Genomic DNA, 111406 nt, shown 5'->3' with positions numbered 1-111406 from the left:
CTCGAAGCGATGTAAACCTCTTGACAGTGAAGGCGGCTCCTCGCATCAGGGGCCGCCTCCACGCACATGAAGGGCCCCTGAGGCCCCTCGCATCCCCGCACCCGAACTGCCGGGCAAGCTGAAAGGCATGACCGACGATCAGAAAACCGGGTACGACCCCGCCAACCAGTCCCCCGCCGAAGGTCAGCGTCAGGACATTCCCGAACAGGCGCGCGGCAAGGACCCCGACATTGATCCAGCCGCGAAACCCGACCCGGCCGAAGGCGGGCGCGACGAGGTCGAAGGGGACAGCACCCCCCAGCAGTCCTGAGGCCATGACCACCCCCGCTCCCCTGAACGCGGCCCGCCCCGAACCGGAGCGGGCCGAACTGCTCACCTGGGTAAAAGACCAGCTGCGCGCCGAGTACGGCGAACGGCCCCTCGACCCCCGCCGCGACCCGATGCACGAACTGATCAGCACCATCCTGTCCCAGCGCACCAACTGGCGCGACGAGGATGCCGCCTACCAGGAACTTCGCGCGCTCGGAAACTGGGACGACATCATCGCCGCGCCCACCGACGCGGTCGCCCACGCCATCCGCCGCAGCAACTACCCGGAAAGCAAGGCGCCGCGGATCCAGCAGGCCCTGATTGCCATCCGGGATTCCCCCAGCGGCTACAACCTCGATTTTCTGCGCGACCTGCCCGTCAAGGACGCCCTGAAGTGGCTCACCGACCTGCCCGGCGTGGGCATCAAGACAGCCAGCCTGGTGCTGCTGTTCAACTACGCCCGGCCGGTGTTCCCGGTCGATACTCACGTGCACCGCACCACCACCCGCATGGGGGCCATCCCAAAAATGGGGGAGCAGGCCGCGCACCGCGCGCTGCTGAAACTCCTGCCGCCCGACCCGCCCTTTCTGTACGAGCTTCACGTGAACCTGCTGCGCCACGGGCAGCGCGTCTGCACCTGGCACCGGCCGAAATGTGGGGCGTGCGTCCTGCGTGAGCGCTGCGACGCCTACGCCCAGTACGGCGAGCACGTGCCCAGCTGGAAGGGTTGAATGCCCGGCCGGGCGCCGCCTGCTCAGCTTCCTGAGCGGCGTTCAGCTGCGTTCCTGCTGGCCTGCGCGCGGGCCAGCGCTGCGCCGTCTTCACGCGCCTGCTCGATCAGCGCCAGGCTGCCCGGCCCCCTTCCCTCAGAACGCAGTGAACCCAGCGGTGTTCCCGTGCCGCCCGCGGCGGTGTGCCGCCAGTAGGCGTCGAGGAAAGCCATCAGGGCCAGGCAGGTCTGCTGGTCCTCCGGCCGCATGGTTACCCGCGTTCGCGTTCGCGCAGAATCAGCTGAATCAGCCCCAGCAGGACAAGTTCGTCGTCCTGGCCGCCGCGCGGCTGAAGTTCCTCCACCGTGAAGCGCCGCGCGAACACGCTGCGTTTCTTATGCACCCGGTACGCCGCCTGCCCAGCGGTGTCCGTGACGGTGTACGTGGGGTTCACGAGGTAGTCGAAACCCATGGCGATAAAATCCCCGACGAACGGAATGGCGTCCAGAAGGCCCTCGATGACGCCCAGCCACGGATGATCGTCACGAATGGTGAACCGGCCCTCACCGTCTGGGCCAAGCAGGTCGTAGGCGGCGCCCCACAGGGTTCGCATGCCCTGTGCCTGCAGCGCCCCGACCGGGGAGCCGTCCGTACGCTCGATCAGGCGCCGCGCCTTCCAGTCGAGCGCGCCGGCCATGAACCCGCGGGCTTTCATGCGGTGCGTCTGCACCTGCTTGTGCTCATCGCGGAACACCCGGACCTCGTCCCGCACACTGAAGGTCTTTTCCTTCACCACGGCCACCAGCTGGCCGCCCGCGTCGGTGACCCGAAGCTCGGTGAAAAGACTGAACTTGAATTCCAGGGTCAGCGGAAAGGTGAGGCTCATGGCCCCGGGTACGCCCTCAGGAGGCGGGGGGTTCCCAGAGGTCCAGCCGCGCCCCGCGCGTGACCCCCGACGCCTGCGCCCAGGTGGCCGCCGGCAGCGCCTTGCGGGCCTCCGGCTGCACCGTGCGGATCAGCACGGCCGCCTCACCCGCAGCGACCGTCACGCCCCCCGCGGTGACGTTCAGCACCTCGCCGGGCGCCCCCTGGCCGTCCGTGACGCTCAGGCCACCCAGCTTCAGCCGCGCGCCCCCCAGAAACGCTGTCGTCTGCGGCCACGCCGCCACGCCCCGGGAGCGGTTCACAATCTGGCGCGCGGTGTCAGCCCAGCGCACGAACCCGTCCTCCTTGACGAGCATGGGGGCGTGCGTGGCGCGCGCGTGGTCCTGCGGAGTGGGGGAGAGGGCGTCCAGACTGGCGAGGGCCTGCACGATCAGGCGCGCCGCCTGCGAGCTGAGCGCGTCCGCGAGTTCCACACTGGTCCACTCCGGCGCGATAGGCAGCGGCTCCTGCAGGAGAATGGGGCCGGTGTCCATGCCCTCGTCCGTCTGCATGATGGTCGTGCCGGTCACGCTCTCCCCGCGGATCAAGGCCCACTGAATCGGCGCGGCCCCCCGGTAGGCGGGCAGCAGACTGGTGTGCGTGTTCAGAAACCCGAAGCGCGGCACCGTGAGCACGCTGAGCGGCAGGATCTTCCCGTACGCGCAGGTGACGGCGACCTCTGCCCCCGAGTCACGCAGCTGCGCTTCGAAGGCCGCGTTGCCCCGCAGTTTCCGGGGCTGTGCGAGTGGCAGGCCCAGCTCGGCGGCGCGCGCAGCGACAGGCGGCGGCGTGAGTTTCAGGCCCCGCCCGACCGGTTTGTCCGGCTGCGCGACCACCAGCGTCACTTCAAACCGTGCGCGGATGGCCTCCAGCACGGGCAGCGCGAATGCCGGCGACCCGAAAAACGCCACGCGGGGCGCGGTCAAAGGCTCGCCTCTTCCCGCCGCTGCCGCTCACGCAGCGCAAGGTCATTCAGGAACGCGCGGGACTTCTGCTGAATCGCCAGCAGTTCCCTGCGGTAGTCCTCGGTCACCTCCGGCGGCAGGCGGTCCAGGAACATCACGCCGTCGAGGTGATCAGCCTCATGCTGAAACACCCGGGCGAGGTAATCATCAGCCTCTATCACGCGCGCCTGGCCGTCCAGATCGGTGTAACTCACCTGCACTGCCCGCGCCCTCGGCACGCCCTCCTCGTAGATGCCCGGAATGCTCAGGCAGCCCTCCTGGTACGAGCGGTCCTTTTTCTTGTCCATGACCTTCAGGGTCGGATTGAGCATCACGTACTCGCGCAGCACGCGGGACTTCAGGGGCTTTTCCTGCCCTTCGTTCTCCTCCTCGTCATCCTCGTACTCCACGGCCACGAACAACCGCACGGGTAGACCGATCTGCGGCGCGGCGAGCCCCACGCCATGCGCCTCGAACATCGTTTCGAGCATGGTGTCCGCCACCTGCCGCACCGTCTGCGGGCCGAAACCCGGGACGGTCAGCAGATCCGTGGCATGCAGAGGCTTGGCTTTACGGCGCAGCACCGGGTCGCCGTACAGGCGCAGGGGATACACGCGGGGGGCAGCAGGGTCCGTCACAGTACTCCTGTTTTACCAGACCGCTCCGCGCCCGACCCTGACCCGCCTCCCATAGTCACCTCCCGGCAAGGGGCGCGGAAGATGAAGTCACCCTTACCCAAGTGGCCACCCGGGCGTCAGGCGGACCTGCTTGCATGACCGGGAGACCATCCACCCCCCTTCCGCCCCTTTCCTGAAAGGAGTACGCATGCGTTCCCTGACCCTGCTGCTGGCCCTGACCGGCACCCTGACTGCCCACGCCCAGACGACCCCCGGTGCCCCCTCGGCGCCCGCGCAGGCGGCGCCGCAGAGCGCCGCCGCGCACGCCACCACCGCCCGCACCCTGGCCGAGCGGGCGCGCGCCGCCTACCCCAGAGGCAGCGCGAACATCGATCAGCCGCTCTGGAAACAGGCCGCCGCCGCTGCCGAGGCCGCCGTCGCTGCCGCACCCGACAACGCCGACTTTCTGAAACTCCGCGCGGAGATCTACACCGAGGTGCGCTTCTGGCGTCAGGCGGAACTTGCCTGGAACGCCTACTTCAAGGTGGCGCCCGCCACCCAGAACGCGGCTGAGGCGACAAGCGCCGCGAACGTGCAGTACAACCTCGGCTACGCCGCGTACACCCGCAACCAGCCCGATCAGGCCGCCGCGTTCTTCCAGACCTGCCTGACCCTCGACCCCCGCAGCGCCCAGTGCGCCGCCTGGGCCGCCCGCACCGCCCTGGAAGCCGGGAACTACACGCAGGCGCAGACCCTGTACGACCGCGCGCTGAGCCTCAACCCAGGCGACAAAACCCTCACGTACTTCCGCAGCCTCAGCGTCAGCGCCGCCCAGTACGGTCCCGCCGCCACCCGCGCCTTCAGCCGCGCCTACGGCGAACTCGACGCCGGGCGCAAGGCGCAGGCGCTCGCCGGCTTCCAGGAAGCGGCACGCAGCGCCCCGAACTTCGCGGACGCGCAGCGCGAAGCCGGCCGGCTGGCCCTGGAACTCGGCAACCCCCAGGCGGCCCTGGAGGCCTACACCGCCCTGAGCGCCCTGCCCAAACCCACTGCCGCCGACCGGTACAACCTCACACTCGCGCAGGAAGCGCAGACCTACGGCCTGACTGCCGTCCGCACCTACCGCGCCGCGTACGCCCGGTACGCCGCGGGCGACAGGACCGCCGCAGAGACCGGCTTCCAGGCCGCCACGCAGCAGAACCCCCGCTACGCCAAAGCGTGGGCGTGGCTGGGCCGCGTCCGCTACGAACGCAAGGACTACGCCGGTGCCAGCGCCGCCTACATGCAGGCCGTGGCACTTGACCCGAACGACAAAAGCAGCGCCTACTACCTGAAACTCTCCCAGCAGGGAAAGTAGAGCCGGCAGGTCACTGAACCGTCCGCGGGGCCTTTCTTCAGGGCCCCGCGCGTGTCAGGACAGCACGCAGCGGTACGTCGCGTCCTGCCAGCTGAACTTCAGCCCGAACAACTTCCAGGTCCCCACCAGCGCCGTGAACGTTACCCGACCCACCGGCGCGCCGCGCGTCACGTACCGCGCGTAGTGCGGCTGAATCTGCGGCAGCGTCCGGCCCACGGCCAGAACCTCCGCGCCCGCCTCGTTCGTCTCCAGCTGCACCACCTGCCAGGACAGCGCCCCGGCCGGCTCGAGCGTCAACGCCGCCGCCAACACTGGTCTGCCCGGCGCACTGCACGCCACGCGCCGCACCTCCACCCCCTGACCGGACGGCGGATGCACCTGCTCCACATGCGTCAGGGCGGGAAAAGCGTCAGCGTCAGCGGTCCCCAGCAGCAGGATCACACACAACAGACCTTTCATGCCTCACCATACGCCCGCAGCCCCCCGCCCATGGACGATGCCGCCCCGGGCGCTGCTCAGGCTCCGAAACCCAGATCCTGCGCCGTTCCCAGCGCCTTGCGCGCACCGTCAAGGTACGGCCCGGCATGCTCCACAATCCCCAGGTCACTGAGAAACAAGGACGCCTGCTGCATGGCCACCTCGCCGGCCTGTTCCGCAGAATGCCCCTGCAGCCCAGCCATCGCGTACCACGTGGCCGCCACCTGACGCACCATGGCGAAAATGACGCTATCCACGATCAGCCGTCCGCCCGCAGGGCCGGCCGCAGGAACGCCATGTGCCCCTGGTAGTACCGGTGATGCTTGCGGGTCGAAGGGTACTCCTGGATGCGCCCCTGCATCACGCCATACGCCGTGTTCACCTGCACGTCACACTGACCACCGTTGGCCGCGCAGGCCTCCACCACAGCCTCCACGTCAGACAGCAAAGTGCCCCGCGGCAGACCATGCGCGTCCGTGATGATAGTCAGGCGCTTGGTCGGGCCCACCTCATACTGTCCCTGAAGAAGAAGCATGCTCCATCCTAGACGTTCCCGCACCAGACAACTGCAAGGGCTGAACTTTAACGGGACCCGCCAGCGGGCATACTGACCAGGAACGGCGAATCACCCAGCGCCGAAAGGGGAGAGGTGCGTCAATGACCGCATTAACCGAACTGAGTTTCTCATGGGTGCCCGGCACCATGGACCGCGTCCGCTTCACCATCGAGCACCGCACCTACACCGTGTACCTCCGCGACGTGAAACGCCAGACCGTTCACAGCGACAGCGCCCTGTACCTCAAAGGCCGTGTGGTTCTGCCCGTCACCTCCAAACACCTTGGTGAACTGATGGGCCGCCTCTCGCTGGGCCACATCGCTACGCCCTGAACTCCCCGCGTGAGCGCCGGGAGGCGGCCACGCGGATAACACGACTTTCAACCAGGGGCGGCCAGTGGGCCGCCTTCAACCATGCGCAACAGCGAGAGTCCAGCGCCTCACGAACAGTCCAGGCTGAACCGGTCGTGTGCCCCCTGCTTCAAAAGAGCCGGCATGCGCCCTCGCGGCCCCCAGAGCACCTGCCTGGAGACACGCTGAGTGCAGTTCGCCGGGCTTCTTCTGACGCAGCTCAGACGTCCCCGCAGAGCCTTCGGGGCACGCCGGGGCCACCACGCAGCACCCCCTCAACGGCACAGCCGCACCATGATGCACTTGCCCGTACCGCGCTTCAGACGTCCGCCCGGCCAGCCTGGGTGCGTGCCCGCGCCCGGCGAGCAGGAGCAGGCACCTCCCCCAAGAGGGGCACCGGTACATCCGCACAGCCGCACGTTCGTAAAGGCCTACCATAAGGTGTCATGGCCAGCGCCCACCCCACCTCACTGTCCATCCTGCTCGTGGACGACAATGCCGCGGACCGCATGCTGGCCAAAGAGGCCTTCGCCATGCTGCCGGACAAGGCGGCCGTGCACCTGTGCTCCACAGGTCCGGAAGCCCTGGCCTGGCTGCGCAGCGACGAACAGCCCCTTCCGGACGTCGTGATTCTGGACGTGAACATGCCCGGAATGACCGGCCTGGAGGTGCTGCAGGCCATCCGTGAGGACCCGGCGCTGCGGCTCCTGCCGGTGGTGATGCTCACCACCTCCGATCAGCCCACGGACATCCGGCGGGCCTACGACCTCGCAGCGAGTTCCTACTGGGTGAAAGAAGCGGACTTCTCGCGGTTCCTGGCGCAGATTGAAGATTTCGTGGGCTTCTGGCAGCACGCCCGCTTCCACGGGCGCTCCTCAGGCAACACCTGAACCGGGCCAGAGTGCGGCCCCAGGTGCGCCCGCCGGGGCGACGGCACACCGCAGGCCAATAAGGTCCGCCCGCTGTGCCCGGGACTGGCTGTTCAGGGCGTCCGGCGTGGGAACAGTGCACCTCCTGCTTTGCCTCTTGTCGCGGGACGAGCCGCGCTGTTCGCAGCTGGAGCCCGTGCGCTGACGCCACGCCTCTTGTCGAGGGACGAGCCGCGCTGTCCGCAGCTGGAGCCCGTGCGCTGACGCCACACCGACTGAGAGTTGATCTGTTTCAGGAGCCCACAGCCTGAAGGGCTCGGCGGCCCTTGCCAGCAGACCACTGGAGTTTCTCGTGCAGGGCGCGTGGGGGCGACCCCTTGCGGTCCTGGAGCGGCAGGACGCCGCTGCGGCGAATCCGGCGCAATCCCGCCACCCTACGACCCTGCTCCGCTGCAACGTGAACGCGGCGACGGCGCTGCTGGACGTGTGGAGCGGAGCAACCGGAGCCGCGTCAACCGGGTCGTGCGGGCCGGGACACCAGGACGGCCCTCAGCGCTGTGGAGCAACGGGTCGCGGAAGGGGAGCCCGCACCTGCCTCACCATGCACGGTAAGAAGGCACTGCAAAGACATCCCGGAGCCTGGGGTTCAGTGGCCGATGCTGGCTCAGCACCTGTGTGACCGGTCAGCCCCCGGATTCCGGCGGCCCTGAAGGTCCCTACCGGCGCGGGCCAGGTCGCTCCGGAGGGTGTGGGGACTGCCGGACCGGAAAGCGTTTCCTGGCAGGGGAGGCTCAAGGTTCTCCATGGCGAAGTCCGCATGCGGCCGCGCTGCCCCTGGCGCTACCCTGCGGCATGGCAAGCACCGGAAGTCGGAAATTAATCCTGGTCGCGAATGACGACGGAATTTTCAGCCCTGGCATCAAGGCCCTGGCCCTCGCCATGAGCACCTTCGCGGATGTGGTCGTGAGTGCACCGGACGTGGAACAGAGCGCCGTGGGTCACGGCATCACGATCCGCCGTCCACTGCGGTTCAAGCACACGGCCAGCGCCGGCTTCGGTGACATTCCCGCATACCGGGTGGACGGGACGCCCGCCGACTGCGTGGTACTGGGCGCTCACCTGACCGGGCCGCCCGACCTGGTGGTCAGTGGCATCAATCTGGGTCCGAACCTGGGGGATGACCTCACCCATTCCGGTACGGTCGCCGCCGCTATTGAGGGCATGACCCTGGGCGTACCCTCGCTGGCATTCAGCCAGCAGGCCACGCCGGCCGGCGAGTATGATTTCGCGCCGGGCGCCGCCTATGCCGCGCGGCTGGCCCAGGAGGTTCTTGAGCGCGGTCTGCCCCCGCGCACGCTGCTGAACGTGAATTTCCCTGCTGGAATGCCCCGCGGCGTGAGGGTCACGCGGGTGGGGGAGCACCGCTGGGAGGACACCATCGTGACCCGGCAGGACCCTGAGGGACGCGACTACCACTGGGTGGCCGGCACCAGCCGCGCGGCAGACGCGCACGACGACACCACCGATTACGGCGCGGTGAATGCCGGGTACATCAGTGTCACGCCCGTGCGCATCGACCTGACTGCCCGGGACCTGATGGGTGAACTCAGCGCGTACCTGCCTGACCTGTAGGCCGGGCGCAGGGTGCCTGGGTGGATCACCCGGGCAGCTGGGCAGCCTGCACCTGGAAGACCCAGGCGCGCACGCCATCCGGAACGGGCAGCGGGGGGACCTCGCCGGCCCAGCGGCTGGCGACGAGCGTCAGGCCCGGCTGCGCGGGTGACAGGAGCAGCTCCGCACCCAGGAAGCCCGGGTGGCCCGCCAGGGCAGTCAGGAACGCGTGGAGGGCCGCGCGAGCCGCCTCGCCATGCCCTTCGGCGTAGTGCACGTGCGCGGCAGGCATCAGTACAGGCTCAGCGGGTCATGCGGATCCCAGCGGAGGTACGTGCCGAAGTGCAGGTGCGTGCCGGTGCTGCGCCCGGTGTTGCCGACCCGCCCCACCGGCTGTCCCTGCACGACCAGCTCCCCGACCTTCACGAGATTCGTGCTGAGGTGGGCGTACCGGGTGATCCAGCCGTCGGGGTGCTCCAGCACGACCGTCCACCCCCAGCCGCGTTCGAAGTCCGGGCGGGATTCCAGCACCCGCCCGGAACGCGCCGCGCGGACCGGCGTGCCCTGCGGCGCCACGATGTCCACGCCGTAGTGCATTTCGGCTTCGCCTTCCAGCACGCGCTCTCCGTAGCCGCTGCTGATCGCGTGATGTCCGGGCAGCGGCCACGCCCACGCGCTGGCGCGGGTGCTGGCCGCGCGGATCGTGACGCGGTTCGCGGCGGGCGCCGTGCGGGCCGGAATCACCAGTTTCGCCCCGGCCCACAGGGCCTTTCCGTTCCGGTAGGCGGGGTTGGCACTGAGCAGCTGCGTCAGGTTCAGGCCGTAGCGCGCGGCGATCACGGTGAGGTTCTCCCCGCTTCTGACGGTGTGCGTGCGCCGGGCCGCAGCGCCGCTGCGGGCAGGAGCGCCCCGGCCCGGCGCGGGCACGGTCAGGACCCAGCCGGCCTGCACGGCGTCCGCGTTCTTCAGGTGGGGATTCGCGGCGCGCAGTTGCGACACGCTGATACCGGCCCGCACGGCGATGCCGCTGAGCGTGTCGCCGGACTGCACCCGGTACGATCCTGCGGCGAGAGCCCCGCCGGACAGCAGCGCCGCCACGCACACCCACTTCCGCACGCTCTGCATCGCGAGGCAGCATATCGCCTGCACCGTGCTCGGGCCGTGAGAAAGCCTACGCTACCCTGAGAACGCATGACTGCACCCCGCCTGTTCCTTCCAGACGACCGGCCTGACTTCCGCCCTCCGGAGCGGCACCGGCGGCTGCGCCTGACGGTCGCGTGGGACGGCACGCCGTACGCAGGGTGGCAGTCCCAGCCGAACGCGCCGAGTGTGCAGGACACCCTGCACGAGGCGCTGAGGCGACTGGGTGGCGGAGCGTTCCGGCCGGTCGCTGCGGGCCGCACGGACGCTGGCGTGCACGCAGAGGCGATGCCGGCGCACGTGGACGTCCCGGAAACCTTCCGCGTGCCACCCGGGCGGCTGGCGCGGGCGCTGAACGCGTACCTGCCAGCGAGCGTGGCCGTGCTGGCTGCCGCGGACGCCCCGGAGGGCTTTCACGCGCGGTTCGCCTGCACGGAGCGGCAGTACGTGTACCGGCTGCTGGTGCACCCGCAGCGTCACCCCCTGTGGCACGCGCGGGCCCTGCACATCCCGCACCCCCTGAACGTGACGGCCATGAACGCCGCCGCCGCTGCCCTGACCGGCACGCACGACTTTGCGGCGTTCGCCACGCAGGAGGACCGTCAGACGGTCCGGGACCTGCGGCACCTGCACGTGCAGCCTGGACCGCTGATCTGGGAGGTGACGGTGCACGGGGAGAGTTTCCTTCGGCACATGGTCCGGGGCCTCGTCGGCACGCTGCTGCTGGCCGGCCAGGACCGCCTGGATCCCGACGACGTCCGCGCCATCCTGAACAGCCGCGCACGCTCGCGCGCCGGTGCGAACGTGCCGGCACACGGCCTGGCCTTCACCGGCGCCGTTTACGCCGGGCTGAGCGGCGACGGCGCGGCCAGCACCACGTAACGTTCCTCCCGGTACGGCAGGCCGCCCGGCCCGGCGTGGGCGTCCCAGTCGGGAACCCGCGCGGGCTCGTTCATCCATTTGCAGCGCGTCACCCAGTCTGCCCGGGTGGGCACGCGGGCCGGGACGCTCACGCGCCACTCGCCCTGCACGGCCCAGCCCACTGCGGCCAGCCGTTCCGGCACCGCCGGGACGGTCCGGCGCGGACCCACGTCCAGGAATGCGGCGTCCGGCGCGGCGAGTTCAGGCAGGCGCAGAATCACCGACGTGGGCCCCCGGCGGGACACGATCAGGTCGAATGGGCCGCGCAGGGGCATGGGGATCACACCCCTGCCGTTCCAGGTGTGAAACGCGGCGTACGGCGCATTGCTCCGCGCCTGCGCCACCAGTTCTGGCACCGCGTCATACCCCACCCAGCGGGCCACGTTCGCGCCGAAGCGGGCGGCATCCGGCCCGTGCCCACGCCCGGCACCTCCCGCCGCGCCCGGGGGTAGGCCAACGCCACGGTCAGCTCGGCTCAGCCGTTCAGGCGCACACGAAGTTCCAGCGGGCCGCGCAGCACGTGGTTCGGCTTGAACGGCGGGCGCGGGTCGGTCACGCGCAGTTGCGGAAAGCGCGTGGCGAGGGCGGCGTACACCTCCGCAATTTCCAGGCGCGCCAGGGACGCTCCCAGGCAGTAGTGGGCGCCCGCGGCGAAGGCCAGGTGCCGGGCACTGTTCGGGCGGTCCCAGTCGATCCGCGCGGGGTCCGGGAACACCTCCGGGTCGCGGTTCGCGGCGGCCAGCATGGTCTGCACGTGCGTGCCTGCCGCGAGCGGCACCTCGCGGCCTCCGGCGCCCGGCACGGTCAGGGGGGCGGCCAGGGTACGGCCGTCGAGTTGCACGGGTGACACCACGCGCAGCAGCTCATCGGGAACGTTCGGGTGGTCGGGCCGGGCGGTCAGGGCGGTCCACGCGCCGGGCTGCGTGGCGAGTTCCAGCAGGCCGCCTGGAATGAGGTTGCTGGTCGTCTCGTGCCCGGCGGCAAGCAGCAGCGCGGCGTTCGAGAGCAGTTCAGCGCTGCTCAGGCGCTCCCCGCCGTCCTCGGCGGCGGCCAGGGCGCTGAGCAGGCCCGGGCGCGGGTGGGCGCGCAGTTCGTCCGCGAGGTCCCGGAAGTACGTGCTCATCTCCCGGGCGTCCGCTTCCAGCCGCGCCATCAGCTCCGGGGTGTGGCCGTCACCGGCGAGCAGGTCCGCGACGCTCTGTGTCCAGCGGATGAATTTCGCCTCGTCGTCTCCCTCCAGGCCCAGCATGTGCATGATCACCCGCGCGGGCAGCGGCGCCGCGAAGGTCGCCACGAGATCCACCTCCTGGTTGTGGGGCAGCCCGGCCAGCAGGTCGCTGACCAGTGCGCGCACCAGTTCGCGCTGCTCGGCAACCACGCGCGGCGTGAACGCCGACTGCACCAGCCCCCGCAGCCGCTGGTGCGACACGCCGTTGTGAAACAGCATCATGGGCTGCAGCAGGCGCAGACTGGCGGTGTCGGCCGGGACCTGCGAGATGATCGCTCCGCTGCGCGCCGCCGGGGAACGCAGGAGGGCACTGTTCGCCGCGTGTGACGTCACGAACGCGCTGCCCCACTCGGGCGCGGCCACCACCCCGGAGGGGTCCAGGGCGCGCACCGCCTCGTACCCAGGCTGCGGATCGCGGTACGCGCCTGGGTTCCACAGGGCCTGAAGGGTCGCCTGCACGTGCGCCTGCCGGGCGCTCAGGGTGGGGGTGGTCATGCCCCAGCGTGGGCGCGTCTCTACTCGACCCGCAAGGCGTCCGGTCGAGTAGAGACCGGCCGGGCGGGTTACGCTGCGTGCATGCCGCGACCCTGGACGCGCGTCGAGGACCCGCTCGCCGCCCGCCTGTGCCTGACCCCCGAGTACACCCTGCTGCTGCACGCCCTGATGACCCAGGACTATGCGGCGGCGGCCCTGGCCCGCCACTGCGGGCGGGCGCTGAACGCCACGCACCACCGCCTGGGCCGCCTCGTGCAGGCCGGACTGGTGCAGGTCACGCGCCAGACGGAGCGCCGGGGCCGCCCCATCAAGCACTACCGCGCGGTCGCCAGCGCGTTCCTGATTCCCTACCACCGCACGCCGCTGAGCAGCCTGGAAGCGCTGATCGCGCTGCACGAGGACACCTTCAGCGCCCGCTTTCACCACGCGGTCGTGCAGGCCGGCGCGTGCCTGGTGCAGCGTGACGAGGACATCGCCGTGCGCCTGTACACCACACCCACCGGCGTGACCATGGACATCACGCCCCGCGCCGACGCCTTCGACCTGCTGGACCTGCTGCGCGAGGACGCCCCGCCGCTGACCGCCCACTGGGGCACCCTGCACCTCACCCGGGAGGACGCCAAGGCCCTGCAGCGTGACCTGCACGACCTCCTCACCCGCTACGCGGGCCGCAGGGGCCCCGGCCGCTACCTGTACCGGCTGAACCTCGCGCCGGAAGCCGCCGAATAACGGCCCGGGGCAGACGGGGATGACACCCCAGTCTGCTCCCGGCTGGCTCTACCCGCGCCGGGTCACGCCGTCGGTGGTGAGCAGCGGCCCGTACAGTTCCGGCCGGCGGTCCCGGAAGAAGCCCATTCCCGCGCGGAATCTGCGCGCCTCGCGCAGGTTCAGGGTGTGCAGCAGCGGCCCTTCCTCCGTCTCCCCGAATTCTGCGACGATCTCCCCGGTGTAGTCACTGACGAACGTGTGACCGTAGTACGACTGCGTCAGGTCCCCCACGGTTTCCGACCCGATCCGGTTGGCGGCCGCCACGTACGTGCTGTTGCTCACCGCGTGCCCGATCATGGCCCGCTGCCACATGTGGTGGCTGTTCGGGCTTTCCACCTCGGCCGGTTCCGTGCCGATGGCCGTGGGGTACAGCAGGAAATCCGCACCCTGAAGCATCATCACGCGCGCCGTCTCCGGGTACCACTGGTCCCAGCAGATGCCCACCCCGACCCGGCCGAAGCGAGTGTGCCACACGCGGAACCCCGTATCCCCGGGATTGAAGTAGTACTTCTCCTCGTACCCCGGGCCGTCCGGGATGTGGGTCTTGCGGTAGTTGCCCAGCACGCTGCCGTCCGCGTCGATGCACACCAGCGAGTTGTAGTGCGCCTGCCCGGCCGCCTCGAAGTACGACAGGGGCAGCACCACGCCGAGTTCCTGCGCCAGCGCCTGAAACCGCCCGATAAACGGGTGTCCGTCCAGGGGGTGGGCCAGCGCGAAGTAATCCTCGCGTTCCACCTGACAGAAGTACAGGTTCTCGAACAGTTCCGGCAGCAGGATCACCTGCGCGCCCTGCGCCGCCGCGGCCCGCACGTGTCCCATGGCCCGCGTGACGTTGTCTTCCAGCTGATCGGTCACGTGCATCTGCACGGCCGCGAGTTTCACAGTGTCCGGCGTCATGCCCGCAGGGTAAAGGATGCCGCGCGGAGTAAACGTGCCCCGCGGTGAGGGTTCACCCGCCCGGATGCCCACGCGGCGTTCATGCACGCTGCCCGGCGCCCGCAGGCCTTACTGGCCGATCGCCACGGTGAAGGTCTGGGTCTGCTCGCTGACGTTCTGGGCCAGGTCGTACACGCGCACGGTCACGGTGTGCTCGCCGTTGCTGGCGCCCTTGAAGTACTTGGCGTACGAGTTGTAGCTGGTGCTGTCGTCCACGAACTTCTGCCCGTCGATGTTGATCACCACGCGGGACACCCCGACGTTGTCGCGGGTGGCCAGCTGGAAGAACACGTTGCCTTCCTCACGCAGCGTGGCGGGGTGCATCATCATGGACACCGTGGGGGCCTGGGTGTCCGGGCCGGAGCTGCTGACCGTCTGCGCGTGCGTGCTGGCGCTGGGGGTGGCCGTGCTGCCGCAGCTGGTGGCGAGAACAGTGATCAGGACGGTCAGGATCGCGTATTTCATGGGAACTCCCGGAAAGCTTGGTCCAGTGTCCGGCCCCTCCAGCGCGGCGTGAACCGCCGGCGAAAAGCCGTCTGATGAAGTGCCAGCGGAACAGGAGGGTGCCGTCAGGGGCGCGCCGCGGTTCGGGGCTGGGCGGAACTCTGGAGGGACAGGCGAGGCTCGCCTGATCAGATCAGCGGCAGGTCACTGCAGGCCGGGCAGGCAACGCGGTGCGTGCGTGAGGCGCTGGTCTGATTGCCGGGGGGTGAGGACAGCGGTTGTCGGTCGGAACATCTGGGAACTCCTCTTGCGACCAGGGGCGCAGAGTACAGGCCGGGTCATCCTGGGTGAGGATGGTCGGGCAGTCGAAAAGCCGGTCGCACCAATGGCTCCGCGTGTCCCAGGTGCCCGAATACAGGACCACGCTTCATCGCCTCTTCTCGCGTGGGGTTCACCAGCGAGTGCCCTCAGCATGCCGCGCGGCGGCTTACTCACCTGTCACACCCACGTAAATGAACAGCCTGCAAAGAGAGCAGGCGCAGCAGGCCCCGGTCAGGCACCAGAGGGAAGCAGCCGCTGCGCTCCGCTCAGGCCGCCCCCCTGAAATGCCGAGTGCTCTAGCCGCCTGCGCCGCATCCCTCCACCAACCCCGTAAAGTGGCCGCATTCACCGCCCGCCACGCCACACAGCAGCGGCGGGCGCACGGGAGGAACAGGCATGAAGTACGTTTCCACACGCGGCGCGGCCACCCTGGGCCGCTTCTCGGACGTCCTCCTGAGCGGCCTCGCCCCGGACGGCGGGCTGGCCATGCCGGAGTTCATTCCGACCTTCACGCCCGACGAGCTCGAGGCGCTGCGGCCCCTGCCCTACCCGGAACTGGCCCTGCGCATCATGCGGCCCTTCATCGACGACCTTCCCGAGGAGGCCCTGCGCCGGCTGCTGCACGCCACCTACCACCCCGACGTGTTCCACAGCGAGGCGATCACCCCCCTGACCCGCCTGGGCCGCACGGACCTGTACCTGCTGGAACTCAGTAACGGCCCGTCCCTGGCCTTCAAGGACGTCGCCATGCAGTTCCTGGGTCACATCTTTGAGTACGTTCTGGAAACCCGTGACCAGCACCTGAACATCCTGGGTGCCACCAGCGGCGACACCGGCTCCGCCGCCGAGTACGCCATGCTCGGCAAGGCCCGCGTCAACGTGTTCATGCTCTCCCCACACGGCCGCATGAGTGCCTTCCAGCAGGCGCAGATGTACAGCCTGCACGAACCGAACATCTTCAACCTCGCCGTAAGTGGCGTGTTCGACGACTGTCAGGACCTCGTGAAAGCCGTGAACGCCGACGCGGACTTCAAGGCCCGGTACGACATCGGCGCCGTGAACAGCATCAACTGGGCGCGGGTACTGGCGCAGGCCGTGTACTACTTCAAGGCGTACCTCGCGCTGAACCTCCCCGCCGGCACCGAAGCGGACTTCAGCGTTCCCTCCGGCAATTTCGGCAACGTCTTCGCGGGCTTCCTCGCACGCCGCATGGGCCTGCCCATCGGGCAGCTCGTTGCCGCCAGCAACGAGAATGACGTTCTGCACGAGTTCTTCCAGACCGGCGTGTACCACGTCCGGCCCGCCGCGCGGGTTGCCGTGACGAGCAGCCCCAGCATGGACATCGGCAAGGCCAGCAACTTCGAGCGCTTCCTGTACCTCATGGCCGGGCAGGACCCCGAGCAGACCCACACGTGGTGGCAGGCCGTGGCCGAGGGCCGTCCCGTCACAGTGCACGGCACATCCCACTGGGACGCCGTGCAGACCAGCGGCCTGCGTGGCGGGCGCAGCACCCACGCGGACCGGCTCGCCACCATCCGCCGGGTGGACGACGCGTTCGGCCGTCTGATCGACCCGCACACCGCCGACGGGGTGTTCGTTGGGGAGCAGTACGCCCGGCCCGGCGTGCCCATGATCTGCCTGGAAACCGCTCTGCCCGCCAAGTTCGAGGACACCGTGCGCGAGGCGGTGGGCCGCACCCCCGAGCGGCCCGACCGCTTCCACGGGATCGAGCAGGCCGAGCGCTTCTATCAGCTGCTGCCCAACGACGCCGAGACGCTCAAGGCCTTCATCGCGCAGAAGCTCAGGGCCGGCCAGCCGGCCTGAGCCCCGCGCCGCAGCGCCGGCCGGACAGCGGGGCGCTCACCCGAGCCCGGCAGACGGGCCGAACATGCGCCGTGATTCCGGAGAGACGGGCCGTAACGACGGAGCGGCCGCTGCCCTGGCCCACGGCCAGTCCGGACCCCTGAACGTGTCCGCACCGAAAACCAGCCCCCGGCCTGCGGTGGGCGCAAAGCAACGCACGCCCCAAGTCCTGCCGGCGCCGGAACGCTGCGCTCTGTCACCGCCTCACGGCCCCAAGAGGACAGGCGGGGGGTGCGCTGGTCGGACTCCCCGAACAGGAACACCGGGGGGCGTGAAGACCAGCAACAAAGAAATCCTCCCGACGATTCGCGGCGTTCCGTGGGTGCTACGGTGCCTTTCATGAGCCATGAGAACGTCACCGACGTGTACTTCGACTTCCTCTGCCCATACGCCTGGCGTGGTCTGGAACTGGCCGCGACGCTCCGCGCACAGGGGGAGTCGTTCCGGCTGCGGCACTACTCGCTCGTGGAAGGCAACCACGCGGAGAATGCCAGGGAACTGTCATGGCGGTTAACCGGGCAGCAGCTTGGGGAGGGCAGTGCGAACCAGCAGGGGAGCCTGCAGGCGTTCCTGGCGGCGCACGCAGCGGCACGTCAGGGGGAGGAGGCCCTGTGGGCATTCACCCTGGCCCTGTACCGCGCGGTGCACGAGGCAAAACGGCCCCTGGCGGCAGAAACCATCCGCGCAGCCGCCAGTGAGGCCGGGCTGGACGTGGCGCGGCTGGACGCAGATCTGGCAGATGAGGCGGCCCTGCGCGCGGAACTGCGGGCGGACCTGGACGCCGCGCGGGAGGTCGGGGTGTTCGGGACGCCCACCTTCGTGCTGCCCACCGGGGAGGCCGCGTACTACCGGTTTGAAACGCTGACGCGTGATCCGGGGACGGCCCGGGCGTGGTGGGAGCTGTACCGCACGGTGCTGACGAGTGAGGCGGAGATCGGCACGATCAAACGCGCCAGGAACCGTCCGCCCCGCCGCGCCTGAGTTGCGGCGCTGTGCAGGAGGGCCGCCAGGTCAGGCGGCCCCCTGCCTGTTGGCTCAGCCCTGTTCGCCGGCGAGAATTGCCTCGATCTGGTTCAGTTCATCAGTCTGAAGCGGTCCGGCGTTCAGGGCGCCGAGCGCGTCTGTGATCTGCTCGGGGCGGCTGGCGCCGATCAGGGCGCTGGTCATCTCCGGGTGGCGCAGCACCCACGCGAGGGCCAGCTGCGCCAGGGTCTGCCCGCGCCCGGCTGCAAGGTCGTTCAGGGCGCGCACGCGGACCATGCGGTCCTCGGTGACGTTCTCCGGTTTCAGGAAGCCGCCGCTGGCCGCGCGGGAGTCTCCCGGGATGCCGCGCAGGTACTTGTTCGTCAGCAGGCCCTGGGCCAGCGGGCTGAACGCAATGCCGCCGATCCCCTCGTCGCGCAGGGCACCAAGCAGCCCCCCTTCGACCCAGCGTTCGAACATGCTGTACTTCGGCTGGTGAATCACGCAGGGGGTGCCCAGGTCCCGCAGGATCTGCGCGGCCTGATGCGTCTGGTCTGCGGGGTAGTTGCTGAGGCCCACGTACAGCGCCCGGCCGCTGCGGACCGCGTGGTCGAGCGCGCTCATGGTTTCTTCCAGCGGCGTTTCCGGGTCGGGCCGGTGGTGGTAGAAGATGTCCACGTACGGCAGGCCCAGGCGCCGCAGGCTGGCGTCCAGGCTGCTCAGCAGGTATTTGCGGCTGCCCCAGTCGCCGTACGGGCCGGGCCACATGGTGTACCCGGCTTTCGTGGAGATGATCAGCTCGTCGCGGTACGGCCCCAGGTCCTCACGCAGCAGCTGCCCGAAGTTCGTTTCGGCGCTGCCGGGGGGCGGTCCGTAATTGTTGGCCAGGTCGAAGTGGGTCACGCCGCCGTCGAAGGCAGTCCGGACCATGGCACGCATGGTTTCCAGGCGGTCCACGCCGCCGAAGTTGTGCCACAGGCCCAGCGAGATCGCGGGGAGTTTCAGGCCGCTGCGGCCCGCGCGGCGGTACGGAACGCGGGTGTACCGGTCAGGATCAGGGAAGGTCATGGAGGCAGTACACCACTGTGCGCCGCGCGGCGCGGAGGGTCGTCTGCCTGTGCGGTTCCCCGGTGACGGCCTGAAGGGGATTCCCATCCACCGCAGGTGGGTGGCCTCTACGCTCGGGGCATGACCCTGGCCGTACCGACCGGGCCGAGTGGCCCTTCTCCCATCCTGGACCTGGCGGGCGTGACGCTGGAAGTGAACCACCTGGAACGCGCCGTGCGGTTCTACGGACAGGTGCTGGGCCTGCCGCTGCAGCACCTGGATGAGCAGCGCGGCGTGGCGCGGCTGGGTGTGAATGCCGCGCAGAGCCTCACGCTGTGGCGGCCCATAACGCGGCAGGCGAACGATCCGTGGCTGGCGCCGCTGCGGGCGCGCGGTGCGGGTCACCTGCACCTGGCGTTTCAGGTGCGTCCGGAGGATCTGCCCCGCTGCCGGGCGCTGCTGGACGCGCACGCGCTGCCCTGGCAGGAGATTAACCTGGGCACCGCGGAGCAGCCTGACCCGACGCTGTACTTTTTTGATCCGTTCGGGCATGGCCTGGAGCTGCGCAGCGTGAACCGCCTGGACCCGCGCCAGCCGCCGGTGCGGGTGCCGGACCACCCGTTGATGCCGGGGGCGTACACGCTGCCGGTGCTGGCGCTGCGCGAGGTGGCGCTGGCGTTCAGTGACTACGCCGCCATGAAGCTCCGGCTGCCGCGGGCCTACGGGTTCGCGTTCGCCAAGGAGCAGGAGGACCGGGATTTCGCGCAGTTCACGCTGGGACCCTGGCCGGAACCCGACGGGAACGGCACGCCGCGCCGCTGGCTGTACGCCTGGGACCCGCAGGTGGGCCTGGCGGACATGCTGGGTGGAGACCATGCGCTCGTGGAGTTCTACGCGGACGTGCCGGCCGTCACGGCGCGCGTGGAGGCCGAGGGGCTGCCGTGCGTGGCGGAGGCCGGGCGGCTGGCGGCGCGCGACCCGGACGGTCACGTGTTCGTGTTCCGTCCAGCCGCGGGGCCAGGAGGCAGCTAGGGTCTGTCCGGCTGAACTTTAAAGCCATAAGAGGATACAAGCGACGTGGACACCGGCGAGAAACTGGTGTCCACGCTTCTCGTACCGGGTGGCCATGGCGCGGAAGTCCTTGAGGCGATTGATGCCGCATTCCACAACCTGTCGGCCCCCATAGGCTTATGCGTCGAATTGAGGCGGCCGTCCCCCCCGGCAGCCTTGACGAAGACGCGCTTTGCGGGCGTCTTCGCGCTCAGGACACACGCAGCGAATCTTGCGAGCACGGAGGACACGCCGGTACTTGCGCGCACCATACGCCCGGTCCATCCGCAGGGTGGTGGGTCGCTTGCGGGGGCGCCCCGGACCGGGGCGCCTGACCCGAACAGCATCCAGAAGGGGCACCAGGTACGTGGGGTCACTGGCCTGTCAGGCAGACACCAGAATACTGAGCGGCCGACGGTTCCCGTCCATCAGAAACGTGAATTGTGCTGGTTCGTCCCCCTCGACTGATGCCGAGCCACTCGTCGTCGAGGGCCCCCTTTTTTCCAGTTTGGCCGGTTGCTTCCGTGCGCCCACCGCGCTGCGGTGGGCTTTGACGTGGGTACTGTCCAGGGCCGCACCCTCCCAATCAATCTTTCCCTCAGCATCGGCTTTCAGTTGCAGGGCGGCCAGAATCTCTGCCCAGACCCCGCTGCGCGACCAGCGGGTGAAACGGTCATGGCAACGTTGCCATGGACCGTACCGCTCTGGAATGTCACGCCACGGTGCACCCGTCTTCTCACGCCAGATGATCCCGTTCAGGACAGGCCGATGGTCCTTGTCGGCATGGCCTCGCTCCGGGTTCTGAGGCAGCAGTGGCGCCAGGATCGCCCACTGCTGCTCGGTCAAATCCGTCCGGCTCATGCCCTCATCCTGCCAAATTCAGCCAGACAGACCCTAGCGCGTCAGCCCGCTGCGGCGGTGCATGTAAGCTTCGTACGCCGCGTCAAAGCTGCGCATCAGGACGGCCATGACGCCGTGCTCATCCACCTGCACGCCCTGCACGTGAAAACCGGCCCGGAGTTTCGGGAGGATCACGGCGTTGTTGGTCAGGTGGTGGTGGCTGCGCACCAGATCGAAGCCCTCGGCGCGCAGGGCGTCCAGGACGGTGGGCAGGAGCCGCGTGTACACACCCCGCCCCCGGTGGTCCGGGAGCAGCGTGGTGTTCACCATGTACGCCGTGCGGTCATCCCACGCGCGGGACAGCTGCCAGCCGGCCACCTGGCCCCCGTGCGCGATCAGCCAGGCCCAGCTTGGGGTGTCCGGCCGGGCGCGCGCCGCCGGGTGGGGCCACGCCCAGGAGTCCGTCTGGTACGCCTGCGGTTCCAGCGTCGTGTACACCGCGTGGAAGGTCTCAGGCGTGACGGAATGCAGGGTGTAGCCGCCGCCCAGGCTTGTGCCGGGTCCCGCGTCACCGGGAAGGGGCAGGTGGGGGGCGTCGGGCCCGGCCGGGTCAGCGGCGGCCGGGAGGCCCAGGCGGCGCGCCACCTCGCCGTGCGGCGCGCGGTACCCGCTGCGGACGTGCATGGCCTGCGCGTACGTGCGGTCCAGGCTGAGGGTCAGGGCGACATTCAGGCCGCCCTCGTAGGCGGTCAGGCCCTGCACGTGAAACCCGGCGCGCAGTTTGGGAATAAGCACGGCGTTGTTCGTGGCGCGGTGATGGCTTTTCACCAGCGTGAATCCTGTCGCGCGGAAGGTCTCCAGGAGGTGGGGGAGCAGGCGCGTGTACACGCCGCGCCCATGATGTTCCGGGAGCAGGCCGGTGTCGGCCATGTAGACCGTGCGTTCGTCCTGGGTGTGCGCGTGATGCCAGCCGATCAGTTCGCCGGCGTGGTACACCCCCCAGTTCCAGGCCTCTCCCAGCGGCGGCGCCGTTCGCTGCGGCGGGTCAAAGGCGTACAGCGAGTTTCCGCCGAATATCCGGTCTTCCAGTCGCGTGCAGGCGTCCCGGTAGGTGTCCAGTGAGATTGGCCGCGCCGAGTACCCGTTGCCCAGGTCCAGTTCCGTCACCCGCTCACTGTGGGACGCGGCGCGGCGGCCGTGCGGCAGACCTGACCAGACGGAACTCCCCTGGGTGGGGCTGCCAGGCCGCCGGGCAGGCGGGGGTTACTGGCCGGTCCAGGGGGTGCCTGTGGGCTGCTGCTGCGTCACGCAGTGGAAGCTCCCACCCCCCTCGATGAGGGCGCGGCTGCTCAGGCCGATCACCTCACGCCCGGGGAAGAGGGGCCGCAGGATCTCCAGGGCGCGGGCGTCGTTCGGATCACCGTACAGCGGCACGACCACGAACCCGTTGCCGATGTAGAAGTTCGCGTACGTGGGCGGCAGGCGGCCTTCGGCGCCTTCGAGCCGCTCGGCGGGGAGAGGCAGTTCCACGACCCGGAACGGCTCGCCGTTCTGGTCAGTCATGGCGCGCAGCTCGGCCAGGTTCCTCGCCATCACGGCGTGGTTGGGGTCCGCCGGGTTGCTTTCCACGCTGGTCACAAGGGTGCGTTCGTCCGTGAAGCGCGTGATGGTGTCGATGTGGCCGTCCGTGTGGTCGTTTTCCAGGCCGCCGTCGAGCCACAGGAGTTTCTGCACGCCCAGCGTGTCGGCCAGCAGCGCCGCGTAGCCTTCCTCGGTCAGGCCGGGGTTGCGGGTGGGGGTCAGGAAGCACGAGCGGGTGGTGAGGCCCACGCCCTGCCCGTTGACTTCCAGGCCGCCGCCCTCAAGCACGAACGGCTGCGCCCAGCGGTGCGTGCCCAGGTGCCCGGCGACGTACTCGGGCACGCGGTCGTCGTGCTGCCAGTTGAATTTTCCACCCCACGAGTTGAACTGCCAGTCCACGAGGGCCAGGTCGTGCCCGCGGCGCACGAAGATCGGGCCGTTGTCACGCATCCACACGTCGTCCAGCGGCACGCGGTGGAACGTGACGTCCGCGCCGCCCAGGCGGGCGCGGGCGTCCGTGTCGCTTTCCTCATCGCGTACCAGCAGCTGCACCGGCTCGAACCGGGCAATGGTGCGGACCAGCCCGGCGAATTCGGCCCGCACGGCGTCCAGGTGACCGAACCACAGGTCATCGTCGGCCGGCCAGCTCATCCATGTGGCGGCGTGTTCAGCCCATTCGGGCGGCATGACGAATCCAAGGTCGCAGGGCGTGGCGTCGGCGGGGGAGGAGTCAGGCATGCCCGCCATTAAAACAGACCCGCCTCCCAGGGAAAGGGCGCGGGGCACCGGATGGGCGCTTACTGCCCGTCGCTGAAGGTCACCTGCAGCGGCTCCGGTCGCGGCCCGGCCACGCGGCGGTTCGCGCCGCTGATGTGCAGGCCCTGCCCGGCGGCGGTGCCCGGCAGCGTGAGATGCACGAGGCGGGCGCGGCTGCCCTGCACGACCAGCGCGGTGGCACGCAGCTCGCCCGCCTGGATGCAGCGGGCGTTCAGGGGGCAGCGGCTGTCCTGGGCGCGCAGCAGGGTCACGGCGGCGCGGCCCAGCTGCCCGGTCTGGCCGACGGTCAGGGCGAGGGTGGCGGCGTGCGCGCCGCCGGTCAGCAGCGCCAGGGGAAGCAGCAGGCGGGAAGGGAAGCGGGTCATGCGCCGAGTGTGCCGCACGCCGCTGAGGGCTGCCTGACCGGGCTGCCGGTGCCGCCGCGCAGGGTCAGCCCAGCAGCGGGGAGGGGCCGCTGCCGGCCAGGGCGCGGAAACTGGCAGCCTTGTCGGGCAGGCCCATGTGCTCGTAGCAGTGGGCGAGTTTCAGCGCGAAGAACTCCACGGCGCGGCAGTCCTCCCGGCGTTCGGCCGCTTCCAGGCAGGTGCGGTAGTGCAGGACAGCGAGGTGGTACTGCGCGCTGCGGGCGGCGTGTTCAGCTCGGCAATGACTCATGCGGAGGGACACAATGTCGCTCGGGGTGGCACTCGCTGCGGACATACCTGGCAGTGTAGCCACACCGGCCCGCGCATGAATGCAAGATGAATCAGATTTGACGCGCAGAATTGTGCGTCTATCACGCTGTTTTTCGCTGCGAGCGAAATAAGGGGCGGTCATTTGAGGGCCTGCCTGGGTTCGCCGCGGCGCGGCTCACGGGGCCTCAGCGGGGCTGGACGACCCGGGCCCGGACGCTCAGCGCGGCCAGATTCACTTCCGTGAACTGCACGTGCAGGGCCGTACCGGGGGCGGCGGGCGTGCTGAGCGTCACATCAAAGGCCAGCTCCGGAATGAGCAGCGTCGCCTGTGGGCCGCGGCGGTCCACGACCACCGCCGGCCACACCCGGTCCGGGTCCGCCGCAATGAAGCGCAGCGTGTGGTGACGGCGGCTCAGACGCTCGGCCTGCCGGGTGGCGTCGGCATTCATCTGCGCCTGCGCCACGCGCGCCGCCACCTCCTTGCCGCTCAGGGGTTCGCGGCCGGCCAGATGCGCGCGCAGCTGCTGGTGCACCACGAGGTCCAGGTACCGCCGCATGGGGCTGGTGGCCTGCGCGTACAGGTCCAGCCCCATGCCGGCGTGCGGGCCGGGCGCCGGCTGGAAGCGGGTGCGGGCCAGGGTCTTGCGCCGCGCCCACTGCGCAGGCAGGGTGTCGCCGTGCACCTCGCGGTGCGGGGGGTCCTGCGTGGCGAACGGCACCGGCACCGCGTGGTCGTCGGCGTAGATGGCCGCGGCCCACCCGGCCAGCGTCATGCATTCCTGCACGACGCTCCGCATCTCCGGGCGCGGCAGGGCCGTGACTGCCACGCCGGTCTCATCGGCCTTCACGCGCACCTCGGGCAGATCGATGCTCAGGGCACCCTCCTGTTCGCGCAGGGCGCGGCTGGCCCGCGCGAGCCGCGCGAGGGTCACGAACGGCTCCTTGCCGGCGTCCAGGTGGGCCTGCGCCTGCGTGTAGGTCAGGCGCTGCACCTGCACCGTGGTGAGCTGCACGTCGACTGCGTCGGCGTTGCCTTCCTCGTCGAGGTCCAGGCTGAAACTCAGGGCGGGGGTCGTGGGGTGCAGGCCCAGCCCGGCCTGCTCGATCAGGGCGTCGGGCAGCATGCCGATCGTCTGGTCGGGCAGGTACAGCGTCGCGCCGCGCGCGCGGGCTTCCAGGTCCAGGTCGCTGCCTTCGGGCACCAGGGCGGCCACGTCGGCCACGTGCACCCACAGGCGCGTCAGGCCGCCCGGCAGGACCTCAATGGCGACGGCGTCGTCCGGGTCGCGGTTGCCTTCGTCGTCAATGGCGTACGCCGGCAGGTGGGTCAGGTCCAGGCGGGGTTCGTCGTGGAAAGGCGGCACGGCATGCGTGACGGGGTTCAGGGCGGCGCCCAGCCGGTCGGCGTATGGCGTTCGGGCGTCGGTCCACAGGCCGGCGCGCAGCAGCAGGGCGTGCGCGGCCTCGGGGGTTTCGGGCTGGTTCAGGTCGCGCATGGTGCGGCTTTTGGGCTGTTTCCCGCGGGCGAGCAGTTCCAGTTCGGTGCGCTGCGCGGGCGTGAGGTCGGGCAGGGTCATATCCCAGAGGATAGGGCGCCGGGGAGTGGTGATCTGAGTGGAAAGTCAGTCTTTCTGTTCGGTGAATCGGCTGAGGGGTGTGCTATGGGAGCGAATGAGGGATGAAAGCGTTTGAGACAGAGAATTACTGCGCAGAATCCCAGGCAGCACCGTTCGTCACTCCGCAGGGAGTGGCCCTGGTTTGACCATATATAAAACTGAACTTGACAATCAGCGAGTTTGATGTTTCTATGGTGGCAAAGGAGACGAGCATGAATGAACAGCACCCCGAAAGCGAGTTTCGTAGCCACGTTCAACGTCTGGTGGCCGAAGGCAAACTCACCCCCGAGGAAGCCCACACCCTGCTGGAAGACACGTCGGAGCCGTTCCCCACGCCGCCCCAGCCCCAACCGGCCGCCCCCCTGGTCCCCACAGCCGCCCCCGCCGACCCGCAGCGCGACCTGCTTCTGCAGGTCAAGGGGTACAGCCTCACCGTGCTGCACGACCCCAGCGTGCCCGCGCCGCACCTGGCAGCCAGTGAGGACGGCCGGATTCTCCTGGAGCACACCCCACAGGGCTGGCGCGTCAGTCTCCTGCCGCAGCAGCCGGGCGCGGGCTGCAACACCCTCAAGGCCATCCTGACCGTGCCGCTGGCCCCCAACCACGTGCGCGCCGAGGTGGACGGCGGCAACCTCGTGCTGCCCGACCTGGCCGGCGGACTGCACACCCAGGTGAACGGCGGGAACGTCCGCATGGGCCGCGCCAGCAGCCTGCACGCCGACGTGAACGGCGGGAACCTCACCGCGGCCGAAATGAGTGGCCCCAGCACCGTCACCGTGAACGGCGGGAACCTCTCCCTGACCGGCGCGCACACCCTGAACGCCAGCGTGAACGGCGGCAACCTGAAGTGGGCCGGTCTGCTGACCGGCGGCGACCACCGCGTTGAGGTGAATGCCGGGAACGCCAGGCTGCTCCTGCACCCGGACAGCAGCGTGCGCGTGGACGCTGAACTCACCATGGGGTCCTTCAAGGCCGACTTCCCCACCCGCAGGAGCGGCGGCTTCATCACCACCCGTCACGCCGGGCAGCTCGGCCACGGTGACGCCCACCTGCACTGCCGCGTGACTGCCGGCGGCCTGAAGGTCGTGACCGCATGAAAGAGAAGATCCGCCGCATCCTGGACCTGATTCGCAGCGAGAAACTCACCCTGGAGGACGCCGGACCGCTGCTGGCCGCGCTGAGCCCCAAACTGGCCCTGACCGACAGCGACCGCGAACTGATCTCCGCGCTGCTGGCCCGCGACGAACTGGACAGCGCGCAGGTGGCCGAGCACCTGATGCTGCTGCGCGGCCTGCGTGCCGCGGTGCCCATCCCGCCCGCCCCTCCGCTGCCCAGACGTCCTCACATCATGGTGGGCGGCCAGCGCGTCCGTGGCCTGGAAGGCGTTGTGGAAGGCCTTGTGGACCGCCTCACCGGAGGAATTGACGATATGGTCGAGAACATCACCTCGCAGATGGACCGTGACCTGCACGGCCACCCCCACGCGCCTCCCGGCCCTCGCATCCTGCGCATTCAGGTGGAGTCCCAGCACGGTGACGAGTACAACGCGAACATCCCCGTGAGCCTGGCCGCGCACCTGGACCGCCTGATTCCCCCGCATGGGCAGGCCGCGCTGGAAAGCGCCGGGTTCACCCTCGACGCCCTGCGCCTGCTGATCGAAGCGACACCCTACCCGGGCCCGCTGATCGACGCGGAAGACCAGCACGGCAACGAGGTGCACATCAGCCTCAAGTAAACCCGGACAGGTTCGGCCGGAGCAGGGGTGGCCCGCGGCGAAGATGCCCGGGCCACCGTTCGGTGTGGACCAGCCGGGAGCCAGCCCGTTCCGGAGGAATGCGAACACCCCCGCACAGGGCGGGGGCGGGATGAGACAGGGGCGGGGATCAGGCGGTGGTCTGCGGCATGGGCTGGCTCTGCCCGCCCACGCGGGAGACGGCCTCACGCACGACGTCCCCGGTGATGAGTTCCTGCGAGAGCAGCGCTTCGGCCACCTCATGCATGGCCTGCTTGTACTCGGTGATGATCTCGCGGGCGCGTTCGTAGGCGCGCGTCAGGATGCGCTTGACATCCTCGTCCACCAGCTGACTGGTGTGTTCACTGAACGCCTTGGGTTTGGCCATGTCCTCACCGAGGAACACCGGGCCGCTGTCGGTGGTGAGGGCCATGTTCTTGAAGTTGTCGCCCATGCCCCACTCCAGCACCATCTTGCGGGCGATGTTGGTGGCCTTGCGGAAATCGTCGGCGGCGCCGCTGGTGACGCTGCCCATAAAGACTTCCTCGGCCGCCCGGCCGCCCAGGGCGACGATCAGCTGGTTCTCCAGGCGTTCCTTGCTCATCAGCACCTGCTCTTCGGGCAGGTAGAACGCGGCGCCGAGCGCCCGGCCGCGCGGGATGATGCTGACCTTCTGAAGTTTGTCGCTGCCGGGAATCACGGCGGCCGTGACGGCGTGTCCGGCCTCGTGGTACGCGATGGCCTTCTTCTCCTGGTCGCTGATGGTCAGGCTGCCGTTCTCGAGGCCCAGCGTGATCTTGTCCAGCGCGCGGTAGAAGTCACTCATGTCGATCTGCGTCTTGCTCAGGCGCGCGGCTTCAAGCGCCGCTTCGTTCGTGACGTTCTTCAGGTCCGCGCCGGAGAAGTACGGGGTGCTCTTGGCAATCTCGTTGACGTCCACGCCGCCCGCCAGGGGCTTGTTGCGCAGGTGCACCTTGAGAATCGCTTCGCGTTCCTTGAGGTTCGGCAGGTCAATGGTGACCTGACGGTCGAAGCGGCCGGGGCGCAGCAGCGCGGGGTCCAGCACGTCGGGGCGGTTGGTGGCACCGAGCACGATGACAGAGCTGGATTTGTCGAAGCCGTCCATCTCCGAGAGGATCTGGTTGAGGGTCTGTTCGCGTTCGTCGTGCCCGCCGCCGATGCCGGCGCCACGTTTCCGGCCGATGGAGTCGATTTCGTCGATGAACATGATCGCCGGGGCGCTCTTGCGGGCGTCCTCGAACAGGGTGCGCACGCGGCTGGCGCCGACACCCACGAACATCTCCATGAACTCGCTGGCGCTGACCGAGAAGAACGGCACGTCGGCCTCGCCGGCAATGGCGCGGGCCAGCAGGGTCTTACCGGTGCCGGGAGGGCCGACGAGCAGCACGCCTTTGGGAATCTCGGCGCCGATCTGGTGGTACTTCCCTGGGTTTTTCAGGAAGTCCACGACCTCGATGAGTTCCTTCTTGGCTTCCTCGTGACCGGCCACGTCCGTGAACTTGGTCTGCACGCGGTTTTCCTTGCCGTATTTCTTGGCCTTGCTCTGCCCGAACTGCATGACGCCGTTCTGGCCGCCCTGGGCACGCATGAAGAAGAAGTACATCATGGCGAACAGCAGGATGATCGGCAGGAAGTTCAGCAGGATGCTCAGCCACTGGCTGGGCTGCTCGAAGCGCAGGGCGACGTTCTGCTGCTCGATCTGGTTGATCAGGCTGTTGTCGGGCGTGGCGAGGCTGCTGGGCAGACGCACGCTGAAATCCTGGATTTCGCGGGGTTGCAGGCCGCTGGCGGTGTTGACCTGAACCCGGGTGGGGGCGCGCAGGGTCACGGCGGCGTTGTTCTCGCGGACCACCACACGCTCGACCTGGCCGCGTTCCAGCAGGGACTTGAATTCGTTGTAGTTCACGCTCGACCGTCCACTCATGGGGGCCTGTGAGAACATCAGGAACAGGGCCAGCACAAACAGAACGATCAGCCAGGGATTGAGCCGTTTCAAGAACAGTCCTCCGGAGGGGGTGAAAGAGGTGAAGTGGGGCGCACCTCGCCCCGCTGAAGTTGAGTGTACCAGACTCAAGGTGTATGAAATTGTCCCGCCTTACACCTGCGCTTTAGCGTTCGGCAACTTTCCCTGACCGCCGCTGGCGCACCCTTTTCTCAGCAGAATTCCACCCAGCAGCAGACCGCAGGACGGAGATCCGGCAGGACTCACCGCCGAAGACCCGCGCCGCGAAGACCCCCTTCCCGCCTCCTCACCCTCACCGCCGCAGCCCACCGCACAGCCGCGCGGCCCGCCAGCAACAAAGGATGCACCCGCCCGTGCCGTATCCTGACGGGGAATGATTGACGTGGCCACCACCTGGCAGCAAGTGTGCGAGGCGCTCGCCGGAGGCGACTACGACCTGGCGTTCGGCGTGATGGACGCCGCCACGCGCGAAGCCCGCACCCCTGAACGAGCCCGCCTGGCCCTGCTGCTGGGCAGCATGCACGCCCTGTACGGCGACGCCGCCACCACCGAACTGGGCACCTGTCTGCGCGAGGCCCGCACCCTCCATCCCGCCCTGCGCGACACCCCGCTCTATCAGGCGCTGAGCGCTGAACTCGACGCCCGCACCCGCGGCCCCGACGCCGCCCCCCCGCCACAGACCGCCCGGGAGGCCCAGGACCCCCTGGCGCGCTTTCACGCCCTGTGCGCCCTGACCCTCGCGGAGCAGCCCCAGGCGGCCCTGGAGATTGCTCTGCCCAGCACGGACCTGCCGCTGCACCTGCGCTGGCGCCTGCGTTCCTGGGAGGCCGACGCGCATGAACAGCTGGGCCAGAGCGCCGAGGCCGCCAGCCTGTACGCTGAAGCGGCGCACCTGACGAGCGGACTGAACCGCGCCGTGATGCTCCAGGAACAGGCGGCGCTGCTGCTGCAGCTGGGCCAGCCGGACGCCGCGAAGAACGCCCTGGACCAGGCGCGGCCCCTGTACGCCGCGCGCCCCGGCCCGCAGGACGCCGAGGAACAGGGCCTGAACCTCGCCACCTGGCACTACCTGCGCGCTCAGGCGCTGCTGAACCTCGGCCAGCCCGAAGGCGCGCACGACATGATCCGCGAGGCCGCGCGGCTCGAAGCGCAGCACGGTGACCCCAGTTACGGCGTGGCCCTGGTGCTCGGGCAGGTCCTGACGCACCTGGGACAATCCGAGCAGGCCCTGGCGGCCTTCGAGCAGGCGCTTGCCCTGGCCACCGACGGCGACCGGCCGTACGCCAATCACGAACTGGGCGTGGCCCTGCTGGACCTCGACCGGCCCCTGGAAGCCCGCGAGAAACTCGAGGCGGTCCTGAATGAAGCGGAGTACCCCTACCTGCCGGAAGTCCTGGCCGACGTCGCCGAATGCGACTACCGACTGGGCCGCCTGCAGGAAGCGCAGCTGGAGGCCGAGCAGGCGCTCGCGCAGGGCGCCGTGATTCCCGCCAGTCTGGTGCTGGGCAGCGTCGCGCTCGATTACTTCCAGATGGATGAGGCGCTGGAGCACTATGAACGCGTGATCCGCGAAGCGGCGCCCGACAGCCGCGACTGGATCACGGCCCACCAGATGGCCGCAGACGTGATGGCCCAGCAGGGTTTCCCGAACCCCGCCGCGGCGTACGCGCACGCGCAGCAGGCCCTGGCCCACACCCCGGAAAGCGACGACTGGTACGTGACCCTTCAGGAACACCTGCGCAAGGCCGAAGCGCTGCTCGAACAGCAGGGCGGCACCGGCGGCCGCATGCTGAACTGACCGTGCCGCGCGCCGCGCCTGGCGGACCGGCCTTTGCCCCGGGCGGGGCTGCGCTGCTGGACATGCTGCGCCTCTCGCTGGGCGGCGCCGTGGCCCTGGGTTTCGCGCGCTTCGCGTACGCGCTGCTGCTGCCGGCCATGCGCGCGGACCTGGGCTGGAGTTTCACCCTGTCAGGCGCCATGAACGCCGCGAACGCCCTGGGGTACCTCCTGGGCGCGCTGGGGGCCACCCCCCTGATCCGCCTCGCGGGACTGCACCACACATTTCTGGGCGGCATGCTGTTCACGGCGCTGGCGCTGCTGGGCTGCGCCCTGAGCGGCGCAGCCGTGCCGCTGCTCACGCTCCGGCTGCTGGCCGGGATCGGGGGAGCGCTGGTGTTCGTGAGCGGCGGCGCACTGGCCGTCCTGGCGACCCGCAGCGCGCCGGCCCGGACGCCCCTGCTGCTGGGGGTCTTCTACGGCGGGGCCGGGGTGGGTATCCTGCTGTCGGCCCTGCTGCTCCCGCCGCTGCTCACAAGTGGGTGGCGCGCCGCGTGGGTGGCTCTGGGCGCCGCGTCCCTGGCCTGTGTGACGCTCGTTGCGCCGGCCGTGCGCCGGCTTCCGGACCGGCCTGCACCCCCAGCCTGGGGACAGCAGCGCGCCCCACTGCGGCCGCTGGGCTGGTCACTTGCGGCCTACGCGTGTTTTGGAGTGGGGTACATCGCGTACATGACCTTCATCGTCGCGTTTCTGAGGCAGGTGGGGGCGCCGCACCTGATCACGCCGTTCTGGGCGCTGCTGGGCGCGTGTGTGATCGCGCACCCGTTCGTGTGGGCGCCCCTGACGGCCCGTGCCTCCGGGGCCCGCGCAATGGGTGCGCAGCTGCTCACTCTGGCGCTCGGCGCGGCCCTGCCCCTGTTCAGCACCCACCCGGGGGCGCTGCTGCTCTCCGGCCTGTTGTTTGGCGGCAGTTTCCTGGCCGTGGTGGCGTTCACCACCCTGATCACGCGCCGCGCGCTGCCGGAGCACGCCTGGGCGCGCGGCATCGCGGCATTCACGGTGGTGTTCGCCGCCGGGCAGGTGGCCGGGCCGCTCCTGACGGGCCTGCTGGCCGACCGGGCCGGGGGACTGCGCCTGGGCCTGGGGGTCAGCGCGGCGGTGCTGCTGCTCGGCGCCCTGCTCGCGCTGGGTCAGCGGGACCAGGCCTGACCCTGCGAACCGGTGAGTGCCTCAGGCGCCGGGCCTGACAGAAGCTTTGCGCAGGTGCGCCAGAGGCGCTCAGCGCGGTGGCCCAGGCGGGTGATCACCCGCAGCATGGCGAGGTTCAGGAGGGTGCCGCCGGAGCCGGCAGGGTGTGTTCCTGGAAACCGGTTCAGGCATGTGTGGGGCCGCAGATGGGAGGTCAGGACGCCCGCGCTGCGGTGGCCGGGGGGCGTGACCTTGTGTTTGCTGGCCATCATCTCGCCGCGCCGCCGCGTGACGAAGGCGGTGTCCTGGCGCATCAGGCCGTCGCGGGTCGTGGGGGCGGGCGTGGCGGTAGGGTTGCGTGGCTGACCGTGCACCCCGGTCTCATCCTGGGCGTACCGGGCGTGGTAAGACCGGTCCGGCGTGTCCGGGGCGAGCAGACCGGGCGCGTGGCCTGCCAGGAAAAGCCGTTCCTGAAGCGGTTTGGCCGGGGGTTGAAGGTCCTCAGGGTAAGGTGCGCGCGCCAGGACTGCCTGGCATTGCGGAAGCCGATTGCCGAAGGTCAGCTGCTCGCTGGACGCCTGGCGGGTCACGCCCAGCACACGCCGGTGGCCGCCGGGCACCCCGGCAGGCAGGGCGAGGCCCAGGACGATACAGCGGTGGGGTCGCTGGTCACGTCCAGCCTCAGGGCGTCCAGGACCACTTCCCTGAACGGGCCCAGTCGGGCGGTGGCGATCACCGTGCTGCACTGCTCTGCGGCAAGCCGGGTGGCTTGTGTCTCTTTCCGGAGCCGCCCAGGGCGGTAGGTCCAGTGCTTACCTCTACCGCTGGTGGGCAGGCGGGTGAGGGCTGACGCGTCAGTGGTGCGGCTGGGGCGCCGGGCCGGTGGCGTGTGAGTTAGTGCATGCAGGTCGCGTGGCCGGCCTGCTGTGGTCAGTCGTGCTGGCCGGGGAGGGCTCCGGATACGCGAAAGTCAAGAGCGTGTGAAGAAAAGAATGTGGGCAGGCTCAGAGGAGATTCACGAAAGAGCTTGCAGTAATTCTGCTTTCAGCGTATTCTGCTGACACCGGAATGGAGGCGACGTTGGTGCGCCTGAACCCCAGCCCGGACCTGCTGGTCACCCCCGCTATACCCGCCCCCACCCGGGGGCGCTTTTTATGACCTGCTCCTGCCGCAGTGGTCCTGGGACGCACCATCTAGAGGGCACATAAAAGTGTACATGGTACACATACTCTTCTCGGGTTAGGATGAGTGTTATGTCCAGCGACATTTCCCAGCTGAGTGTGAACACCATCCGCACCCTGAGCATCGACGCCGTTCAGGCAGCCAACAGCGGCCACCCCGGCGCTCCCCTGGGCGCGGCCCCCATGGCCTACGTCGTGTGGCAGGACTTCCTGCGTTTCAACCCCGCCCACCCCGAATGGCCCGGCCGCGACCGCTTCGTGCTCAGCGCCGGTCACGCCAGCATGCTGATCTACAGCCTGCTGCACCTCACCGGCTACGACCTCTCGCTGGACGAACTGAAGAACTTCCGCCAGTGGGGCAGCAAAACCCCCGGTCACCCCGAGTTCTTCCACACCCCCGGCCTTGACGCCACCACCGGCCCCCTCGGCCAGGGCGCCGCGATGACTGTCGGCATGGCCCTCGCCGAAGAGCACCTTGCCGCGCGCTATAACCGCCCCGATTACCCCATCTTCAACAACCACACCTACGCTGTTCTCGGGGACGGCGACCTTCAGGAAGGGGTCAATCACGAAGCCGCCGCCCTGGCCGGGCACCTGCGCCTGAACAAGCTCATCTGGCTGCACGACGACAACCAGGTGCAGCTCGACACGCCCACCAGCAAAGCCGAAAGTGACGACGTGGCCGCCCGCTACGCCTCCTACGGCTGGAACGTCCTGAGGGTCAGCGACGGCAACGACCTCGGCGCCATCCGCGCCGCCGTGAAGGAAGCGCAGAGCAGCGACCGGCCCACCCTGATTCAGGTGCGCACCGTGATCGGCTTCGGCAGCCCCCGCGCCGGGACCAGCAAAGCCCACGGTGAGCCTCTCGGCGCCGAGGGCGTCGCCGAGACGAAAGCCGCGCTCGGCTGGAACCACCCCTCCTTTACGGTCCCGGAGGAAGTCACCGCGCACATGAACGCCCGCGAACGCGGCGCGCAGCTTGAAGCTGAATGGAACGCCCTGATGGACGGCTACCGCGCCGCACACCCCGAACTGGCCGCCGAGGTGGACGCCCTGCTCGCCCGCACCCTCCCCACCAACCTCGCCGACGTGCTCCCCAACTACGAGGTGGGCGGCAAGGGCGTCGCCACCCGCAACGCCAGCGGCGAAGTCATCAACGCCCTGGCCAGGGTCGTGCCCGGCCTGATGGGCGGCAGCGCCGACCTGAGCGGCAGCACCAAAACCACCATCAAGGACGGCGGCGAACTCCAGAGCGCCAGCCCCGCCGGCCGCAACGTCCTGTTCGGCGTGCGTGAATTCGGCATGGCCGCCGCAGCCAACGGCCTGAGTCTCTACGGCGGCCTGCGCCCCATGGTCGGCACCTTCCTTGTGTTTGCCGACTACCTCAAACCCGCCTTCCGTCTCAGCGCCATCCAGATGCAGCCTGTCACCTACGTCCTGACGCACGACTCCATCGGCCTGGGCGAGGACGGCCCCACCCACCAGCCCATCGAGCAGCTCGCCATGCTGCGTGCCGTGCCCGGCGCGCACGTGATCCGCCCCGCCGACGCGAACGAAACCGCCGCCGCGTGGCAGATGGCCCTCGAATACGAAAAGGGCCCCACCGTGCTCGCCCTCTCCCGCCAGGACCTGCCGATCCTTCCGCGCAACCACGCCGGCGTCAAGAAAGGCGCCTACGTCGTCCGCGACGCCGACAGCAGCGAAGGAGGCGCTCAGGTGATCCTGATTGCCTCCGGCAGTGAGGTCAGCCTCGCCCTGGAGGCCGCTGACACCCTGGCCGGCGAAGGCATCCGCACGCGCGTGGTCAGCATGCCCTGCATGGAAGTGTTCCGCGCGCAGGACCGCAGCTACCGCGATTCCGTCCTCACACCCGGCATCAGACGCGTCGCCATCGAAGCCGCCAGCAAGACCCCCTGGTACGAGTGGGTCGGCACGGACGGCGCCGTGATCGGCATGGACACCTTCGGCGCCAGCGCCCCCGCCAGCGTCCTGTTTGAAAAGTTCGGCTTCAGCGTTCAGAACGTCAGCAAGGTCGTCAGAAGCCTCCTGTAATTCCGGCGCGAGAGGGGGGACGGGCCGAGCCGGCCCGTCCCCCCGTCGTTTCTCCTTTACTGCGCGCCAAGCTGGGCCTGCGCGTGGGGCGTCGCCAGCTCCGGGTGACCCGCCTCGATCAGCGCCTTATCCCGGATGCGGCACGAATCGCACACTCCGCACGGGGTCTCGCCGCCCTGGTAGCAGCTCCACGTCACGCCGATAGGCACGCCCACCTCCAGCGCCGTCCGCACGATGTCCACCTTCGTCATTGCCGCCAGGGGCGCTGTCAGCACCGCCCCCCGTCCCTCCAGGCCCGCTTTCGTCGCCAGATCCGCCAGGCGCTGGAAGGCCTCCAGGTACTCCGGACGGCAGTCCGGGTATCCGCTGTAATCCACCGCGTTGATCCCCAGGAATACCCGCTCGGCGTCGATCGCCTCGGCCAGACTGAGACCCACCGCGATGAACACCGTGTTCCGGCCCGGCACGTAGGTGGGCGGAATCACCCCTGCCTGGGTTCCGTCTGTCGGCACGGCGACACGATCGTCCGTCAGGGCGCTCCCACCGAACGAGCCGATGTTGATGTCAATCACCTGGTGAAGCGCGCCGAAATGCGCCGCCACCGTTGCCGCGCGCTCCAGTTCCACGGTGTGCCGCTGCCCGTACCGGAACGACAGCGCCGTGCACACGTACCCGTCCCGGGTGGCCAGTCCCAGCACCGTGCTGGAATCCAGTCCTCCGGACAGCAGCACCACTGCGCGTTTCGAACTCTGTTCAGTCATATTCCTGCTCTCCGTATCCTGCAAGAGAAACACCTTATTCCCTGCACCGCCCGGTCAGTAGCCCAGGTCCGGGTTGCCGCCCAGCGGAATCAGGCGTTTGTCGCTATGCGCGTCCAGGTCGTCGGCCCGGTACAGCTTGTGCATCTGGTACCCGGCCCGCAGGCGCGGGCTGTCCTTCACCGCCTGCGTGATGGCGTTCAGCACGGTCAGGTCCCGTTCACGCGCCCGGCTCCACTCGGGATGCAGCCAGATCACCGCGTCGTCCCTCAGGCCGCCCAGCGTGTCCAGCCCGGTCTGAATATCAGCCGGGTCATGCACGATGATCTTCACCTCATCCGCGCGGGCCACCACCGCCGGCACCGGACCCTGCCCGAACGGCTTGGGTGACAGCGTCACCCAGTCCAGCGCGCCGCGCAGCGGCGCAATGCCGCTTGTCTCCAGGTGCACCCGGCGCCCCAGCGCGTGCAGGGCGTCCGTGAGCGGCGCCAGGTCGAACAGGATCGGTTCGCCGCCCGTCACGACCACCACCGCCCCGTCGGGACTTTCCGCCGCGACCACGGCCGCCAGTTCTGTCTCGTCCATCAAGGTGACGCCGTCCGGGCGGAACTCACGGTGCCACGTGCCCGCACTGTCACACCACGGGCACGCCTGCGGGCACCCGTACAGCCGGATGAAGTACGCCGCGCGGCCCAGGTGCACGCCCTCGCCCTGCCAGGTGTAGAACCGCTCGTACACCGGGTACTTCACGCCGTCACTCCCAGTACTCGCAACTGCTGTCCGGCGTTTCCCACACGGTCACGCGCAGCCGCAGGTCGGCGCCGTCATCCCCGTCGGGCAGGTCGGCGCGCACGCGCGCCATCGTCCGGCGGTGAATGAACGCGGCCAGCACCTCGGCGGTCGTGTCATCGCCGAGGTCCGGCAGGTCATTCAGGAACGCGTGATCCAGCCCGCCGGCCTCCACGTCCTTTTTCGCCCACTTCAGCGTCCGGAAATCCGCAACCATGATGGCGCGCTTCACGTGCGCGCTCGGCCGGAGCCGTTCGCTAGTCAGGTCCATCCGCACGCGGTACGTGTGCCCGTGCAGGCGCCCGCACGGGCCGTCGTACCCGGTGATCACGTGCGCTGAATCAAACGTGAATTCCGACGTCAACCGCCACGGCACCGCTCAGCCCCCCTGGTGATCCGGCGCCACGTACTTCACGGTGCAGATCGTATTCAGGCCCCCGCGCATGCCGTAATCACAGCGGATCTCCATGCGCAGCGGATCCAGCAGCTTCACCAGGTCCGCCAGCACCCGCCGGGTTGCATGCTCATGGTAGATGCCCACGAAGCGGTAACTCGTGAGGTAGTACTTCAGGCTCTTCAGTTCCACGCAGGTTTCGCGCGGCAGGTACCGGATCTCCAGCCGGCCGAAATCCGGCAGGCCGCTCCAGGGGCACACCGGGCTGAACTCATCCGTGATGATCTCAATCATCATCGGCTCGCCCGGGTACCGCACCGGGTCGTCCTCGCGGACGTGCGGGAAGGTGCCCAGCACCGCAACGTCAATCGCGTCGAGGCCCTGCACGTCGTAACGGCGGTCAAAACCGGGGTTCTGGGGGCCGCACTCGGCCCCGGCATTCGTGTTCGTCATGATTCGTCTCCCGGCAGGCGCCCGCTTGATGCTGGGCACCCGGAATGACAGCACAGGTCATTCGGTCTGGGAGTCCGCGCGGCCCCCTCAGGTGAGGCGCGCGACCTCAACCGCCCATTATCGTCACCTGCCCCCGCTCCTGCCAAGAGCACCAGGGCACAAAAGCCAGCCCCCACCGCGGGGGTGGGGGCGTTCTTGGTGGCCAGGGCCGGACTTGAACCGGCGACCCAACGATTTTCAGTCGTTTGCTCTACCAGCTGAGCTACCTAGCCTTCCTTGGCGGTCCGGACGGGATTTGAACCCGCGACCTTCTGCGTGACAGGCAGATATGCTAACCGCTACACTACCGGACCGTGCCTTGAAGGGGGCTGCAAAAGCAGCGGGGTTAAGGATAGCGGTGCGCCTCACGCTTGTCAACGTGCCCGGAGTCAGAAGGGAACGGCGCGGACCGTGTGAACGGGCTGGTCGGCGCCCGGGTCAATAAGCAGCTCGAGGTACTCGCGGGCGTGCAGGGCGTCGATCATGGCGAGCTGGTGGTCCTCGTCGAGGAGGATTCCGCCGTCCACCTGCGTGTGGCCGTACACGCCGAAGCTCAGGCCGGCCATCCGGACGTACTCGGGTGACTCGCGGAACCAGCGTTTGGGACTGTGGTCGGCGTAGAACAGGTCGTCGTAGTAGGCGTGTGCGGGCAGAGGCGAGACGTGCGCGAACTGCACCGTCCCCACCCGGAGTTCGCGCGGAAAGCGGCGCATCCACGCGGCGAGATGCTCGGGCAGGTGCAGGCCGCCGTGCGCCGGGTCAAATTCGGTGTGGACGGTGCCGCCACTGGTGCCCAGGACGTAACTGGTGTTCAGGACCGCGTCGTCGTGGTTGCCGAGGATGATGTGCACAGCGTGCGGCGCGGCGTCCTGGTACGCCTTAAGGCGCTCGAGGTGACGGATCTGCTCGCGCGCGGCAATAAACAGGTGGTCGGGATTCCTGTGATCGAAGCGGGGCAGGCCCGTCAGCTGGGCGTAGTCGTGTTCGTTCTTCGGGTGAACGAGATCCCCGATCAGAATGACCTGAAACAGGCCAGCCTGGACGGGCAGGGTGGGTTGTCCCTGGGCGTCCGCGCAGCTGGATGCACGCAACGCCGCCCAGAGGGTGTCGAAGTCGGCGTGAACGTCGCCGAACGCCAGAAACTTGCGCATGGAGTTTCAGTCTAGTGCAGTTGCTCGGGCAGCGCGACCGGAGGACGGGCGGGGGTCAGGTTTTCAGCAGGGAGTGCAGTTCCTTGTAGATGGCGCGGCTTTCCTCAAGGGTTTCGCCGTACCCGCGCATGAGGATGCGCGCGGCGTCCCCGCCCTTGCCGGCCACTTTCAGCTGCTCCAGCAGATCCTCAATGTGGCGGCGGGCTTTTTCCATCTGGGGGTCGCGGGGCGCCTCCGGGGGAAGGGGGCGGCTCAGTGGCCGGGGGGCGGGCGCGTCGGTTTCCAGTTCGCTGGTGTTCGCGCCGTCCTCCGGGTCGTATTCAACCCACAGGGACTCGCTGCTGGGCGTCACGCCATACGTGCGGGCAAGGTCGGCCAGCGCAGCAAGCTTGGCGTCCTGAAGGGTGTGCGCGGTGGCGAGGCCCTCGCGTGTGGCACCCAGCACGCTCAGGCGCGCGCGGACGACCGGCGGGTCAAGGTGATCGCAGTGCCAGCCGAGGCTCCAGCCGGGGTCGATCGCGTCAAGCTGCGAGGCGAGGACGTCAAGGTCAGGGGCGAGGGCCACGTGGGCCTGGTCCCCCCGGACGGTCAGGGTCGCCCAGGCGGTCATGCTGGAGCGCAGGGCGTCGCGCACGCGGTGAGGTTCGGCCATACCGGCAGTGTATCCACTGAGAGCGCTGCGGGGGCCACCGGAACCTGCCTGGATCTCACCGGCCCGCGGGGCGTTACCGTTGCGGGGCGCCGTCAGGCTGGAGGGTCAGGGTCCGCGTGCGGCCCCAGTCGTCCGCGCGGGTGCTCATGGGAAGGTACTCCCCGGCAATCCAGCGGGGCATCTGATCGCTGGCGTGCGGCGCGAGGGGACTGCCGGCCTGTCCGAGACTGCCGATGTACAGACTGCGGTCAGGGTCGCTGAGATCCACAATCTGGCGGTAGCTGGGGCCGTGTGTCTGCTGGAACGTCTCGTGCTCGGGCCGGGCGACGTTCACGGTGTTCGTGCCGCCCGGTGTGGGGGCGCGGTGGTTGAACAGCCACGCCAGGGCCCGCACCTTCCCGAAGGCGCGGTGGGCGCTGGCCACCTGGTGCAGCTGCCCGTAGGTCCAGTGCGTCATGTCGGGGCCCAGCCGGACCTGCAGGTCACGGAGTGCACTGTCGAGCGTGTTGGTGAGCAGTGAGGCGCAGTTGCCCTGGCCGTGATCGGCGCACAGTTCCCCGCCGCCGCGCAGCTGGTTCAGCACGGACAGGCTGTTCATGGTGGTGCTGTCGCCCAGTTCGTCCCGCGCCATGTCCTGAAGCTTCATCAGCCACGCCTCGAAGATCAGGGCAGGGGTACTCCTGACCGTCACGCGGCCGTCCCAGCGGCTCAGCTGCGTCAGGGCCTGCCGCGCCGCACTGCTGCCGGGCGTGGTGCCCAGCAGGGTGCCCCGGAAGTCCCGCCACACGAGACTCAGGGTGTCGAGCTGGGCGGCCTTCACGTCCTGCACGCTCAGCTTCGGCCGGGCAGTCAGCAGCTGCGTGATGCGCTGCGCGCGGTACGGTTCGGCCCAGTTGCGGGTGTTGGCCAGCGCGGTGGCAGTGCCCCGGGGCAGCACCGGGTTGTTCGCGGTCACCACCAGACCGTCCGCAGGATTGAGGGTGTGGGGCAGCTGCGCGAACGGCACGAAGCCCTGCCACTCGCGGGTGCCGTCGCCAGGCACCGGCAGACTGCCGTCCCAGCCCTGCCGGATGGGCACGCGGCCCGGCGCGTAGTACCCGGTGTTTCCCTCCACATCGGCGTACACAAAGTTCTGACTGGGCGCCACGTAACGGGAGAGGGCCTGGGTGAACTCTGCCCAGTTGCGCGCGTAGTTCAGGTCGATAAAGGCGTCCATGGTGGTGTCTGCGGGTTGCAGCGCCGTCCACTTCAGGGCCACGCGCGGCCCGAGGTCACCGGCGCCGGCGTCACTGATGACCGGGCCGTGCGGCGCTTCCCGGACCGTCAGGGTCACGTCCGGCTGGCCTTTGACGCGGATCACCTCGGTGCGTTCGGTCAGTGGGGTTCCTGCCGGCTCCACGTACAGGTCCTGCACGTCCGGGTTCACGTTCGTGACGCCCCACGCCACCCGTTCGTTGCGGCCGATCACGATGGCTGGCAGGCCCGGAATACTCGCGCCGATGGCCTTCAGGGTGCCGCCCTGAACGTCCGCGAGGTACCACAGCATCGGGGCGGTCAGCGCGAGGTGCGGGTCGTCCGCCAGGATCGGTTTCCCACTCCTGGTGCGCTGCCCGGCAATCACCCAGTTGTTGCTGCCCTTGCCGGGCACCTGCTGCATCCCCAGGGCCTCCGCAGCGCGCAGATGCGCCCGCAGGGCCGTCACGGTGGCGTCCGGCAGGGCCGGCGTGACCGACGTGGCCGCCGGCCCTGCGGGGCGCTGGCGCCCCACCTCATCCGGACTGAGGACCGTGGGCGCCCCCTGCGGGTACGGGGCCGTCACCTGATCCAGTCCTGTGCTGCCCAGGCGGCGGACCACACGGGCGTTCAGCACTTCCTTGTCGTAGTTGCCGCCCAGGTCGAAGGCCATCAGTTTGCTCCACGACAGGCTGTCCACGTCCTGCCACGCCTCCGGCGTGTAGCCCAGAATGCGGAACTCCAGTGCCGTCCGCCCGCGCGCCTGCGCGGCATTCACGCCCGCCGTGTACGCCCGGATCAGGCGGCGTGAGCGCTCACCCAGCGCGGGGAGTGCGGCGCGCGCCGCCCGCTGGAACCCCCAGGTGCGCAGAAACCGGTCCTGCGGCAGGGCCGCCTCGCCCAGCACCTCCGCAAGGCGCCCCTGCGCGACCCGCCGCTGAAAGTCCATCTGCCACGCCCGGTCCTGCCAGTGCACGAACCCCAGCGCGAACACGGCGTCCTCATCCGACTGCGCGCGAATGTGCGGCACGCCCCACGCGTCCCGCGTCACCTGCACCCGGCCGGACAGGCCCGCGAGGCGGACAGTCCCCCCACGCTGCGGTTCGGACGTGACGCGCAGCCACGCGTACCCCCCGCCGCCCGCCGCGCCCAGAACCAGCAGTGCCCCCAGCGCCGCGCCGGCCGCCCGGCGCGCCCACGACCTGCGCCGCCGCGGCGGCCTGCTTCCCGGTGTTGTGTTCATGTGACGCGCGCAGCATAGCCCCAGAGCGCCAGCCGGCAGGCCCGGCGCCCCCACCGGGGGCAGGGGAGCGGCCCTGACCCGCCCGCTGCCGCCTCGGGCTGCGCGGGCGCGGGCCTCCCCAGCTCAGCGGAGGTTAGAAGTCCTCGTCACTGAGAACGGCATTGGCCTGGGCGCGCAGAGGGTGCAGCGGCAGGCGCTCGGTGAGCATCAGCAGGCCCTGCGCGCCGTCGTGCGACAGCCCGGACAGGAACGACGCGGCGACCGGCGTGGTGAAGCACGGCTGCGGCGCGGCGCCCATGCAGTCAAGCACACAGAACTCAAAGGCGCTGTCCTCGGGCCGTGACAGCTGACGCGTCACGGCCGCGCCGTACCCGTTCGTGAACTGAAACACCAGCAGTTCCGCGCCGGGCAGCGTGTGCCGCTGCGGCAGGCTGCTGACCCGCTCGAACGGCGCGCAGGGCACAGTGAGGGCAGGCGGCGTGGTCAGGATGGGCGGAGGGTCATGAAGGGTCATGCGCAGGGCTCCTCACGCCGCGCCGAAAAGCGCGGCCTTGACCCCCACGCTACGGCCTGCCCCCTTACCCCGCCCTTACGACCCGGAACCTCAAGACCGCCGCGAAGGCCCCCGGTTGCATTCACGCCTTCAGGTGGGGCATGGGCTCAGCGTGTCCAGGCGTTCAGAGGGGCCAAGCGTTCAGAGCGTCTGGGCGGCGCTCACCCACCAGTCCGGAAAGCGCCGCGCGAGCGCGTGCGCGACCTCCTCGGCGTGCGCCGCGTGGCGCGCCACGGCGAAGCACGTGCTGCCCGACCCGCTCATCAGCGGCGAGTGCAGCCCCGCCGCCTCCAGCGCCGCGAGGGCCGCCCGGATCGGCGCGTGCCGGGCCGCGACCGGACCCTGCAGGGCGTTCAGGTACGGCACCGGCCGACCGTTCGTGAGGGCCGCCAGGATGCCCTCCACGTCCAGCGCGGGCGTGAAGGTCTCCTCGGCGTCCAGCCAGGCGTAGGCGTCGCCGGCGCTGACCGGCACCCCTGGGTTCAGCAGCACCAGCGCCACGCGCGGCACCGGGGTAGGGGAGAGCACCTCCCCCACCCCGGCGGCCAGCGCCGCGCGGCCCAGCAGAAAGAACGGCACGTCCGCGCCCAGTTGCAGGGCCAGCGCCGGCAGATCCACGCCCGCCGGGTACAGGCGCGCCAGGGCCATCAGGGTGGTGGCGGCGTCGCTGCTGCCCCCGCCCAGCCCGGAGGCCAGCGGCAGGCGCTTGTGCAGGGTGATGGCCGCGCCCCCCGCCACGCCGGCGGCGTCCAGGTACGCGCGCGCGGCGCGGAACACCAGGTTGCGTTCGTCGGTGGGCAGGGCGGCGCCCTCCACCCTCAGGCTGAGGGTGCCGGCCGGGGCGATCTCCAGGTCATCACCGACGTTCAGCGGCACCATCAGTGAGTGCAGTTCGTGGTACCCGTCCGAGCGCAGGTCGCGGACGCTGAGGCCCAGGTTCACCTTGGCCGGCGCGAAGTACGTCACGGAAGAAGGCGCGGTCATGACGCCCCAGCATCCCATACCGGGGCCAGGGCCCGGGCGAGATGCAGGTCGCCGGGCGTGGTCACCTTGAACAGGCGGGCGTCCCCCGGCACCAGGCGCACCTCTCCGCCCGCGCGGGCGATCAGGCCCGCGTCGTCCGTCGCGGCGAAGTCGTCGGCGAGGGCCGCCTCGTGCGCCGCGAGCAGCGCCGCCCGCCGGAAACCCTGCGGCGTCTGCACGGCCCACAGGCCCTCACGCGGCGTGAGGTGCCCCCAGGCCGCCCCGTGGGCGCGGACCAGCGTATCGGCCACCGGGAGCGCCGCCGTCGCTGCGCCCACCTCAGCGGCGGCGGCAATCACGGCCTGCACCACTCCGCCCGGCAGGAAAGGCCGCGCCGCGTCATGCACGAGCACCACGTCCGCCTCCGTGGCCTGCAGCAGCGCCCGCACGGACGCCTGCCGCGTGGCTCCGCCCGTGACGGCACGGGCCGGCACGTCGTCCGGCAGGCGCAGCCCAGCCGGCAGCGCCACAAGCACCTCATCCACATGCGGCACGAGCGCCGCTGCGCTGCGGCCCAGCAGGCTGCGCCCGGCGACCTCCACAAACGCCTTCGGGCCCAGGCCCAGCCGCGTGCCCGCTCCCGCCGCCGGAATCAGTGCCGCGACCCTCACCCTTCACCCTCCTCCCGCCAGCGGCGGAAGCCTGGCACATCCAGCCGGAACTGATCCAGCACGCGGGCCGTGACGAAATGCAGCAGTTCTCCCACGTCCCGCGGCGCGTGGTAGAAGCCCGGGCTGGCGGTCATCACGGTGGCGCCGGCGTCATGGGCGGCCAGCATGTTCAGCAGCATCGGACGGGGCAGCGGGTCCTCTCGCACCACCAGTACCAGCGGCCGGCGCTCCTTGAGGGTCACGTGCGCGGCGCGCGCCACGAGGTTATCCGCGAAGCCCTGCGCGACCTTCGCCAGGGTGCCGGCGCTGCACGGAATCACCAGCATGCCGTCGGTGCGGAACGAGCCGCTCGCCACGCTGGCCGCCAGGTCGCGGTCGTCATGCACGCGCGCCGCCAGCGCCGTCAGGTCTGGCAGCTGCGGCCCGGCGCCCTCGGCGCTCATCACGCGTTTGGCGCCGCTGCTCACGATCAGGTGCGTCTCCACGTTCAGTTCACGCAGCGCCACGAGCGCCGCGTGCGCGTACGGCATGCCGCTGCCGCCCGAAACCCCCACCACCAGCCTCATGCCGGCAGGCTAGCAGTCCCGCGCGTGGTCACACCGTACGGCGGCCCTCACCTCAGACCGGCTGCTCGGCGTCGCCCTGCCGCTCCTGCCGCAAGCGGCGCGCGTGACGGACCTCTGCAGTCACGAACGCCGCGGTGTTCAACACGTACGTGAGCACCAGCGCGGCCACCAGCGACCCGCGCGGAGCGGCGCCCACCAGCGCGGGCAGCTGCGGGAACACCAGCAGGCCCGTCGCCGGACTCAGCGCGGCCACCAGCGCCGCCCAGCTGCCCAGCAGCACCCCGCCCCACGGGGAATCCAGCAGCGTGGACCCGGGCAGCAGCAGCCCCAGCACGCGGAAGCCCACGGGCCGCGCGCGGCGCAGCGGCAGCGGCGTGCGGGGCAGCAGCAGCGACAGGACCAGCAGCGCACTCAGGCCCGCGGCGGCCAGCAGGGCCAGCCCCAGGCGCGCCGATCCGGCCGCCGAGCCGTCCAGCAGGCGCAGCGGGTCGCCCAGCGCGCCGCGCAGCGTTACGCTCAGATCCCCGGTGGCCGCGCGCGTCAGGCTGCGCTGATCCGGGTAGCACAGCCGCGCCTCCCCGGGCCGGAACGCCCGCTGAAACGCCGCTTCCGGCGCCACCGGATTCAGGCCCAGGTTGAAGGCCGCGGCCATCAGGTCCGGACGGTCGGCGAGCGCCGCGCGGAACAGGTCACGGGCCTGCGGCGTGTCGCCGCGGCGCTGCGCGATCACACCCAGGTTGTTGCGCGCGCAGGCGTCCGGCAGCGCCCGGGTGTAGCGCTCGCGCGCCAGGCTGTCCTCGCCGTCCAGCTGCGCGGCCAGCCCGGTCAGCACCGCTGCGTCCGGCCCGGGGCGCAGGTTCAGGTCGTCCAGCTGCGCGTTCCCCCAGCCGCCGCCGTAGGTGCCGCTTGCCAGGGCCGGGGAGCGCAGCTGCGCCTGCGCCACGTTCGCCCAGTGCAGTCCGCCCAGCGTGGCCAGCAGCGCCGCGGCCAGCAGGGTCATGGTGAGCCGCTCGCTGGGCGTGGCGTACGCCACGAACACCCGCCGCGCGCGTGACACCGGGCGCCGCGCCCAGGACCGGTAGCGGCCGCCCAGCGCCCGGGTGTCCTCACCCTGTGCGCCCCAGGCGCGCACGCTCAGCGCCAGGAGCGCCGCGAGCAGACTCAGCGCCAGCGCCAGCGCCGCCAGCCGCGCCGCGTCCCGCACGGCGCCCAGGCCCTGCGGGCCGAGGTTGTACAGCGTGCCGGCACGCAGGGACTGCGCGAACTGCCGCCACTCGCCCGCCTCTCCCTCACGGCCCTGCGCTTCGAGCGCCTGCGCGTAGCGTTCGTACAGGGCGGGGCCGCCCTCAAAGCGGGGGTGCAGGTCGCGCAGGTACGTCATCCACACGCCGGCGCGCTCCAGGCGATTCTGATCCAGCAGCGTGCCCACGTACCCGGCGGGGTTTCCGTACGCGCTCAGCGCCGTGCGGCTCACCATGATCTCCGGGTCCACGCCGCGCGCCGCGGCGTCCCGCCGCGCACGGTCGAGTGCCAGATCCGCCGCGGACGGAAACCCCGCGCGGTCCAGGCGGGCAGCCAGCTGCACCCACGCCGGGAACGGCAGCGTGCCGTTCAGCGCGCGCCGCACCGTGCTCAGCGCCAGGTACGGGTCCCGCTGCGCCTGCGCCTCCCGGACGGCCAGGAACGGGTTGAGCGGATCGGCCTGGGCTGCGGCGCGCACCTCACCGGCGGGCACGCGGTCGGCCGCGTCGGACAGCCACCCGGTCACGGCCGGATCGGGCGGCAGCACCACGCGCTCCTGCACGCTCAGGCCGGTGCCGCGGCCAGTCAGGGTGAACCGTTCGGTCACGCCGCCCAGTTCGGTCGCGGCTGTGATCACGTCCCCGGAGGCGTCCAGCGCCGACACCAGGCCGGGCAGGTCCGCGCGGCCGGTCACGACCCCCCCGTCTCCCAGCGTGAACACGGCCGGGCCCGCCCCGATCAGCACCTCGTCACCGACCTCCAGCGGCCCGGTCAGCGGCCCCAGCGTGTCCGGCAGGGTGCGCTGCCACACCAGCTGCGGTCCGTTCTCCAGCCGCAGCGTCCGGCCCTCCAGCACGGCCGTGGCGCCCGCCTGGCCGCCCAGGGTCAGCAGGGTCAGCAGCGCCGCGCGCCTCACGCGCGCCCCACGCCGGGCCGCAGCAGCAGGTGCGCGCTGCGCAGCGCCATGACCGCCCCGCCCGCCAGCAGCGCCCCCCACCCGCCGAAGCGCGTGGCGAGCAGCAGCCCCACCGGCACGGCGATCAGCGCGGCGAAGGGCACCGCGTTGAGGTTCACGCGGCGCTGCAGCGTCGCGCGGTACACGGGAATCACGGTCAGCGCCGTGGCCAGCAGGCCCAGCAGGGTCAGCGGGGCCAGCGCCAGCAGCGCCCCCAGCAGCGGCGCGATGCCCCCGCCGCCCCGGAAGCCGAAGAAGACCGGGTAGCAGTGCCCGGCCACCACCGCGCCGGTCACCAGCCAGCCCGCGTCCGGCGCGGCCCAGCGGCACAGCAGCCCCGCCAGCAGGCCCTTGAGGATGTCCCCGGCCGTGACCAGGATCGCCGCGCCGCGCCCGTACTGCCGGTACGTGCCGCTGCCGCCCGGCAGGTCGTGATCGCGGATGTCCGCGCCCCGCCAGCGGGAATACAGCACCCCGCACACCAGCGACCCCAGCAGGTAGGCAACAACGGTCACGGTGAGTGCGGGCATACGCCGCGCATTCTACGGTGCCCTACACTGCCTGCATGACCCTCACCCGCGCGGAGCTGCGCCGGTACTCCCGGCCGCTGCTCGTCCCCGAATGGCTGGACGCCGGCGCGCAGGAACGTATCCGTGCGGCCAGCGTGCTTGTCGTGGGTGCCGGGGGCCTGGGCAGCCCCGTGATCGCCAGTCTGGCCGGAGCAGGCGTGGGCACGCTGGTCATCGCCGACGGCGACACCGTGGACCTCAGCAACCTGCACCGGCAGGCGCTGTACACCACCGCGGACGTGGGGCGCGCCAAGGCGGCCGTGGCGGCCGCGCGCGCTCAGGCCATCAACCCACACGTGCGCGTGCGTGCCGAGGCGCGCGTGGACGCCCGCACCCTCCCTGAGCTGCTGCGCGGCGTCACGCTGGTTCTGGACGGCACTGACAACTTCGACACGCGCTACCTGATCGCCGACACCTGCGCCGCCCAGGGGCGCGAGTGGGTGTGGGGCGCGGCGAGCGGCACCACCGGCATGGTCAGCGTGTTCGGGCCGCACCTCGGGCTGCGTGACGTGTTCCCGGAACCCGGCGACGACAGCAGCTGCGACGAGGCGGGCGTGCTGGGTCCTGTGCCGGCGCTGGTGGGGCAGCTCATGGCGCTGGAGGCCCTCAAGCTGCTGGGCGGCGTGGGAGAGCCGCTGCGCGGGCGCCTGTGGACCTTCGACGCCCTGAGCAGCCGCGCCCGCACCCTGACCCTGCGCGCCCCGGCCCCGCCCTGAGTTCCTGAACGGAGCACCAACATGAATCCAGGGCCCTGCACCTGTGCTTCTCAGGTGTGTGCAGAACGTCCCGGACGCCGCTGGGGTCTCTTGACGCCCGGCGCGGCTGTGTTACTGTGCGCCTGAGCCCACAATTCAACGCTCTCGTGCAGCTCGACTTCAGTCACCGGAGGTTCACGCATGGCCAGAAGCACCCCGTCCGCCGCGAAGAAAGCCGCCCCTGCGGGCAACGCCGAGCCTGCCCGCACCGACGCCGGCAAGATCGCCAAAACGCAGATCGTTGACATGGTCGCCGACCGCACCAGCCTGAACAAGAAACAGGCCGGTGACGCGGTCGCCACCGTGATCGACTGCATCGTGGACGCCCTGCGCACCGGCAGCAGCGTCGGCCTGCCCGGCCTGGGCACCCTGAGCATCGCGCAGACTGCCGAACGCAGCGGCGTGCGCCCCGGCACCAGTGACCGCATCACCATTCCTGCCGGGAAGAAGGTGCGCTTCAAGGTCGCCACCACCCTCAAAGGCACCCTCTAGCCCCGGCTTTCCCGGCGCGTCAGGCTGCTCCTGCACAGGGCGCAGCCTGACGTGCCGACCGTTCCAGGACCGCCGGGCCGTTAAGGAACCCCCCACGTGAACGTCCTGTCAGGCGCCGCCGCCTACGCTGCCGGGTATGCTCAGCCGCCTGACCTCAGCCCTGTCCCCCGCGCCCCGGCCGGACGGGACCGGACTGGCGGACGCCATCGTGGCCACCACCGACGTGCTGGTCGTGGTTCTGGACCCGCTTGGGCGCGTGGTGCAGTTCAACCCGGCGTGCGAGCGCCTCACCGGCCTGCAGTACGCAGCGCTGCGCGGGCAGGTGCTGTGGCCGTTCGTGCTGGACGCCGCGGAACGCGCCGGCGTGCAGGCGGCGTTCGAGCGGCTCATGGCCGGGACTGCCCCGCGCCGGCACGAGCACCACTGGCGCACCCTGGCGGGCGAACGCCGCCTGATCCTGTGGTCGTGCACCGTGATTCCCGACCCGCGGGGCGGCGTGGCGTTCGTGGTGGGAACCGGCATGGACGTCACCCGGGAACGTGAGGCGCAGCAGGCACAGGCCGAAAGCGAAGCGCGCTTCCGGGCGCTGTTCGACCGGTCCGCCGACGGCCTGGTCCTGCTTGACCCGCACGACCCGCTCGTGCCGTGGCGCATCGTGGACTGCAACGCCGCGTTCTGCCACATGAACGGCTACGAACGGCACGAACTGCTCGGGCAGTCCATTGACCTGCTGCACTCTCACCCCATGATGGCGCGGGACGGCCCGGACCTGCTGCACTGGATTCGTGAGGAGCAGCCCGCGCGCGGCGAGGGCGCGCACCTGCACCGCAACGGCAGCGTGTTCCCCATCGAAAGTGCCAGCAGTATCGTCACGCTCAGCGGCCAGGAGCTCATCCTGGGTCAGGACCGCGACATCACCGCCCGTCACCGGACCGAGGAGCGGCTCAGGCGCCTGGCCGAGCAGCTCGCGCACGAGTCGCAGCACGATCCGCTCACCGGCCTGCCCAACCGGGCGCTGCTGCTTGAACGGCTGCAGCTGGAACTGCGTCGCAGCGTGCCGGAAGAGCAGACGCTCGCGGTTGTGGCCGTCGGCCTGGACGGCTTCCGGCGGGTGAACGACACGCTCGGGCACGCTGCGGGCGACGACCTGCTGCGCGAAACGGCGCGGCGGCTGCGCGACGCGGCCTGCCCCGCCCACACCGTGGCCCGCACCGGCGGCGACGAGTTCACGGTGATCATCCCGGCCGCCGGCGACCCTGAAGGCGCCCTGCGCGCCGCACGCGCGCTGCACCGCGTCGTCGCGGAGCCCCTGCACCTGAACGGCCAGCTTTTTCCGGTGCGCGCCAGCCTGGGCGTGGCGGTGTGCCCGCCTGACAGCAGCCTCCCTGCCAACCTGCTGCGCCAGGCGGACATGGCCATGGCGCAGGCCAAACGCGACGGCGGGCACACCACGCGGCTGTTCTCGAAAGCCCTGGACCTCGCCGCGCACGGTCAGCTGCACCTGGAGGTGCGCCTGCGCCGCGCCGTGCAGGAGGGCGGGCTGCACCTGCATTACCAGCCGCAGGTGGACGCCCACACGGGCGCCCTGCTGGGCTTCGAGGCGCTGGTCCGCTGGACGGACACGAAACTGGGCGCCGTGCCGCCTGCCCGCCTGATCCCCGTGGCGGAGGACACCGGGCTGATCCACGAGCTGGGCGCCTGGGTGCTGAACGAGGCCTGCCGGCAGGCGGCCGAGTGGCGCCTGCGTGTTCCGGTGGCGGTGAACGTGTCGGCCGCCGAACTGATCCGGGAGGACTTCACGGCGCGCGTGCGGGCCGCCCTGGCGCGGCACGGGCTGCGGGGCACGCAGCTGAAGCTGGAACTCACGGAGCGGTTCGCGCCGCGTGATCTGCGCCGCGCGTCGGCGCACCTGACGCAGCTGCGCGCGCTGGGCGTGCAGCTGTCCCTGGATGACTTCGGCACCGGGCACGCCCCGGTGGCCACCCTGATGGGGCTGCCTCTGAACGAACTGAAGCTCGACCGGGCCCTGACCGCCGCGGTGGCCGGTTCGGCCGCCGAGCAGCGCGTGGTGGGCGCCCTGATCAGCCTGGGCCGCAGCCTGAACCTGAACGTCGTGGTGGAGGGCGTGGAGACCCAGGAGCAGCTTCAGGCGCTGCGGGACCTGGGCTGCAGCGCCGTGCAGGGGTACCTGACCGGCCGGCCCGGCCCGCCGGAGGTCTGGACCACCCTGCTCGAAACGCTGGACGCCTGAGCGCGCCGCGCGATCGGCAGGCGCGGGGGTGCCGCGCGGGGCTTCACGGTCCCTCCGCGCCGCCGGCCCCACACGTCCTGGTTCCTGTGCCTTTCCCGGCGGGGCATGAAGGCGGCAGGCCACCCGGCGGGGGCGGCCCTTGCTACGCTGCCGGTATGACTGACGCTGCCGTCCGCACGAAACTCACGGCCCTGGTTCCGGCCCTGCGGCACTTTCATTCGGCGCTGCTGGATTTCGCCAAGGGCGAGTACGAGTTCATGAACGGGCCCGTGAAGGGGCCGTTCGAGCTGTACTCGCTGGTGATGAACCATCCGCAGTTTCAGTGGCTGCGGCCCCTGTCGGGCCTGATGGCCACGCTGGATGAGGTGCTGGACGCCCGGGACACCACCCTCAGCGAGCGGAACCTGACAGACGTGCAGCAGGCGCTGGGTCTGCTGTTCGCGGACAGCGACACGCGATTTGCCGAGTTCCGCGCCGGGTACGTCCGGGCGCGCGGTGACGCGCGGGTGCGTGAAACGGAAGCGAAGTGGCGGGAAGTGCTCGGTGGCCTGCAGGCCTGAACCGCAGGCGCCTGCAGGCACGGCAGTCCGGGGTGAAGTGGGTATGAGTATGAAACTGATCGTGGGCCTGGGCAACCCGGGCAGCCAGTACGCGCAGACGCGGCACAACGTGGGCTGGCTGGTTCTGGATGAGCTGGCCCGGCGGGCCGGAGCGGCGTGGCGCCGGGAAGGCAAGGACGCCGAGGTGGCCGAGGTGCGGCTGGGGCCGGGTGTGGGCGTGAAGGTGCTGCTGGTGCGGCCGCTGACGTTCATGAATGCGTCCGGGAAGGCTGTGGCGCCGCTGGTGTCGTTCTACAAGCTGAGCGGTGAGGCGCTGCTGATCGTGCAGGACGATCTGGACAGTCCGTTCGGGCTGCTCCGGGTGCGCCTGGGCGGTCGGCACGGCGGGCAGAACGGCGTGCGGGACATCGTCCGGCTGCTGGGGCACGAGGCCTTCGCGCGGCTGAAAATCGGGATTTCACGTCCGCCGGCCGGCTGGGCCGTGAGTGACTGGGTGCTGAGCCGCTGGCGGCCGGAGGAAGGTGCGCCTCTGGCCGAACTGGTGCGGCTGGGCGCAGACGCCGCGGAGCTCTGGGCGGCGGGCGGACTGGCGGAGGCGCAGGGGCGGTTCAACAGCACCGACCTGCGGCCGAAGCCGCCCGAGCCTGCTGCGGTGGGTGTCCAGTCTGATCGAACTGCGCCGGACGGCCCGGACGCACAGGTGCATACTGGCGGGCGTGGCGAAAAAACCGAAGAAAGCTGACGCGGCCCCCGCTGGGGAGCCGGCCGCCCTGCGCCTGGACGTCCTGATGCACCTGTCCGACCTGCCGGGCGTGCCCGGGCAGGAGGACGCCGTGCGTGAGTACGTGCTCTCGCAACTGCAGGGCCTGGTGGACGACGTTCGCGTGGACGCGCTGGGCAACGTGATTGCCCGCCGGGCTCCCCGTGACGCGGGCCGTGAAGGCACCGAGCGGGTCATGATCTCGGCGCACATGGACGAGATCGGGTTCCTGGTGCGCTTCATTGATGACCGTGGGTTCCTGCGGGTGCAGGCGCTGGGGGGCTTCGACACCCGCAACCTGTTCGCGCGGGGCGTCATGGTGCACACCCGCGGCGGCCCGCTGCCGGGCATCCTGACGCCCGGGGGGAAACCGGTGCACATTGCCAGCGCCGAGGAACGCAAGAAGATTCCGGAGGTCAAGGAGTTCTTTATTGACCTGGGCCTGGGTGCCGATGAGGTGCGTGCGCAGGTGCGGGTCGGGGACATGGTGACCCTGGACCAGCAGGCCCGGCGCGTGGGGAACCTGATCTGCGGGAAGGCCATGGATGACCGGGCCAGCGTGTTCCTGCTGCTCGAAACGCTGCGCGCCCTGCGCCACGAGGCCCCTCGCCACGAAGTGATTGCCGTGTTCAGCACGCAGGAAGAGGTGGGACTGCGCGGCGCGATCACTGCCGCGTATGGGGTGCAGCCCACCGTGGGCATCGGGCTGGACGTCACGCTGGCCGTGGATACGCCCGGTGTGGGGCCGGATGAGGTCGTCACGAACGCTGGGCAGGGCATGGGCATCAAGGTGTTCGACTCGACGATGATTTCGCACCGGGCCCTGGTAGACCAGTTCTGGGATCTGGCGCAGGCGCGCGGCATTCCCGCGCAGCTGGAGGTGCTGGCGCTGGGCGGTACGGACGGCGCGGCCATTCAGCGCAGCCGCGAGGGGGTGCCCACCCTGACCCTGAGCCTGCCCACCCGCTACATTCACACGGTGGTGGAGGCTGTGCACGTCAACGACCTGCGCGCGGGTGTGGATCTGCTGCTGGCGTACCTGCGCTGAGCCGTCTGGTCTGAGCGGCGGGCGGTCCTATCCGGTGAAGGATGGGGCCGCCCGCCGCTGGCAGGGGCTTGGGGGTGCAGAACAATCAGGTGCGCTTCGTGCGCCCCACCTGTCAGCGCCCACCGACCCTGCCGCGCGCTGACAGGTGGGGCGGGCCGGGAGCAGAGGGGGGTGGACTCCGGGAGAGCAGAGCTCTGCATCGAGATCGAGGTCACCCTGCCAGAGCGTCCACACGAGAAGAGGAAAGAGCCCACCTGTCTGCAGAAGCATCCTGGAGGTCCGTCTCCCCCCAGACGACCTTCATCCAGGCCATCATCCCCCTCGGCAGACTCTCAGTGAACTTCTCACCCACACGCCCTAACTCGTGATTTAAGCCGACCGCGCTTGTCGCGGTCGTTTGTTTTAGGATCGACAGTCGTCAGGCGCTCTTTTTCAAGGCGGGGAAGCGAGGTGCGCGCCCTGAACACTTCCCTTTGGGTCGTCCTGGTGAACGGCCTGACGGTTTTGGCGCGCACGCTGGACTTCCCAGGGGCACCAATAGTTGGATAAAACCTTGCCTGACCCGACCTGGCGTCAAGCGACCACGTTCCTGTGGTCGCTGCCATGGAAGACGGGCATCAGTCACGACTGGCTGCGCCAGGCGCAGTTGGGTGAAGGCCAGCAGCACCAACAGCGTCCAACGGTCCGCCTGCTCCGGATGACGCAGACGTGGTGTTTCCTAATTCAGCGTCTGCTTGCAGAAGCGGAACGTATGTTCCAGATCGAACCGACGCGTGTAGGCGCGCCACAGCATCGCCAGATCCGGCACGCCTGATCCCCGCCACCAGAGCCAGAACGCCTGCGGTTGACGCGTTTCCCGGGGCAACTTCGCAACCTCCAACAACAACACGGTCCCGCTGTACGTCGGCTTGAAGTGACGCGATCCTGGCCGAGTGTCCTGAGTGGTCTTGACGTGTAGCCCCGTCCAGGCACGCACATGGACGGTCCCGTACTGCTCTGTGGTTTCCAGATGCTCCAGATGGGGTGCCGGCCAAGTGGTCTGGTCCGCGCACAGAAACTTGGCCCCATGAATGCGTGGGCGACCTCCCTGGGGACCTGGACGCATCGTGACATCAAAAAAGAACCGCCGGTTCCGGCGCACACGGACCAGGACGCTGACTCTGTCAGCGTCTTTGAGCTTCGACAGACGGGTCGGGTCATACCCGCCATCGAACACGAACAATGGTGCTGTGGTCCCTGGGGGCAGCAGCCTGCTGACGTGCTGGACCTGTTCATCTGCAATCTCGTGCGGTGTGTGATCAGGGGTAACCCGACGCACATCGAGGGGTGCGGTCCAACTACTGCTGACAGGTCCAAGCTGGGCGACCCAGGAGTAGGACCAGCCCGCGACCACAGGTTTTCCAGCGCTGTGACGACTCGGATGATAGAAGTACCCCCGCTGCGGACTCGTCTCGGCATCGTTTCGTACCCAAGTCGACGTATCGATGGCGAAGACGAGTGGCTGGTCATGGTTCAGGGTGGTTCCGACCAGCTCTCGAACACGCTCGGTATCGAGCGTGCCCCTGGTCAATGCCGCGTATAGGCTGCCATGACCGCGCTCGAAGGGCCCCTGCAAGCTAAGGTGCGCGAAGCTGGGCACCAGTCCTGCCACAGTGATGGCGTCGAACAAGTTGAACAGTGCATCCGAACGATGGTCGAAGCAGTGGTAAACGTCGTTCCGAAAGGCCTGCAGACGGTCAAACGGAGCTGAGGCGTTCATGCTCGATAGTACAGAACACTGCCTACAGCGGCTTCAAACAGTTAAATCACGAGCTTAGCGCCGAGGTTCGAGCTGCATTCCCCTGGCCTGAAGGCGTCTCTCAAGATTTCCGGCACGGTCTCCTGTGGCAACAGGTGGGGTCAGGCGCCGTAATAAGAGGTATGGAACTTCTGTCCGGGCTGCTGTCGTCGCTGGGTCTGTCCGGGGCAGCCGGTCTGAACGCGTACATTCCGCTGCTGCTGGTGGGTCTGTTCTCGCGTGCAGGCGTGGTGCATCTGAATGCACCGTTTGATCTGCTGGCGCAGCCGTGGGTGCTGGTGGCTGTCGCGGCGCTCGGTCTGCTGGATTTTGTGGGCGACAAGATTCCCGGCGTGGATCACGCGCTGCATGTGGTGGGCGGCGTGGTGAACACGGCGGCGGGCGCGGTTCTGTTCGCTGCGCAGACCGGCGTCGCGGATGTGCCTCCGGCGCTGAGCCTGGCGCTGGGCGTGGTGGTGGCGGGCGGCGTGCATGCCACCCGCGCCGCCGCTCGGCCGGTGGCGACGGCCACCACGGGCGGTCTGGCGAATCCGGTGGTCAGTACCGTTGAGGACGGTACCAGTCTGCTGCTGAGTGCCCTGGCGGTGTTTGCGCCTTTGATCGGTGCGCTGCTGGTGGCAGTTCTGGGGGTCGCGGTCTACCGCTTCTGGACGCGCGTCCGGCCCCGCCGCCTGGTGTAGAGAGGGTCGTGGCCCTGGTGGCCAAGGAGGGGAGAGGAGAGGTGCCCCTCACCTCTTTTGCTGCAGGTTGTGCGCAGAAAAATTGACAGGCAGCAGGCGGGGTCACCTCTGCGGTCCTGAAGGTGATGGTTTTATGCCGGGTGTCTCCTAAAATCTAGTCAATCGTTCAAAAAATCTTTGACAATCTGCACTGTGATTCCTAAGCTGAGTCATGCAGGGATGCGATCACTGCAAATTGAGCGGAAAAAAGGAGACGCCATGAAACTCATCACGGCCGTCATCAGGCCCGAGCGCGTCCAGCAGGTCAAGGAAGCGCTGTTCCAGGCGGGCATCAGCGGCATCACCCTCTCGCGCGTCAGCGGGCACGGCGGCGAGCAGGAAATCGTCGAGCATTACCGCGGCACGCGCGTCATGGTCGAGTTCAGAGACAAGGTCGAGGTCCGCATGGCCGTCAGTGACCCGTTCGTGCAGGCTGCCGTGGACGCCATCTGCCGCGGCGCCCGCACCGGTGAGGTCGGCGACGGGAAGATCTTCGTGCAGCCCCTCGAGCAGGTGTACCGCATCCGCACCGGTGAACGAGACGCAGCCGCCCTGACGCCCGTGACCGAAACCCGACTCACGCCCGCCTGACCCGGGAAAGGAGTGCACCCATGAAGATCAAGCCCCTGCTGCCCCTGGCCCTGCTGCTCAGCGGCGCCGCACTCGCCCAGACCGAGACGCCCACACTGGACACCGGCGACACCGCCTGGATGATCGTCGCCTCCGCCCTGGTCCTCCTGATGACGCCCGGCCTCGCCTTCTTCTACGGCGGGCTCAGCCGCACCCAGAGCGTTTTGAACACCATGATGATGAGCGTCGTCTGCATCGGCCTGATCGGCGTGCTCTGGATGCTCGGCGGGTACTCCATCGCCTTCGCGTCCGGCGGCAACGCTTTCTTCAGCGGCCTCGGCAACGCCGGCTTCACCGGCCTGAAGGACCAGCTGACCGGCACCATTCCCTCGTACATCTTCGCGGCCTTCCAGGCCATGTTCGCCATCATCGCCGTCGCCCTGATCAGCGGCGCCGTCATTGAGCGCATGCGGTTCGGCGCGTTCGTGCTGTTCGGCGCCCTCTGGAGCCTGCTGATCTACGCCCCGCTGGCCCACTGGGTCTGGAACGCGGACGGCTGGCTGTTCAAACTGGGCGCGCTGGACTTCGCGGGCGGCACCGTTATTCACATTGCGGCCGGCGTGAGCGGGCTGGTGGCCGCCACGGTCCTCGGCCCCCGCCTGGGCTTCCCGCGCACGGCGCACGTGCCGCACAACGTGCCGTTCGTGCTGCTCGGCGCCGGGCTGCTGTGGTTTGGGTGGATGGGCTTCAATGCCGGCTCGGCGCTGGCCGCCAACCAGACCGCTGCGCTGGCCTTTATCACCACGCTGGTCGCCCCGGCGGCGGCCATGCTCACCTGGCTGGGCCTGGAAAGCGTCCGGAACGGTAAGCCCACCGCGGTGGGCGCCGCCACGGGTCTGGTGGTGGGTCTGGTGGCCATCACGCCGGCCTGCGCGTTCGTGAGTCCCGCCGCGTCCGTCCTGGTGGGCGTCCTGGGGGCCGCCGCGAGCTTCGCGGCCGTGCAGTTCAAGGCGCGTATGAAAGCCGACGACGCCCTGGACGTCTTTGCCTGCCACGGCGTGGCCGGCATCGTGGGGGCGCTGCTGACCGGCGCGCTGGCTTTCACGACCGGCAGCGGCAAACCCTGGGGTGAGCAGCTGGTCGTGCAGATCATCGGTGTGCTGGCCGCCATCGTCTGGACGGGCGTGGGCTCCTTCCTCCTGCTGAAACTGGTGGGCCTGCTGATGCCGCTGCGGGTGCCTGTAAATCAGGAGATCGCCGGGATTGACGTCAGCGCGCACAGCGAGCAGGGGTACTCCGACAGTGAGACCGGCCTGGGCGCACCGGTATTCGTGGGCGGCGACTGAAGTTCGTGCGGCTCTTCTCCTGACTTCTTCTGGGCCGCCTGTGGCCTGACCTGCAACTCCGATCCTCCACGTTCGCCTGCTCCCGACCGCATCCCCGGGAGCAGGCCTTTGTGAGCCAGTGGCCTGTTTTTGGTTGTCTGATGCTTCTTTCGTTCACGTCCTGCAAAAAAATTCCACTTTGGAGCGGATTGAACCGACGTTTCTGGACAAATCGTCCATTCACAGTGAACGGGTGGTTACTCTGGGGGTATGAAACTGGTTACGGCCGTCGTGCGGCCCGAGCGGGTCCAGCAGGTCAAAGAAGCGCTGTTCCAGGCGGGCATCAGCGGCATCACCCTCTCGCGCGTCAGCGGGCACGGCGGCGAGCAGTCGGTGGTGGAGCACTACCGCGGCACGCGCGTCATGGTGGAATTTCACGACAAGGTCGAGTTCCGCATGGCCGTCAGTGACCCGTTCGTCGAGGTGGCGGTGGACGCCATCTGCCGCGGCGCCCGCACGGGTGAGGTCGGTGACGGCAAGATCTTCGTGCAGCCCCTTGAGCGGGTGATCCGCATCCGCACCGGAGAGGCGGATACGGCCGCCCTGACCCCCGTGACTGAAACCCGTCTCAACCCGCCGGGTGGACAGTGAAACGCGCGCTGCCCCTGCTGGGACTGCTGCTGGGAGCCGCTCAGGCACAGACCCCTGGGATCAACGGCGCGGATACGGCGTTTATCCTGGTGGCCGCCGCCCTGGTGCTGGTCATGACGCCAGGACTGGCGATTTTCTACGGCGGTCTCGTGCGCGCCGGCGCCGTGCTGAACACCATGATGATGAGCTTCGCCGCGATGGGGGTCGCGAGTGTCGCGTGGGTGGCGGTGGGCTACACCCTGGCGTTCGGGCCGGGCGGAAACAGCCTGATCGGCGGACTGTCGCAGGTGGGCCTGGGGCACATGACCGGCGAGGTGACCGGGACGATTCCCACGTCGCTGTTCGCCGTGTTCCAGATTCTGTTCGCCGTCATCACGCTGGCCGTGGTGAGCGGCAGCGTGGTGGAGCGCATGCGTTTCCCGGCCTTCGTGCTGTTCGGGACGCTGTGGGTCCTGCTGATCTACGCTCCTCTGGCGCACTGGGTGTGGAGCCCGGACGGCTGGCTGAACCGGCTGGGCCTGCTGGATTTCGCGGGCGGCACGGTCGTGGAGGTCGCCAGCGGCGTGAGCGGTCTGGTCGCGGCGCTGGTGCTGGGCCCGCGCCTGGGTTTCCCGCGGTTCGTGAGCGTGCCGCACAACGTGCCGTTGGTGCTGCTGGGCACCGGGCTGCTGTGGTTCGGGTGGCTGGGCTTCAACGCCGGCTCGGCGCTCGCTGCCAACGGTGTGGCCGCCGCGGCCCTGCTGAACACGAATACGGCCGCGGCCGCTGCGCTGCTGTGCTGGATGCTGTGGGATCAGGTAAGAGGCGGGAAACCCACCGCGGTGGGGGCCGCGACCGGCGCGGTGGTGGGTCTGGTGGCGATCACTCCGGCGTGCGGCTTCGTCACGCCCGGCGGCGCGCTGCTGATCGGCGTGGTGGCGAGCACCGTGTCGTTCTTCCTGGTGGCGAACAAGCACCGCCTGCTGCCGGACGACGCGCTGGACGTGTTTGCCTGCCACGGCACCGCCGGGATTGTGGGGACGCTCCTGACAGGCATCCTGGCCAGTCCGGAAATTAACCCGGCGGCGCGCGGGCTGCTGGCCGGACACGCCGCGCAGCTGGGCACGCAGGTGCTGGGTGTGCTGGTCGCGGCCACGCTGGCCGGCGTGGGAACCCTGGTGCTGCTCCGGGTCACGGCGCTGCTGACCCCGCTCCGGCTGGGTGAGCGGCAGGAGGCGCTGGGCGTGGATCTCGCGGAACATCAGGAGGAGGGGTACCAGGAAGCGCAGAGTCCTCTGGCCGCGCCGGTATTCGTGGGCCACGACTGACACGGACGCCAGCGTGAATGGGCCCCTGCCTTCACCCGGCGGGGGCCCATCCCTTTGGCGGACGCGCCTGCCTTTCGCGTCTGCCCCTGCAGGGACGCTTGCCCTGCCGGATGCATAAAGTCGCTGTGTTAGGATGGCCGACGAGTCTGACGCAAACTTTCACAAAAAAGGGTCGGGCCACCGAAAAACTCACCGCACCCCCGCCACACCTCATGCCCATGGGGCGCCTGACCGGGGTGCTTGAGTCACGAAGGGAAAGGAGGAGTGAGTTTTGGACGTTTCAAGTCGAGTCTTAAGTGAACTGGCCAGCCGCGAAGCGGCACTGGACGCGCAGATTGAAGCGGCTCGCGCGCAGGCGCAGGAGACCGTGGAAGCCGCGCAGGCCCAGGCCGCAAGCATCCTCCGCGACGCGGAGGCCCGCGTGAAGGCCATGCAGGCGGAGCAGGATCTGCAGCTGGAGCGCGAAGTGCAGCAGATCCGCGAGCAGGCCACCAGCGCGGCCCACGAGCAGGCGCAGGCCACCCGCGCCCGCGCCGAGGCCAAGCTGGGTCAGGCCGTCGACACCATCATGAGGGCGGTGCTTCCGTGATCAACCCCATGCAGCAGGTCGTGATCGCCACACGCAAACGCGACAGCGAAGCGGTCATTGCGGCCCTGCAGGACGCCGGGGTGCTGCACCTCAAGCCCATCACGGGCGGACCACTGAACACCGGCACTCTGGCCGGCGCCGACGCCCAGCACCGCCGCGAGGACGAACGCCTTCTGGCGCGCGTCGAGAGCACCATCGCGGAGCTTGGCAGCCACCGTCCCGCGCCGTCCCCGCTGCCCGCCGAGAGCCGCTGGGCCGAGGTGATCGAGCAGGCTGCGCAGCCCGTGGCCGCGCTCGCCCGCCAGCGCCAGGAACTGCAGGCTGACCTTGACGCCGAAGCCGCCTACGGTGACGCGGTGCGCGCCCTGTCCCGCCTTGCCGGCGGGCTGGACCGCAGCCGCCGCGTTGCCCTCCTTCCTTTCGTGCTGCAACCCACCGACAACGTCGCGGACCTCGACGCGGCCCTCCGGGCTGACCTGGCTGACCGGTACGCCCTGGCGACCGAAACGGTCGGCCAGAACCGCGTCGGCCTGATTGCCGTGCGCCGCAGCGAGCGTGACCTGGCGCGCGGCGCGCTGGGCCGCGTCCGTCTGGGTGAACTGCGCCTTCCGGGGCGGTTCGACAGCCTGACGCTGAGCGAGGCCGGCGCCGAGATGGAACGCGTCGCCCGGACCGGCCGCGGCCGCCTGGGCGAACTGAACGCCGAGCGGGACCGTCTGGCGCAGGCGCACGCGCCCGCGCTGTACGCCCTGCGTGACGTCCTCAAGGACCGCGTCGCCATTCACGACGTGCGCGCCGTGTCTGCCCGCGGCAAGTACAGCCTCGCGCTGCAGGGGTACGTGCCCGAGGACCGCATTCCGGCCCTCCGCGCCGCCCTGGACCGCTTCAGTGACGCCGTAAGCTACGAGCTGCACCCCGTGGACGAGCACCACGATCACCTCGTGCCGGTTGACCTGAAGAACAACAGTTACGTCAAGCCGTTCCAGACCGTGATGGGTCTGATGACCCCACCCAAATATGGCACCTTCGACCCCACGTGGGTGGTGGCGCTGTTCTTCCCGCTGTTCTTCGGGATCATCATGGCCGACATCGGCTTCGGCCTGCTGTTCCTGGCGTTCGGCATGTGGCTGATGGGCAAGGCCCGGCGCAACGAGGGCTGGGACCTGAGCTTCTTCGGTGCGTACGTTCCGCCTGTAACCGTGCATGACCTGGGCTTCGTGACGAACGTCATGGCCGCCTGGACCATCCTGTGGGGCTTCCTGACCGGCGAGTTCTTCGGAACCTTCCTGGAGCACCTGCACGTCTTCTACATCAACCCCGAACTGCTCAACAGCCTCTGGAGCTGGACAGGCGTACGCTACCCCGTTGAGGAAGGCGTGAGTCACTCCGGGCTGTTCCCCATCCTCTTCCCCCGTCTGGAAACCGGGTACTTCAGCAACGTCGCGCTGGTGTTCGCGCTGTGCTTCGGGATCCTGCAGGTGCTGTGGGGCTGGGGCATTCGCGTGCAGCAGGGCCTCAAGCACAAAGACCCCGTCCACACCTGGGAAGGCGTGGCGCTGTTCGGCGGCGTGTCCGCCCTGATCCTGATGGCGTTCGCCACGAAAGCCGGCAAGGACTTCAGCGCGTTCGGCAACCTCAGTGACCCCCGCGTCCTGCTGATGTACCTGGGCTTCCTGGCCTTCGTGGTCGGCTGGCTGCGCGTCATCAAGCACTTCCCCCTGCTCCCCATCGAACTGCTCTCTCAGGGCGGCGCGGTCGTGAGCTACGCCCGTATCTTCGCCGTGGGCCTGGTGTCCGCCATCCTCGCCAAGCTCTGCACCGACCTCGGCTGGAGCATGTACGAGCGCATCGGCATCCTGGGTATCATCCTCGGCATCCTGCTGGGCGTGGCCCTGCACTTCCTGGTGCTGGCCCTGACCCTGATCGGCCACGTGCTGCAGCCACTGCGTCTTCACATGGTGGAGTTCCTCAACCCCACCGGCTACAACGCGGACTCCAGCCCCCGCTACAACCCCCTTCGCCGCCTCAGCCCCGCACAGGGGCAGGTTAAATAACCTTCAGGAGTGTTCACCATGACCAAGTACAACAAGATCGTCCTCGCGTCCCTCGTCTTCGCCCTCGCCAGCACCGGTGCCGCTCAGGAAGCCGCGGCCGCCGGCAATGACTCCCTGTACGAAGGTCTGCGCGCCGTGGGCGCCGGCCTGGCGCTGGGTCTCGGCGCCATCGGCACCGGCATCGCCCAGGCCCGCATCGGCTCGAGCCTGGTGGGCGCCGTTGCCGAGGACCCCAGCAAGGCCGGCAGCCTGCTGCTGTACTTCCTGCTGCCTGAAACGCTCGTGATCTTCGGCTTCCTCGCGCTGTTCATCCTCCGCTGATATGGCCCTCGACAAGCTCCTCGAAAACGAAGCCCAACAGGAAATCGAGCGCATTCGCGCCGAGGCCCAGGGCCGCGCCGAGCAGATCGTCACCGAAGCGCAGGAACGCGCCCAGAGCCTGATCGAGTCCCGCACCCGTCAGCTTGAAACGGCCCGTCAGGCCGAGCTTGTGCGCGCCCGCAGCGCCGCCGACCTGGACAGCAACGCCCAGCGGCTGTCGGCCGCCGACAGCCTGCAGGCCCAGGCCTTCCAGGTGTCCGAGCAGTACCTGCATGCCAGCGTCACCTCGCCCGAGTACCCCATGATCGTGGCGAACCTCCTTCAGGAGGCGCTGCAGGTGCTGCCCAACGCCGAGGCCGTCGAAGCGGCCGCCGCCGAGCACGACGCGGTGCGCCAGGCGCTGGGCCAGCTGGGCCGGCACCTGGACGTGCGCGTCAACGAGCAGGTCCGCACCGGCATCCGCCTGGTGGGTCCCGGCGGGAAATCCAGCATCCAGAACACCCTGGTCGGCCGGCTCGAGCGCGTGCGCGGCGACCTCGCCCCGCAGATCAGCCGCCTGCTGGCCGAGTAAGGACACTGCATGCCCGACGACTACGCTTACATCAACACGCGCGTCCGCATCATGCGGACCAAACTGCTCGACGGACGCTCGCTTGACTCGGCGCTCGCGGCGGGCAGTTACCAGGAGTTCCTGCGGGTCCTGACCGAAACGGATCTCGCCGCGAACCTGCGCGACACCACCACCGAGACCGCCGGACTGGGCGAACTGGACCAGGCCCTCAGCCGCAACCTGTTCGACACCACCCGCAAGGTTCTGGGCTTCGCGGACGGCGACGCCAAACGCGAAATCCAGGCCCTGCTCATGAAGTGGGACCTCGTGAACCTCAAAACCGTTGCGCGCGGCATCATCGCCGGGCGCGGCGCCGACGCCATCCTGGCGAACCTGATTCCCGGCGGCACCCTGAAACCCGGCGCCCTGCAAAGCGCCGCGCAGAGCACGGACCTGCAGAGCGCCGCCGCCGCCATCGCCCTGAGCGGCCACCCGCTCGCTGCGGCGATGCGTGCCGGCGCGCAGGCGTACGCCACCAGCAACCGCACGCTGGATCTGGAAGTCGCGCTGGACCAGGGGTACTACCGTCACGCACTGAACGTGGCGCGCAACACCAGTCTGCGCCGCTACCTCAGCCGCGAGATCGATATCACCAACGCACTGATCGCGCGCACCAGCGCCGGCCAGCCCATGAACCCCGCGCTGTTCGTGCCGGGCGGCAAGCTCGACGCGGCCGGGTACGCCCGACTGGCGGGCGGCGACGCCGGCGGCCTGAACGACGTGGCCGCGATTCTGGAAGCTGGCAGTCTGGAAGACGCCGAGGTCGCCGCCCGGCGCGCCCTGGACACCGCCACCCGCAGCATTGCGGCCGGTGACCCGGAAGGCGTGGGCCTGATCCTGGACTTCCTGCGCCGCAAGGAAATCGAAATTGCCAAACTCCGCCTGATCGGCCGCGGCAAGTTCTACGACCTGCCGATCGACCAGATCCGCCGGGAGGTGCAGGCATGACCCAGGGCAACACCCAGCGCGTCGCGGTGCTCACCGACGCCGAAACCGCCACCGGGTACCGCCTGGCCGGCGCGGCCGTCTTCGAGGCGACCCCCGACACGGCCGTCGCGGCCCTGGAACAGCTGATCACCGAAGGGCAGTACGGCCTGGTGGCCGTGGACACCGGTCTGATTCCGGACCCGGCCACTGCCACGGCCCGCGTCATGCGCGGCCGGACCCTGCCGATCCTGCTGCCCGTGCCCAGCATGAGCGACGCCTTCAGCGCCGACACCGTGGACGCCAAGGCGTACATGGGCAAACTCGTGCGCGAAACCATCGGCTTCGACATCAAGCTGTAAGAACCGGTCGGGGGGCCTCCGGCGACACGGAGCCCTCAGGGTCAGGGCCACAAATGCTGCCCGGTCCTTTCCCTAGACTCTGAACCCCGCCCCCCCGACCCCCTTCAAGGAGAATCAAATGACGCAGAACAAGCAAGGCGTCGTGCAGAGCATCGCCGGACCGGCCGTCATCGCGGACGGCATGTACGGCGCGAAAATGTACGACATCGTGCGCGTGGGCCAGGAGCGCCTCGTGGGCGAGATTATTCGCCTCGACGGCAACACCGCCTTCGTGCAGGTGTACGAGGACACCAGCGGCCTGACCGTTGGTGAACCCGTCGAAACGACCGGCCTCCCCCTGTCCGTTGAACTCGGGCCGGGAATGCTCAACGGCATCTACGACGGAATTCAGCGTCCCCTGGACAAGATCCGCGAGGCGTCGGGCGACTTTATTGCCCGCGGCATCGAGGTCTCCAGCCTCAACCGCACCCAGAAGTGGGCCTTCACGCCCACGGCGCAGGCCGGCGACACCGTCGCGGGCAGCGGCATCCTGGGCACCGTGCCGGAATTCAGCTTCACCCACAAGATCCTGACGCCCCCCGACAAGGGCGGGCGCCTGCGCTGGGTGGCTGAAGCCGGTGAGTACACCATCGACGACACCATCGCCGAACTGGAAGACGGCACCAAGCTGCGCCTCGCGCACTACTGGCCCGTGCGCGCCCCGCGTCCCGTGGCCCAGAAGCTCGACCCCAGCCTGCCGTTCCTTACCGGGATGCGCATCCTGGACGTCCTGTTCCCCCTGGTCATGGGCGGCGCCGCCGCGATCCCCGGTCCCTTCGGGTCCGGCAAGACCGTGACCCAGCAGAGCGTGGCGAAGTACGGCAACGCCGACATCGTGGTGTACGTCGGCTGCGGCGAACGCGGCAACGAGATGACCGACGTGCTCGTGGAATTCCCGGAACTGGAAGACCCCAAGACCGGCGGCCCCCTGATGCACCGCACCATCCTGATCGCCAACACCTCCAACATGCCCGTGGCTGCCCGCGAGGCGTCGGTGTACACCGGCATCACGCTCGCGGAGTACTTCCGCGACCAGGGGTACAGCGTCTCCCTGATGGCCGATTCCACCAGCCGCTGGGCCGAAGCGCTGCGCGAAATCTCCAGCCGCCTGGAGGAAATGCCCGCCGAAGAAGGCTACCCGCCCTACCTGGGCGCCAAGCTCGCCGCGTTCTACGAGCGCGCCGGGGCCGTCAAGACGCTCGCCGGTGAAGACGGCGCGGTGTCCGTGATCGGCGCCGTGAGCCCCGCCGGCGGCGACATGAGCGAACCTGTCACGCAGGCCACGCTGCGCATCACCGGCGCCTTCTGGCGCCTCGACGCCGGCCTCGCCCGCCGCCGCCACTTCCCCGCGATCAACTGGAACGGCTCCTACAGCCTGTTCACGCCCATCCTGGACAAGTGGTACCGCGAGAACGTCGGCCCCGACTTCCCCGAACTGCGCCAGCGCATCGGCAACCTGCTGCAGCAGGAAGCGGCCCTGCAGGAAGTCGTGCAGCTCGTCGGTCCTGACGCCCTGCAGGACAACGAGCGCCTGATCATCGAGGCCGGCCGCATGCTCCGCCAGGACTTCCTGCAGCAGAACGGCTTTGACCCCGTTGACGCCTCGGCCTCCATGCCGAAGAACTACGGCCTGATGCAGATGTTCCTCAAGTTCTACGACCAGGCGGACGTGGCCCTCCGGGGCGGCGCCACCATCGACGAGATCATCCAGAGCCCCGTGATCGAGAAACTCGCCCGCGCCCGCTACACTGCCGAAGGCGACTTCGCCGCGTACCGCGACAGCGTGCTGAGCGAACTCGACAGCACCTTCAAGGGAGTGAAAGCGTGACCCTTCTCCAGAAGGAATACAACGACGTCGCGTACATCTCCGGCCCGCTGCTGTTCGTCAACGCGGCTTCGGACCTGGCGTACGGCGCGATCGTGAACATCAAGGACGCCACTGGCAAACTGCGCGGCGGTCAGGTCATCTCCGTGACCGACCAGGCCGCCGTGATCCAGGTGTTTGAGGAAACCCGTGGCCTGGACCTCGCGACCGCATCGGTCAGCCTCGTCGAGGACGTGGCGCGCCTGGGCGTGAGCAAGGAAATGATCGGCCGCCGCTTCGACGGCCTGGGCCGCCCCATTGACGGGCTGCCCGCCGTGGTGGCCGAGAAACGCCTGAGCATCAACGGTCAGGCCATGAACCCCGCCGCGCGCGCCAAGCCCGAGGAGTTCATCCAGACCGGCATCAGCACCATCGACGTGAACACCAGTCTGATCCGCGGGCAGAAACTCCCGATCTTCTCCGGCTCGGGCCTCCCGCACAACGAACTCGCCGCGCAGATCGCCCGTCAGGCCAAGGTGCCCGGCCACGAGGGTGACTTCGCCGTGGTGTTCGCCGCGATGGGCCTGACCCAGCGCGAAGTCAGCTTCTTCACGCAGGAATTCGAACGCACCGGCGCGCTCGCCCGCTCCGTGCTGTTCCTGAACAAGGCTGACGACCCCGCGGTCGAGCGTCTCCTGACCCCCCGCATGGCCCTGACCACCGCCGAGTACCTGGCCTTCGAGCACGGCTACCACGTGCTGGTCATCCTGACCGACCTGACGAACTACTGCGAGGCGCTCCGTGAAATCGGCGGCGCGCGCGAAGAGATCCCCGGTCGCCGCGGCTTCCCCGGCTACATGTACACCGACCTGGCGTCCCTGTACGAACGCGCCGGCGTGGTGGCCGGCAAGCCCGGCTCGGTCACGCAGATTCCGATTCTGTCCATGCCCGACGACGACATCACGCACCCCATCCCCGACCTGACCGGCTACATCACCGAAGGGCAGATCGTGGTGGACCGCACGCTGAACGCCAAGGGCGTCTTCCCGCCCATCAACGTGCTGCCCAGCCTGTCGCGCCTGCAGGGCAACGGCATCGGCAAGGGCAAGACCCGCGCCGACCACAAGAACGTCTCCGACCAGCTGTTCGCCGCGTACGCCAACGGCCTGGACCTGCGCAAACTGGTGGCCATCACCGGTGAAGACGCACTGACCGAGACCGACAAGCTGTTCCTGCGTTTCGCCGATGACTTCGAGCAGTACTTCGTGGGTCAGGGCAACGCGGACCGCAGCATCGACGACAGCCTGACCGTCGCGTGGGGCATCCTCTCCAAACTCCCCCAGAACCAGCTGACCCGCATTGGCAAGGACGCCATCGACAAGTACTACGGTACGAAGATGGATGAAATGTGGCGCGGGAACCGCATCTGAACCGGCCGCCGGGAGACACTGCTCCCGGCACCCGACCCCACCAGCAAGGGAGGTGAATTATGGCAGGACAGATCAGCCCCACACGCAGCGCCATGCTGGCCAGCAAGGCCAGCCTGAAAACCGCGCAGAGCGGCGCGGACCTCCTCAAACGCAAGCGTGACGCCCTGATCGGCGAGTTCTTCGCTCTGGTGCGCGACGCCCTGGCCGCCCGCGAGGAACTCGCCAGCGTCAGCCGCGGCGCGTACACCAGCCTGTTCGGCGCGAAAGCGTGGGACAGCCCTGAAGCGGTCGAGAGCCTCAGCCTCGGCGGCAGCAGCGACTACGCGATCGACATGCAGATCCAGAGCATCTACGGCGTGAAGGTCCCCAAGATCAACATCCCGGAACGCGCTCCGAACACCGGTTTCAGCCCGATCAACGTCGGCGCGCGCACCATTCAGGCCGCCACCGACTTCGGCGGCGTGCTCGAAGCCATCGTGAAGGTCGCCGCGACCGAAACGAAGCTCCGGCGGATCGGCGAGGAGATCAAGAAGACCTCCCGGCGCGTCAACGCCCTGGAGCAGATCCTGATCCCCGGCATTCAGGACGACATCCGCTTTATTCGCAGCGTGCTGGACCAGCGCGAACGCGAAGCGAGCTTCACCCTGAAGAAAATCAAGGCGAAACTCGAAGCGGACGCCCAGAAGGACCGCGAGGCCGCGCAGGCCGGCAACCACGGCTCCGCCGCCGACTGACCCGTCAGCCCGGCGCAGAAGGCCGCCTCCCAGACGGGAAGCGGCCTTCACCTTGCCGGCAGGCTGCCTACCCCTGCGCGCCCTGCTTCAGGCGCCAGACCGCCTCGGCCGTGACCGGGAGCTCGGTCACGCGCACGCCCGCCGCGTCGCGGATGGCGTTGGCCACGGCCGCCGCCCCCGCCGTGATGGGCGGCTCGCCCACGATGCGCGCCCCGAACGGACCGTGCTCGCTGGGCCGCTGCACCAGCACCGCCTCCAGCGGCGGCAGGTCCGTGCTCGTCGGGAAGGCGTACTCCAGAAAGTTGGGGTTGCTGAGCGTGCCGCCCGCAAAATGCAGTCCCTCATACAGGCCCATGCCGAGCGCCTGCGCGCTGCCGCCCTGAATCTGTCCCTCCACGAGCAGGGGGTTCAGCGCAAATCCCACGTCCTGTACGGCCACCGCCTGAAGCGGCGTGACCTGCCCGGTGTGCGGGTCCACGCGGACCTTCACGAGCTGCGCAATGAAGCCCGGCGCTCCCGCCTTGATGGCCGCGCGGCCCTCCGCCACGACCGGCCCCGGTCCGCCAGGCAGCCGCTGGGCCTGCGCGGCGAGTTTCCCGATGGGCAGCGCCTTGCCGGGAATGCCCCGCACCTGCGCCTGGCCGCCCGCCAGTTCAATGTCGTCCCGGTGCGCCTCGAAGTGGCGGGCGGCCAGTTCAAGCAGCTGCTCGCGCACCTGGGTGCTGGCGTCCAGTACAGCGCCGGACAGACTGATGGTCACCTGCGAGCCGCCGGAGTTCGGGGCGTAGGGGCCGCTGTCGGTGGTGCCCTGCACGATCTCCACCTGCTCCGGGTCCACGCCGAGCGTTTCGGCGGCAATCAGGACCATGCTGGAGTGAACGCCGCTGATGTCCACGCTGCCCACGTGCAGGCGCACGGTGCCGTCGGTGTCCACGCGGCACACCGCTCCGGCCGGCGAGAACGCGCCGGGCCAGCCGCCCACCGCGAGGCCCACGCCCTCATGCGGCGTCTGCCCGCGGGCCTGCCACAGCGGGTGGGCCCGCGCCGCTTCCAGGCACGCTTTCAGGCCGATGTCCGGCCACCTGCGGCCGTTGCCCATGAGGTCGCCGGCCTCCACGGCGTGCTGCAGGCGCCACTCCAGCGGGTCGGCGCCCAGCTGACGCACGAGGTCATCCACGCTGGATTCCAGCGCGAACAGCGCCTGCGGCACGCCCGGCGCGCGGTACGCGCCGACCGGCGCGCGGTGCAGCAGCAGTTCCCGCGTGCGGACCCGCACGTGCTCGCAGCGGTACAGACCGCCCAGCATGGTGGCGATAATTCCGCTGTGCCCGAAGCGGAACGCGCCGTTCTCGATGGTCACGTCCGCGTCAATGGCGCTCAGCGTGCCGTCGGCCGCCGCGCCCAGGCGCAGCTGCACCGTGATCGCAGGGGCGGGCATGGTGGTGAGCATGTCCTCGCTGCGCGTCAGGACCAGGCGCACGGGGCGGTTCACGTGCAGGGCCACGGCGGCCACCAGGGCGTCCATGATGCCGTACTTCGCGCCGAAACCGCCGCCCACCACCGTGGGGATGACGTGCACGTCCCGTTCGCGCAGGCCCAGCGCCCCCTTCACCTCGCTGCGCACCACGTACTGCCCCTGCGTGCTGGTGTACACCGTAATTTCACCGGCGCGCGCGCCGGGCTGCGCCACCACCGCATGCGGCTCCAGGTACGCCTGGTGAACCCCAGCCACCCGGTAGGTGCGCTCCACGGCCACGGCGGCGCCGGCCAGGGCAGCGTCCACATCACCCCGGCCGAAGGACCGGTCCTCGTCCACGTTGCTGGGCGCCTTCGCGGCCTGCGTGCCCGCCTCCCCGCCGTGCAGTCCGGCCATGCCGGCGTCCGCGCTGGGCACGCCGTCCGGCCAGACGAGCTGCTCGTCGGCGAGAGCGGCGTCGTGGTCCTCCACGGCGTCGAGCACCTCGTAGTCCACGTCCAGCAGCGCCGCGGCGTCCGCCGCCTGCGCTTCCGTGTCGGCCACGATCACCGCCACGGGCTGACCGGCGAACACCACGCGCTCCCCGGCCAGCAGCATGCTGGGCCGCGAATGCGCCTCGCGCGGCCCGTTCAGGTCCGCGCCGGTCAGCACGGCCTGCACGCCGTTCACGGCCAGCGCCGCGCTGGCGTCCACACCGCGGATCCGGGCGTGAGGGTAGGGGGAGAGCACCAGCCGGGCGTGCAGCATGCCGTGCACCGACACGTCCGCGGCGTACCCGGCCCGACCGGTGATCTTCTCCAGGCCGTCAATGATCTTGCGGGGGCGGCCCAGGTGCGCGCGGGCCGGGGTTTCAGGGGTGAGGGTCGTCACGGGGGGAACCTCCAGAAGAGCGGGGCGAAGGCACGGATTGCAAAGACGCCTCGCAGTCTACGCCCGGGGGCCTCCGGGGCGCCTGCCTGGCGCGCTACCATCCGGGACATGACCCCACCACAGCTGCCCCTGAGCGGGCTGCGCGTCGCGGACTTCACGCGCGTCCTGACCGGCCCGCTGTGCACCATGCTGCTCGGTGACCTGGGGGCCGACGTCATCAAGGTCGAGCCGCCCGGCGGAGATGACACCCGCGCCTGGGGGCCGCCATTTCAGGAAGGCGAGGGAGGCCGGGAGTCAAGTTACTTCCTGAGCGTGAACCGCAACAAACGCAGCCTCACCCTGGACCTGAAAAGCGACGAGGGGCTCAGGGCCGCGCGGCGCCTGATCGCCACGAGCGACATTCTCGTCGAGAACTTCCGGCCCGGCACCCTGGACCGCCTGGGACTGGGCTGGGAGACGCTCAGCGCCGGGCATCCCCGCCTGATCTACGCCACCATCAGCGGGTTCGGGCTGCGCGGCCCGTACCGTGACCGGGCCGGGTACGACGTGGTCGCGCAGGGCATGGGCGGCCTGATGAGTTACAACGGCGAACCCGGCGGTCAGCCCCTGCGGGTCGGCGTGGCGGTCGCGGACGTGTACAGCGGCGCGCTGATCACCCAGGCGATTCTGGCCGCCCTGTACCAGCGTGAACGCACCGGGCGCGGTGAGCGGGTGGACGTGAATCTGCTGGACAGCGTCATTGCCCTGGGCAGCTCCCAGGTGGGCCGGTACCTGGCGACCGGAGAGGTGCCGCAGCCCGTCGGGAACGATCACCGGTCCATCGTGCCGTACGGCACGCTGCGCTGCGCCGACGGGTTCGTGAATATCGCCGTGGGGAACGACGCGCTGTGGCGGCGGTTCTGCGCCGCGCTCGACCTGCCGGCCCTGGGGGCCGACGAGCGCTTCACCACCAACGAGGGCCGCGTCACGCACCGCGAGGCGCTGGACGCGGAACTGCTGGGCGCCCTGACGCGCTTCACCCGCCAGGACCTCATGCGCCGCCTGGAGCACGCCGGGGTGCCATGCGGCCCGGTGAACGACCTGGCGGAGGTGTTCGCTGACCCGCACGTGCAGGCGCGTGGCGTGGCGGTCACGGTGCCGCACCCCACGCTGGGGCACACCACCGTGACGGCGCCCCCCTGGGAGTTCGGTGGGCAGCCCCTCCCGGTACGCCGCGCGCCCCCCACGCCCGGGCAGCACACCGCCGAGGTTCTGGCGGAACTCGGGCTCAGTCCGCAGGGGCCAGCCGGGCCAGCGCCCGGCGCAGATTGACCCGCGCCGGTGCGTCCAGAGCCGCGAATTCCGGGGTGGTGTACAGCGGCTGGCGTTCCAGGAAGTGCCGCAGCACGGCGCTCCGCCCGATGCGGTAGGCGCCGTCAGGAACATGAGCGTACTCGGCGCGGATGGCGTGGTCGTACGCGGCGAAGGTCGCGGGGTCGGCCCCCAGGACGGCCAGGTCGGCATCCACGAACAGCGCCTCCTCACGGGTGGCAGGCGGCTCGGCGTGCCGGGTGGCGAGAATCAGGGCGTGCACCTGGGCGCTCAGGGCAGGGGGGGCACCCTGGGCGGCCAGCCACGCGCAGAACACGGCCGCGCTGCGCGCCTCGTTGTCCGCGGCGCGCGGGTCGTAGATCAGATCATGCCCCCAGGCCGCCAGTTCCAGCGGCGCCGTGAGCACGCCGCGCGACCGCAGCGCCCCGAGCATGGCCTGCACGTGCTCGGCCGTGTGGTAGGTCCGCCCGGCCTCAGCGTACCAGGGCCGGGCAAAGGCCTCGGCCGCTGCAGTCAGGGCCGCCATGCCTGGGAGGCTCAGCCGTGCCGGGCGGCCAGGGCGGCGCCGATCACACCGGCGTTCGTGCCCAGCTGCGCGCGGCGGATCGTGACGGCCGCGAAGCCCTGCGCGTACTCGTCCGCCGCCGCCTGCACGCCGTGGAAGAAGTAGTCGCCGACGCTGGCCACGCCGCCCCCGATCACGAACACGTCCGGGTCAATGGTTTTCTGCAGGTCTGCCAGCGCAATGCCGATGTGCCGCAGGGCCTGGCCCACCACGCGCCGCGCGGCCGGGTGGCCCTGCTGCGCCAGCTGGAAGGCTTCGGCGGTGCTGACGTCACGGTTCAGGGCGAAGCTGGCGTCCCGCGCGATGGCGGTGCCGCTCGCCACGGCCTCCAGCGCGCCGTCCAGTCCGGCGCCGCTCACGGGACCGCCCGGCAGCGCCGTGATGTGCCCGATCTCTCCGGCAATGCCGTGCCGGCCGCGCCAGAGGCGGCCGTTCAGGACGATTCCTGCCCCGATGCCCGTACTGACGGTCACGTAGATGCTGCTTTCCGCGCCGCGCGCCGCGCCCAGGTGTGCTTCGGCCAGGGCGGCGGCTTTCGCGTCGTTTTCCAGCACCACGCGCTGGCCCAGGCGGTCGCGCAGGCCGTCCACGAGGGGGACGTCGGTGAAGCCGTAGATGTTCGGTGCGAACTTCACGCGCGTGCGGTCGGCATTGAGGGGCCCGGGAATGCCCACGCCGATCAGGCGGGCGGCCGGGTGGCGTTCCTGCAGGCGGCGGACCTCGCCGGCCATGGCGTCCAGTACGGTTTCCCACCCGGTTTCCGGGGTGGGAACCACGTGGGCGTCGAGCAGCTCGTCGCCGCGCAGGACGCCGCTGGCGATTTTGGTGCCGCCCACGTCAATGCCGATGCTGAGGGGTTCAGGGATGGGTGCGTTGGTCATGGGGTCTCCTGGGGGTCAGGGAAGGCCGGGGCAAACCCCCGGTGTTGGGAACGCTTCCAGGCTGACGGGACCGGCAGCGCCCCCACGGTTGGGGAAACGGCAAACAACTCTGCACCAAGAACTTTAGCGTGCCTGCCCGCCCGGCGGGGACTGCTCCTCTGCACCATTGCCGCCCTCAGCGTCCGCGTCGTCTTCCAGCCCCAGCAGAACCAGCGCTTCAGGCAGCTGCACCTCCGGCACATACAGGCCCACGTCCCCCATGTACCCCCCGGTCTCAATCTCGATCACCGGGCTGCCCATTGACCACTGAAAGGGCGTGCGCACCACGCTCACCACGCCGCCCTCCGTCAGGGTCCGCCGCCACCCCTCGGCCAGCAGGCGAGGCAGGGTGTCCAGCCGCACCCAGGGGTCCCCCTGGTACAGCACCCGGTCCTCAAACGCCGCCATGTCAGCGCACACTCCGGCGGGCCACCTGGGCCGCGAACGCCGCCGGCAGCGCGCGGGGCGTCCCCTGCTCATCCACCCTCACCTGCACCGAGCGCGCAAACGCGCACGGAATGCCGTCGGCGAGAATCAAGGCCACGCTCGTCCAGCTGGTGCGCCCCACCCGTTCCACCAGCGTGTCCACGGCCACCTCCTGCCCCTGGCGGATCTCGCGGACGTAATCGATCTCCAGGCGGGCCAGGACGGACCGGTCATCTGCGTCGTCCGCGCCCAGCTCATGGGAAAGCGCCATGCGGCCCACCTCCAGAAATTCCGCGTAGCGGGCGTTGTTCACGTGCCCCATGGCGTCCAGGTCCCCGTACCTCAGCTGGATGATGGTCCGCGACGCGTCTGCCCAGTTCAGCGCCGGAAAGCGGGACGACGGTTGGCCGGGGGCGTGAACGGCGCTCAGGTCGGTCATGCCGTTCAGTCTAGTCCCACCCACCCCTCCATGCCCGGCGCGGGAACGCTATGCTGCGCGGCGTGACCGACGTGCCGCCCCCGCCCCTCCCGCCCGCGCGGCGCAGCGGGTGGCGGCGGCTGCAACGCCTGCCGCTGACCATGATGATCGCCAGCGCCCTGCTGGGCCTGGGCATCGTGCAGCTGACCTTCCAGCTGGGCCACAGCCTGTACCGCACCATCACCTGGACCCAGGAGACCCAGGCCACCCGCGCGCAGATCCTTACGCTGGAACGCGACGTGAAAATCCTTCAGGACGCCGTCCGGGCCGCGCAGGAGCCGGCGCACCTACGGGAACTGGCCCGTTGCCGCGGCTTTGTGGGGGCCGGGGAGCAGGTGATCGTCGCCAGCGACGCGCCCGACATGTCCGGCGAGAACTGCCGCCCGCTGCGCGTGCCCTAGGGCTGCCAGACGCGGCCCGGGCCAGGCAGCAGCGGGGGCGGTGAAGAGAAGTTCTCTTCACCGCCCCCGCCGTGTGCATCAGGCTCCGGGCTGCGTGACGCTCTTGCTCACCGGAACCGGCATGTTGCCCTCGGGGCGGGGCAGCAGCAGCAGGTCCAGCACTTCACCCACGCGCTCGAAAGTATGAATGTGCAGCTCACCGCGAATGCTGTCCGGCACGTCCTGCAGGTTTGGCTCGTTGTCCTTGGGCACGATCACCTCGCGGATGCCGCCCTGGTGCGCCGCGAGCAGTTTTTCCTTCACGCCGCCGATGGGCAGCACGCGGCCCCGCAGGCTGATCTCGCCGGTCATGGCGACATCCAGGCGGACCGGGCGCCCGGTCACGGCGCTGATCACGGCCGTGGCGATCGTGATGCCGGCGCTCGGGCCGTCTTTCGGGGTGGCCCCGTCGGGGAAGTGCACGTGAATGTCCATGGTCTTGTGGAAGTCCGGGTCCGCGCCGTACTGCGCGGCGTGCGCGCGCAGGTAGGCAATGGCGGCGCTCACGCTTTCCTTCATCACGTCGCCCAGCGATCCGGTCATCACGATCTTCCCGCTGCCGGGTGTGGCGAGGGCTTCCACGATCAGCATGGTGCCACCCACGCTGGTCCATGCCAGGCCCTGAGCGACGCCCACCTGGGGTTCTTTCTCCATGCGGTCGGGGCGGTGCAGCGGCACACCCAGGTAGTCCGGCACCTGCGCCGCGTCGATGACCTTGAGGTTGTCCCAGGGCTGTTCGAGCAGTTCGCGGGCGGCCTTGCGGGCCAGCTTGCTGACCTGCCGGTCGAGGTTGCGCACGCCGCTCTCGGCGGTGTACTCCTCCACGATCCGGTTCAGGGCGGCGTCCGTGATCTCCAGCCTGCCGGTCAGGCCGTGCGACTTGACCTGCCGCGGCACGCGGTAACGCCGGGCGATCTCCACCTTCTCCACCTGGGTGTAGCCGGGGATGTTGATGACTTCCATGCGGTCGAGCAGCGGGCGCGGGATGGTCTGCAGGCTGTTGGCGGTGGTGATGAACATCACCTGCGACAGGTCGTACGGCACTTCCAGGTAGTGGTCCTGGAAGGTGTGGTTCTGCTCCGGGTCCAGCACTTCCAGCATGGCGCTGCTGGGATCGCCGCGCCAGTCGCTGCTCATCTTGTCAATCTCGTCGAGGAGAATCACCGGGTTGGTCACGCCGGCGTTCTTCATCGCCTGGATGATGCGGCCGGGCATCGAGCCGATGTACGTGCGGCGGTGGCCGCGGATCTCGGCCTCATCGCGCACGCCGCCCAGGGCCATGCGCACGAACTTGCGGTTCAGGCTGCGGGCGATGCTCTTGCCCAGGCTGGTCTTGCCCACCCCGGGAGGGCCGACAAGCACCAGGATCGGTGCGCGCAGCTCGGCGTCATCGGTGCGTTCCTCGGCGGTGCGTTCCTTGCGGGCTTCCTCAGTCTCGCCGGGTTTGTGGGTCAGCTGACGCACGGCTAGGAATTCCAGGATGCGGTCTTTCACGTCGCCCAGGGCGTAGTGGTCGGCGTCCAGAATCTCGCGGGTGCGGGCGATATCCAGGATCTCCTCGTCCCGTTTGCTCCAGGGCACGTCCACCAGCCAGTCGATGTAGTTGCGGACCACCGTGCTTTCCGGGCTGCCGCCGGGCGTGCGTTCCAGACGCTGGAGTTCCTTCAGCGCCTTGTCCTTCACGCTGTCGGGCATGCCGGCCGCCTCGATCTTCTCGCGCAGGGCCTCCACCTCAGCCGGGCCGTCCTCGCCGCCGCCGAGTTCCTTGCCGATGGCTTTCATCTGCTCGCGCAGGTAGTACTCGCGCTGGTTGGCGTCCATCTGTTCCTTGACGCGCCCGGCGATCTTCTTGTCCATGTTGAAGCGCTCGGTGTCGCGCGAGAGCAGTTTCAGTACGCCTTCCAGGCGCGCGCGGAGGGTCACGGCGCTCAGAATCTCCTGCTTTTCGTCGGGCGTCCAGGTGGCGTGGTGCGTCACCTGATCGGCCAGGGCGCCCACATCGGTCAGGGCCTTGAGGCCCTCCAGCTGGTAGTTGTCCAGGCGGAGGTTCTTGTTCTGCCGCTGGTACTCCTCGAAGGCGGCCTTGACCTCACCGGCCAGAACCTGCACCTCGCGGCTCTCGTCAGCCGGGGCAGGACGGGTTTCGGCGCGCACGCGCATGTAGGCGCTCGGCACCTCGTCGAGCACGGCGGCGCGTTCCTGCGCCTCGACAAGCACCTGGTAGGTGTTGTCCGGCATGCGCACGACCTGCTTGATGACGGCCAGGACACCCATGTCGTGCAGTTCGGCGCGGGTGGGGTCGTCGGTGCGGGCGTCCCGCTGGGTCAGCAGCAGCACGCGGCGGTCGCTGGCCTGGGCCTCGTCCACGGCGCGTTTGCTCTTGGGGCGGCCCACGTCGACGTTCATGGTGACGCCGGGTAGGATCACGATGTTTCTCAGGGCGACTACGGGAAGTTCCCAGATCATGCTTGCTCCTTGCGGCCGCGGTCCCCGGTGGGGACGCGGGAATACTTGAGTGTATCGCAGAGGTGATGAGAGAGACACCCCCGCACGGTGTCCCTGAATTCTAGGGAGCCACGCAGGGGTGTGCTGTAACCTCTATTGCTTTGCTCAGGCAGACTTCTTGAGTCCCTTTGACTCAAGGAGTGTCATGGGGTCATCAATGTGGCCCGCCTCGAACCGCAGTTCTTTCAGCCCCTCCACAGGCAGCTCAAAGAGCAGGTCCGTCATGGCCTTCTCCAGCACCGCCCGCAGGCCGCGCGCACCGGTCTTGCGTTCCCGCGCGCGGTGCGCCACTTCCCTCAGGGCGTCCTCCGTGAACGTCAGGTCCACATCCTGGAAGCCGAACAGCGCCTGGTACTGCCGCACGATCGCGCCCTGCGGCTCGGTCAGGATCCGCACCAGCGCCTCCTCATCCAGCTCCTGAAGCTGCACGACCAGCGGCAGGCGACCCACGAACTCCGGAATCAGCCCGAACTTCACGAGGTCCTCCGGCAGGAAGCGCAGTTCCTGCTGCTCGTCCCCCTTGTGCTCGGCGCCAAAGCCGACGGCGCGGACATTCGTGCGGCTGCGGCCGATGTCGGCAATTCCGTCGAAGGCGCCGCCCACAATGAACAGGATGTTCTTCGTGTTCACCTGCACCAGTTCCTGCTGCGGGTGCTTGCGGCCGCCCTGCGGCGGAACCTGCGCGACCGTGCCCTCGATGATCTTCAGCAGGGCCTGCTGCACGCCCTCACCGGACACGTCCCGCGTGATGCTCGTGCCTTCGGACTTGCGGGCGATCTTGTCGATCTCGTCGATGTAGATGATGCCGCGCTCCGCCGCCGCCACGTCATACTCGGCGGCCTGCAGCAGGCGCACGATCACGTTCTCCACGTCGTCCCCGACGTACCCCGCCTCAGTCAGGGTCGTGGCGTCGGCAATGGCGAACGGAACCTCAAGCATCTCGGCGAGGCTGGAGGCCAGCAGCGTCTTCCCGGTCCCGGTCGGCCCGATCAGCAGGATGTTGCTCTTCTGCAGGTTCACGTCCGGGTGCGCCAGCCGCTGGTAGTGACTCACGACTGCCACGGCCAGCGCCTTTTTCGCCTCGTCCTGCCCGATCACGAACTCGTCAAGGTACGCCTTGATCTCGCGCGGCGTGGGCAGCTCGTCCAGGCTGAAGTCCGCTCCGGCCTTGCTGCGGTTCTGCTTGACCAGTTCATGCGCCCGGTCCGTGCACTCGTTGCAGATGAACGCGGCGCGCCCCGGCGCCTCGATCAGCTGCGCGATCTGCGGATGCTGCCGCCCGCAGAATGAGCAGCGGTCCCCTCCCGATTTCGTCATTGCTCCGCCTCCTGCGACCGCGTGCGCGCCACCACACTGTCGATCAGCCCGTAGCCCATCGCCTCGTCTGGCGACATGAAGTAATCACGTTCCATGTCGCGCATCAGCTTCTCGTGCGGAAGGCTGGTGTGCTCATGGTAGATGCTCACCAGGCGGTCACGCAGGTGCAGCACCTCCTTGGCCTGCACCTCCAGGTCCGGGGTGTTCCCGCGGAAACCTGCCGAGCCCTGGTGAATCATGATGCGGCTGTTCGGCAGCGCCATGCGCTTGCCCTTGTCGCCGGCCATCAGCAGCACGCTGCCCATGCTCATGGCAATCCCCACGCAGATCGTGCTGACCGGCGCCTTGATGTACCGCATGGTGTCGTAGATCGCCAGGCCTGCATACACCTCGCCGCCCGGGCAGTTGATGTACATCTGGATCTCCTGCTCGGGGTTCTGGCTGTCCAGCAGCAGCAGCTGCGCCACGATGGTGTTCGCCATCTGCGACTCGATCGGCGTGCCCACGAAAATAATCCGGTCCTTGAGGAGGCGGGAGTAGATGTCGTACATCCGCTCGCCGCGCCCGGTCTGCTCGATCACGTAGGGAATCACGCTCATAGGGGCGATTATCGCACGGGTCGGGAAACTGAACGTAGGCCAAACCTGACTTCACCCGTCCCCCGGGGCCACCGGCCCCCTCCGCCAGATGCGCTGCGCCCCGTCAGGGCGCCCCCTGTCCGTCACAGAGGAACGGCCAGGCAGGAGGCTTACGCAAGAGTTTATCTGCGCAGGTGGGTCCCGCACTGCGCAGTACGCTGAGGACCTCAAGTTCCTTTTCAGGAGGTCAACATGCACGGATCAGACGACATTGCCAAGCGCTCCGAGGTGACGGAGGTCACCGAAACCCGCGACCCGGCCACCGGCGCCGCCACCCACCAGGAACGGCACGAAGTGCATGAGGAGGAGGCCGTGCGCGCCCCCGTGCAGACGGAGGTCCAGACCACCACGACCACCACCGTCGTCGAGGACTGAGCCGCTCAGGGCACCACGCGGAGGCGGCCGGGGGAACTCCCCCGGCCGCCTCCGCTGTGCCGCGGTGCGGCGGCTCAGTCGACGATCAGGGGAATCAGGACGGGGTTGCGTCCCGTGACCTTGCGCACGAAGCGGCGCACCGCGCCATACATGTCGTCACGAACGTCTTCCAGACGTTTCTTCTCGCGCATGCCCTGATCCACGGCCTCCAGCGCGACCTTGCGGATCTGGTTGTCAAGCTCCCGGTTGGCCCGCACGAATCCGCGCGACACGATCTCCACATGCGGGGTGGGGTGCAGCACGGCCGTCATGATCAGGATGCCTTCCTGGCTCATGTTCACGCGGTCGAGCAGCACATCGTCGCCGATGTCGCCGACGCCCAGGCCATCGACGTACACGGCGCCGGCCGGGACGGTCCCGGTCACCTTGAAGTCATCCTGACTGAGGCGGATCACGTCACCGTTCTTGGCGATCAGGGTGCGTTTGGGCGGCCGCGGCAGCGTCTGGGCGAGGCGGGCGTGATTGATCTGGTGGCGGGGTTCGCCGTGCCACGGCAGGAAGTACTTGGGCCGCGCGAGATTCAGGACCGTGGCGAGTTCCTCCTGGCTGCCGTGCCCGGACGCGTGCACGCGGTACGCGGGCGGGTAGTACACGTCCACACCGATCTCGTACAGGCGGTTGATGACAAGGTTCACGGCTTCCTCATTCCCGGGAATGGGGTTGCTGGACAGGATGACGCTGTCGCCGCGGCGCAGCGCGATCTTCGCGTGATTCCCGAAGGCCAGGCGCGACAGAACGCTCATGGGCTGGCCCTGGCTGCCGGTGCACACGTACAGCACCTGCTGGTCCTGCAGGCCGCCCACCTCATCGTTGGTCAGGAACGGCTCAGGCAGCTCCATGTACCCCAGCGTCTGGGCCACCTGGGCGTACTTGAGCATGCTGCGCCCTTCCATGACCACGCGCCGGCGCTGACGGTGCGCGATGTTGATCACGTTCTGAATGCGGTGCACGTTCGACGCGAAGGTCGTCATGAACACGCGGCCCTTCAGGCCGGCAATCAGGGTCTCAAGGTTGCGGGCCACTTCCGCCTCACTGACCGTGCGCCCGGGGCGTTCGGCGTTCGTGGAGTCACTCAGGAGCAGCAGTACACCCTCACGGCCGGCCTGCTCGATGCGGGCGAGATCGCTGACCTTGCCGTCGCTGGGTTCCTCGTCAAGTTTGAAGTCCCCGGTGTGCAGCACCACGCCCGCCGGCGTGGTGAGAATGTATCCGGCGTTGTCCGGAATGGAGTGCGTCATGCGGATGAACTCCACCTGAAAGTGCGTGCCGATCCGGACCTTGTCGGTCAGACCCACCTCGCGCAGGTCCACCTCGCCGTCCTTGATGCCGAACTCGGCGAGCTTCTCGCGCACAAGGCCAAGGGTCAGCCCGGCGCCGTAGACGGGTACGCGGGGCAGGCGCGGGAGGATGTACGGCAGGCCGCCGATGTGGTCCTCGTGCCCGTGCGTGAGAATCCAGCCCTTGATCAGGCCGGCGTGCTGCTGCAGGTAGTCAATTCGCGGAATGATCAGGTCGATGCCCATCTGGTGGCTTTCAGGGAAGGCGAGGCCCGCGTCGACGACCATGATCTCGTCGCCGTAGCGGTAAGCGGTGATGTTCTTGCCTATCTCGCCCATCCCGCCGAGCGGGATGACTTCAAGGTGTGGGGCCGCGCCCTCGGGGCGGGGGGCCTTGCTGGGGTTGGTCATAGGGAACTCCGTTGGCCTGCACGGCTGGGGCAGGTTGTGAGAGAAGGCGGGGCCTGAAATGCGGCCTGAGTCGGGATGGATTGTGTCGCCTGAGTCCCGTCGCAAGGGCGAGGGAGACGAAGTGTGTTTAACGTAGCACACCGGCCGTCCCGGTCGCCCGGCCGTGAATGGATGATGGGTCAGCTGCGGCGCTGCAAGGGACATTGCATCAAGAAAGGATCATGAAGGTTTCCATGGAGTCAGGCGGTATGATCGGTGACGTGACCCCGCAACGCATTCTTGTCATCGAGGACGACCTGGACATCGCCAATGTCCTGCGCATGGACCTGACCGACGCCGGCTTTGAGGTAGACCACGCGGACTCGGCCATGAACGGCCTGATCAAGGCGCGTGAAGACCAGCCCACCCTGATCCTGCTGGACCTTGGCCTGCCGGACTTTGACGGCGGGGACGTCGTGCAGCGCCTGCGCAAGAACAGCGCCGTGCCGATCATCGTGCTGACCGCCCGCGACACCGTTGAGGAGAAGGTGCGCCTGCTGGGCCTGGGTGCAGACGACTACCTGATCAAGCCGTTCCACCCGGATGAGCTGCTGGCGCGCGTGAAGGTCCAGCTGCGCCAGCGCACCACCGAAAGCCTCACCATGGGTGACCTGACCCTGGACCCGCAGAAGCGGCTCGTGACCTTCAAGGGCGACGAGCTGCGCCTGTCGCCCAAGGAGTTCGACATTCTGGCCCTCCTGATCCGCCAGCCGGGGCGCGTGTACTCCCGCCAGGAAATCGGTCAGGACATCTGGCAGGGCCGCCTGCCTGAAGGCAGCAACGTGGTGGACGTGCATATGGCGAACCTGCGCGCCAAACTGCGTGATCTTGACGGCTACGGCCTGCTGCGCACCGTGCGTGGCGTCGGGTACGCCCTGCGCGGCTAAGGCGCGTGACGCAGCCCCCTGCGGCGTTTACGGGCGTGGACGCCCAGCTGTTGCTGGAAACACTGCCGGACCCAGTGGCGTTCATGACGGCCGACGGTCAGGTCACCCTGAACCGTGCCGCTCAGGAACGCGTGCACCAGCGCTCTCCGGCAGGCGAGTGGCAGGGGCTGTTTGACCCCGGCAGCGTCGGCGCCATTCAGCAGGCGGTGCAGGCCGCCCTGGCCGGGGAGGTCCGGCAGGTGACGGTGAAGATGCAGGACACAGTCGCGCCGGGCCTGCTGACTGCCGCGCCGTCCGGTTCCGGCGTTCTGCTGCACCTGCATATGGCGCGGGATCCACTGGAAGTCGCGCTGGAACTCATGGATAACCTGGGCCTGGGCCTGACTGTGCAGGACCCGGACGGCCGCCTCCTGCACATGAACGCTGCGGCACCTGCCATCCTGGGCCTCACGGACGAACAGCTCAGCGGGCAAAGCTCCATAGACGCCCGCTGGCGTGCCACTCATCCGGATGGTACGCCGTTCACCCACGACACCTACCCCTCCTCGAGGGCCCTGCAGACCGGACAGACCGTGCGCGACGTACCCATGCGCATCTACCACCTGCCGAGCGACTCATGGCGCTGGCTGCAGGTGACGGCCGTGCCGCGCCGCGCGCCCGGCATGGCGCGCCCCAAACAGGTGACCACTGTAGTCGCAGACGTCACTGAACGGCAGGCACTTGAAGGGCAGATGCGCGTCAGTGAGCGGCGTTTCCGCTCCCTGGTGGAAGCCACCAGCCAGATCGTCTGGAGTGCCCAGGCCAACGGTGAACTCCGCCCGCCCCAGCCGCAGTGGGAAGCCTTCACCGGCCAGGGGCCAGACGAGTACCGGCAGTCCGGATGGCTGGATGCTGTGCACCCTGACGACCAGCCCGCCACGGTCGCGGCCTGGCAGCGCGCCCTGCACGCCCGCACCCTGTACACCACCGAACACCGCCTGCGCCGCGCCGACGGCACCTTTGTGCCCATGCGGGCCTCCGCCGTGCCGGTTCTCGACGAACACGGTCAGCTGGCTGAATGGATCGGCACGCACACCGACCTCAGCGCCGTCCGCGAGGCCGAGCAGGCCCTGCGCGCCCTGAACACCGAGCTTGAAGCACGCGTGCAGGCGCGCACGCAGGAACTCGCGCAGGTGACGCGTTTCAGTACGCTGCTGCTCACGGCCGCGGGCGAAGGCATCTTCGGACTGGACCCAGGTGGCGTGACCACCTTCGCCAACCCGGCCGCAGCCCGCATGCTGGGGTACAGCGTGGAACGCATGATCGGGTACAGCCAGCACGATCTGGTACATCACCACCACGCCGACGGCCGGGCCTACGCGCTGCGCGACTGCCCCATTCACCAGACGCTGCGCGACGGCCAGACCCGCCGCGTGGAGAGCGACGTGATGTGGCACGCGCAGGGTCACGCCGTTCCCGTGGCGTACGTGGTGACCCCCACCCTGAACGACAAGGGAGAGGTAAGTGGCGCCGTGGTGATGCTGCAGGACATCACCGAGCGTCTCCGGGCGCAGCAGCAGCTGCAGGGCATGATCGCCAACCTGGAGCGCAGCAACCAGGACCTGGAGCAGTTCGCGTACGTGGCCAGTCACGACCTGCAGGAGCCGCTGCGCACCGTGGGCAGCTACGCGGACCTGCTCGTCCGGCGTTACCGGGGGCAGCTGGACCCCCGCGCCGACCAGTACCTGGAGTTCATGCAGGAGGCGGTGGGACGGATGCGCAGCCTGATCCAGGACCTGCTGGGCTTCGCGCGCCTGGGCCGGCAGGACAGGCCGCCGGTTTCCGTTGCCCTCGATGACACGCTGCGGGCCGCGGCGCAGAACGTGCTGGGCGTTCTGCCCGCAGGCGGCAGCCCACTGAGCTGGGACACCCCGCACCGCGTGATCGGCCAGGCGTCACTGCTGACGCAGCTGCTGACCAACCTGATCAGCAACGGCCTGAAATTCCACCGGCCCGGCGAGGCGGCCCGCGTGACGGTCCGTTCCAGGCGCGAAGGCCGCATGGTGCACGTGACCGTTCAGGACAACGGCGTTGGCATTGCGCCGGAGTACCACGCGCGGGTGTTCGAGATCTTTCAGCGGCTTCACCACCGTGAGAGTTACGCCGGAAACGGTATGGGCCTCGCTATCTGCCGTAAAATTGTGGAGCACCACGGGGGCCGCATCTGGATCGACTCTGTCCCGGACCAGGGCAGCACCTTTCATCTGACCCTCCCAGCAGACCCCACCCATGACCCAGACCACTGACCCCATACATATTCTGCTGGTGGAGGACAACGAACCCGACGTCCTCCTGACCCTGGAAGCCTTTGAGGAGGCCCGGGTTCCCAACCGCATGCATGTCACCCGTGACGGCGTGGACGCCCTGCGCTTCCTGCGCCGCGAAGGCGAACACGCCGCCGCCCCTCGCCCCGACGTGATTCTCATGGACATCAACATGCCCCGCAAGACCGGCCTGGAAGTCCTGGAAGAGATCAAGGCCGACCCGGGCCTGTGCAGCATTCCGGTGGTGATCCTCACGACCAGTCAGGCCGAGGATGATGTGCGCTCCTCCTACGAGCGCCACGCCAGCGGGTACGTGGTCAAGCCCGTAGGATTCGAGAATTTCCTGGGGGCCATGCGGGCCTTCGAGGCGTTCTGGCTGACTTTCGTACGTTTTCCGCCCCGCGCCTGACGCTCACACGTCACTGCCCCGGCCCCTGTAGGGGCCGGGGCAGTGCCACAGCTGGATTAGCGGCGGGTGGTGGTCGTGTCCACGTGGGTCACGGTGTGCGGGCGGTTGCGGGGAATCAGGCCCAGCAGACCCAGCAGGCCCAGCAGACCCCAGGGGAACTGGCGGGTGTCGGCCGTACCGTCATTGTTGGTGTCCACCACGCCGTCCCCGTTGGGGTCCACGGCGTTGCTCACGGCGTCCCCCGTGTTCTCAACGGCTTCACCGGTGGCCGCTGCGGCGTTCTCTACCGCTTCACCGGTCTCCTGCGCGGCCTGATCGACGTTCTCGCCGACCTCCTCGGCCGCGCCTTCCTGCCCTTCGCCGGGCGTGCCGCCGAAGTCGTCCTGCTGGCCGTTGTTGTTGGTGTCCTGCACCTGCACGAGCGTCGAAGAGGGCGCGGAGGCCAGGGCAGCGGGAGCCGCGAGCAGCAGGGTCAGCGTTAACAGGGTCTTGTTCATGGTGAGTCTCCTTGCATCAGGTGCGCAGTCGCGCCGGATATGAAGGCATTGTGCGGTCCGGCGAGCGCGGCTGCCTGCACCAGACCTTAAAGGGACCCTGAACTGATCTTATGAGTGTGCAGCTTCAGGCAGGTGCGCGCTCCTCAGCCGCCTGGGGCATGGCCTGCATGGCCCGCAGTACCACCAGCATGTGCTCCTCCAGATCAACCCCCAGTTCCCGGGCGCCCTGCTCGACCTCTTCACGGTTCACGCCCGCTGCGAACGCCCGGTTGCGGAAACGTTTTTTCAGGCTGGGCAGTTCCACCTGCCGCACGTCCCGGTCAGGGCGCACGAGCGCGGCCGCCTGCACCAGCCCGGTCAGTTCATCCACGGCGAACAGCGTCCGGGCCAGCCGCGTGTCACGGGGGGTGCCGGTGTACGAGGCGTGACCCATGATCGCGCTCAGCACCACGTCCGGCGTGTCGGTGTGGTCGCGCAGGAACGCCACGCCCCACGCCGGGTGCTCCTCCGGGTGCCTTTCGTAATCAAAGTCGTGCAGCAGGCCCGTCACGGCGTACAGTTCCTCATCCTCGCCCCAGTGGCGGGCGTAGGCGCGCATGGCGGCCTCCACGTTCAGCATGTGCCGCTGCAGCGACACCGACGGCGTGTGCTGCACCATCAGGGTGTAAGCCTGTTCCCGGTTCATACGGCAGTCTAGCGGCCCGGAACGTGAAAGCCAGCGTGTGGGGCAGCCCTGGCCTGCCGGCTGCCCCACACGCCCAGGCGGGTTACCCGCCCAGGTACCGCGTCCACTGCGGTTGCCAGTGCGCGAACTGCCCGTGCGCGTACACGCCGAAGCTGGGCGCGCGCGGCCGGGTGCGCAGCGGCATCGCGGCCTCTTCCGGCGTGCGGTTGCCCTTACGCTGGTTGCACGTGCGGCACGCCGTCACCACGTTCTCCCAGGTGTGCCGCCCGCCACGTGAACGGGGCAGGACGTGATCCAGCGTCAGTTCCTCGGGTGAGCCGCAGTACTGGCAGGTGAAGGTGTCGCGGCGCAGCACGTTGCGGCGGTTAAAGGGAATGGGATGCACGCGTGGGCGGCGCACGTAGCGCCGCAGGCGGATCACGCTGGGCACCGGCATGACCGTGCTGGGTGAGCGGACCACGTCCTCGCTGTTCTCCAGAATCTCCGCCACGCCGTACTGCACCAGCGTGATGGCCCGCTTGGCGCTCGTGACGTGCAGCGGTTCGTAGGACGCGTTCAGCACCAGCACACGCGGCGCGTTGAGGTCAGCGGCGACACGAGGTCTTCGGGGCTCTGGGTGCACGTCCTTTCTGGAGATCATGCACGGCATTTTAAAACGAGGCCGTCAGAGCAATGTTGCGCTGACACGCTTAGTTTTCATGCATGACCGCTGCAGGCAATGGCCTACGCGGCCTCCCTGCTCCGGTCAGCCCAGCAGACCCGGCACGGCCCCCGTGCGCACGCCGCCGCGCAGCAGTTCCAGCACGCCGTCCGCCACGTACTGCACCGCCAGGGCGCCCAGCAGCACGCCCAGCACGCGCGTCACCACGTGCACTCCCGTCAGCCCGATCACCCGCGCGATCTGCCCGGACAGGCGCAGCGCCAGGTAGCACAGCAGCAGCACCGCCGCCGTTACCAGAAACACGGCCAGCAGCAGCAGGGGCGAGCCGTGCGCGTCGCCCGCCAGAATCATGATGCTCGCCAGCGTGCCGGGCCCGGCAATCAGCGGAATGGCCAGCGGGAACACGCTGATGTCCTGCCGCTCCTGCGCCTCCTGTTCCTCCTCGGCGGTTTCCTTGCTGCCGCTGGGCCGCGCGAACACCATGTCCAGCGCAATCAGAAACAGCAGGATCCCGCCCGCGATGCGAAAGGCACTCAGGCTGATGCCCAGGTGATCGAGCAGTGCGCGGCCGAACAGGCCGAACAGCAGGATGATCACGCCAGCCACCAGGGTCGCCTTGAACGCCACGCGCCGCCGCTCGAAACTGGGCCGGTTGCCGGCCAGGCCGATGAAGATCGGGGCCAGCCCGATCGGGTCCATCACCACCAGCATGGTCAGGAACGTCTGGGAGGTGATGGCCAGAAGTTCCGGAAGACTCATGGTCATAACGACACCTGAACGGCCAGGAACGTCGGTAAGGCAACACGGGAGAGTTCCGGCACATTCACGGCCCGAGCGTATCATCCGCTCCGGCCGGGTCCGGTTCACGGGGCCCGGTCAGGGCTGCGCGGGGCGGACATTGAGGTCCAGCGTTCCGCTGGCTTCCACCTTCCGCCCGTCCTGCTGCGTGGCGGCGCTCACGGTGGCCGTGTACGAGTTCACGGGGGTGCCGCGCGCCACGCGGATCGTGACGGGAAACGGCTCCCCGGCGCGCACCTGCGTGCGGCCCGGCGTGACACTCACGCCGCCGGCGGTGGACGCGCCGCGCACCGTGAAGACCCCTGGGTGCGTCTGCGCGGTGTACCCGCCGACGCGGGCCAGGAGGGTGCGCTCGGTGCCGACCGGAAGACTCAGGCTGCTGATGCTGTCGCCTGGCTGCCCGTTCACCGGTTCGGTCAGCAGCACGTACCCTCCGGCGCAGCCGCTGCGGCGCAGCTGCCCGATGTCCTGCGCGCCGACGAACAGCGCCGGGAACAGCGAGGCCAGCACCAGCCCCAGGCCCAGCGCCGCACGTGACGGGCGGCGCCAGTGCGCGGCCGTGAACGCCAGGCCCCCCGGGCCCAGCAGCAGGGGCACCAGCAGTGCCAGCAGCGTGTGTCCCTGGCAGAGGTCCGTGAGGAGCGCTGCGCCCGCGCCGCGCACCGCGAAGGTCAGGGCGACGCCCAGGCCCCAGCCCAGCAGGAAGGCCGGCAGGAATGACCGCGGGGTATAGACGGGAAATTCAGGGGCGGGCGGCGCAGGCGGAACGGTCACGTCCGCAGCCTACTGCCGCGCCCGCAGGTGAAGCGTCCCGCGCGGCCTCAGCGGGACTGGCAGTCCGGGCAGATGCCTATGAATTCCAGACGCACGTCGGTGACCTGAAACCCAGCAGGCAGGGCGGAGGCCGGGACGGCCGGCACGTCCCCGGCATCCACGTCGAAAATGGCCCCGCAGGTGCGGCAGACCGCGTGGTGGTGCGCGTCGCCCTCATGTTTGTAGTCGTAGCGGGTGGCCTGCCCGGCGCGTTCCAGCGTAACGACCACGCCGTCACGGACCAGGGCGTCCAGGGTGCGGTACACGGTTCCGAGGCTCACGCTGGGCAGCTGACCGCGCACCTGCGTGTGAATCCACGCGGCGTCCGGATGGGACCGGGCCGCACGCAGCACCTCGATCACCGCCGCACGCTGCTTGGTCTGCCGCACCATCGTCATGCGGGGAGTTTATCAAATGCACCCGGACGCACCCGTGACCGCTGCGACAGACCGGCGGGCGCGGGCTGTCCGGTATAACCGGACGGCTGGCTGAACCCGGTTCATTGCGCTCGTTCAGTCCGGCGCGCTAAACCGTGAACGAGATGCCCGGCCGCCTGCTGCCCCTGCTGACCCCGGACCCCCAGACCGGGGCCGCCCTGGGGCAGGCGCTCGGCGTGAACCGCGTCACCGTGAACACCCTCGCGCGGCGCCTCATCGACAGCGGCGTGCCCGTGCAGGTCACCCGCCACGGCTACGCGCTGAGCGCCGGGACGCCCGCGCCGCAGTTCGTGCGGCGCACCACCCCATTGGGCAGCACGCTGCGGTACCACGGCACGGTGGGAAGCACCCAGGATGAGGTCCGCGCCTGGGCGGACCACCCCGCTGCGCCCGCGCCACACGGCGCGGTGGTGGTGGCCGAACGTCAGACTGCTGGCCGCGGCCGGCGCGGCCGCCCCTGGGACACCACGCACGGCACCCTGGTCTTCAGTGTCCTGCTGCGTCACGGACCAGGCGGCGGGCCCCTGACGCTCCCGGAACTGACGCTGCTGCCCCTGGCGGCCGGGGTCGCTGTTGTTCACGCCGCGCAGGTCGGCGGCCTGAAGTGGCCCAACGATCTGCTCAGCCCCGACCGGCGCAAACTGGCCGGCGTCCTGCTCGAAGCCGACCTGCGCGGCGAGGAGGCCCGCCGGGCCGTGCTGGGCATCGGCGTGAACGTCAGCGCCGCCCCCCCGGAAGCGGCGCACCTCACCGAGTACCGCCCGGACCTGACGCGCGCCGCGCTGCTCGGCGACCTGCTCGCTGAACTGCACCGCTGGCTCAGCGCCACGCCCACCCAGATCCTTCAGGCGTGGCGCGACGTGAACCTCACCCTGGGGCGCCCCGTGCGCGTGAAGACCCCCGCCGGCCCGGTGGAGGGCACCGCGCACGACCTCGATCACAACGGCAGCCTGATCGTGCACACGCCCGGCGGCCCCGTCACGGTCAGCGCCGGGGACGTGCAGCTGATCGGGTCGCTCGACCCGCGCGGTCCGGCGCCCTGACGCGCCGCAGGCAGCCGGCTGCACTTCACCCTCACCCCTATTCTTCTGGAGGATTCCATGACCCTGACGCACCCCACCCTCGCCCGCCAGCTTGTTCCCGCTCCCAGCGTCGCCTGGGACCTCGTCCTGATCGCCGGAGGCGCGGCGTTCGTCGCGGCGCTCGCCCAGGCGGAAATTCCGCTGCAGCCGGTTCCCCTGACCCTGCAGACCCTCGGCGTGCTGCTGGTTGGCGCGGCCCTCGGCTGGAAACGCGCGCTGGCTGCCCTCGCGCTGTACGTCGCGGCGGGCGCCGCGGGCCTGCCTGTGTACGCCGGCGGGGCCAGCGGCCTGATGAACTCGGCCGGCACCGGCGTGCGCGCCAGCCTGGGCTACCTCATCAGCTACCCCTTCGCGGCGGCGCTGGTGGGGTTCCTCGTGGAACGCTACGCGCTGGACCGCCGTTTCCTGGGCACCTGCCTGGCCATGCTAGCCGGCAGCGTCGTCATCTACGCTTTCGGCCTGCCCGTCCTGAGCGCCGTGACCGGCCTGAAGGGCGGCGCCCTGCTCACGGCCGGCCTGACGCCCTTCTTGCTGGGTGACACCATCAAGCTGGTCCTCGCCGCGCTGCTGCTGCCCACCGTCTGGCGTTTCGTCCGCCGGTAAGGTTCCGCACGAAACGGCCCCCACCTTCACTCGGGTGGGGGCCATTGCCATGCGGCCGGTTGTCGATGTCTCCCGTCTGGAAACCCGGCCGCGGGCATGGCCACAGTGTGCGCGGTCCACCCGGCGCAAGCATCCGCCGAAAGTGACAGGTGGCCCTCCGCCAGAACGCCTAGACCCCCGCAGGAAGACCCGCCTGGCCGCGCGGCCAGGCGGGTCAGGTGGCGGAACGGAGCTTACTCAGCGACGCTGGGCACGGCGGCCAGCGGGTCGCGGCCTTCCTTGATGGCGCCCAGCACGCGGGTACGGATCTCGGCTTCCATTTCAGGACGCTCGGCGATGAACGCGATGGCCTTCTCCTTGCCCTGCCCGATGCGCTCATCGTTGTAGGAGTAGAAGCTGCCGGCCTTCTTGATGATCTCCATGTCGCTGGCGAGCGTGACAAGGTCGCTGAGCTGATCGAAGCCCTTGCCGTACATCAGGGTCAGTTCGACCTCCTTGAAAGGCGGCGCGACCTTGTTCTTCACGGTCTTGACCTTCACAGTGTTGCCGATGGCGTCGTTGCCCAGCTTGACCGGCTGGCCGATCTTGCGGACGTCAAGGCGCACGCTGGCGTAGAACTTCAGGGCGCGGCCCCCGGTGGTGGTTTCGGGGTTGCCGTACATCACGCCGATCTTCTCGCGCACCTGGTTGATGAAGATCGCGGCGGTCCCGGTCTTGCTGAGAATCGCGGTGAGTTTGCGCAGCGCCTGGCTCATCAATCTTGCCTGGAGGCCAGGGAGGCTGTCGCCCATCTCGCCTTCGATTTCCGCGCGCGGCGTCAGGGCCGCCACGGAGTCCACGACCACCACGTCCACGGCGCCGCTGCGGACGAGCAGTTCCATGATTTCCAGGGCCTGCTCGCCGTTGTCTGGCTGCGAGACGAGCAGTTCGTCGGTGTTGACGCCCAGCGCCCGCGCGTACACGGGGTCCAGGGCGTGCTCGGCGTCAATGAAGGCGCAGGTCCCGCCGGCCTTCTGGGACTGCGCGACGATACTCAGGGCCAGGGTGGTCTTCCCGCCGGATTCCGGGCCGTAGATCTCGGTGACGCGGCCCTTGGGCACGCCGCCCACGCCCAGCGCGAGGTCCAGGGACAGGCTGCCGGTGCTGACGGCCTGCACGTCCAGTTTGCTCTCGGCGCCGAGTTTCATGATGCTGCCCTTGCCGAACGCCTTCTCGATCTGGCTCATGGCCGTTTCGATGGCCTTGGCGCGTTCTTTGGCGTCGGTGGGGGCGGCAGCGATGTCTTTTTCTTTGCTCATGGCGTCTCCTGGGAAGCTTCGGCGGGGAGCGGGGTGAGGACGGGTGTTCCGCGCAGGCGGAAGGTACTGACGGTTTCGTGAATGGGTCCGGTCTTGCGCAGGATGCTGCGGTACAGCGTGACGCCGCCGGACTGCCAGTGGTCGGTAAAGAGAAGCGGAGGAACGCGCGGCGCCGGGCCCTTCTTGCGGGCCAGCGTGACGTGCGCCTTGAAGGGCAGGTCGTCGGTGCTCAGGCCCAGCGCCTGAATGCCCTCGCGCAGCGCGGCCGCCAGCTCGTTCAGGCCTTCGCCCTCGACCTTCACGAACCACACGCGGGGGCTGCCTTCATTCGGGAAGTACCCGGTGCCGCGCAGGTTCAGGTTCAGCGGCGGATGGTCGGCGCTCAGGCGGTTGCCCAGGCGCTTGAGGTCCTCGACGCGGTCGTGCGGAACGGCCGGCAGGTACGCCAGCGTCACGTGCAGCTGTTCAGGCTGCACCGCGCGCCAGTTGCCGCGCAGTTTCTTCTGGGCGGCCACCATGGGCGGCGTGATGGTCGCGGGGACCTTCAGCGCGAAGAAGAGGCGCTGCGTGGCCGGCGTGTGGGTGCCGGCCCCTCCCCGGGCGGGTGGGCTGGGCCGGTCCTTCGGAGCGCGGCGCACCGCGGGCGTGACTTTGAGCTTGACGTTCATGCCGTCCATCCTGGCAGGGTCCGGGCCGCGAGGGCCAGGGCCGCCACCGCCGCGCGCTCGCGCAGCTGCGCTGCGTCGCCCGGCCAGTTCACGCTGGTCAGCGCGACCTGCTCGCCGTTGCTCAGGGCCGCGTGCGCCTGCCCGGCGCCGTCCCCGGTGGCCTGCACGACCACCGCGAGGCCCAGGTCGGCGCCCAGGTGCTCGCGGGCCCCGCCGGCCAGTTCCCGCGCGGCCTGCTCACTGACCAGCCCCGGCCCTTTGAGCGTGACGGGCGTGAGGCCCAGCGTGATCAGGCGCCGGTGGTCCTGCGTCACCGCGGCGTCCAGGAAACCCGGCTGGTCAGCGAGCAGGGTACTGAGCACTCCGGCGCTGCCGGCCTCGATCACGCCCAGCGTGCGGCCGTGCAGTGCGGCCTGCACCACGCCGGCCAGCGTCTGGCGGTCCTCACCCCAGGTCCAGCGGGCCAGAGCGGCGCGCACCTGCGTCAGGGCCGGCACCTGCAGGGCCAGGGCCTCCTCGGGCGTGGGGGCGCTGGCAGCCACGCGGACGTCCACGCCGGTGGCGCGGGCGTACGTGGCCACGCTGGGGTTACCCTGCCGGGTGAGGTCGCCGAGCAGTTCGGCCAGGTTGCTTTCCCCGATGCCGTGCGTGTGCACGGTGGTGTGCACGAGCGCCGCGTCCGGAAGCGGCAGGCGCGGCAGCACCTGTTCGCGCCACATGCGCTGCATTTCGCGGGGCGGCCCAGGGAGGGCCGCGAGCAGTCGGGGGTGTCCGTCCCGGGTGGTGCGCGCGAACCAGCCGGGGGCCGTGCCAACCGGGTTGGGCAGCGCTTCGGCACTGGGGATCAGCCAGGCCTGCTTGCGGTTGAGTTCGGGCATGTGGCGGCCGCGGGCTTCGTACAGGCCGCGCAGGTGCGCAAGCTGGATGGGGTCCTCACGGGGCGTTTCGTTCAGGGCGGCGGCAATGGCTTCGCGCGTGAGGTCGTCGTCGGTGGGGCCCAGGCCGCCGCCCAGAATCACCAGGTCGGCGCGGCTCAGGGCCAGGGTGATGGCCGCCGTCAGGCGGTCCAGGTTGTCCCCCAGTACCGTTTTGCGGTGCAGGGTGACGCCGCGGGCGCCCAGTTCACGGGCGAGGAACGCGGCGTTGCTGTCAACGATTTCGCCGAACAGCAGTTCCGTCCCCACACTGATGATTTCTGCTATCAGCATAAAAACCTCGGCATAGTATAGTCCAGGGCGAAACGGGCGTCCACCCATGGGACCCCTGCGCCTCTGCTTCACCGAGTGTACGTGCCCCGGCCGACCGCCGGCGCCTCAGCCTGGGGGTCGGCCGCCCGCCCACCAGTAAAAGTCTGCGCAGCAGCAGACAATCAGAACGCTCGGGCAAACCCTGGAGCGTTCTGATTGTCCGCCGCGCTCGCAACGTGATGGAGTCCGGTCTGTCCGGGACTCATCACGCCGCCCCTCAGCGCTCTACAAGTTCAGCCACCCAGTCGCCGGACGGAACGCGGTCGTCGCGGGCCTGCCCGGCCGCGCTGGGGTGCGCCGTAAACCGCAGCACCCGCCAGCTGTGTTCCCCGGCCCGCAGGAGGTACATGCCGTGTTCGCCGGGCCCGGTCACGCGCCGGCCACTGTCCTGGTACGTGACCTCAACGGACGTCCCCACCGGAAGCGCTTCCAGTTCCGACACGTTGATTTCTCCCAGAAATGAACGCTCTGGGTCCGTGGCCTCGCCCTTCCAGGCGCCACTGACTCCCACCACCACATTCCGCCCGCCACGCGATTCAGTCATGCCTCATCTCGCCATGGCCCGCCCTGAGCGGGGTGAGTGGCGCCCCACCACCCCTTCATGAGTCCGCCTGTCCCCGTCAGGTCAGGAACAACCGGTACGCCGGATTCACCGTGACCTCAACCGCCGGGTACCCCACCCCCAGCAGGAATGCCGCGAAACTGGCCTCATCCTCGGGAGGGACCTGCAACCCCGCCATCACCCGCCCATGTGCCGACCCGTGATTGCGGTAGTGAAACAGACTGATGTTCCAGCGCCCATGCAGGTGCGTCAGGAACGCCAGCAGCGCCCCCGGCCGCTCGGGGAACGTGAACGAGAACACCCGCTCGTGCGCCGCCTCCGGCGCCCGCCCGCCCACCATGTGACGCACGTGCACCTTGGCCAGCTCATCGTCCGTCAGGTCCAGCACCGCGTACCCCCGCCGGGTCAGGTCCTCCCGCAGCGCCACCCGCTCGCCCGGCGCCGCCAGCTGCACCCCCACGAAAATCTGCGCCTGGGCCCGCGGCGCAAAGCGGTAGTTGAACTCCGTGATCGCCCGCGCCCCCACGACCTCAATGAACTCCCGGAACGCGCCGGGCCGTTCCGGAATGGTCACCGCGAAGATCGCCTCGCGCTGCTCCCCGATCTCGGCGCGTTCCGCCACATGCCGCAAGCGGTCGAAGTTCACGTTCGCGCCGCAGGTGAGCGCCACCAGCGTCTCCCCCTGCACGCCCCGCTCCGCCACGAACCGCTTCAGGCCCGCCACCGCCAGCGCCCCCGCAGGTTCCATCACGGCGCGCGTGTCATCAAACACGTCCTTGATCGCCGCACACACCTCATCGGTGGTCACGCGCACCCAGTCATCCACGTACCGGCGCGTCAGGTCGAACGTGAAGGCCCCCACCTGCTTCACGGCCACGCCATCCACGAAGATGCCCACCGTGTCCAGCCGCACCCGCTCGCCCGCCTGCAGGGACTGGAACATCGCGTCACTGTCATCCGGTTCCACCCCCACCACGCGGATGTCTGGCCGCAGCGCCTTGAGAACGCACGCCACGCCCGCAATCAGGCCCCCGCCGCCCACCGGAACGAACACCGTCATTGGGCCCGGCGCCTCCACCTGCCGCAGCAGCTCCAGCGCCACGGTGCCCTGTCCGGCCAGCACGAGCGGGTCATCGTACGGATGCACGAAGGTCAGGCCCAGCTGCGCCTGCAACGCGAACGCGTGCGTCTCCGCGTCGCTGAAACTGTCTCCGAACAGGACCACCTCTGCGCCCCGCGCCCGGCACGCCCCCACCTTGATCTCCGGCGTGGTTGCGGGCATCACGATCACTGCCCGCACGCCCAGCGCCTGAGCCGCGAAAGCCACCCCCTGGGCGTGATTGCCCGCCGACGCGCAGATCACGCCGCGCGCGCGCTCCTCGGCCGACAGCTGCGCCATCTTGTTGTACGCGCCGCGCAGCTTGAACGAGAAGATCGGCTGCTGATCCTCGCGCTTGAGCAGCACCCGGTTGTTCATCCGGGCACTCAGGCGCGGCGTCTCACTGACCGGCGTCTCCACTGCCGCGCCGTACACCCTGCTCGTCAGGGCCAGCCGCAGCACGTCCATGGCGTCCAACTCGCCCGGTTTCCAGTCCCGCATCACCTGCGTCATGTCATCACCCCTTGAGAAACGAAAACCCCCGCCGGTCGGGCGGGGGACACGTGGCAGCGCGCAGGCCGTCAGGTCTTCGCCCCTGACCAGCCCGTAATTCGCGCCGCGCTCATGGACGACAGCTTAGGCCGCCACGCACGGGCGCAGGAGGCAAGAAGTAGACAAGCGGCCGGACCGATGGGCTGACGGCCCAACAGGCGCGCTCCGGAACTCCAGTCCGGATTCTGGTGGGGGCGCCGCCCCGGGTGGCCCAGGAGGGGGAAGGTGGATGGCCTCACGCTTCACTCCCGGCGGCAATCTGCCGGGCGAGCTGATCAGCGGCGTACAGACCCAGTGAATCCGCAAGCGGCCCGCCGAGCAGCAGGAACGTGTGTTCATCCAGACGCTCATGGCCGGGCGGGGCGTGCAGGTCGCCGTGCGGCAGGGCCAGCCACGCGCCGGGCACGTCACTGAGACTGCGGCCCAGGTGCAGGGCGTCCGTGGCGAGCACGGGCGCGGCGTCCATGAGCCCCACGAGGTCCTCCAGCGTCTCGCGGCGCAGGCCGGTGGGCACGCCGGTAAGGTGCCCCCCGACCGGTTCGTAGCCGTGCGGATCGCGGTGATGCACCGCGGGAATAAGGGTGTACGCGTCATGCTGGGGCCGCAGCGTGAGGCCCTGAACGTGCAGCACCGGACTGCCGGGGCGGCTGGGGGCGTTCAGGTGCGGCGTCTGCCGGTAGGCGCGGCCATGCCGGGTGTGCACGCCCAGGTGATGTTCAGCCTGCGCGGGCGCCTGCGCGCCCGTGGCCAGAATCACCGTGCGGGCCTGGACCGTGAACGTTTCGTGCGTGACGATCTGGTGCGTGTTCGTGACTGTCAGGCGCTCCAGCGTCACCTGACCGCCCGGGTGCGGCGTGACGCGCGTATTGAGCAGCAGGTCGGTGCCCTGCCCGATGGCCTGCTGCGCGGCCTGCTGCGCGAGCAGGCCGGGCCGGTACGTGAGGGCGTCCTGCGGGGTGGCCCACGGCACACTGGCCGGGTTCAGCAGCGTGAGACTCTCAGGGTGCCCTGCGAGCGCGTCGGGGGTCGGCAGGCGGCCGGGCCCGGCCCCGGCATGCAGGGTCAGGTAGGGCCGGGACTGCAGCTGATCGCCGCCCAGCGTGAGCAGCTGCGCCCGGGTCCAGTGGGCCGCACCGTGCAGGGCGTCCGGCAGGCCCGCGAGGGTCCACACGCCCGGCGCGAGGAGGGTCGCGCCGTCCTCGTTGGGCAGTCCGCCTTCCTCCACCAGCAGCGTGCGGCGGTGCGGCGCGTGGACGTGCAGGGCGAGGGCCAGTGCGGTTCCCATGCGGCCAGCACCGACGATCAGCACGTCGTGGGGGCCGGGCGTGAACGGCTGGCCGACATGCGCCCACACGCGGCCGGGCGCTGGAGGCTGAGGCTGGAGCGCAGGCATGGGTGAATCATGCCGCTTCTCACGCGCCTGTCAGGTCGGCGTGAGTGGGGGTGCGTATACTCGCTCTTGATCATGCGTTCATGTCTGGGGGTTGGGGCGGTGCTGTGCAGTGGGCTGCTGCTGGGGCCGGGTGCATCGGCGCTGAACGTGCGGGTGCTGGTGGTCAGCGCGCCGCAGCTGACGGTGCGGCTGGCACCGGCGGCGCCAGCCGCGCCGGCCCTGGGCGGCCCGGCGTCACCGCTGGGAACCGCGCCCCTGCCGGCGCAGGCGTGGACGGTGGGCGTCAGCGGCGCGCAGCTCACCCTGAACGGACAGCCGACCGGCAGCGGCAGCCTGTACCTGCCGCCCGCGCCGGGCAGCGTGGTGGAGATCGCCGGCAAAGCCTTCCGCGGCGGCGTGCAGCTGCGGGCAGAGAACGGCGGCGTGCAGGGCATCAACGTGGTGGACCTGGAGGACTACCTCCGGGGCGTGGTACCGGCCGAAATGCCGGCGTCATGGCCGGCCGCGGCGCTGCAGGCGCAGGCGGTGATCGCGCGGACGTACGTGACGGCCCGCATCAACCCGGCCACGCCGTACGACACCTGCGCCACCGAAAGCTGTCAGGTGTACGGCGGCGTGGCGGCCGAGAAACCGCAGACGGACGCCGCGGTCGCCGCGACGCGCGCGCAGGTCGTGGCCTTCGGCGGGCGGGCGGCGAGCACCTACTTCAGCAGTGATTCCGGCGGCTTCACGGCGTCCAGCGCGGAAGTGTGGGGCAAGGACCTGCCGTACCTCACGGCGAAAGCCGACCCGTTTTCCGCGGACGGGCCGCGCGCCCACTGGCGGCTGGAGGTGCCGCTCAGCCGCGTGCAGGATGTCGCCGGCAATTACGGCGCGCGGGTCGGGGCGCTCCGCAGCGTCACGGTCACCCGCGTCAGTGAGTCCGGCCGCCCGCTCGAGATCCGCCTGACGGGCGCGAACGGCAGCGCCGTCCTGACGGGCGCGAACGCCGGCGGGTTCGTGCGGGCCCTGGGGGCGTCCGGCACGCGCGTCAGTGTGTCGGGCCTGAATCCGCTGGTGCTGGAAGGCAGCGGGTCCGGGCATGGCGTGGGCCTGTCACAGTACGGCGCGCTGGGCCTCGCCAGAGCCGGGTACAGTCACCTGCACGTGCTGGGCTTCTACTACCCCGGCACGCTTCTGAGCACCCTGGCGCAGCAGGGTCCCGGCCCGGCGGCGGTCCTGACCGTCGGCACACCGTTCCCGGTGCCGGGCGCGGCGGAGGTGCTCGCATTAGCCCGGCCCGCCGGACTGACCGCCGCGGCGCGCGGAGCCGGGCAGTGAGCCGCCCCGCCCGGCGTGCGCGGCGCCGGCGGGGCGCGGCAGGCGTGCGCGCGGCGCTGCTGGCCCTGGGGCTGCTGGCGCTGGGCGGCGCCCAGGCCCGCACGGTGAAGATCGTTTCGGCCGATACGCTGGAACTGCGGCAGGTGGACAGTCAGGAACTCGTGGTGATCACCGGCGAGCATGTGGAACTCCGTGTGGATGACGACGTGGTGCGCGCCCGGCGCGTGGAATTCAACCGCACCCGGCGGACCCTCACCCTGATCGGCGCGGCCACGTACTACAGCGCCAGGGACAAGCAGACCCTGCGCGGAGAGAATCTGGTTGTGGAACTCGGGCGTGAGCAGGTCAGCGGCGAGGACGTCCTGATCAGCGACGCGCAGCTGGAGATCCGCGGTTCGGAAGTCGACCGCATTCCCGGACAGCTGCGGGCCACGGGCGGGTACTTCACGACCTGCGCGCGGTGCGGCCGCACCCCGAACGACTTTGCGTTCCGCGCCGAGCGGCTGATCGTGTACCCCGGTGACCGCCTCGTTGCGTACCGCGCGCAGCTGCTGCTGGCCGACGTTCCGGTGCTGTTTCTGCCGGTGCTGGTGCTGCCCCTGAACGACAAGGACCGGCAGCCGCGCGTGGAGATCGGCCGGGATGACACCGACGGGTACACCGTGCTGGCCGACCTGCCTTTCAGCATCGGCGGGAACACGCTGGGCACCACGCTGCTGCGCTATTACCAGAACCGCACGCCGAGCTTCGGGGCGGGCGTGAGCCTGCGCTCGTACGCGCCCCTGCCGTACGTGGACCGCGTGGACCTGTACGCGCTCGCGCAGCCGCACCCGGTCGGGCAGACCGGGGAGGACATCGACCTGAACCTCAGCGTGAAAGGCCGCGTTCCCCTGGCCCTGGCCGTCCGGGACCTGGACTACAGCCTGAGCGTGAAACGCACCGACATCGGGCGCAGCGCCACCGATCCGGCACGCGGCGTCACGAACGTGGATTTCGGCGTGCGGGTCGAGTACCCGCAGTTCAGCGCGGCGTTCAATTACGTCAACCGTTTCGGTCCGGCGCCCACCACCGCGCTGGGCACACCCCTGAAACTGCCGGAAGTGATCGTGGACCCCAAACCGTACGTCCGCGGGAACTTCAGTGCCGACGTGCGCCTGAGCGCCGGTACGTACGCGGCCGCCAGCAACCCGCGCTCGCCGTCAGCCAGCGCGCAGGGCGTGAACATCACCACCAGCCGCCTGGAGGAGCAGCACAGCCTGGCGTACACCGCGCGCCCCTGGAGGAACGCGGACCTGAGCCTGAGCAACACCTTCACCGGGCGCTACTACGGCACGGGGGCGCGCACCGTGGACCTGAACCTCACCGGCACCCTGACGCAGCGCTTCAACGAGACGAACACCTTCGGTGTCACCGCGAAATACCTGCGGGTGGAAGGCACCAGCCCCTTTGCATTCGACGCGCTGCCCGGCCGGCTGCTGTCCGCGCCGGTCAGCCTGAATCTGGCGACCGTGCCGGTCCGGGACGTGAGTTTCGGCGCCAGCTACACCCGCGACCTGTTCCTGAACCCGCAGCAGCAGGGCAACGCCACATTCACGCTGGGGGTGAACCGCCGCCCGCTGAACCTGAACGCCACGGTGGCCGTGAACCCGGACAACCGGACGCTGGAAAGCGTGAACTACACCGCGACCCTCAGCGACCCGGACAGCGGGAGGCTCACGGTCACGCCCGCGCAGCCCGCGACCGCCACCACCCCCGCCCGCCCGGCGACCACCACCCGCAGCAGCGCCTGGCCCATCCCGAACCTCAGTCTCAGCGCCACCGGCAGCTACGCGAAAGCCACCGGGCCGGGGCCGGTCACCCTGACCGCCACCGTGACCGGCGACGTGCGCAGCAACACCTTCAGCGCGTACGTGACGCACAACGTCCGGACCCCCGAGATCACGGCCATCGGCGTGCGGTACACCCTGGCCCGCACCCAGGACACCGTCCTGAATCCCATCAGCGTCAGCGGCAACGAGGTCCTGAACCCCACGAGCGGGCAGCTGACCGGCGACCATACCCTGCTGTGGCGCGGCCAGTACCAGTTCCGTACGGCGCACAGCCTGCAGCTGCAACGCGCCGACACCGCCCGCAGCAGCGGCACCGTCAGCTTCAGCGTGGGCACCGTCAGCGGCAGCCAGAACAGCTGGTCGGTGGCGTACGGCGGCCCGTACGACCTGCGCCGCGGCGGCTTCACCGCCCCGCAGCTCAGCGGCAACCTGAGCCTCACCCGGCCCGGGCAGAGCCTCACCCTGGCCGCCATTCTGAACACCCCGGGTCTGGACCAGCCGCGCACTGAACTGGCCCGCGCGGATCTCAGCGCCAGCTGGCAGTTCGGCAGCCGCGCCGCGCTGCTGGGCCGCGCCCTGTACACCCGCACCCGCAGCGGCACGTACCCCAACGACAAGGCCACCGATACGCTGATGCTCGACCCGCTGCGGGTGAGTGTCGGCATCGGCCGGCCTGGAGAGCGGCCCGGCGCGTACCTGAGCGGCTCGCTGCGCCAGACGTTCACCTGGGTGGATGGCGTGCGCCAGAACCCGGCGCCCCTGGCCCCCGTCCTGGGGCTCACCATCGACCGGTGCTGCTGGGCGCTTCAGGCCGAAGCGGACCTCAGTGCCCGCCGGTACCGCATCGCCGTGGGCCTGCCCGGGCAGCGGTTCTACCCGGTGTTCGACCTGACCGCCGATGACGTCAGGGTTCCCCTGATCCCCATCCTGCCCTGACCCCCCGCGCCCGGAGGTGCCCCGCATGCCCCGTTTTCCCCACCTTGCGCCGCCGCTGTTGCTGCTGTCCCTGCTCACCGCCTGCACCGGCACCGAGGAGACGCTGCTGTCCGTCCGGCTGAACGTCCTGACCGACGGAGGCAGCACCCTGCGTGCCCTGAGCGCCACAGGAGCCGCCCTGAGCACCGTCACTGTCACGGGTGGGGTGCAGGTCGAAGCCCTGCCCACCCCCCGCCGCTTCCTGCTGGTCCGCACCGACGCGGCCGAAACCCGCGCTCCGGACGGCAGTGACCCGCAGGCCTACCCGGCGCCGGGCTTCACGCCCGTCTGCCTGACCCAGGCCGCCCAGAACGTCACCCGCGACCGCCTCCTGCTGCTCAGTGACTGCAGCGGCACCCAGCGCGTCGCCCTGTACCGCGAGACCACCCTGGTCTGGTCGGCGCTGCTGCCCACCTTCCTGCCCCCCATGCAGGGCAGCGACACGCCGCCCATCCGGCTGGCCGTCCAGGGGGACGTGGGCATCATCACGCGCCCCCGCCTTTCGGGCGGCAGCGAGGTGCTGCGGGTCGCCGTGCCGGCGGGCGCCAGCACCCCCGTGGTCAGCACCCCGCTGGGCATCCCTGCCGTGTACGACCTCGCGCCGTACGGCGCCGACATCCTGGCCGCCACGGACACTGGCGTTCAGCGGCTCCGCACCACCGGCGAACCCGACCCGGCCGCCACCCTGAACGCGCTGGGCACCACCCGCTACGACCGCCTGTGGACCTCCGGCAGCCCGCAGAACCTGCTCGCCGCGTGGCGCAGCAACCGCCTGGCCGGCACCGCCACCAGGCCCCTGAGGGTCTGGAACGGGGTGGGCAGCACCCTGAACAGCGCGCCCACCGTGGCGGAGGTCAGCGACCTGCGCGACGTGACCTTCCCGCCCGACGGTTTCCTGTACACCCTGCAGGGCAACAGCCTGATCCGCTACAACACCCTCAGTGGCCTGCAGGGCGGCGGCTGGGCCCCCACCACCCTCCAGACGCTCACCAACCCCATCAGCCTGACCTGGACTGTGCCGCCCACGGCGCCCTGACCCGGCGCGGCGCTCAGGCATTGCCCAGCAGGCCCAGCAGCGCCGCGGGCACGGCCGCCCGCACCCCCAGCACCGGAACGCCGCCGCGCACCAGGACAGTCACGACCACACCGGACTCCAAGTTCACCCCCAGACCGGTGCGGGTGCCGCGCGCCACCCCGTCATGCCACCGCAACGCCCCGCGCGCGAACCACCCGGGGATCACCCCATCCAGACCCCCGGGCAGACCTCTGGGCCGCTCCAGCCCGAGGTGCAGCGTGCCCGCCGCGCCACTCAGGCTGGCCTGCCCGAACGTCAGCAGATCCTCAGCCCGTCCGAACAAGCCCCCGGCCCCCGCCAGTGGCCCGAACCGCGTGACCTCCGGGCCCGTCAGCAGCCCCGGACGGGGCACCACCAGGCCCGCCCCCGGGCGCAGGGTCACGGTCAGGCCCACCGGCCGGGTCACGCCGCGGGTCAGGGCCTCCCCGAAGCCCTCGGCCGTGAACGCCTCACCGGCCGCGTGCGCGCACGCCAGGGCCAGCAGCCCCACCCCCAGGTTCGAGTACCCGAACCGCCCCCCGGGCCGTGCCCAGCGGCGCACACTGCCCACCACGCCGGCCGGGCTCAGTGTTCCGTACGGGTCGTGCACGTGCGTGAAGGAGGTGACGCCCACCCGCGCCGGGTGCATCGGAAGGCCCGCCGTGTGGGTCGCCAGAGCCCAGGCGGTCACGAACGGCGGCAGGGGCCGCAGCGGCCCCCCCAGTGTCGAGAGCGGCGCGTCCCAGCTCAGCGGTCCTGCGTTCACGAGCGCGCCCGCCAGCGCCGCCGTGAAGGGTTTGCTGACACTGGCCAGCTCGAACACGCCGTCCTCCGGCACGCCCCCCAGTCCCCGCACCACCCGGTGCGGTCCGCGCGCCGCGCCTACCACGCCTCCATGCGCGAGCGCCGCGCGCAGCGCTGGCCGGACCATGCGCAGGTCGCCGCCCAGCACGGCCTGAAGGTCACCGATGGCCTGCTGCAGTGGGTCGCGGCGAAACATGCCCGCAGCGTACGGTGCAGGTGCGCGTGCACCCTGAACAGGGCGGAAGCGGCTCTTCATGCACGGCCGGCCGCCCCGCCCGGGCCACCTGCGCCGGAAGCTGCGCAGAGGAACAGCGCTGCTGCGTAGCGGCCTGCACTGCCGACCGGCCCGCGCGGGCTTGACTTCCGGCGCTGCGCCCCTTACTCTTTGCTCCGCTGGTCCGGTAGTGTAGCGGTTAGCATATCTGCCTGTCACGCAGAAGGTCGCGGGTTCAAATCCCGTCCGGACCGCCAGAACAGGAAGTGCCACGGTGAAGACCGTGGCGCTTTCTGCTGTTGGCCGCTGCCCAGGCCACGCGAATTTGCCAGGCGGTGAGCCAGGCGTGGTCGGGACGTCAGATTCAGTGCGTAAGCCGCGGACAGCTGGCGCGGTCCTCACCCCGCTGAGCGGGGAACGTTAACGATTGTCCCGAAGGGGACGCAGGTGACACCTGCGCCGCACGCTTTGCCGTATCATGCGCCCGGTTTCGCACGGCGTCCGCGAGCTGCGCTCCGAACCCCGCGCACGGCGAGCCTATCCCCACACCCGGAGGAGGACGCCCCTCAATGACGACCCCCAGCAGTTTTTCCACCACTGACGCCGCCGAACTCTACCAGGTGCCCAACTGGAGCGGCGGATGGTTCCGCGTGTCCGACAAGGGCCAGGTGGAAGTCACGCCTGCGCCCGGCCTGCACGCTCCTCTGCGCGCCATCATCGACGAGATCGTGGACCGCGGCGAGAGCCTTCCCGTCATCCTGCGCTTCCCGCAGGTAATCAGCGGCCGCGTCAAGCACCTGAACGAAGCGTTCGGCAAAGCCATCGCCGAGTACGGCTACACGGGTCACTATCAGGGCGTATTTCCCATCAAGGTCAACCAGCGCCGCGTCGTGGTTGAAAGCGTCGCCGCCGCCGGGTACGACTACGCGCACGGCCTGGAAGCCGGCAGCAAGGCCGAGCTGGCACTGTGCCTCGCGCAGAAGATGCACCCCGACGCCCTGCTGTGCTGCAACGGCTTCAAGGACGACGGATTCATCAAGCTGGCCCTGTGGGGCCGCACGCTGGGCAAGAACGTCGTTATCACCATCGAGAAGTACAGCGAACTGGACCGGATTCTCAAACAGGCCAAGGCCCTCGGCGTGCGGCCTGCCATGGGCGTGCGCTTCAAACTCCACGCCCGGGGCAGCGGTCAGTGGGAGGAATCCGGCGGTGATCAGGCGAAGTTCGGCCTGAACGCCTATGAACTCCTGCGCGTCGTGGAGCGCCTGCGCGAAGAGGACATGCTCGACACGCTGGTGATGCTGCACACCCACATCGGGTCGCAGATCACCGACATCCGCCGCGTGAAGGTCGCCGTGCGCGAGGCCACGCAGACGTACGCCGGCCTGATTGCCGCGGGCGCCCAGCTGAAGTACCTGAACGTCGGGGGCGGCCTGGGCGTCGATTACGACGGCTCGAAAACCACCTTCTACGCCAGCATGAACTACACCGTGCAGGAGTACGCCGCAGACGTCGTGTACACCGTGCAGGAAGTCTGCAAGGCCCGCGCGGTTCCTGAACCGGTCATCGTCAGTGAGTCCGGCCGCGCCCTCACCGCGCATCACGCCGTGCTGATCCTGCCGGTCGTGGACGTCACCGGCCCCACCCGCGACCTGGAGGAACTCGGCCCGGCCGACGAGAACAGCCACCAGATCATCAAGGACATGGAGGAGATCCTCCCGAACGTCACCGCCCGCAACTACCGCGAGATGTACAACGACGCGGTCGGTGACAAGCAGACCCTGCACAACCTCTTTGACCTGGGGTACGTCACCCTGCAGGACCGCGCGCGGGGCGAGGCGCTGTTCAACGCGATCCTGCGGAAGGTCGCCCGCCTCATTCAGAACGAGAAGTACGTGCCGGATGAACTGGAAGACCTGCAGAAAGTCCTGGCCGACAAGTACATCTGCAACTTCAGCCTGTTCCAGAGCCTTCCGGACAACTGGGCGATTCAGGCGCTGTTCCCGATCGTGCCGCTGGACCGCCTGAACGAGAAACCCACCCGGCAGGCCACCCTGGTGGACATCACCTGCGACAGTGACGGCAAGATCGAGAAATTCATCGACCTGCGTGACGTAAAGGCGACCCTGCCGCTGCATGAGCCTGGCGACCGTCCCTATTACCTGGGCGCGTTCCTGATGGGCGCCTACCAGGACGTGCTGGGCAGCGCCCATAACCTGTTCGGGAAGGTCAGCGAGGCGCACGTTACGGTCCGTCCGGGCGGCCGGTTTCACATCGACCTGTTCGTGCGCGGTCAGAAGGCGCGGCGCATGATCGAATCCATGGGCTACGAGGAACCCATGCTCCGCGACTCCATCGAGGACCAGGCGGACGCCGCCATCAAGAACGGCATCCTCACCAATGGCCAGGAGAACGAACTGCTCGAGGATTACGGCGAGGAACTCCTCGGCTACACGTACCTTGAATACGAAAACTGAGGACAGAGCGGGCAGCGGTGGACAGGATGACCTCCTGTCGGCCGCTGCTGTTTACCCCCGTGTGGAGCGCCGCAGCAGCCACGCGGCGCCCAGAGCGCCCAGCGCCCCCAGCACCAGGGTCCGCACCGGGTCCGGCTCCCCGGGCCGCGCCGCGTGCACCGGCACCGGGTGCGACAGGTACCACCCGCGTTCCGGGAGGCCCTGCGCGCGGAACTCAGCGGCCAGAGCGCTCAGTTCCGCGCGCAGCACCTCGCCTTCCATCGGGTGCCCATGGCCGGTGGCAGCCAGGGACGGGGTCAGCGCGGCCAGGGCGCGCACCGACGCGGCCGCCGCCTCCCAGTTCGGCGTGTAGTACGCCGGTGGGCGGCGCACCTGTGTCACGGCGTTCAGCAGCGCGCCGCTCGCCGTTTCCTGCCGGGTCGTCACGAACGCGTCCCCTGCCACCAGCGTGCGGTCGGCCTCCCGCCACAGGGACACGTGCCCGCTGGTGTGCCCCGGCGTGTGCAGCCAGCGCCACCCCGGCGCGCCCGGCACCGATCCGTCCGGCGGCAGGACACGCACCTGCGGCCGGAAGTCGAAGGGACCCGGGAGGAACGCCGGGGACAGCGCGCTCATCACGCCCCCCACGGTCGGGTCCGGGAACGGGTAGGGCGCCTTACCGGTCACGTGCGGCCGCTCCAGCTCGTGGACGTACACCGGCACCGGCCACTCCTCCAGCAGGGCCCGCAGTGCTCCCACGTGATCCAGGTGCCCGTGGGTGAGGACAATCAGCTCCGGCGGCCGCTCCCCGTGCACGGCGCGCGCTGCGCGGCGGATGAGACCCGCCGTGCCCGGCATTCCGGCGTCCACCAGCACCCACGGCTGCCCCGGTGCGCCCAGCAGGAATGCATTCACCATCGGCAGGCGCACCCGCACCAGGTCCGGCCGGAGCGGCTGCGTTCCCCCAAAGGACGACACTGAAGGGTAAAGGGTTGCGGGCGGGGTCGCGGCAGTCATACCTGAGCGTAGAAAGCATTCCTGTGCGCTGCGTGTACCCTGCCTTCAGACCCTCCCGCCTGCCCAGGCGGGGGCACTGCGCCTGCTCGGCCGCGGCCGCGCGCTGCGGCAGTTCGGCAACGCGGCCAGCCCACGTGTCGTATAAGGGAGTATGAGCCAGCCCTCCCGGGACGAGACGGTCATCGAACTGCGCCCTTCCACGCCGCCCCCCGCGCAGCGACCGGTGACGGCCGGGAAACTTGTCCTGGCCACCGGCGGCGGCGTCCTGGCCCTCGCGGCCCTCGGGGGCGCTGCCATCGCGGTGTTCAATGTCGCCCTGACCACCGTGACCATCGCGGCCTTCATGGTGGCGCTCCTGGCGGTGATCTTCCTGACGCCCGCCCTGATCCTCGCCCTGAACGCCGGACGCGTGAAGGCCAAGGAAGCCGTGGCGCGCGCCATGCCCCTGGAGACGCTCATCGTGCAGCGCAAGCAGTTTGAGCAGCTTATTCACGCCAAAGGACAGCAGCTGCAGGAAGCCAACGGCCACATCGAGGATTTCCGGCGACTGATCGACCAGAGCCGCGCCGACATGGACGCCGCTGACGTCGCCCGCTGGGAAGCGGACCTGCAGGTCAGTCGTGACGCGTTCGCCCGCGCCCAGACGCACCTGAGCGACCTGCGCGCCGATCTGGTCGAATTCGACCGGCAGATCCGCAAAGCCCGCATCGACACGCAACTCGCGCAGGCCAAAGGCAACGTCGCCAGCGCCCTGCAACAGGCGAACCTCAGCGCCGAGGACCGCCACGTCACCGAAAGCGCCCTTTCCGAAATTGCCCGCCGCGCCGGGCGGAACGCTGCGCTGCTCGATCAGGCCCTGGCCGCGGGCGAGGAGAACCGCGCCCTGCGAGGAGGCCGCGCGTGAGCCGGGGCGCGCGCCTCGGCGCCCTCCTCGCCCTGATTCTCGTGGTGTGCGGCGCCGTGATCGCCCTGGATCAGTTGCATGTCCTTGACGGGACCACCCGCGCGCCCTCTTCCAGCACCGCACCCGCCAGCACGCCAGCCACGCCCCCCGGCACGAACAGTGACAGCGGCAGCTACGGCGACCTCAAGTAACCCCACGGAGTGCCCATGAACCACCTGCCCCTGACCGTCCTGCTCGCCCTGCTCACGCCCGCCGCGCACGCCGCCACGTTCCTGAACGTCGCCACGGGCAGCAGCACCGGCACGTACTCCACCATGTTCAAGAACATCGGCCGGGTCTGCGCTCAGAGCGCCTACCTGAAAGAACGCGGTACCAGCGGCAGTCTCGAGAATATCGACCTGCTGCTCAACAACGAGGTGTCCCTCGCGTTCGTGCAGAGCGACGTCCTGAAAGCCAAGGAACAGATTGACGGTGACGCCCGCGTGCAGAACATCAAAGCCCTGCTGCCCCTGCACACCGAGGAAATTCACCTGTTCGCCAGACCCCCGGTGGTGAAGAAGAGCATCCTCGGGAAAACCACCACGACCGGCGTCAGCACCTTCGGCGACCTGAAAGGCAGGCGCGTGGCCGCGTGGGGCGGCAGCATCATCACGGCCCGCGTTCTCAGTGCGAAGCTTGGCGTGCCCTTTACCGTCACCTCCGTCAAGGACCGCGACGCGGCCTTCCGGGCCCTGAGCGCCGGAGAAGTCGACGCGGTCCTCGCGGTTGTCGGGCAGCCCGCTCCGTGGGTCCGGGATCTCAGCGGCGTGAACCTCATCGCTGTGCCCACCACCCCCGCCCTGAAAGGCATCTACACGAGTGCCAAACTCCTGTACCCGAACTTCGGCGCGAGCAGTGTCGCCACGGTCGCCGTGCAGAGTGTCCTCGCCACCCGCGACTTCAAAACTCTGGAGAAGAAGGACCTGCTGCTGAAGTACCAGAAGTGCGCCGTCGAGAAGCTCGTGAACCTGCAGGAAGACGAGGGCATGCACCCCAAATGGCAGGAAGTCACCTTCAAGACGTGGCCCTGGCCTCAGTACAGGTAAGCGGGCCGCACGAACAGGGGGCCACCCGCCCAGCGGGAACAGGCCCCCCCCTCGCCCATACCGGCAGGTTGTGGCTGGCGTCCGGCCTTAGCGGTCGTGCAGGGCGCTGTCATGACCGCTTGGCCCAGGAACACCCGAGGTGAGATGACCGGGGGGCCGGCCTTCACCCCCGGCCTCTCAGTTCTCCTGCGCGCCGGAGCGTTCCCCGCCGGCATTCGCACCTGTAGTTGCCTCACCTGTTTCGCTGTTCCCGGGTGTGCCGGTCCTGCCCGCGCCGCCCGCGCTGGTCTTCCCGGCCTTGCGTTCGTGCGCCTCACGCCGGGCGTACGCCTCCTGCAACTGCTCGGCCTCGTTGTGGTCGTCGGTTATGCACGCAGCGTAGGGGAAAGGCGGCGAAAGGGGATGTGCCGGTGATAACGGACGGGTTTGCCGCAGACGGCTTGCCGGCAGGCAGCGTGTGGAGGGGACCGCATCTCGCGCCACCTCAGGGCGGCAGGAGACGACCCTGAACCCATCAGGGGAGCCGGCACGCGAATCCGGCAGCTGAAGGCCTAAGGGCAGGGGGCGGGTCACGTCGACCCGCCCCCACTGCGCCCCGGTGCCGGCCGGAGGGGTTCCTCAGCCGTTCACCCACTCCTGAAGACTCTTCACGCCCAGCACTTCACCCTGAACGGCCTTGATGGCCCGGGCCGTCCACTCGGCGGCCTCCTTCGTGCTCACGATGGGCACGCCGCGTTCCAGGGCGGTGCGCAGCAGCTGGCTGCCGGTGGTGTCGATCAGCAGCGCCGGGAGGGTGTCCCCGGCCTGCTCACGGATGACCGTCAGGCCAGCGTCCGTCAGGGCCTGCGCCACGTCATGCAGGTCCTCGCCCAGCACGAGCGCCGTGCCGGTGGTGGGCAGGTTGTTCTTCGCGCCGATCTGCGCCCGGTAGAAGGCGCGGTGCGGGTCGGCGTCGATGCCCATGCTCTCGCCGGTGCTTTTCATTTCCGGACCCAGCCTGGGAATGACGCCCGCGAATTTCAGGAAGGGCAGGTGCACCTCCTTCACGGAGTACATCCCGGGCGTGGGGGTTTCCGTGAACCCGATCTGTTCCAGGGTGTGGCCCACGGCGATCCGGGCGGCGCTCTTGGCCAGGGCATGATTCACGGCCTTGCTGACAAAGGGCACGGTGCGGCTGGCCCGGGGGTTCGCCTCGAGGATGTACGCCACGTCGTCCTTCACGGCCCACTGGACGTTCATGAGGCCCCTGACGCCTAGTTCCAGCGCGAGGCGTTCCGTGTCGGCCTTCACGCGCGCCAGCAGTTCCGGGCTGAGACTCACGGGAGGAAGGATGCAGGCGCTGTCGCCGGAGTGCACGCCGGCCGCCTCCACGTGCTCCATGATGCCGGCAACCACAGCCGTCGTGCCGTCGCAGAGGGTGTCCACGTCGAGTTCCAGCGCACCTTCCAGGAACTGGTCGAGGAGGATGCTGGGCTGCCCTTCCACGGCGGCGTACACCTCGTTGAGGTACGTGGTGAGTTCGTCCATGGAGCGCACGGTGCGCATCGCGCGCCCGCCGAGCACGTACGAGGGCCGCGCCATCAGCGGGAAGCCAAGCTGTCCGGCAAGGGCAGCGGCCTCTTCCGGCGTTTCTGCCACCTTCCCTCTGGGCTGGGGCAGACCCAGGCGTTCGCACAGGGCGTTGAAGCTGGCGCGGTCCTCGGCCTCATGAATGGTTTCGGGGCTGGTGCCGATGATGGGCGCGCCGGCGTCCGCGAGCTTCCTGGCGAGTTTCAAGGGCGTCTGCCCGCCGAGCTGCACGATGACGCCCACAGGCTGCTCGTGCTCAATGATGTTCATGACGTCCTCGAACGTCAGAGGCTCGAAGTACAGGCGGTCGGCGGTGTCGTAGTCGGTGCTGACCGTCTCGGGGTTGCTGTTGACCATGATGGTCTCGTACCCGGCCTCCTGCAGCGCCCACACCGCGTGCACGGTGGCGTAATCGAACTCGACGCCCTGCCCGATGCGGTT

The 111406-nt window shown here is 69.5% G+C and carries 110 protein-coding genes, 3 tRNA genes, 1 pseudogene and 1 riboswitch (2 of these 115 only partly in view); of the genes and pseudogenes, 53 read left to right on the top strand and 61 right to left on the bottom strand.

What is annotated here, in order from left to right; genetic code table 11:
• The 3 genes from LAJ19_RS12935 to LAJ19_RS12925 form a co-directional block, all read left to right on the top strand.
• Nucleotides 1-15, top strand: partial view of a dihydrolipoamide acetyltransferase family protein gene (locus LAJ19_RS12935; protein ID WP_225476159.1) — the 3' portion only. The gene continues 1458 nt to the left of window position 1, outside the view; 15 of the gene's 1473 nt are visible here — the last part of the coding sequence; the start codon falls outside the window, past its left edge; its stop codon occupies nt 13-15.
• 112 nt (nt 16-127) lie between these two features.
• Nucleotides 128-310, top strand: a complete 183-nt coding sequence (locus tag LAJ19_RS12930; RefSeq protein WP_225476158.1) for a hypothetical protein — start codon at nt 128-130, stop codon at nt 308-310.
• 4 nt (nt 311-314) lie between these two features.
• Nucleotides 315-1040, top strand: coding sequence for a monofunctional DNA glycosylase (locus LAJ19_RS12925; RefSeq protein WP_225476157.1), 726 nt, complete (start codon nt 315-317; stop codon nt 1038-1040).
• A gap of 250 nt (nt 1041-1290) precedes the next feature.
• On the opposite strand, the gene LAJ19_RS12920 is transcribed toward LAJ19_RS12925, so the two are convergent.
• The 3 genes from LAJ19_RS12920 to def are packed head-to-tail and all read right to left on the bottom strand — an operon-like array spanning nt 1291 to nt 3525.
• Nucleotides 1291-1905, bottom strand: a complete 615-nt coding sequence (locus LAJ19_RS12920; RefSeq protein ID WP_225476156.1) for a hypothetical protein — start codon at nt 1903-1905, stop codon at nt 1291-1293.
• A gap of 16 nt (nt 1906-1921) precedes the next feature.
• The gene (gene fmt / locus LAJ19_RS12915) at nt 1922-2869 is read right to left on the bottom strand and encodes a methionyl-tRNA formyltransferase (RefSeq protein WP_225476155.1); all 948 of its coding nucleotides are present in this window, start codon (nt 2867-2869) and stop codon (nt 1922-1924) included.
• Nucleotides 2866-3525 carry a peptide deformylase gene (def, locus tag LAJ19_RS12910; protein ID WP_225476154.1) on the bottom strand — a complete coding sequence of 220 codons (660 nt, stop codon included), beginning with the start codon at nt 3523-3525 and terminating at the stop codon, nt 2866-2868. The genes fmt and def overlap by 4 nt, the downstream gene beginning before the upstream one ends.
• Before the next feature lie 187 nt (nt 3526-3712).
• Between def and LAJ19_RS12905 the strand changes: the two genes are divergently transcribed.
• Nucleotides 3713-4861: a tetratricopeptide repeat protein gene (locus tag LAJ19_RS12905; protein ID WP_225476153.1), complete on the top strand. Its 1149-nt coding sequence runs from the start codon at nt 3713-3715 to the stop codon at nt 4859-4861.
• 54 nt (nt 4862-4915) lie between these two features.
• On the opposite strand, the gene LAJ19_RS12900 is transcribed toward LAJ19_RS12905, so the two are convergent.
• Genes LAJ19_RS12900 through LAJ19_RS12890 form a run of 3 tightly spaced genes read right to left on the bottom strand, consistent with a single transcriptional unit; the run spans nt 4916 to nt 5873 of the window.
• Nucleotides 4916-5320 carry a hypothetical protein gene (locus tag LAJ19_RS12900; RefSeq protein ID WP_225476152.1) on the bottom strand — a complete coding sequence of 135 codons (405 nt, stop codon included), beginning with the start codon at nt 5318-5320 and terminating at the stop codon, nt 4916-4918.
• A gap of 56 nt (nt 5321-5376) precedes the next feature.
• Nucleotides 5377-5595, bottom strand: coding sequence for a hypothetical protein (locus LAJ19_RS12895; RefSeq protein ID WP_225476151.1), 219 nt, complete (start codon nt 5593-5595; stop codon nt 5377-5379).
• A gap of 2 nt (nt 5596-5597) precedes the next feature.
• The gene (locus tag LAJ19_RS12890) at nt 5598-5873 is read right to left on the bottom strand and encodes a hypothetical protein (RefSeq protein WP_225476150.1); all 276 of its coding nucleotides are present in this window, start codon (nt 5871-5873) and stop codon (nt 5598-5600) included.
• 122 nt (nt 5874-5995) lie between these two features.
• On the opposite strand from LAJ19_RS12890, the gene LAJ19_RS12885 reads away from it, so the two are divergent.
• From LAJ19_RS12885 to surE, 3 genes are all read left to right on the top strand, one after another.
• On the top strand, nt 5996-6226 hold the full coding sequence (locus tag LAJ19_RS12885) for a hypothetical protein (RefSeq protein ID WP_225476149.1): 231 nt from the start codon (nt 5996-5998) through the stop codon (nt 6224-6226).
• A gap of 464 nt (nt 6227-6690) precedes the next feature.
• Nucleotides 6691-7134: a response regulator gene (locus LAJ19_RS12880; RefSeq protein WP_225476148.1), complete on the top strand. Its 444-nt coding sequence runs from the start codon at nt 6691-6693 to the stop codon at nt 7132-7134.
• Nucleotides 7135-7965: 831 nt separating this feature from the next.
• A complete protein-coding gene (gene surE / locus LAJ19_RS12875) occupies nt 7966-8745 on the top strand; it encodes a 5'/3'-nucleotidase SurE (RefSeq protein WP_225476147.1) in 780 nt (259 codons plus the stop codon).
• 25 nt (nt 8746-8770) lie between these two features.
• Here the strand turns inward: surE and LAJ19_RS12870 are convergent, their stop codons facing one another.
• Both LAJ19_RS12870 and LAJ19_RS12865 read right to left on the bottom strand, forming a co-directional pair.
• The gene (locus LAJ19_RS12870) at nt 8771-9016 is read right to left on the bottom strand and encodes an antibiotic biosynthesis monooxygenase family protein (RefSeq protein ID WP_225476146.1); all 246 of its coding nucleotides are present in this window, start codon (nt 9014-9016) and stop codon (nt 8771-8773) included.
• A complete protein-coding gene (locus LAJ19_RS12865) occupies nt 9016-9849 on the bottom strand; it encodes a peptidoglycan DD-metalloendopeptidase family protein (RefSeq protein WP_225476145.1) in 834 nt (277 codons plus the stop codon). The genes LAJ19_RS12870 and LAJ19_RS12865 overlap by 1 nt, the downstream gene beginning before the upstream one ends.
• 66 nt (nt 9850-9915) lie before the next feature.
• On the opposite strand from LAJ19_RS12865, the gene truA reads away from it, so the two are divergent.
• Complete coding sequence (truA, locus tag LAJ19_RS12860; RefSeq protein ID WP_225476144.1) at nt 9916-10746, top strand: tRNA pseudouridine(38-40) synthase TruA; 831 nt, start codon at nt 9916-9918, stop codon at nt 10744-10746.
• Here the strand turns inward: truA and LAJ19_RS12855 are convergent.
• Both LAJ19_RS12855 and LAJ19_RS12850 read right to left on the bottom strand, forming a co-directional pair.
• On the bottom strand, nt 10704-11168 hold the full coding sequence (locus LAJ19_RS12855; RefSeq protein WP_225476143.1) for a class I SAM-dependent methyltransferase: 465 nt from the start codon (nt 11166-11168) through the stop codon (nt 10704-10706). The genes truA and LAJ19_RS12855 overlap by 43 nt on opposite strands.
• A gap of 92 nt (nt 11169-11260) precedes the next feature.
• Nucleotides 11261-12508, bottom strand: a complete 1248-nt coding sequence (locus LAJ19_RS12850) for a cytochrome P450 (protein ID WP_225476142.1) — start codon at nt 12506-12508, stop codon at nt 11261-11263.
• Nucleotides 12509-12589: 81 nt separating this feature from the next.
• On the opposite strand from LAJ19_RS12850, the gene LAJ19_RS12845 reads away from it, so the two are divergent.
• Nucleotides 12590-13237, top strand: a complete 648-nt coding sequence (locus LAJ19_RS12845) for a helix-turn-helix domain-containing protein (protein ID WP_225476141.1) — start codon at nt 12590-12592, stop codon at nt 13235-13237.
• A gap of 48 nt (nt 13238-13285) precedes the next feature.
• Here the strand turns inward: LAJ19_RS12845 and aguB are convergent, their stop codons facing one another.
• Together aguB and LAJ19_RS12835 are read right to left on the bottom strand one after the other, a co-directional pair.
• Nucleotides 13286-14173 carry an N-carbamoylputrescine amidase gene (gene aguB, locus LAJ19_RS12840; RefSeq protein WP_225476140.1) on the bottom strand — a complete coding sequence of 296 codons (888 nt, stop codon included), beginning with the start codon at nt 14171-14173 and terminating at the stop codon, nt 13286-13288.
• Between the two features lie 108 nt (nt 14174-14281).
• Entirely contained in the window at nt 14282-14677 is a 396-nt protein-coding gene (locus tag LAJ19_RS12835) for an Ig-like domain-containing protein (RefSeq protein WP_225476139.1), read from the bottom strand.
• A 341-nt stretch (nt 14678-15018) separates the two neighbouring features.
• Nucleotides 15019-15103: riboswitch (cyclic di-GMP riboswitch) on the bottom strand.
• Nucleotides 15104-15373: 270 nt separating this feature from the next.
• Here LAJ19_RS12835 and thrC point away from each other — a divergent pair.
• Both thrC and LAJ19_RS12825 read left to right on the top strand, forming a co-directional pair.
• Nucleotides 15374-16801, top strand: a complete 1428-nt coding sequence (gene thrC / locus LAJ19_RS12830) for a threonine synthase (RefSeq protein ID WP_225476138.1) — start codon at nt 15374-15376, stop codon at nt 16799-16801.
• 378 nt (nt 16802-17179) lie between these two features.
• Nucleotides 17180-17821, top strand: coding sequence for a DsbA family oxidoreductase (locus LAJ19_RS12825; protein ID WP_225476137.1), 642 nt, complete (start codon nt 17180-17182; stop codon nt 17819-17821).
• Between the two features lie 54 nt (nt 17822-17875).
• Here LAJ19_RS12825 and LAJ19_RS12820 read toward each other — a convergent pair whose 3' ends face one another.
• Nucleotides 17876-18871, bottom strand: a complete 996-nt coding sequence (locus LAJ19_RS12820) for an aldo/keto reductase (RefSeq protein WP_225476136.1) — start codon at nt 18869-18871, stop codon at nt 17876-17878.
• A gap of 120 nt (nt 18872-18991) precedes the next feature.
• Between LAJ19_RS12820 and LAJ19_RS12815 the strand changes: the two genes are divergently transcribed.
• Nucleotides 18992-19882 carry a VOC family protein gene (locus tag LAJ19_RS12815; RefSeq protein WP_225476135.1) on the top strand — a complete coding sequence of 297 codons (891 nt, stop codon included), beginning with the start codon at nt 18992-18994 and terminating at the stop codon, nt 19880-19882.
• A gap of 402 nt (nt 19883-20284) precedes the next feature.
• On the opposite strand, the gene LAJ19_RS12810 is transcribed toward LAJ19_RS12815, so the two are convergent.
• The 6 genes from LAJ19_RS12810 to LAJ19_RS12785 all read right to left on the bottom strand — a co-directional run bounded on the left by LAJ19_RS12810 (nt 20285) and on the right by LAJ19_RS12785 (nt 25349).
• Nucleotides 20285-20761, bottom strand: a complete 477-nt coding sequence (locus tag LAJ19_RS12810) for an IS5 family transposase (protein ID WP_225476134.1) — start codon at nt 20759-20761, stop codon at nt 20285-20287.
• Nucleotides 20762-20794: 33 nt separating this feature from the next.
• Nucleotides 20795-21907, bottom strand: a complete 1113-nt coding sequence (locus tag LAJ19_RS12805) for a GNAT family N-acetyltransferase (protein WP_225476133.1) — start codon at nt 21905-21907, stop codon at nt 20795-20797.
• Between the two features lie 96 nt (nt 21908-22003).
• Nucleotides 22004-23059 carry an agmatine deiminase family protein gene (locus LAJ19_RS12800; RefSeq protein ID WP_225476132.1) on the bottom strand — a complete coding sequence of 352 codons (1056 nt, stop codon included), beginning with the start codon at nt 23057-23059 and terminating at the stop codon, nt 22004-22006.
• A 59-nt stretch (nt 23060-23118) separates the two neighbouring features.
• Complete coding sequence (locus LAJ19_RS12795) at nt 23119-23463, bottom strand: hypothetical protein (protein WP_225476131.1); 345 nt, start codon at nt 23461-23463, stop codon at nt 23119-23121.
• 64 nt (nt 23464-23527) lie between these two features.
• Nucleotides 23528-23797, bottom strand: a complete 270-nt coding sequence (locus LAJ19_RS12790; protein ID WP_225476130.1) for a hypothetical protein — start codon at nt 23795-23797, stop codon at nt 23528-23530.
• Nucleotides 23798-23957: 160 nt separating this feature from the next.
• Nucleotides 23958-25349, bottom strand: a complete 1392-nt coding sequence (locus LAJ19_RS12785) for a ribonuclease catalytic domain-containing protein (protein ID WP_225476129.1) — start codon at nt 25347-25349, stop codon at nt 23958-23960.
• Between the two features lie 251 nt (nt 25350-25600).
• On the opposite strand from LAJ19_RS12785, the gene LAJ19_RS12780 reads away from it, so the two are divergent.
• Nucleotides 25601-26485: a DUF4097 family beta strand repeat-containing protein gene (locus LAJ19_RS12780; protein ID WP_225476128.1), complete on the top strand. Its 885-nt coding sequence runs from the start codon at nt 25601-25603 to the stop codon at nt 26483-26485.
• On the top strand, nt 26482-27123 hold the full coding sequence (locus LAJ19_RS12775) for a hypothetical protein (RefSeq protein WP_225476127.1): 642 nt from the start codon (nt 26482-26484) through the stop codon (nt 27121-27123). Before LAJ19_RS12780 ends, LAJ19_RS12775 begins: the two co-directional genes overlap by 4 nt.
• 148 nt (nt 27124-27271) lie before the next feature.
• On the opposite strand, the gene ftsH is transcribed toward LAJ19_RS12775, so the two are convergent.
• On the bottom strand, nt 27272-29137 hold the full coding sequence (ftsH, locus tag LAJ19_RS12770) for an ATP-dependent zinc metalloprotease FtsH (protein ID WP_225476126.1): 1866 nt from the start codon (nt 29135-29137) through the stop codon (nt 27272-27274).
• Between the two features lie 340 nt (nt 29138-29477).
• On the opposite strand from ftsH, the gene LAJ19_RS12765 reads away from it, so the two are divergent.
• Entirely contained in the window at nt 29478-30902 is a 1425-nt protein-coding gene (locus LAJ19_RS12765) for a tetratricopeptide repeat protein (RefSeq protein ID WP_225476125.1), read from the top strand.
• Between the two features lie 2 nt (nt 30903-30904).
• The gene (locus tag LAJ19_RS12760; RefSeq protein ID WP_225476124.1) at nt 30905-32089 is read left to right on the top strand and encodes a YbfB/YjiJ family MFS transporter; all 1185 of its coding nucleotides are present in this window, start codon (nt 30905-30907) and stop codon (nt 32087-32089) included.
• On the opposite strand, the gene LAJ19_RS12755 is transcribed toward LAJ19_RS12760, so the two are convergent.
• Nucleotides 32071-32688 carry a hypothetical protein gene (locus LAJ19_RS12755; protein ID WP_225476123.1) on the bottom strand — a complete coding sequence of 206 codons (618 nt, stop codon included), beginning with the start codon at nt 32686-32688 and terminating at the stop codon, nt 32071-32073. The two genes, LAJ19_RS12760 and LAJ19_RS12755, sit on opposite strands and share 19 nt — an antisense overlap.
• 633 nt (nt 32689-33321) lie before the next feature.
• On the opposite strand from LAJ19_RS12755, the gene tkt reads away from it, so the two are divergent.
• Nucleotides 33322-35301, top strand: coding sequence for a transketolase (gene tkt / locus LAJ19_RS12750; protein ID WP_225476122.1), 1980 nt, complete (start codon nt 33322-33324; stop codon nt 35299-35301).
• Nucleotides 35302-35357: 56 nt separating this feature from the next.
• Here the strand turns inward: tkt and queC are convergent, their stop codons facing one another.
• From queC to LAJ19_RS12675, 15 genes are all read right to left on the bottom strand, one after another.
• Nucleotides 35358-36062, bottom strand: a complete 705-nt coding sequence (queC, locus tag LAJ19_RS12745; RefSeq protein ID WP_225476121.1) for a 7-cyano-7-deazaguanine synthase QueC — start codon at nt 36060-36062, stop codon at nt 35358-35360.
• A 54-nt stretch (nt 36063-36116) separates the two neighbouring features.
• Nucleotides 36117-36809: a 7-carboxy-7-deazaguanine synthase QueE gene (locus LAJ19_RS12740; protein ID WP_225476120.1), complete on the bottom strand. Its 693-nt coding sequence runs from the start codon at nt 36807-36809 to the stop codon at nt 36117-36119.
• Nucleotides 36810-36813: 4 nt separating this feature from the next.
• Nucleotides 36814-37224: a 6-pyruvoyl trahydropterin synthase family protein gene (locus tag LAJ19_RS12735; protein WP_225476119.1), complete on the bottom strand. Its 411-nt coding sequence runs from the start codon at nt 37222-37224 to the stop codon at nt 36814-36816.
• Nucleotides 37225-37227: 3 nt separating this feature from the next.
• The gene (gene queF / locus LAJ19_RS12730) at nt 37228-37695 is read right to left on the bottom strand and encodes a preQ(1) synthase (protein WP_225476118.1); all 468 of its coding nucleotides are present in this window, start codon (nt 37693-37695) and stop codon (nt 37228-37230) included.
• A 196-nt stretch (nt 37696-37891) separates the two neighbouring features.
• Nucleotides 37892-37967, bottom strand: a tRNA-Phe gene (locus LAJ19_RS12725).
• Between the two features lie 5 nt (nt 37968-37972).
• Nucleotides 37973-38048: transfer RNA gene (locus LAJ19_RS12720), tRNA-Asp, on the bottom strand.
• Between the two features lie 75 nt (nt 38049-38123).
• Nucleotides 38124-38885 (bottom strand): metallophosphoesterase, encoded by a 762-nt coding sequence (locus LAJ19_RS12715; protein ID WP_225476117.1) that lies wholly within the window; start codon nt 38883-38885, stop codon nt 38124-38126.
• Between the two features lie 55 nt (nt 38886-38940).
• The gene (locus tag LAJ19_RS12710; RefSeq protein WP_225476116.1) at nt 38941-39537 is read right to left on the bottom strand and encodes a single-stranded DNA-binding protein; all 597 of its coding nucleotides are present in this window, start codon (nt 39535-39537) and stop codon (nt 38941-38943) included.
• 73 nt (nt 39538-39610) lie between these two features.
• A complete protein-coding gene (locus LAJ19_RS12705) occupies nt 39611-42013 on the bottom strand; it encodes a penicillin acylase family protein (RefSeq protein ID WP_225476115.1) in 2403 nt (800 codons plus the stop codon).
• Nucleotides 42014-42146: 133 nt separating this feature from the next.
• Nucleotides 42147-42527, bottom strand: coding sequence for a hypothetical protein (locus tag LAJ19_RS12700; RefSeq protein ID WP_225476114.1), 381 nt, complete (start codon nt 42525-42527; stop codon nt 42147-42149).
• 180 nt (nt 42528-42707) lie between these two features.
• Entirely contained in the window at nt 42708-43550 is an 843-nt protein-coding gene (locus LAJ19_RS12695; protein ID WP_225476113.1) for a 4-(cytidine 5'-diphospho)-2-C-methyl-D-erythritol kinase, read from the bottom strand.
• Nucleotides 43547-44200, bottom strand: coding sequence for a 2-C-methyl-D-erythritol 4-phosphate cytidylyltransferase (gene ispD, locus LAJ19_RS12690; RefSeq protein WP_225476112.1), 654 nt, complete (start codon nt 44198-44200; stop codon nt 43547-43549). Before ispD ends, LAJ19_RS12695 begins: the two co-directional genes overlap by 4 nt.
• Nucleotides 44197-44766 (bottom strand): UbiX family flavin prenyltransferase, encoded by a 570-nt coding sequence (locus LAJ19_RS12685; protein ID WP_225476111.1) that lies wholly within the window; start codon nt 44764-44766, stop codon nt 44197-44199. The genes ispD and LAJ19_RS12685 overlap by 4 nt, the downstream gene beginning before the upstream one ends.
• Nucleotides 44767-44818: 52 nt before the next feature.
• The gene (locus LAJ19_RS12680; protein ID WP_225476110.1) at nt 44819-46924 is read right to left on the bottom strand and encodes a hypothetical protein; all 2106 of its coding nucleotides are present in this window, start codon (nt 46922-46924) and stop codon (nt 44819-44821) included.
• On the bottom strand, nt 46921-47493 hold the full coding sequence (locus tag LAJ19_RS12675; protein WP_225476109.1) for a glycerol-3-phosphate acyltransferase: 573 nt from the start codon (nt 47491-47493) through the stop codon (nt 46921-46923). The genes LAJ19_RS12680 and LAJ19_RS12675 overlap by 4 nt, the downstream gene beginning before the upstream one ends.
• 35 nt (nt 47494-47528) lie before the next feature.
• Between LAJ19_RS12675 and LAJ19_RS12670 the strand changes: the two genes are divergently transcribed.
• From LAJ19_RS12670 to LAJ19_RS12645, 6 genes are all read left to right on the top strand, one after another.
• Nucleotides 47529-48248 carry a HesA/MoeB/ThiF family protein gene (locus LAJ19_RS12670; protein ID WP_225476108.1) on the top strand — a complete coding sequence of 240 codons (720 nt, stop codon included), beginning with the start codon at nt 47529-47531 and terminating at the stop codon, nt 48246-48248.
• Nucleotides 48249-48428: 180 nt separating this feature from the next.
• The gene (locus LAJ19_RS12665) at nt 48429-48779 is read left to right on the top strand and encodes an HU family DNA-binding protein (RefSeq protein ID WP_225476107.1); all 351 of its coding nucleotides are present in this window, start codon (nt 48429-48431) and stop codon (nt 48777-48779) included.
• 136 nt (nt 48780-48915) lie between these two features.
• Nucleotides 48916-51030, top strand: coding sequence for a putative bifunctional diguanylate cyclase/phosphodiesterase (locus LAJ19_RS12660; RefSeq protein ID WP_225476106.1), 2115 nt, complete (start codon nt 48916-48918; stop codon nt 51028-51030).
• A 155-nt stretch (nt 51031-51185) separates the two neighbouring features.
• Nucleotides 51186-51590 carry a hypothetical protein gene (locus LAJ19_RS12655; RefSeq protein WP_225476105.1) on the top strand — a complete coding sequence of 135 codons (405 nt, stop codon included), beginning with the start codon at nt 51186-51188 and terminating at the stop codon, nt 51588-51590.
• Nucleotides 51591-51639: 49 nt separating this feature from the next.
• Complete coding sequence (gene pth / locus LAJ19_RS12650) at nt 51640-52332, top strand: aminoacyl-tRNA hydrolase (RefSeq protein WP_225523270.1); 693 nt, start codon at nt 51640-51642, stop codon at nt 52330-52332.
• Nucleotides 52307-53398, top strand: coding sequence for a M42 family metallopeptidase (locus LAJ19_RS12645; protein WP_225476104.1), 1092 nt, complete (start codon nt 52307-52309; stop codon nt 53396-53398). Before pth ends, LAJ19_RS12645 begins: the two co-directional genes overlap by 26 nt.
• Before the next feature lie 418 nt (nt 53399-53816).
• Here LAJ19_RS12645 and LAJ19_RS12640 read toward each other — a convergent pair.
• Nucleotides 53817-55157, bottom strand: a pseudogene (locus tag LAJ19_RS12640) (NF041680 family putative transposase).
• 161 nt (nt 55158-55318) lie between these two features.
• Here LAJ19_RS12640 and LAJ19_RS12635 point away from each other — a divergent pair.
• The 14 genes from LAJ19_RS12635 to LAJ19_RS12570 all read left to right on the top strand — a co-directional run bounded on the left by LAJ19_RS12635 (nt 55319) and on the right by LAJ19_RS12570 (nt 68635).
• Nucleotides 55319-55876 (top strand): DUF4126 domain-containing protein, encoded by a 558-nt coding sequence (locus tag LAJ19_RS12635; protein ID WP_225476102.1) that lies wholly within the window; start codon nt 55319-55321, stop codon nt 55874-55876.
• Nucleotides 55877-56134: 258 nt separating this feature from the next.
• On the top strand, nt 56135-56506 hold the full coding sequence (locus LAJ19_RS12630) for a P-II family nitrogen regulator (protein WP_225476101.1): 372 nt from the start codon (nt 56135-56137) through the stop codon (nt 56504-56506).
• A gap of 20 nt (nt 56507-56526) precedes the next feature.
• The gene (locus LAJ19_RS12625) at nt 56527-57831 is read left to right on the top strand and encodes an ammonium transporter (RefSeq protein WP_225476100.1); all 1305 of its coding nucleotides are present in this window, start codon (nt 56527-56529) and stop codon (nt 57829-57831) included.
• Between the two features lie 249 nt (nt 57832-58080).
• Entirely contained in the window at nt 58081-58461 is a 381-nt protein-coding gene (locus LAJ19_RS12620) for a P-II family nitrogen regulator (protein ID WP_225476099.1), read from the top strand.
• Nucleotides 58458-59768, top strand: coding sequence for an ammonium transporter (locus LAJ19_RS12615; RefSeq protein ID WP_225476098.1), 1311 nt, complete (start codon nt 58458-58460; stop codon nt 59766-59768). The genes LAJ19_RS12620 and LAJ19_RS12615 overlap by 4 nt, the downstream gene beginning before the upstream one ends.
• 271 nt (nt 59769-60039) lie before the next feature.
• Nucleotides 60040-60357, top strand: coding sequence for a V-type ATPase subunit subunit G family protein (locus tag LAJ19_RS12610; RefSeq protein ID WP_225476097.1), 318 nt, complete (start codon nt 60040-60042; stop codon nt 60355-60357).
• Nucleotides 60354-62411: a V-type ATP synthase subunit I gene (locus LAJ19_RS12605; RefSeq protein ID WP_225476096.1), complete on the top strand. Its 2058-nt coding sequence runs from the start codon at nt 60354-60356 to the stop codon at nt 62409-62411. Before LAJ19_RS12610 ends, LAJ19_RS12605 begins: the two co-directional genes overlap by 4 nt.
• Nucleotides 62412-62429: 18 nt before the next feature.
• A complete protein-coding gene (locus LAJ19_RS12600) occupies nt 62430-62732 on the top strand; it encodes a V-type ATP synthase subunit K (protein ID WP_225476095.1) in 303 nt (100 codons plus the stop codon).
• Nucleotide 62733: 1 nt separating this feature from the next.
• Nucleotides 62734-63303, top strand: coding sequence for a V-type ATP synthase subunit E (locus tag LAJ19_RS12595; protein WP_225476094.1), 570 nt, complete (start codon nt 62734-62736; stop codon nt 63301-63303).
• Nucleotides 63304-63312: 9 nt separating this feature from the next.
• Entirely contained in the window at nt 63313-64290 is a 978-nt protein-coding gene (locus LAJ19_RS12590) for a V0D/AC39 family V-type ATPase subunit (protein ID WP_225476093.1), read from the top strand.
• Entirely contained in the window at nt 64287-64628 is a 342-nt protein-coding gene (locus LAJ19_RS12585) for a V-type ATP synthase subunit F (protein WP_225476092.1), read from the top strand. The genes LAJ19_RS12590 and LAJ19_RS12585 overlap by 4 nt, the downstream gene beginning before the upstream one ends.
• A 118-nt stretch (nt 64629-64746) precedes the next feature.
• Complete coding sequence (locus LAJ19_RS12580; protein ID WP_225476091.1) at nt 64747-66495, top strand: V-type ATP synthase subunit A; 1749 nt, start codon at nt 64747-64749, stop codon at nt 66493-66495.
• Entirely contained in the window at nt 66492-67901 is a 1410-nt protein-coding gene (locus LAJ19_RS12575) for a V-type ATP synthase subunit B (protein ID WP_225476090.1), read from the top strand. Before LAJ19_RS12580 ends, LAJ19_RS12575 begins: the two co-directional genes overlap by 4 nt.
• Before the next feature lie 59 nt (nt 67902-67960).
• Nucleotides 67961-68635: a V-type ATP synthase subunit D gene (locus LAJ19_RS12570; RefSeq protein WP_225476089.1), complete on the top strand. Its 675-nt coding sequence runs from the start codon at nt 67961-67963 to the stop codon at nt 68633-68635.
• Between the two features lie 67 nt (nt 68636-68702).
• Here the strand turns inward: LAJ19_RS12570 and LAJ19_RS12565 are convergent, their stop codons facing one another.
• Entirely contained in the window at nt 68703-70982 is a 2280-nt protein-coding gene (locus LAJ19_RS12565; protein WP_225476088.1) for a xanthine dehydrogenase family protein molybdopterin-binding subunit, read from the bottom strand.
• Between the two features lie 108 nt (nt 70983-71090).
• Here LAJ19_RS12565 and LAJ19_RS12560 point away from each other — a divergent pair, with 108 nt between their 5' ends.
• On the top strand, nt 71091-72293 hold the full coding sequence (locus tag LAJ19_RS12560; RefSeq protein ID WP_225476087.1) for a CaiB/BaiF CoA transferase family protein: 1203 nt from the start codon (nt 71091-71093) through the stop codon (nt 72291-72293).
• Here LAJ19_RS12560 and LAJ19_RS12555 read toward each other — a convergent pair.
• The 4 genes from LAJ19_RS12555 to LAJ19_RS12540 all read right to left on the bottom strand — a co-directional run bounded on the left by LAJ19_RS12555 (nt 72250) and on the right by LAJ19_RS12540 (nt 74643).
• Nucleotides 72250-72819, bottom strand: coding sequence for an HD domain-containing protein (locus LAJ19_RS12555; RefSeq protein ID WP_225476086.1), 570 nt, complete (start codon nt 72817-72819; stop codon nt 72250-72252). The genes LAJ19_RS12560 and LAJ19_RS12555 overlap by 44 nt on opposite strands.
• 11 nt (nt 72820-72830) lie before the next feature.
• Entirely contained in the window at nt 72831-73739 is a 909-nt protein-coding gene (locus LAJ19_RS12550) for an ROK family protein (RefSeq protein WP_225476085.1), read from the bottom strand.
• A 123-nt stretch (nt 73740-73862) separates the two neighbouring features.
• Nucleotides 73863-74186: a hypothetical protein gene (locus tag LAJ19_RS12545; protein WP_225476084.1), complete on the bottom strand. Its 324-nt coding sequence runs from the start codon at nt 74184-74186 to the stop codon at nt 73863-73865.
• A gap of 1 nt (nt 74187) precedes the next feature.
• A complete protein-coding gene (locus LAJ19_RS12540; protein ID WP_225476083.1) occupies nt 74188-74643 on the bottom strand; it encodes an acyl-CoA thioesterase in 456 nt (151 codons plus the stop codon).
• A 62-nt stretch (nt 74644-74705) separates the two neighbouring features.
• Between LAJ19_RS12540 and LAJ19_RS12535 the strand changes: the two genes are divergently transcribed.
• A complete protein-coding gene (locus tag LAJ19_RS12535; RefSeq protein ID WP_225476082.1) occupies nt 74706-75083 on the top strand; it encodes a cell division protein FtsB in 378 nt (125 codons plus the stop codon).
• Nucleotides 75084-75161: 78 nt separating this feature from the next.
• On the opposite strand, the gene lon is transcribed toward LAJ19_RS12535, so the two are convergent.
• From lon to clpP, 3 genes are all read right to left on the bottom strand, one after another.
• On the bottom strand, nt 75162-77588 hold the full coding sequence (gene lon, locus LAJ19_RS12530) for an endopeptidase La (protein ID WP_225476081.1): 2427 nt from the start codon (nt 77586-77588) through the stop codon (nt 75162-75164).
• A 144-nt stretch (nt 77589-77732) separates the two neighbouring features.
• Nucleotides 77733-78944, bottom strand: coding sequence for an ATP-dependent Clp protease ATP-binding subunit ClpX (clpX, locus tag LAJ19_RS12525; protein ID WP_225476080.1), 1212 nt, complete (start codon nt 78942-78944; stop codon nt 77733-77735).
• On the bottom strand, nt 78941-79552 hold the full coding sequence (gene clpP, locus LAJ19_RS12520; RefSeq protein ID WP_285892308.1) for an ATP-dependent Clp protease proteolytic subunit: 612 nt from the start codon (nt 79550-79552) through the stop codon (nt 78941-78943). Before clpP ends, clpX begins: the two co-directional genes overlap by 4 nt.
• A gap of 222 nt (nt 79553-79774) precedes the next feature.
• On the opposite strand from clpP, the gene LAJ19_RS12515 reads away from it, so the two are divergent.
• Entirely contained in the window at nt 79775-79957 is a 183-nt protein-coding gene (locus tag LAJ19_RS12515; protein ID WP_225476078.1) for a hypothetical protein, read from the top strand.
• A 74-nt stretch (nt 79958-80031) separates the two neighbouring features.
• On the opposite strand, the gene LAJ19_RS12510 is transcribed toward LAJ19_RS12515, so the two are convergent.
• Complete coding sequence (locus LAJ19_RS12510; RefSeq protein ID WP_225476077.1) at nt 80032-81705, bottom strand: ribonuclease J; 1674 nt, start codon at nt 81703-81705, stop codon at nt 80032-80034.
• 260 nt (nt 81706-81965) lie between these two features.
• On the opposite strand from LAJ19_RS12510, the gene LAJ19_RS12505 reads away from it, so the two are divergent.
• Genes LAJ19_RS12505 through LAJ19_RS12495 form a run of 3 tightly spaced genes read left to right on the top strand, consistent with a single transcriptional unit; the run spans nt 81966 to nt 85343 of the window.
• Nucleotides 81966-82631, top strand: a complete 666-nt coding sequence (locus tag LAJ19_RS12505) for a response regulator transcription factor (protein ID WP_225476076.1) — start codon at nt 81966-81968, stop codon at nt 82629-82631.
• Nucleotides 82632-82636: 5 nt separating this feature from the next.
• Nucleotides 82637-84916, top strand: a complete 2280-nt coding sequence (locus tag LAJ19_RS12500; protein ID WP_225476075.1) for a PAS domain-containing sensor histidine kinase — start codon at nt 82637-82639, stop codon at nt 84914-84916.
• Nucleotides 84900-85343, top strand: a complete 444-nt coding sequence (locus LAJ19_RS12495; RefSeq protein WP_225476074.1) for a response regulator — start codon at nt 84900-84902, stop codon at nt 85341-85343. The genes LAJ19_RS12500 and LAJ19_RS12495 overlap by 17 nt, the downstream gene beginning before the upstream one ends.
• A gap of 56 nt (nt 85344-85399) precedes the next feature.
• On the opposite strand, the gene LAJ19_RS12490 is transcribed toward LAJ19_RS12495, so the two are convergent.
• The 6 genes from LAJ19_RS12490 to LAJ19_RS12465 form a co-directional block, all read right to left on the bottom strand.
• A complete protein-coding gene (locus tag LAJ19_RS12490) occupies nt 85400-85840 on the bottom strand; it encodes a hypothetical protein (protein WP_225476073.1) in 441 nt (146 codons plus the stop codon).
• 124 nt (nt 85841-85964) lie between these two features.
• Nucleotides 85965-86525: an HD domain-containing protein gene (locus LAJ19_RS12485; RefSeq protein ID WP_225476072.1), complete on the bottom strand. Its 561-nt coding sequence runs from the start codon at nt 86523-86525 to the stop codon at nt 85965-85967.
• Nucleotides 86526-86607: 82 nt separating this feature from the next.
• Entirely contained in the window at nt 86608-87165 is a 558-nt protein-coding gene (locus tag LAJ19_RS12480) for an HNH endonuclease (RefSeq protein ID WP_225476071.1), read from the bottom strand.
• A gap of 105 nt (nt 87166-87270) precedes the next feature.
• Nucleotides 87271-87945, bottom strand: coding sequence for a MarC family protein (locus tag LAJ19_RS12475; protein WP_225523269.1), 675 nt, complete (start codon nt 87943-87945; stop codon nt 87271-87273).
• A 117-nt stretch (nt 87946-88062) separates the two neighbouring features.
• The gene (locus tag LAJ19_RS12470; protein ID WP_225476070.1) at nt 88063-88758 is read right to left on the bottom strand and encodes a hypothetical protein; all 696 of its coding nucleotides are present in this window, start codon (nt 88756-88758) and stop codon (nt 88063-88065) included.
• Nucleotides 88759-88805: 47 nt separating this feature from the next.
• Nucleotides 88806-89195: a Fur family transcriptional regulator gene (locus LAJ19_RS12465; protein WP_225476069.1), complete on the bottom strand. Its 390-nt coding sequence runs from the start codon at nt 89193-89195 to the stop codon at nt 88806-88808.
• 143 nt (nt 89196-89338) lie between these two features.
• On the opposite strand from LAJ19_RS12465, the gene LAJ19_RS12460 reads away from it, so the two are divergent.
• Nucleotides 89339-90277 carry a biotin--[acetyl-CoA-carboxylase] ligase gene (locus LAJ19_RS12460; protein ID WP_225523268.1) on the top strand — a complete coding sequence of 313 codons (939 nt, stop codon included), beginning with the start codon at nt 89339-89341 and terminating at the stop codon, nt 90275-90277.
• 57 nt (nt 90278-90334) lie between these two features.
• Nucleotides 90335-90919 carry a biotin transporter BioY gene (locus tag LAJ19_RS12455; RefSeq protein WP_225476068.1) on the top strand — a complete coding sequence of 195 codons (585 nt, stop codon included), beginning with the start codon at nt 90335-90337 and terminating at the stop codon, nt 90917-90919.
• Between the two features lie 233 nt (nt 90920-91152).
• Here the strand turns inward: LAJ19_RS12455 and recA are convergent, their stop codons facing one another.
• From recA to LAJ19_RS12425, 6 genes are all read right to left on the bottom strand, one after another.
• The gene (recA, locus tag LAJ19_RS12450) at nt 91153-92217 is read right to left on the bottom strand and encodes a recombinase RecA (RefSeq protein ID WP_225476067.1); all 1065 of its coding nucleotides are present in this window, start codon (nt 92215-92217) and stop codon (nt 91153-91155) included.
• Nucleotides 92214-92885: an RNA 2',3'-cyclic phosphodiesterase gene (gene thpR, locus LAJ19_RS12445; protein WP_225476066.1), complete on the bottom strand. Its 672-nt coding sequence runs from the start codon at nt 92883-92885 to the stop codon at nt 92214-92216. Before thpR ends, recA begins: the two co-directional genes overlap by 4 nt.
• Complete coding sequence (locus LAJ19_RS12440; RefSeq protein ID WP_225476065.1) at nt 92882-94093, bottom strand: CinA family nicotinamide mononucleotide deamidase-related protein; 1212 nt, start codon at nt 94091-94093, stop codon at nt 92882-92884. Before LAJ19_RS12440 ends, thpR begins: the two co-directional genes overlap by 4 nt.
• A 256-nt stretch (nt 94094-94349) precedes the next feature.
• Nucleotides 94350-94676: a hypothetical protein gene (locus tag LAJ19_RS12435; RefSeq protein WP_225476064.1), complete on the bottom strand. Its 327-nt coding sequence runs from the start codon at nt 94674-94676 to the stop codon at nt 94350-94352.
• Between the two features lie 76 nt (nt 94677-94752).
• A complete protein-coding gene (gene ilvA, locus LAJ19_RS12430; RefSeq protein ID WP_225476063.1) occupies nt 94753-96306 on the bottom strand; it encodes a threonine ammonia-lyase, biosynthetic in 1554 nt (517 codons plus the stop codon).
• A gap of 274 nt (nt 96307-96580) precedes the next feature.
• The gene (locus tag LAJ19_RS12425; protein ID WP_225476062.1) at nt 96581-97738 is read right to left on the bottom strand and encodes an FAD-dependent oxidoreductase; all 1158 of its coding nucleotides are present in this window, start codon (nt 97736-97738) and stop codon (nt 96581-96583) included.
• 72 nt (nt 97739-97810) lie between these two features.
• On the opposite strand from LAJ19_RS12425, the gene LAJ19_RS12420 reads away from it, so the two are divergent.
• From LAJ19_RS12420 to LAJ19_RS12410, 3 genes are read left to right on the top strand one after another with little or no spacing between them, the layout of a single operon-like run.
• On the top strand, nt 97811-99058 hold the full coding sequence (locus tag LAJ19_RS12420) for a SpoIID/LytB domain-containing protein (protein ID WP_225476061.1): 1248 nt from the start codon (nt 97811-97813) through the stop codon (nt 99056-99058).
• Complete coding sequence (locus LAJ19_RS12415; RefSeq protein WP_225476060.1) at nt 99055-101823, top strand: LPS-assembly protein LptD; 2769 nt, start codon at nt 99055-99057, stop codon at nt 101821-101823. Before LAJ19_RS12420 ends, LAJ19_RS12415 begins: the two co-directional genes overlap by 4 nt.
• A gap of 25 nt (nt 101824-101848) precedes the next feature.
• Nucleotides 101849-102898, top strand: a complete 1050-nt coding sequence (locus tag LAJ19_RS12410; RefSeq protein WP_225476059.1) for a hypothetical protein — start codon at nt 101849-101851, stop codon at nt 102896-102898.
• 13 nt (nt 102899-102911) lie between these two features.
• Here LAJ19_RS12410 and LAJ19_RS12405 read toward each other — a convergent pair whose 3' ends face one another.
• Nucleotides 102912-103916 carry a serine hydrolase domain-containing protein gene (locus LAJ19_RS12405; RefSeq protein ID WP_225476058.1) on the bottom strand — a complete coding sequence of 335 codons (1005 nt, stop codon included), beginning with the start codon at nt 103914-103916 and terminating at the stop codon, nt 102912-102914.
• Between the two features lie 199 nt (nt 103917-104115).
• Between LAJ19_RS12405 and LAJ19_RS12400 the strand changes: the two genes are divergently transcribed.
• Together LAJ19_RS12400 and speA are read left to right on the top strand one after the other, a co-directional pair.
• A tRNA-Asp gene (locus tag LAJ19_RS12400) sits at nt 104116-104191 on the top strand.
• Nucleotides 104192-104503: 312 nt separating this feature from the next.
• A complete protein-coding gene (speA, locus tag LAJ19_RS12395; RefSeq protein ID WP_225476057.1) occupies nt 104504-106411 on the top strand; it encodes a biosynthetic arginine decarboxylase in 1908 nt (635 codons plus the stop codon).
• Between the two features lie 51 nt (nt 106412-106462).
• On the opposite strand, the gene LAJ19_RS12390 is transcribed toward speA, so the two are convergent.
• Nucleotides 106463-107407 carry an MBL fold metallo-hydrolase gene (locus LAJ19_RS12390; RefSeq protein ID WP_225476056.1) on the bottom strand — a complete coding sequence of 315 codons (945 nt, stop codon included), beginning with the start codon at nt 107405-107407 and terminating at the stop codon, nt 106463-106465.
• 151 nt (nt 107408-107558) lie between these two features.
• Between LAJ19_RS12390 and LAJ19_RS12385 the strand changes: the two genes are divergently transcribed.
• The 3 genes from LAJ19_RS12385 to LAJ19_RS12375 are packed head-to-tail and all read left to right on the top strand — an operon-like array spanning nt 107559 to nt 109396.
• Nucleotides 107559-108311, top strand: coding sequence for a hypothetical protein (locus LAJ19_RS12385; protein ID WP_225476055.1), 753 nt, complete (start codon nt 107559-107561; stop codon nt 108309-108311).
• Nucleotides 108308-108502, top strand: coding sequence for a hypothetical protein (locus LAJ19_RS12380; protein ID WP_225476054.1), 195 nt, complete (start codon nt 108308-108310; stop codon nt 108500-108502). The genes LAJ19_RS12385 and LAJ19_RS12380 overlap by 4 nt, the downstream gene beginning before the upstream one ends.
• 15 nt (nt 108503-108517) lie before the next feature.
• On the top strand, nt 108518-109396 hold the full coding sequence (locus tag LAJ19_RS12375; RefSeq protein ID WP_225476053.1) for a TAXI family TRAP transporter solute-binding subunit: 879 nt from the start codon (nt 108518-108520) through the stop codon (nt 109394-109396).
• Nucleotides 109397-110014: 618 nt separating this feature from the next.
• Here LAJ19_RS12375 and carB read toward each other — a convergent pair.
• A protein-coding gene (gene carB, locus LAJ19_RS12370) for a carbamoyl-phosphate synthase large subunit (protein ID WP_225476052.1) crosses the window boundary here: on the bottom strand, nt 110015-111406 show its 3' end. 1683 nt of this gene lie beyond the right edge of the window; 1392 of the gene's 3075 nt are visible here — the last part of the coding sequence; its start codon lies beyond the right edge, outside the window; it ends in the stop codon at nt 110015-110017.

It is taken from the genome of Deinococcus taeanensis (assembly GCF_020229735.1).
Classification (GTDB): domain Bacteria; phylum Deinococcota; class Deinococci; order Deinococcales; family Deinococcaceae; genus Deinococcus; species Deinococcus taeanensis.
This window is presented reverse-complemented; position numbering and strand designations above follow the sequence as displayed.

Bases quoted from the DNA above. Each gene is read 5' to 3' on its own strand.
- LAJ19_RS12930 (WP_225476158.1), top strand. From the start codon at position 128: ATGACCGACGATCAGAAAACCGGGTACGACCCCGCCAACCAGTCCCCC.
- LAJ19_RS12925 (WP_225476157.1), top strand. From the start codon at position 315: ATGACCACCCCCGCTCCCCTGAACGCGGCCCGCCCCGAACCGGAGCGG.
- LAJ19_RS12920 (WP_225476156.1), bottom strand. From the start codon at position 1,905: ATGAGCCTCACCTTTCCGCTGACCCTGGAATTCAAGTTCAGTCTTTTC.
- LAJ19_RS12905 (WP_225476153.1), top strand. From the start codon at position 3,713: ATGCGTTCCCTGACCCTGCTGCTGGCCCTGACCGGCACCCTGACTGCC.
- LAJ19_RS12900 (WP_225476152.1), bottom strand. From the start codon at position 5,320: ATGAAAGGTCTGTTGTGTGTGATCCTGCTGCTGGGGACCGCTGACGCT.
- LAJ19_RS12890 (WP_225476150.1), bottom strand. From the start codon at position 5,873: ATGCTTCTTCTTCAGGGACAGTATGAGGTGGGCCCGACCAAGCGCCTG.
- LAJ19_RS12885 (WP_225476149.1), top strand. From the start codon at position 5,996: ATGACCGCATTAACCGAACTGAGTTTCTCATGGGTGCCCGGCACCATG.
- LAJ19_RS12880 (WP_225476148.1), top strand. From the start codon at position 6,691: ATGGCCAGCGCCCACCCCACCTCACTGTCCATCCTGCTCGTGGACGAC.
- surE (WP_225476147.1), top strand. From the start codon at position 7,966: ATGGCAAGCACCGGAAGTCGGAAATTAATCCTGGTCGCGAATGACGAC.
- LAJ19_RS12870 (WP_225476146.1), bottom strand. From the start codon at position 9,016: ATGCCTGCCGCGCACGTGCACTACGCCGAAGGGCATGGCGAGGCGGCT.
- LAJ19_RS12865 (WP_225476145.1), bottom strand. From the start codon at position 9,849: ATGCAGAGCGTGCGGAAGTGGGTGTGCGTGGCGGCGCTGCTGTCCGGC.
- truA (WP_225476144.1), top strand. From the start codon at position 9,916: ATGACTGCACCCCGCCTGTTCCTTCCAGACGACCGGCCTGACTTCCGC.
- LAJ19_RS12850 (WP_225476142.1), bottom strand. From the start codon at position 12,508: ATGACCACCCCCACCCTGAGCGCCCGGCAGGCGCACGTGCAGGCGACC.
- LAJ19_RS12845 (WP_225476141.1), top strand. From the start codon at position 12,590: ATGCCGCGACCCTGGACGCGCGTCGAGGACCCGCTCGCCGCCCGCCTG.
- aguB (WP_225476140.1), bottom strand. From the start codon at position 14,173: ATGACGCCGGACACTGTGAAACTCGCGGCCGTGCAGATGCACGTGACC.
- LAJ19_RS12835 (WP_225476139.1), bottom strand. From the start codon at position 14,677: ATGAAATACGCGATCCTGACCGTCCTGATCACTGTTCTCGCCACCAGC.
- thrC (WP_225476138.1), top strand. From the start codon at position 15,374: ATGAAGTACGTTTCCACACGCGGCGCGGCCACCCTGGGCCGCTTCTCG.
- LAJ19_RS12825 (WP_225476137.1), top strand. From the start codon at position 17,180: ATGAGCCATGAGAACGTCACCGACGTGTACTTCGACTTCCTCTGCCCA.
- LAJ19_RS12820 (WP_225476136.1), bottom strand. From the start codon at position 18,871: ATGACCTTCCCTGATCCTGACCGGTACACCCGCGTTCCGTACCGCCGC.
- LAJ19_RS12815 (WP_225476135.1), top strand. From the start codon at position 18,992: ATGACCCTGGCCGTACCGACCGGGCCGAGTGGCCCTTCTCCCATCCTG.
- LAJ19_RS12810 (WP_225476134.1), bottom strand. From the start codon at position 20,761: ATGAGCCGGACGGATTTGACCGAGCAGCAGTGGGCGATCCTGGCGCCA.
- LAJ19_RS12800 (WP_225476132.1), bottom strand. From the start codon at position 23,059: ATGCCTGACTCCTCCCCCGCCGACGCCACGCCCTGCGACCTTGGATTC.
- LAJ19_RS12795 (WP_225476131.1), bottom strand. From the start codon at position 23,463: ATGACCCGCTTCCCTTCCCGCCTGCTGCTTCCCCTGGCGCTGCTGACC.
- LAJ19_RS12790 (WP_225476130.1), bottom strand. From the start codon at position 23,797: ATGTCCGCAGCGAGTGCCACCCCGAGCGACATTGTGTCCCTCCGCATG.
- LAJ19_RS12785 (WP_225476129.1), bottom strand. From the start codon at position 25,349: ATGACCCTGCCCGACCTCACGCCCGCGCAGCGCACCGAACTGGAACTG.
- LAJ19_RS12780 (WP_225476128.1), top strand. From the start codon at position 25,601: ATGAATGAACAGCACCCCGAAAGCGAGTTTCGTAGCCACGTTCAACGT.
- LAJ19_RS12775 (WP_225476127.1), top strand. From the start codon at position 26,482: ATGAAAGAGAAGATCCGCCGCATCCTGGACCTGATTCGCAGCGAGAAA.
- LAJ19_RS12765 (WP_225476125.1), top strand. From the start codon at position 29,478: ATGATTGACGTGGCCACCACCTGGCAGCAAGTGTGCGAGGCGCTCGCC.
- tkt (WP_225476122.1), top strand. From the start codon at position 33,322: ATGTCCAGCGACATTTCCCAGCTGAGTGTGAACACCATCCGCACCCTG.
- queC (WP_225476121.1), bottom strand. From the start codon at position 36,062: ATGACTGAACAGAGTTCGAAACGCGCAGTGGTGCTGCTGTCCGGAGGA.
- queF (WP_225476118.1), bottom strand. From the start codon at position 37,695: ATGACGAACACGAATGCCGGGGCCGAGTGCGGCCCCCAGAACCCCGGT.
- LAJ19_RS12715 (WP_225476117.1), bottom strand. From the start codon at position 38,885: ATGCGCAAGTTTCTGGCGTTCGGCGACGTTCACGCCGACTTCGACACC.
- LAJ19_RS12710 (WP_225476116.1), bottom strand. From the start codon at position 39,537: ATGGCCGAACCTCACCGCGTGCGCGACGCCCTGCGCTCCAGCATGACC.
- LAJ19_RS12705 (WP_225476115.1), bottom strand. From the start codon at position 42,013: ATGAACACAACACCGGGAAGCAGGCCGCCGCGGCGGCGCAGGTCGTGG.
- LAJ19_RS12700 (WP_225476114.1), bottom strand. From the start codon at position 42,527: ATGACCCTTCATGACCCTCCGCCCATCCTGACCACGCCGCCTGCCCTC.
- LAJ19_RS12695 (WP_225476113.1), bottom strand. From the start codon at position 43,550: ATGACCGCGCCTTCTTCCGTGACGTACTTCGCGCCGGCCAAGGTGAAC.
- LAJ19_RS12685 (WP_225476111.1), bottom strand. From the start codon at position 44,766: ATGAGGCTGGTGGTGGGGGTTTCGGGCGGCAGCGGCATGCCGTACGCG.
- LAJ19_RS12675 (WP_225476109.1), bottom strand. From the start codon at position 47,493: ATGCCCGCACTCACCGTGACCGTTGTTGCCTACCTGCTGGGGTCGCTG.
- LAJ19_RS12670 (WP_225476108.1), top strand. From the start codon at position 47,529: ATGACCCTCACCCGCGCGGAGCTGCGCCGGTACTCCCGGCCGCTGCTC.
- LAJ19_RS12665 (WP_225476107.1), top strand. From the start codon at position 48,429: ATGGCCAGAAGCACCCCGTCCGCCGCGAAGAAAGCCGCCCCTGCGGGC.
- LAJ19_RS12660 (WP_225476106.1), top strand. From the start codon at position 48,916: ATGCTCAGCCGCCTGACCTCAGCCCTGTCCCCCGCGCCCCGGCCGGAC.
- LAJ19_RS12655 (WP_225476105.1), top strand. From the start codon at position 51,186: ATGACTGACGCTGCCGTCCGCACGAAACTCACGGCCCTGGTTCCGGCC.
- pth (WP_225523270.1), top strand. From the start codon at position 51,640: ATGAAACTGATCGTGGGCCTGGGCAACCCGGGCAGCCAGTACGCGCAG.
- LAJ19_RS12635 (WP_225476102.1), top strand. From the start codon at position 55,319: ATGGAACTTCTGTCCGGGCTGCTGTCGTCGCTGGGTCTGTCCGGGGCA.
- LAJ19_RS12630 (WP_225476101.1), top strand. From the start codon at position 56,135: ATGAAACTCATCACGGCCGTCATCAGGCCCGAGCGCGTCCAGCAGGTC.
- LAJ19_RS12625 (WP_225476100.1), top strand. From the start codon at position 56,527: ATGAAGATCAAGCCCCTGCTGCCCCTGGCCCTGCTGCTCAGCGGCGCC.
- LAJ19_RS12620 (WP_225476099.1), top strand. From the start codon at position 58,081: ATGAAACTGGTTACGGCCGTCGTGCGGCCCGAGCGGGTCCAGCAGGTC.
- LAJ19_RS12600 (WP_225476095.1), top strand. From the start codon at position 62,430: ATGACCAAGTACAACAAGATCGTCCTCGCGTCCCTCGTCTTCGCCCTC.
- LAJ19_RS12595 (WP_225476094.1), top strand. From the start codon at position 62,734: ATGGCCCTCGACAAGCTCCTCGAAAACGAAGCCCAACAGGAAATCGAG.
- LAJ19_RS12590 (WP_225476093.1), top strand. From the start codon at position 63,313: ATGCCCGACGACTACGCTTACATCAACACGCGCGTCCGCATCATGCGG.
- LAJ19_RS12585 (WP_225476092.1), top strand. From the start codon at position 64,287: ATGACCCAGGGCAACACCCAGCGCGTCGCGGTGCTCACCGACGCCGAA.
- LAJ19_RS12580 (WP_225476091.1), top strand. From the start codon at position 64,747: ATGACGCAGAACAAGCAAGGCGTCGTGCAGAGCATCGCCGGACCGGCC.
- LAJ19_RS12570 (WP_225476089.1), top strand. From the start codon at position 67,961: ATGGCAGGACAGATCAGCCCCACACGCAGCGCCATGCTGGCCAGCAAG.
- LAJ19_RS12560 (WP_225476087.1), top strand. From the start codon at position 71,091: ATGACCCCACCACAGCTGCCCCTGAGCGGGCTGCGCGTCGCGGACTTC.
- LAJ19_RS12555 (WP_225476086.1), bottom strand. From the start codon at position 72,819: ATGGCGGCCCTGACTGCAGCGGCCGAGGCCTTTGCCCGGCCCTGGTAC.
- LAJ19_RS12550 (WP_225476085.1), bottom strand. From the start codon at position 73,739: ATGACCAACGCACCCATCCCTGAACCCCTCAGCATCGGCATTGACGTG.
- LAJ19_RS12545 (WP_225476084.1), bottom strand. From the start codon at position 74,186: ATGGCGGCGTTTGAGGACCGGGTGCTGTACCAGGGGGACCCCTGGGTG.
- LAJ19_RS12540 (WP_225476083.1), bottom strand. From the start codon at position 74,643: ATGACCGACCTGAGCGCCGTTCACGCCCCCGGCCAACCGTCGTCCCGC.
- lon (WP_225476081.1), bottom strand. From the start codon at position 77,588: ATGATCTGGGAACTTCCCGTAGTCGCCCTGAGAAACATCGTGATCCTA.
- clpX (WP_225476080.1), bottom strand. From the start codon at position 78,944: ATGACGAAATCGGGAGGGGACCGCTGCTCATTCTGCGGGCGGCAGCAT.
- LAJ19_RS12515 (WP_225476078.1), top strand. From the start codon at position 79,775: ATGCACGGATCAGACGACATTGCCAAGCGCTCCGAGGTGACGGAGGTC.
- LAJ19_RS12510 (WP_225476077.1), bottom strand. From the start codon at position 81,705: ATGACCAACCCCAGCAAGGCCCCCCGCCCCGAGGGCGCGGCCCCACAC.
- LAJ19_RS12495 (WP_225476074.1), top strand. From the start codon at position 84,900: ATGACCCAGACCACTGACCCCATACATATTCTGCTGGTGGAGGACAAC.
- LAJ19_RS12490 (WP_225476073.1), bottom strand. From the start codon at position 85,840: ATGAACAAGACCCTGTTAACGCTGACCCTGCTGCTCGCGGCTCCCGCT.
- LAJ19_RS12485 (WP_225476072.1), bottom strand. From the start codon at position 86,525: ATGAACCGGGAACAGGCTTACACCCTGATGGTGCAGCACACGCCGTCG.
- LAJ19_RS12480 (WP_225476071.1), bottom strand. From the start codon at position 87,165: ATGATCTCCAGAAAGGACGTGCACCCAGAGCCCCGAAGACCTCGTGTC.
- LAJ19_RS12475 (WP_225523269.1), bottom strand. From the start codon at position 87,945: ATGAGTCTTCCGGAACTTCTGGCCATCACCTCCCAGACGTTCCTGACC.
- LAJ19_RS12465 (WP_225476069.1), bottom strand. From the start codon at position 89,195: ATGACGATGGTGCGGCAGACCAAGCAGCGTGCGGCGGTGATCGAGGTG.
- LAJ19_RS12460 (WP_225523268.1), top strand. From the start codon at position 89,339: ATGCCCGGCCGCCTGCTGCCCCTGCTGACCCCGGACCCCCAGACCGGG.
- LAJ19_RS12455 (WP_225476068.1), top strand. From the start codon at position 90,335: ATGACCCTGACGCACCCCACCCTCGCCCGCCAGCTTGTTCCCGCTCCC.
- recA (WP_225476067.1), bottom strand. From the start codon at position 92,217: ATGAGCAAAGAAAAAGACATCGCTGCCGCCCCCACCGACGCCAAAGAA.
- thpR (WP_225476066.1), bottom strand. From the start codon at position 92,885: ATGAACGTCAAGCTCAAAGTCACGCCCGCGGTGCGCCGCGCTCCGAAG.
- LAJ19_RS12440 (WP_225476065.1), bottom strand. From the start codon at position 94,093: ATGCTGATAGCAGAAATCATCAGTGTGGGGACGGAACTGCTGTTCGGC.
- LAJ19_RS12435 (WP_225476064.1), bottom strand. From the start codon at position 94,676: ATGACTGAATCGCGTGGCGGGCGGAATGTGGTGGTGGGAGTCAGTGGC.
- ilvA (WP_225476063.1), bottom strand. From the start codon at position 96,306: ATGACGCAGGTGATGCGGGACTGGAAACCGGGCGAGTTGGACGCCATG.
- LAJ19_RS12425 (WP_225476062.1), bottom strand. From the start codon at position 97,738: ATGCCTGCGCTCCAGCCTCAGCCTCCAGCGCCCGGCCGCGTGTGGGCG.
- LAJ19_RS12420 (WP_225476061.1), top strand. From the start codon at position 97,811: ATGCGTTCATGTCTGGGGGTTGGGGCGGTGCTGTGCAGTGGGCTGCTG.
- LAJ19_RS12410 (WP_225476059.1), top strand. From the start codon at position 101,849: ATGCCCCGTTTTCCCCACCTTGCGCCGCCGCTGTTGCTGCTGTCCCTG.
- LAJ19_RS12405 (WP_225476058.1), bottom strand. From the start codon at position 103,916: ATGTTTCGCCGCGACCCACTGCAGCAGGCCATCGGTGACCTTCAGGCC.
- speA (WP_225476057.1), top strand. From the start codon at position 104,504: ATGACGACCCCCAGCAGTTTTTCCACCACTGACGCCGCCGAACTCTAC.
- LAJ19_RS12390 (WP_225476056.1), bottom strand. From the start codon at position 107,407: ATGACTGCCGCGACCCCGCCCGCAACCCTTTACCCTTCAGTGTCGTCC.
- LAJ19_RS12385 (WP_225476055.1), top strand. From the start codon at position 107,559: ATGAGCCAGCCCTCCCGGGACGAGACGGTCATCGAACTGCGCCCTTCC.
- LAJ19_RS12375 (WP_225476053.1), top strand. From the start codon at position 108,518: ATGAACCACCTGCCCCTGACCGTCCTGCTCGCCCTGCTCACGCCCGCC.